General features: G+C 66.8%; 63 protein-coding genes, 4 tRNA genes, 1 rRNA gene and 1 pseudogene. 52 read left to right on the top strand and 17 right to left on the bottom strand.

Annotation, left to right across the window (positions count from 1 at the left end):
• Positions 1-296: 296 nt before the first annotated feature.
• Positions 297-1,517, bottom strand: coding sequence for a trans-sulfuration enzyme family protein (locus AC1AYP_RS09905; protein WP_476547747.1), 1,221 nt, complete (start codon positions 1,515-1,517; stop codon positions 297-299).
• 425 nt (positions 1,518-1,942) lie between these two features.
• Between AC1AYP_RS09905 and AC1AYP_RS09900 the strand changes: the two genes are divergently transcribed.
• The 4 genes from AC1AYP_RS09900 (at position 1,943) to AC1AYP_RS09885 (ending at position 8,218) form a co-directional block, all read left to right on the top strand.
• A complete protein-coding gene (locus tag AC1AYP_RS09900) occupies positions 1,943-2,527 on the top strand; it encodes a LemA family protein (protein ID WP_476502855.1) in 585 nt (194 codons plus the stop codon).
• A gap of 52 nt (positions 2,528-2,579) precedes the next feature.
• Positions 2,580-4,850 (top strand): DUF2207 domain-containing protein, encoded by a 2,271-nt coding sequence (locus AC1AYP_RS09895; protein WP_476547746.1) that lies wholly within the window; start codon positions 2,580-2,582, stop codon positions 4,848-4,850.
• 184 nt (positions 4,851-5,034) lie between these two features.
• The gene (locus AC1AYP_RS09890; RefSeq protein ID WP_476547745.1) at positions 5,035-7,200 is read left to right on the top strand and encodes a DUF2207 domain-containing protein; all 2,166 of its coding nucleotides are present in this window, start codon (positions 5,035-5,037) and stop codon (positions 7,198-7,200) included.
• A 154-nt stretch (positions 7,201-7,354) separates the two neighbouring features.
• Positions 7,355-8,218, top strand: coding sequence for an aldo/keto reductase (locus tag AC1AYP_RS09885; protein ID WP_476547744.1), 864 nt, complete (start codon positions 7,355-7,357; stop codon positions 8,216-8,218).
• 9 nt (positions 8,219-8,227) lie between these two features.
• Here the strand turns inward: AC1AYP_RS09885 and AC1AYP_RS09880 are convergent, their stop codons facing one another.
• Positions 8,228-9,733 (bottom strand): aminotransferase-like domain-containing protein, encoded by a 1,506-nt coding sequence (locus tag AC1AYP_RS09880; protein ID WP_476547743.1) that lies wholly within the window; start codon positions 9,731-9,733, stop codon positions 8,228-8,230.
• A gap of 548 nt (positions 9,734-10,281) precedes the next feature.
• On the opposite strand from AC1AYP_RS09880, the gene AC1AYP_RS09875 reads away from it, so the two are divergent.
• The 17 genes from AC1AYP_RS09875 to pstB all read left to right on the top strand — a co-directional run bounded on the left by AC1AYP_RS09875 (position 10,282) and on the right by pstB (position 30,592).
• Positions 10,282-11,007, top strand: a complete 726-nt coding sequence (locus AC1AYP_RS09875) for a LysE/ArgO family amino acid transporter (protein ID WP_476547742.1) — start codon at positions 10,282-10,284, stop codon at positions 11,005-11,007.
• Between the two features lie 57 nt (positions 11,008-11,064).
• Complete coding sequence (locus AC1AYP_RS09870; RefSeq protein ID WP_476502849.1) at positions 11,065-12,690, top strand: peptidase U32 family protein; 1,626 nt, start codon at positions 11,065-11,067, stop codon at positions 12,688-12,690.
• Between the two features lie 95 nt (positions 12,691-12,785).
• Entirely contained in the window at positions 12,786-13,838 is a 1,053-nt protein-coding gene (locus tag AC1AYP_RS09865) for a purine nucleoside phosphorylase YfiH/LACC1 family protein (RefSeq protein ID WP_476502848.1), read from the top strand.
• A 108-nt stretch (positions 13,839-13,946) separates the two neighbouring features.
• The gene (locus AC1AYP_RS09860; RefSeq protein WP_476502847.1) at positions 13,947-14,771 is read left to right on the top strand and encodes an IspD/TarI family cytidylyltransferase; all 825 of its coding nucleotides are present in this window, start codon (positions 13,947-13,949) and stop codon (positions 14,769-14,771) included.
• Positions 14,772-14,850: 79 nt separating this feature from the next.
• Positions 14,851-15,507 carry a pyroglutamyl-peptidase I gene (locus AC1AYP_RS09855; RefSeq protein ID WP_476502846.1) on the top strand — a complete coding sequence of 219 codons (657 nt, stop codon included), beginning with the start codon at positions 14,851-14,853 and terminating at the stop codon, positions 15,505-15,507.
• Positions 15,508-15,694: 187 nt separating this feature from the next.
• Positions 15,695-17,161 carry a cell division protein gene (locus AC1AYP_RS09850; protein ID WP_476547741.1) on the top strand — a complete coding sequence of 489 codons (1,467 nt, stop codon included), beginning with the start codon at positions 15,695-15,697 and terminating at the stop codon, positions 17,159-17,161.
• Between the two features lie 152 nt (positions 17,162-17,313).
• On the top strand, positions 17,314-18,663 hold the full coding sequence (locus tag AC1AYP_RS09845) for a C1 family peptidase (protein ID WP_476547740.1): 1,350 nt from the start codon (positions 17,314-17,316) through the stop codon (positions 18,661-18,663).
• A gap of 175 nt (positions 18,664-18,838) precedes the next feature.
• Positions 18,839-19,972: a 3-deoxy-7-phosphoheptulonate synthase gene (locus tag AC1AYP_RS09840; protein WP_476547739.1), complete on the top strand. Its 1,134-nt coding sequence runs from the start codon at positions 18,839-18,841 to the stop codon at positions 19,970-19,972.
• An 84-nt stretch (positions 19,973-20,056) separates the two neighbouring features.
• The gene (locus AC1AYP_RS09835; RefSeq protein ID WP_476545084.1) at positions 20,057-21,247 is read left to right on the top strand and encodes a 3-deoxy-7-phosphoheptulonate synthase; all 1,191 of its coding nucleotides are present in this window, start codon (positions 20,057-20,059) and stop codon (positions 21,245-21,247) included.
• A 359-nt stretch (positions 21,248-21,606) separates the two neighbouring features.
• Positions 21,607-22,926, top strand: coding sequence for an MFS transporter (locus tag AC1AYP_RS09830; protein WP_476545085.1), 1,320 nt, complete (start codon positions 21,607-21,609; stop codon positions 22,924-22,926).
• Positions 22,927-23,059: 133 nt separating this feature from the next.
• Positions 23,060-23,806: a 5'-methylthioadenosine/S-adenosylhomocysteine nucleosidase gene (mtnN, locus tag AC1AYP_RS09825; protein ID WP_476547738.1), complete on the top strand. Its 747-nt coding sequence runs from the start codon at positions 23,060-23,062 to the stop codon at positions 23,804-23,806.
• 184 nt (positions 23,807-23,990) lie between these two features.
• The gene (locus tag AC1AYP_RS09820; RefSeq protein ID WP_476547737.1) at positions 23,991-25,397 is read left to right on the top strand and encodes a sensor histidine kinase; all 1,407 of its coding nucleotides are present in this window, start codon (positions 23,991-23,993) and stop codon (positions 25,395-25,397) included.
• Between the two features lie 85 nt (positions 25,398-25,482).
• Positions 25,483-26,190 (top strand): response regulator transcription factor, encoded by a 708-nt coding sequence (locus tag AC1AYP_RS09815; RefSeq protein ID WP_476547736.1) that lies wholly within the window; start codon positions 25,483-25,485, stop codon positions 26,188-26,190.
• Positions 26,191-26,498: 308 nt separating this feature from the next.
• Positions 26,499-27,626, top strand: a complete 1,128-nt coding sequence (pstS, locus tag AC1AYP_RS09810; RefSeq protein ID WP_476547735.1) for a phosphate ABC transporter substrate-binding protein PstS — start codon at positions 26,499-26,501, stop codon at positions 27,624-27,626.
• A 179-nt stretch (positions 27,627-27,805) separates the two neighbouring features.
• Positions 27,806-28,759, top strand: a complete 954-nt coding sequence (gene pstC / locus AC1AYP_RS09805) for a phosphate ABC transporter permease subunit PstC (RefSeq protein ID WP_476547734.1) — start codon at positions 27,806-27,808, stop codon at positions 28,757-28,759.
• The gene (pstA, locus tag AC1AYP_RS09800) at positions 28,759-29,757 is read left to right on the top strand and encodes a phosphate ABC transporter permease PstA (RefSeq protein WP_476547732.1); all 999 of its coding nucleotides are present in this window, start codon (positions 28,759-28,761) and stop codon (positions 29,755-29,757) included. The genes pstC and pstA overlap by 1 nt, the downstream gene beginning before the upstream one ends.
• Positions 29,758-29,812: 55 nt before the next feature.
• Positions 29,813-30,592, top strand: a complete 780-nt coding sequence (gene pstB, locus AC1AYP_RS09795) for a phosphate ABC transporter ATP-binding protein PstB (RefSeq protein ID WP_055427879.1) — start codon at positions 29,813-29,815, stop codon at positions 30,590-30,592.
• Between the two features lie 767 nt (positions 30,593-31,359).
• Here the strand turns inward: pstB and AC1AYP_RS09790 are convergent.
• A complete protein-coding gene (locus AC1AYP_RS09790; protein ID WP_476547731.1) occupies positions 31,360-32,754 on the bottom strand; it encodes an NCS2 family permease in 1,395 nt (464 codons plus the stop codon).
• A 127-nt stretch (positions 32,755-32,881) separates the two neighbouring features.
• On the opposite strand from AC1AYP_RS09790, the gene AC1AYP_RS09785 reads away from it, so the two are divergent.
• The 6 genes from AC1AYP_RS09785 to AC1AYP_RS09760 all read left to right on the top strand — a co-directional run bounded on the left by AC1AYP_RS09785 (position 32,882) and on the right by AC1AYP_RS09760 (position 40,466).
• Entirely contained in the window at positions 32,882-33,643 is a 762-nt protein-coding gene (locus AC1AYP_RS09785; protein WP_476547729.1) for a hypothetical protein, read from the top strand.
• 342 nt (positions 33,644-33,985) lie between these two features.
• A complete protein-coding gene (gene rplJ, locus AC1AYP_RS09780) occupies positions 33,986-34,507 on the top strand; it encodes a 50S ribosomal protein L10 (RefSeq protein ID WP_034527148.1) in 522 nt (173 codons plus the stop codon).
• Positions 34,508-34,635: 128 nt separating this feature from the next.
• A complete protein-coding gene (gene rplL, locus AC1AYP_RS09775) occupies positions 34,636-35,016 on the top strand; it encodes a 50S ribosomal protein L7/L12 (protein WP_101621482.1) in 381 nt (126 codons plus the stop codon).
• A 200-nt stretch (positions 35,017-35,216) separates the two neighbouring features.
• Entirely contained in the window at positions 35,217-36,647 is a 1,431-nt protein-coding gene (locus AC1AYP_RS09770; protein ID WP_476547728.1) for an FHA domain-containing protein, read from the top strand.
• 13 nt (positions 36,648-36,660) lie between these two features.
• Complete coding sequence (locus AC1AYP_RS09765) at positions 36,661-40,269, top strand: helicase (protein ID WP_476547726.1); 3,609 nt, start codon at positions 36,661-36,663, stop codon at positions 40,267-40,269.
• Positions 40,266-40,466 (top strand): hypothetical protein, encoded by a 201-nt coding sequence (locus AC1AYP_RS09760; RefSeq protein WP_476547725.1) that lies wholly within the window; start codon positions 40,266-40,268, stop codon positions 40,464-40,466. Before AC1AYP_RS09765 ends, AC1AYP_RS09760 begins: the two co-directional genes overlap by 4 nt.
• Before the next feature lie 39 nt (positions 40,467-40,505).
• Here the strand turns inward: AC1AYP_RS09760 and AC1AYP_RS09755 are convergent, their stop codons facing one another.
• The 3 genes from AC1AYP_RS09755 to AC1AYP_RS09745 all read right to left on the bottom strand — a co-directional run bounded on the left by AC1AYP_RS09755 (position 40,506) and on the right by AC1AYP_RS09745 (position 42,532).
• Positions 40,506-41,192 (bottom strand): SAF domain-containing protein, encoded by a 687-nt coding sequence (locus AC1AYP_RS09755; RefSeq protein WP_476547723.1) that lies wholly within the window; start codon positions 41,190-41,192, stop codon positions 40,506-40,508.
• A gap of 272 nt (positions 41,193-41,464) precedes the next feature.
• Positions 41,465-41,650 (bottom strand): FmdB family zinc ribbon protein, encoded by a 186-nt coding sequence (locus AC1AYP_RS09750; protein WP_034527156.1) that lies wholly within the window; start codon positions 41,648-41,650, stop codon positions 41,465-41,467.
• A 249-nt stretch (positions 41,651-41,899) separates the two neighbouring features.
• Positions 41,900-42,532 (bottom strand): 5-formyltetrahydrofolate cyclo-ligase, encoded by a 633-nt coding sequence (locus AC1AYP_RS09745; protein WP_476547722.1) that lies wholly within the window; start codon positions 42,530-42,532, stop codon positions 41,900-41,902.
• Between the two features lie 106 nt (positions 42,533-42,638).
• Here AC1AYP_RS09745 and AC1AYP_RS09740 point away from each other — a divergent pair.
• From AC1AYP_RS09740 to dapC, 13 genes and pseudogenes are all read left to right on the top strand, one after another.
• Positions 42,639-43,292: pseudogene (locus AC1AYP_RS09740) on the top strand (GNAT family N-acetyltransferase); the annotation flags it as partial.
• Between the two features lie 155 nt (positions 43,293-43,447).
• On the top strand, positions 43,448-44,815 hold the full coding sequence (locus AC1AYP_RS09735) for a hypothetical protein (RefSeq protein WP_476547721.1): 1,368 nt from the start codon (positions 43,448-43,450) through the stop codon (positions 44,813-44,815).
• Positions 44,816-44,974: 159 nt separating this feature from the next.
• Positions 44,975-45,268: a co-chaperone GroES gene (groES, locus tag AC1AYP_RS09730; RefSeq protein WP_034527158.1), complete on the top strand. Its 294-nt coding sequence runs from the start codon at positions 44,975-44,977 to the stop codon at positions 45,266-45,268.
• Between the two features lie 148 nt (positions 45,269-45,416).
• A complete protein-coding gene (locus AC1AYP_RS09725) occupies positions 45,417-46,367 on the top strand; it encodes an AAA family ATPase (protein WP_476547720.1) in 951 nt (316 codons plus the stop codon).
• A 134-nt stretch (positions 46,368-46,501) separates the two neighbouring features.
• Positions 46,502-51,058 carry a transglutaminaseTgpA domain-containing protein gene (locus tag AC1AYP_RS09720; RefSeq protein WP_476547748.1) on the top strand — a complete coding sequence of 1,519 codons (4,557 nt, stop codon included), beginning with the start codon at positions 46,502-46,504 and terminating at the stop codon, positions 51,056-51,058.
• 255 nt (positions 51,059-51,313) lie between these two features.
• Positions 51,314-51,395 (top strand) — tRNA-Tyr (locus tag AC1AYP_RS09715).
• A 1-nt stretch (position 51,396) separates the two neighbouring features.
• Positions 51,397-51,468, top strand: a tRNA-Thr gene (locus tag AC1AYP_RS09710).
• A gap of 4 nt (positions 51,469-51,472) precedes the next feature.
• Positions 51,473-51,546: transfer RNA gene (locus AC1AYP_RS09705), tRNA-Met, on the top strand.
• A 63-nt stretch (positions 51,547-51,609) separates the two neighbouring features.
• Complete coding sequence (rpmG, locus tag AC1AYP_RS09700; RefSeq protein WP_007053013.1) at positions 51,610-51,777, top strand: 50S ribosomal protein L33; 168 nt, start codon at positions 51,610-51,612, stop codon at positions 51,775-51,777.
• Positions 51,778-51,902: 125 nt separating this feature from the next.
• Positions 51,903-53,153, top strand: coding sequence for a UDP-N-acetylmuramate dehydrogenase (locus tag AC1AYP_RS09695; protein WP_476547719.1), 1,251 nt, complete (start codon positions 51,903-51,905; stop codon positions 53,151-53,153).
• Positions 53,154-53,258: 105 nt separating this feature from the next.
• Positions 53,259-54,788, top strand: a complete 1,530-nt coding sequence (locus AC1AYP_RS09690) for an amino acid permease (protein ID WP_476502822.1) — start codon at positions 53,259-53,261, stop codon at positions 54,786-54,788.
• Positions 54,789-54,865: 77 nt separating this feature from the next.
• Positions 54,866-55,189, top strand: a complete 324-nt coding sequence (fdxA, locus tag AC1AYP_RS09685) for a ferredoxin (protein WP_034527169.1) — start codon at positions 54,866-54,868, stop codon at positions 55,187-55,189.
• A gap of 124 nt (positions 55,190-55,313) precedes the next feature.
• A complete protein-coding gene (gene dapC, locus AC1AYP_RS09680) occupies positions 55,314-56,486 on the top strand; it encodes a succinyldiaminopimelate transaminase (RefSeq protein ID WP_476502821.1) in 1,173 nt (390 codons plus the stop codon).
• 73 nt (positions 56,487-56,559) lie between these two features.
• Here dapC and dinB read toward each other — a convergent pair whose 3' ends face one another.
• Positions 56,560-57,834: a DNA polymerase IV gene (gene dinB / locus AC1AYP_RS09675; RefSeq protein WP_476502820.1), complete on the bottom strand. Its 1,275-nt coding sequence runs from the start codon at positions 57,832-57,834 to the stop codon at positions 56,560-56,562.
• Between the two features lie 51 nt (positions 57,835-57,885).
• Here dinB and AC1AYP_RS09670 point away from each other — a divergent pair, with 51 nt between their 5' ends.
• Positions 57,886-58,833, top strand: coding sequence for an EamA family transporter (locus tag AC1AYP_RS09670; RefSeq protein ID WP_476547718.1), 948 nt, complete (start codon positions 57,886-57,888; stop codon positions 58,831-58,833).
• Positions 58,834-59,123: 290 nt separating this feature from the next.
• On the opposite strand, the gene AC1AYP_RS09665 is transcribed toward AC1AYP_RS09670, so the two are convergent.
• The 9 genes from AC1AYP_RS09665 to AC1AYP_RS09625 form a co-directional block, all read right to left on the bottom strand.
• Positions 59,124-59,279 (bottom strand): hypothetical protein, encoded by a 156-nt coding sequence (locus AC1AYP_RS09665; protein ID WP_476502818.1) that lies wholly within the window; start codon positions 59,277-59,279, stop codon positions 59,124-59,126.
• Positions 59,280-59,818: 539 nt separating this feature from the next.
• On the bottom strand, positions 59,819-60,151 hold the full coding sequence (locus AC1AYP_RS09660; protein ID WP_476502817.1) for an HNH endonuclease signature motif containing protein: 333 nt from the start codon (positions 60,149-60,151) through the stop codon (positions 59,819-59,821).
• A gap of 312 nt (positions 60,152-60,463) precedes the next feature.
• Positions 60,464-60,736: a hypothetical protein gene (locus AC1AYP_RS09655; protein ID WP_476547716.1), complete on the bottom strand. Its 273-nt coding sequence runs from the start codon at positions 60,734-60,736 to the stop codon at positions 60,464-60,466.
• A 370-nt stretch (positions 60,737-61,106) separates the two neighbouring features.
• The gene (locus AC1AYP_RS09650) at positions 61,107-61,295 is read right to left on the bottom strand and encodes a hypothetical protein (protein ID WP_476502814.1); all 189 of its coding nucleotides are present in this window, start codon (positions 61,293-61,295) and stop codon (positions 61,107-61,109) included.
• Between the two features lie 138 nt (positions 61,296-61,433).
• Positions 61,434-61,625, bottom strand: a complete 192-nt coding sequence (locus AC1AYP_RS09645; protein ID WP_476502813.1) for a helix-turn-helix domain-containing protein — start codon at positions 61,623-61,625, stop codon at positions 61,434-61,436.
• A gap of 1,282 nt (positions 61,626-62,907) precedes the next feature.
• Positions 62,908-65,514: a toprim domain-containing protein gene (locus AC1AYP_RS09640; protein ID WP_476502812.1), complete on the bottom strand. Its 2,607-nt coding sequence runs from the start codon at positions 65,512-65,514 to the stop codon at positions 62,908-62,910.
• A gap of 212 nt (positions 65,515-65,726) precedes the next feature.
• Positions 65,727-65,936: a hypothetical protein gene (locus AC1AYP_RS09635; RefSeq protein WP_476502811.1), complete on the bottom strand. Its 210-nt coding sequence runs from the start codon at positions 65,934-65,936 to the stop codon at positions 65,727-65,729.
• Between the two features lie 447 nt (positions 65,937-66,383).
• Positions 66,384-67,874: a site-specific integrase gene (locus AC1AYP_RS09630; protein ID WP_476502810.1), complete on the bottom strand. Its 1,491-nt coding sequence runs from the start codon at positions 67,872-67,874 to the stop codon at positions 66,384-66,386.
• Between the two features lie 210 nt (positions 67,875-68,084).
• Positions 68,085-68,172, bottom strand: a tRNA-Ser gene (locus AC1AYP_RS09625).
• Between the two features lie 316 nt (positions 68,173-68,488).
• Between AC1AYP_RS09625 and AC1AYP_RS09620 the strand changes: the two genes are divergently transcribed.
• The 7 genes from AC1AYP_RS09620 (at position 68,489) to rpsI (ending at position 75,890) form a co-directional block, all read left to right on the top strand.
• Positions 68,489-69,859, top strand: coding sequence for a CapA family protein (locus AC1AYP_RS09620; RefSeq protein ID WP_476502809.1), 1,371 nt, complete (start codon positions 68,489-68,491; stop codon positions 69,857-69,859).
• A gap of 35 nt (positions 69,860-69,894) precedes the next feature.
• The gene (locus AC1AYP_RS09615) at positions 69,895-70,956 is read left to right on the top strand and encodes an NAD(P)-dependent oxidoreductase (RefSeq protein ID WP_476502808.1); all 1,062 of its coding nucleotides are present in this window, start codon (positions 69,895-69,897) and stop codon (positions 70,954-70,956) included.
• A complete protein-coding gene (locus AC1AYP_RS09610) occupies positions 70,956-71,597 on the top strand; it encodes an IMPACT family protein (protein WP_476502872.1) in 642 nt (213 codons plus the stop codon). Before AC1AYP_RS09615 ends, AC1AYP_RS09610 begins: the two co-directional genes overlap by 1 nt.
• Before the next feature lie 22 nt (positions 71,598-71,619).
• Positions 71,620-72,270: an AbrB family transcriptional regulator gene (locus AC1AYP_RS09605; protein WP_476547714.1), complete on the top strand. Its 651-nt coding sequence runs from the start codon at positions 71,620-71,622 to the stop codon at positions 72,268-72,270.
• A 91-nt stretch (positions 72,271-72,361) separates the two neighbouring features.
• Positions 72,362-74,527 carry a 4-alpha-glucanotransferase gene (gene malQ / locus AC1AYP_RS09600; protein WP_476502806.1) on the top strand — a complete coding sequence of 722 codons (2,166 nt, stop codon included), beginning with the start codon at positions 72,362-72,364 and terminating at the stop codon, positions 74,525-74,527.
• A gap of 401 nt (positions 74,528-74,928) precedes the next feature.
• Complete coding sequence (gene rplM / locus AC1AYP_RS09595; protein WP_476502805.1) at positions 74,929-75,378, top strand: 50S ribosomal protein L13; 450 nt, start codon at positions 74,929-74,931, stop codon at positions 75,376-75,378.
• Between the two features lie 20 nt (positions 75,379-75,398).
• Positions 75,399-75,890, top strand: coding sequence for a 30S ribosomal protein S9 (gene rpsI, locus AC1AYP_RS09590; protein WP_034527187.1), 492 nt, complete (start codon positions 75,399-75,401; stop codon positions 75,888-75,890).
• A 137-nt stretch (positions 75,891-76,027) separates the two neighbouring features.
• Here rpsI and glgX read toward each other — a convergent pair whose 3' ends face one another.
• A complete protein-coding gene (gene glgX, locus AC1AYP_RS09585) occupies positions 76,028-78,793 on the bottom strand; it encodes a glycogen debranching protein GlgX (RefSeq protein ID WP_476502804.1) in 2,766 nt (921 codons plus the stop codon).
• A 307-nt stretch (positions 78,794-79,100) separates the two neighbouring features.
• On the opposite strand from glgX, the gene AC1AYP_RS09580 reads away from it, so the two are divergent.
• The 4 genes from AC1AYP_RS09580 to AC1AYP_RS09565 form a co-directional block, all read left to right on the top strand.
• A complete protein-coding gene (locus tag AC1AYP_RS09580) occupies positions 79,101-80,105 on the top strand; it encodes a zinc-dependent alcohol dehydrogenase family protein (RefSeq protein WP_476502803.1) in 1,005 nt (334 codons plus the stop codon).
• 428 nt (positions 80,106-80,533) lie between these two features.
• Complete coding sequence (locus tag AC1AYP_RS09575; RefSeq protein ID WP_034527192.1) at positions 80,534-81,841, top strand: MFS transporter; 1,308 nt, start codon at positions 80,534-80,536, stop codon at positions 81,839-81,841.
• 127 nt (positions 81,842-81,968) lie between these two features.
• The gene (locus AC1AYP_RS09570; RefSeq protein ID WP_034527195.1) at positions 81,969-82,370 is read left to right on the top strand and encodes a VOC family protein; all 402 of its coding nucleotides are present in this window, start codon (positions 81,969-81,971) and stop codon (positions 82,368-82,370) included.
• A gap of 587 nt (positions 82,371-82,957) precedes the next feature.
• Positions 82,958-83,598 (top strand): 16S ribosomal RNA (locus AC1AYP_RS09565); the annotation flags it as partial.

Raw genomic sequence — 83,598 nt, 5'->3', positions numbered from 1 at the left:
CGCCAAGCCGGCGCGCCGCGGCCTTATAGCCATGGCCCTCATGGAAGACACCAACGACGAGCCGCATGAAACCATCGTCATAACGACGCCTGCGATTCCCGGACATGAGAAACCGCACCTCCAATCATCGAATCCGAATTACTTCAGTCCAACAATCAGGGTGCGGTTCAGACGAGGGGGCTGTCAGACGAAGTCTGACTGGGGGAGAGACCTGAACGCAAAACGAGGGGTGGATGCCGACCCATATGTGGACCGGCATCCACCCCTCGTTTGTTCTCCCGCGTATGTCGACCGCGCTACAGCCCGGCCTCGGCGAGGGCGTGGTCGATGTCGCGGATGAGGTCGTCGGTGTCTTCGAGGCCCACGGCCAGGCGGAAGAATCCGCGATGGAACTCCTCCGGGTACAGGTACTGACGTTCGTCGTCCTCGCCGAGGAACACGATGAGGCTTTCGTCATGGCCGAGCGAGACGGCGGACGTGATTACGTTGAGCTTGCTGACGAACCGGTTGTGCCCGTCATGGTCGGTGTCAAGTCCGAACGAGAGGACGCCGCCGAAGCCCGCGTCCGGGCGGGCGAGCTGTCGCGCCGCCACGTCGTGGTGCGGATGCGATTCGAGTCCCGGGTAGGCGACGAACCGCACCTGCGGCAGGCTTTCCAGATGCTTCGCGATGGCCAGCGCGGACGCGTTGTGCTGGCGCATGCGCAACGGCAGCGTGACGGATCCGCGGTTGATGAGCCACGCGTTGAACGGCGAGATGATGCCGCCGTAGTTCACCTGGTAGGTGAAGCGGATCTGGTCGGTGAGCTCCTTGCGGGTGGCGATGGCGCCGCCGAGCGCGTCGCCGTGCCCGTTGATGTATTTGGTGAGGCTTTCGATGATGATGTCCGCGCCGAGGTCGGCGGGGCGCACGTTGAACGGCGAGTTGAACGTGTTGTCGACGGACAGCAGCGCGCCGGCGTCGTGCGCGAGCTTGGCCGCCGCCTCGATGTCCGTGACCTTGAGGGTCGGGTTGGCGGGCGTCTCGATGTGCACGAGCTTCGTGTTCGGGCGGATCGCGCGTTCGATGTTCCGCGGATCGGACGTGTCGACGATCGACGTCTCGATGCCGTACTTCTCCGGCAGGATCTGGTTGAGCAAACGGTAGGCGGCGATGTACGTCGTGTCGGAGAAGATCGCGTGGTCGCCGCGGTTCAGCAGCGTGGTGAACGTGGCGGCGAGGGCGGCGACGCCGGAAGCGAGCACGACCGCGTCCTCGGTGCCTTCCAGGTTCGCGAGCTTCGCCTCCAGATAACGCTGGTTCGGATGGCCGTTGCGCGTGTACAGGTTCACGTCGGAGCTGGACCAGTTGATGTCGGAGGGGTCGTAGGGCAGCGCGTAGGCGTTCGCCAGCGTGATCGGGCGGCGGATCGCGCCGGTCTCGGCGTCGACCCCGTTGCCGAGGTGGATGGATTTGGTCGCGAACCCGAGGGGCGTGCCGTCGAAGGATTCGCCATGATGTACGAGATCTGAGGTCATGGTTTCGGTTTACCAGCCGCGCGTCTCCCGCGCGAGTGCGCGTGGTCGGCGGGAATCCGCGGAATCGCAGGGGTTGATAGCCGCCCATAGGAAGAACCGTGCCCGCATGCCCCTCACGCTTCTCCACGCGGGGAATCCCCCCGCGCTCCGGGCCCATGGTGCGGCGAAAACCCCATGGTGCGGTGAACCGCTCATGGTGCGGTGGCGGGAAACGTTGGTATTCCGCCGTTATGGAGATTATGTGTTGCCGCACCATGGGAGTGTGGTCGGCGGTGACACGCCGGGCGGGGCGATGACCGGTGGATATCTACCGGTTTGTTGCGGGGCGTGGAAGAATGGGTGCAAGCGGTTACGGATGATCGCGGACGATTTGCGGGACATGGGCGCGTGGGTGCGGCCGTGTCCCCCGAGCGAAGGAGCGGGCCATGGGCGGTGCAGCGGTGGCGATAGTGATTGTGGTGGTGATTCTGGCGGTCGTCATCGGACTGGTCGCGTGGACGATCGCCGCCTATAACGGCCTCGTGCAGTTGCGCAATCGGGTCGGCAACGGCTGGGCGCAGATCGACGTGCAGCTGAAGCAGCGCGCCGACCTCATCCCGAACCTCGTCGAAACGGTGAAGGGGTATGCGGCGCACGAGTCCGGCGTGCTCACGCAGGTGACGGCCGCACGCGCCGGCGCGATGGCCGCCGCGGCCCCGGGCGCCACGATCGCCCAACGCGCCGCCGCCGAGAACCAGCTGTCGCGCGCGTTGCTCAACCTTACGGCCACGGCCGAGGCATATCCGCAGCTGCAAGCCAACCAGAACTTCGTGAACCTCCAGAACCAGCTGCAGGCGCTCGAGCAGAAGATCGCGTACGCGCGCCAGTTCTACAACGACGTGGTGATGAAGTACAACACGCGCATCGAGACTGTGCCGAGCAACATCATCGCGGGACTCTTCCACTTCACGCAGGCGCAGTACTTCGCCGCCGACGAGGCGAGCCGCGCCGTGCCGCAGGTGAGGTTCTGACCGGCGGCCGTACGGAACGGGGCGACAAGCTCGTGAAAGGAGGTGGACGACGATGCGCAGACGACTGATCAACGCCGTGTTCGGCGCGCTGATCGCCACGGCCGTCCTCGTGGGCATCCTCGTCATCAGCCATGTCGGCGGCGTCGACGGCGCGACGATGAGCTACCGGACCATCGACTACACGGCCGTCGCCACCGCCGACGGCGACCTCAAGGTCGTCGAGCACCTCGACTACAAGCTCAAGGCGCGCGAGGACGAGGACGGCCACACCAAACGCTGGAAGCAGCTCTACTGGCAGTACACGCTCGACCCGGAAAAGCTCACCGACATCACGGACATCAGCGTGCGCAACGCCACTACCGGCGAGACCTACACGCGCATCGAACCGCGGAACCCCGACCTTGTCGGCGACGGCACGTGGGACATCGAATACGCGAACCACTGGTACATCGCCGACGTGACCGACGGCGCCGACGACCCGCAGCCCTACGAACCCGGGGAGGACGGGCTCGCCACCGGCTACGGCGCGCCCAAGACCATCGAGATCGGCTGGAACATCCCCGCCGTCAAGGAGACCGACAGTCTGAGATTCGACGTCTCGTTCACCATGCACGACGTCGCCACGAAGCACCCGGACGTCACCACCTTCCAATGGGAGCCCATCGAAACCAGCAACCAGGTGCCCGCCGGCGTCATCACCGGCGTGGTGCGGTTCCCCGAAGGCGTCACGAAAGCCGACGCATGGAGCTGGCTGCACACCGAAAGCGTCAGCGGGACCAATACGGACGCCGAAGGCCTCACCGATGACGGCACCCTCCGCTTCACCGTCCACGACCTCAAGGCCGGCGGCTACATCAACGTCGTCGCCGCCTACGATTCCGAGCACGCCGGCACCGTGAAACGCTCCGATTCCCATATCGGGCTCGCCCGGCTCAAAGCGGACGAGAAAGCCAAGGAGCAGGCATGGCGAGACCGGCAACGCGGCGCCGCCCGACTCCGCCTCGCCACATGGGCGGGCCTCGCGCTCGCGGCCGTCGCGCTCATCGCATGGGCGCTCGCCGCCGTGTTCCGCACGCGCCGTCTCGCCGGCTACCACGGCTCCATCGAATACTGGCGTGATCCTCCCGGCGTCAGCCCCGCCTGCGCCGCCCGCCTCATCGACGCGGTCGACACGCCCCCGTCCGGCAAGACGGGGAAGACCGACAACCGTGCGCTCGCTGCGACCGTGATGGCGCTCGCCGTGAAGAAGGCCATCGCCATCTACCCCGGTTCCGCCGACCTGTACCGCGGCATCGATCTGAGCCGGGCGGACGCGGTCGGCATCTCCCGCATGATCGGCGCCGACCTGGGCAGGATCAACGCCGCGCGCTCCACCAGCACCATCGTCATCCTGCCCGCCGCACTCGGCGCGGGGCGTCCGGGGCTCGGCCTGTGCCGCTCCGAATCCGCCTGCCTGGACCTGCTCATCGCCATCTCCTACCGCGTGGGAGGCCCGGTGTTCGATCTCATGCAGATGCGCGCCGCCTGCAGGAAATGGAAGGACGGCTACAAGCCGCTCGGCGGGTTCGCCGCAGCCACGGAAAGCGAGTTCATCCTGCTCGACGCCACCCGGTCGACCGTTCCCAGCTACGCGACGCCCGGCATCCTCCTCGTGCTTCTCGGCTGCGCGCTGCTCGTCACCCCGGTCCTCACCTCGAACATCGCCGTGCAGCTGTGCGTGGGCACCCCGTCGTTCTTCACCGGCGTGTTCACGTTCCTGGCCAGCGCGCCCCTCACGCTCACCGCGCGCGGCCAGGACCTCGGCGGCAGATGCCTGGGGCTCAAACGCTATATGGAGGATTTCTCCGACTTCACCGACCGCGGCGCGGCCGACCTGGCCCTATGGGACTGGTACATGGTGTACGCGGCAGCGTTCGGCATCTCCCGGCGCATGGTGGCCGAACTCGCCAAGGCATACCCCGAGGTCGCCGACCCCGATTGGCTCGACGCGAACGGTTCCGGCTCCCTCTGGTATTGGAGCTACCGTCCGTACCGGTGGCGGAGCCGCCATGACGGTGCGGACACGTCCGGCACGTCCGGTTCCCCCATCGGTGCGGACGGATTCGGCGGGCCGGGCTCCGGCGGCTTCATGTTCGGCGGCGACTCGTTCGCGGCCGGTCTGGGCGACATCGGTTCGCAGCTGAGCTCCGGATTCGCGTCCGTCTCCTCCACGATCTCGGCCGCGGCGCCGTCCTCCGACGGCGGTTTCGGCGGGAGCGGCGGTGGAAGCGGTTTCGGCGGAGGCGGCGGCGGGTCGGGCGGCGGCTCCTCCGGTGGTCGCTGATTCGCGGAACGCCGCTATGTGATGCGCAGCGACGGGATGCTATGCGGAACGCCGCGACGTGATGCGCAGCGACGGGATGCCGCGGGATATGAACGGATGCGACGGGACACGCCGTACCGGTGGGATGATGGCGTACGGGCATGGAATCTCGAAGATCGGGGGCGACGGGACATGGCGACACGACATGGCAGGACGATGCGGCGGTCCGTCGGAAGACGGATCGGCGGCGCGCTGGTCGGCGGCCTCATCGTCGGGGGCCTTGGTCTTCGCCGTGATGTTCGCATCCGTCCACTTCGCCGTCCGGACCTCGCCGATCGGCTACCGCAGTCTCGACTACGAGATGGCGGTGCAACCCAACGGCGACCTCAAGGTCACGCAGCACATCGACGTGAGGCTCGACAAGCGCGACGGCGACGATCCGTGGAGACAGCTCTTCCAACGCTACGAGATCAACAGTTTCGATCTGACGGACATCACCGACATCTCCGTGCGCGACGCCGATACCGGCCAGACGTACACGCAGGAGGATCCGATCTCGCCGACCGACATTTCCGCCGACGCCCGATGGGACCGCTACCACGCCGGGCGCTGGTACATCGCCGACACGGACGCCCCATGGACGAACACCGGCCCGCAGGCGTACACGCCCGGCCGCGACGGACTCCCCATCTACGACGACCCCACGGCGTATCAGGACTACGCCAAGGTGCACGGCCTCGACGACTCGCCGACCAAGACCGTGGAGATCGGATGGAACATCCCCACCACCGTGAAGGCGCGCAGCATGCGCTTCGACGTGACGATGACCCTCGTGGGCACCGCCACCCTCTACCAGGACGTCGCGTCCTTCCAATGGGAGCCGATATCCATTGACAACACGATCCCCATCGGCACGGTGACCGGAACCATACGCTTCCCCGAAGGCGCCCGCGCGTCGGATTCATGGGGGTGGTTCCACTCCGCGGGAGTCTCGGAGATGTCGCGCGACACGGACGGCACCCTGCGGTTCGCCGTGCGCAACGTGAAGGCCGGGCGGCCTCTCGACATGGTCGTCGCCTACGACGCCGACGTGGCCCGGGACACCTCCCACGGCACGCGCGGCAGCCAATACAGGCCGGTCGGCACCTGGATACGGCACGATGACTGGGCGCAGCTGCCCTCGCTCAAACGGGAGGAGAGCGAGCGGGAACGGCAATGGCACGACCGTCAGCGGCGTAAGGCGACGACATGGGGCGTGGTCGCGGCGATCGGCGCGGCGCTCGCCATCGTCATGACGGCGTTCGCGCTGCGCGCGCTGCTCCGTTCGCTTCATCCCATGCCCGGCGGATCCGGCGGACCCGATGACACCACCGCGCCGGACCTCACGTATGTGCATGAGCCGCCGGATATCAGTCCGATCGGCGCCGCACGCATCGCCGAGATCCTCGGGCTGCCGGGGAAGGGCATGCCCGAAGGGCGTCGCCTGGCGGCCACCATCCTCGACCTCGCGCGCAGGGAAGCGATCGAACTCCGCACCGGTCCGGCGCAGGCCGTGACCATCACGATCCCGTCGCCGCGCCGGGAGCGTCACGACGGACCGCACCTGCGCCCGTACGAAGACAAGGCGCTGCTCCTGCTGGAAGGCGTCGCCGGACGTCTGGACCGTGACACGTTCGACCTGGACGAGATGTGCGCCGTCTGCCGTACCTGGAAGGACGGATCCGGACTGCTCGACGACTACGAGCGGGCCTGCAGGCGCGAATGCCGACGTCTCGGCGCTTCGGAACGTTCCGGGCGAATCGTCGGCGCGCTCGCCGCCGTCACCGGACTGTACGGCGTGGTCGCGGCGATCGTCGCCTGGAACGTCACCGGCGATCCCGTATCGGCGGCCATGTTCGTCGTCCCGTCGATCGCGATTGCCGTCGCCGCGGTGACGATCTGCCCCGACGAGACCCTCACCCGCAAGGGACGTCGGTACGCCCGCCGGGTGTACGGGCTCTACCGCTATCTGGAGGATTCCGGCGGTTCCGCCGATCGTGACTCCGCCGATCGTGACGCCGCCGATGCGGCGTTCCGGGACCGTCTGCTCGTGTACGCGACGGCCATGGGAGTCTCCGGCAAGGTGATGCACGGGTTCGCCGGGGCGTCCGGGGCCATCGGCGGCATCGGCGCGCAGCTGCGCGATCAGCTCGCCAGGGTCGCCGTCGCGATTTGGGCGGCGTCATCGGCAGTGTCGTCGACGTCGTCATCATCGGGCAGTGGTTCCGGCGGTGGTTCCGATGGCATCGGGAGCGACGTCGGCGATGCCGGAAGCGGCGGGTTCGACGGGACGGACGGCGGTTCCGGCGGCGGATCGTTCGGAGGCCGGTGAGATCCACGGTGAGATCCACGGTGAAATCCACGCGGATGCCTACGCTGGAACCGGCATGACGCGCGTCCGCCGCCTCACGGCCAACGAGAGAACGTGAGGCGTGACGGGCGCGACGACGACCAGCCAAGACGGGAACGCAAGGAAGGAGCGCACCATGGCGCTGTACCGCAATCTGGGACCATTCTCCACCACCGCGATCGGCCACGGCGAGATGCCGCTGACCATCGAGAACAACCGCGGGCACGAGGTCGGCATCGAAACGCTGCACGCCTCGCTTGACGCCGGCTGCCGCCACATCGACACCGCGTGGGCCTACTACACGCCCGGCGAGGAGGAACAGACCGGCGAAAAGCTCGTGCGCGAGGCGCTCGCCACGTGGAAGGGGCCGAAGAGCGAGGTGACCGTCGCCACGAAGATCGGTCTGCGCCGCGCATGGGAGGGCGACAAGCCGGTCTGGCCGCGCGACGGCAAGCCGGAGCATCTCATCGAATACGGCAAGCAGTCGGCGATGGCGCTCGGCGTCGACACCATCGACCTGCTCTACCTGCACCGCCACGATCCGGAGGTGCTGTACAACGAGTCCGTCGAGGCGCTCAAGCAGCTCGTCGACGAGGGCGTGGCCCGCGTGGCCGGCGTGTCCAACGCGTCGATCGAACAGATCGACATCGCGCGTTCGATCCTCGGCGACAAGCTCGTCGCCGTGCAGAACCAGTACTCGCCGATCCATCTGGAGACGCAGGACACGCTCGACTACTGCGCGAAGCTGGGCCTCGCGTTCGTGTGCTGGAGCCCGCTCGGCGGCTACCGCCACCCGTACGACGAATCCAAGTTCGACCCGTTCCGCGAGGTCGCGGCCGCGCACGGCGTGAGCTACCAGCAGGTCACGCTCGCGTGGGAGCTCGCCAAGGGCGACCACATGTTCGTCATCCCCGGCGCCCATCGCCCCGAGACGATTCTCGACTCCCTCAAGGCCGACCAGCTCGAACTCACCCCGGACGAGATGGCCAAGCTCGGCTGATTGCCGGTCTCATACCAATCCGGCCAGTACCTGCGCCGCCCCGGCGAACTCCTCCGGGGTGGTGTAGGCGTAGCTCAGGCGCAGGGCGTTGTCGCCCTCGAAATCGTAGATGTCGCCCGGATTGAGCAGCACGCCGCGCTCGGCGGCCTGCTGGAACAGCCGTCCCATACGCACCGGCTCGTCGAACGTGAGCCAGATGTAGAACCCGCCGTGCGGCACGTTCCAATGCGCGCGCCCGGCGAACAGCCGTTCCAGCGTCTCCAGCGCCGCGTCGCGCCGGCGGCGCAGTTCGGCGCGCAGACGCCCCAGATACTCCGTGTACAGCCCGCTTGTCAGGAACCGTGCGAACACCCATTGGCTGAGCGTGCTCGCGCCGTAGTCCATCTGCATCTTCACATCCGCGAGCCGGTGCACGATCCGCTCGTCGGCCACGATCCATCCGATGCGCAATCCCGGTGCGAGCGCCTTCGACGCGCTGCCCAGCGTGATCACCATGCCCGTCCCGTCATAGGATTTGAGCGCGCGCGGCGTGGACCCCTCGAAGACGAGATCCTGATACGCGCAATCCTCGATGATCGGCAGCCGGTGCGCCACGCACGCGTCGATAAGCGCGCGTCGGCGATTCTCGGGCATCGTCACGCCGGTCGGATTGTGGTTCGTGGGAATCGTATAGAGGACGGCGTCGCCGGCGCGCTCGTCGCGTTTCGCCATCCGCTGAGGTCCGGCCGGCGCATCCGTCTCCGTCGCGGCGGACAACAGTCCGTCCAGCGCGTCCACGTCGAGACCGTCGCCGTCCATCGGCACGCCGGCGAGCCGCATGCCCGCCGACTGGAACACCTGCAGCGACTTGATGTAGCTCGGCGCCTCCGCGTAGACGGTCGATCCGGCGGACAGCAGGCTCACCGAGATCATCTGCAATCCCTGCAATGCTCCCGAGGAGACGAGCACCTGTCCGGGGCTGCAGTCGACGCCCCAGTCGCGCATGTGCGCGGCGATCGCCTCCCGCAGCACGTCCAGACCCTCCGGCGGCGGGTAGCCGAGCGCGTCGATCTCGGCGGCCGCCTCGCCGGCCACGCGCCGCCACATGTCGCGCGGGAAGAGCCGTGGGTCGATCTCGCCGGTGCCCAGGCGCGTCTTCGTGCGGTCGAATTCGAGCCGGTTGATGGTCTGGATGGTCGCGTTGTTCGCCTTGAAGAATCCGGATGAGACGTAGTCCGCCCAGTCGGGCGCGCCGGGCAGCATCAGCGACCACGTGTTGCTCGCGATGCGCGTGCCGGCCCCGTGCCTGCCTTCGACGATGCCGTAGTCGGCGAGCTCCTGGACGGCCGCGATGATGGTGGACCGGTTCACGCCGAACGATTCGGCCAACGCGCGCTGACTGGGCAGCCTCGCGCCGATCGGCCACGCGCCGGAGGCGATGCGCCCGCACATGTAGTCGACGATCTGCTCGGTGACGGGCGTGGGACTCGTGCGGTCCGGGGCCCAGTCGATGTCGAGCGGCGTGGTACGCGGCATATGCGGCTCCTTGGTGGCTTGTCGGGTGTGGATGTTCCTCCTTGCCTCCCTCTGACGAGGGAGGTGGCATCGCGCAGCGATGACGGAGGGAGAGACCCCGGCCGTGGGCCGGTGGGGGAGGCGGATTCCGCGCCCCCTTCAGGGGGAGCTGGCGGCCGCAGGCCGGCTGAGGGGGTGTTTGGTTGGGTGGTAAATGCTTGCCTTGGCTGGTTGCCAAGTGTAATCGGTTGCGTAGGATATGGCAACGGTATTGGAATGATGCGGATTGCATGGCATGTGATTCGCATATGGCTGGTTGGCTGAATTGTGTTTGGCTGGTTTTGGCTGGGTGTGGATTGCCCAGCCAAAACCAAAAAGCCGGTTGAGGGGCTGCCGTGACTACCCCTCAGACGGCCTGCGGCCGCCAGCTCCCCTGACAAGGGGAGCCGAGAAACGGGTGGAACCGCGCGTAATGCGGGTACCGGCCACTGGCTCCCTGACCAGGGGAGCCGAGAAACGGGTGGAACCGCGCGTGACGCGGGTACCGGCCGAGGGAACGAGGAGCGAGGATGGGACTGTATATTCAAGGGCTCACGATGGGATTGGCGTACATCGCGCCGATCGGCATGCAGAACCTGTTCGTCATCAATTCGGCGTTGACGCGCACGCGCCGCAACGCGCTCATCACCGCGCTCATCGTCATCTGCTTCGACATGGCGCTGAGCCTGTCCTGCTTCTTCGGCGTGGGCGCGCTCATGCAGGCGCACCCGTGGCTGGAGAACATCGTGCTCGGTCTCGGCGGGCTCGTCGTCATCCGCATCGGCCTCGGCCTCGTCCTCCCCAAGCGTCGCACTACCGAACGCACCGCCGTCTCCGCTCCCGCCGGCGGAAGCTCCCGCGAAGCGGGTGAGGGTGGTCCGGCCGCAGGCCGCTCATCCGCGCCGGCCGGCTGTCCGGAGACCGCCCATCCCGCCGCCCGTCTCGGCGCACGCGGACTCATCGACACGATCGGCACCGCCTGCGCGGTCACCTGGTTCAACCCGCAGGCCATCATCGACGGCACGCTGATGCTCGGCGCGTTCGCCGCCACGCTGCACGCCGGGCAGACGACCCCGTTCATCACCGGCGTGGAGACCGCCTCCGTGCTGTGGTTCCTCGGCGTCACACTCGTCGTCAACGCGTTCGCCCACAAGTTCAGCCCGAAGATCATCGATATCCTCAACCGCGTGTGCGGCGGCGTCATCGCCCTCTATGGCGTCAAACTTCTCGTCGACTTCGCCCTCGCCGTCCTCTGACGCCGCCCCGTGTCCGCCCCGATCCGTCTCCCAGCGGGCCGCTACACTGTTGGGGTGATGAATACGAATGGCAACAACCCCCTGCGCATGCGCCGCAAGCCCGAAGTGCTCGCCCCGGCCGGCAACCTGCGCGGACTCAAGACCGCCGTCGACTACGGCGCGGACGCCGTCTACTGCGGCGGCAAGGCGTTCGGCATGCGCAGCGCCCCCAGGAACCTCAGCCTCGAGGACTTCGAGGAGGGCGCTCGCTACGCGCACGAGCGCGGCAGCCGCGTCTACGTGACGCTCAACGTGCTGCCCCGCAACGCCGAGGTCGAGGCGATGCGCGACTACATCGGCCAGTTGAAGGGCACCGGCATCGACGCGATGATCGTCACCGACATCGGCGTGATGATGATGGCCCACCAGATCGCCCCCGACGTCGAGCTGCACGTCTCCACCCAGGCCGGCGTCACCAACTACGGCGCCGCGCAGGCGCTCTACGAGTTCGGCGCGCGCCGCGTCGTGCTCGCCCGCGAGATGGACCTGCAGGCCGTGCGCGACATCCGCGCGCGCATCCCCGACGACATGGACATCGAATGCTTCGTGCACGGCGCGATGTGCATGGCGTTCTCCGGCCGCTGTCTGTTCTCCAACTACCTGACCGGCCGCGACGGCAACCACGGCGAGTGCGCGCAGCCCTGCCGCTGGAAGTACTCGATCGTCGAGGAGAAGCGTCCCGGCCAGTACTTCCCGATCGAACAGACCGAGGAGGGCGCGTACCTGTTCAACTCGCAGGACATGTGCATGCTCGACCACATCGACGACCTGATCGACTCCGGCGCCACCAGCCTCAAGATCGAAGGCCGTTCGAAATCCGCGTACTACATCGCCGCGATGACCAACGCGTACAAGACCGCCGTCAACGAATACATGGTTCAGCGCGGCTTCGAGACCGCGGACGGCGACGTCGTCAAGCCGTTCCGCGACCGCGTGATCCGCCCCGGCGACCCTGATTTCGCGAGCACCGCCGACGACGCGATCGAGAAGAACGCCGACCGCGCGTTCGCCGGCGTTCCCGGCGAGCCGCCGGTCGAAGGCGACTCCGAAGACGCCCCCGCCTCCGCCGTCGCGCCGTCCAGGACCGAGGACGCGGCCGCCCGCTCCGCCGGCGGCGCGCAGCTCGACCAGCTGAGCTACAAGGCCCGTTCCGCCCGCCGCAAGTCGAACACGCGCGAGGAGGTGCTGCCCGAAGGCTGGCACCACGCGAAATGCCGCCCCGCGCCGCACGTCGAACTGCCCGGCTGGCTGCTCGACGAACCCGACAAGGTGGCCCACCGCGACTACTCCACCGGCTTCTACTATCCGGAGCGCAAGGTGACGCAGAACACCAACCGCTCCGCCTACTTCCGCGCGTGGATGGTCGTCGGCGAAGTGCTCTCGTGGAGCCCGGAACGCGGCGGCCGCGCGACCATCATGAGCCGCAACAAGATCGAACCCGGCCAGGAGGTCGAATTCCTGCTGCCCGGCGAGGCCCCGCTCGCCTACACGGTGCCCGGCACCGGGCTCGAGGACGCGGACGGCGTGCCCGTCGCCGCGATCAACAACCCGGCGCACGTGTTCTCGCTGCCATGCCCGCACGAGGTGCCCGAGAACGCGGCCATCCGCTCGCGCACGAAGAAACCCACGCTGAAGGCCGAATGACCATGCACCCCTCGCAACGAAGTCCGATCCCGAAAACCGGGGAAATCGACAGCGGACCCGCCTGCGAGGGGTACCCACCCCAAGGAGACACCATCATGAGTGAAATCGACGAGACGATCCTCGACTCGAACCAGATCAGCTCCACCGACAAGGCGGGCCGCCCCATCCCCGTCACCATCCCGATCGCGCTCGCGCCCGGCGTGACCGTCGTCTACACGACGCGCCTCGGGGGACTCTCGACCGGCGACTTCGGCAACCTCAACCTCGGCGGCAAGTCCGGCGACGACCCGGAGGCCGTCCTTTCGAACCGCATCGCGCTCGCCGAGGCGGTCGGCGCACGCCTCTCGCTCGTCTCGCAGGTCCACTCCGGCAAGGCCGTCGACGTGGATGAGGCGTTCGAGATCAACACGCCGTTCGGCTTCGACGTCTCCGGCACACGCACCGGCGAGGCCGCCGCCGAAGCGACCGGCGAGCCGACCGAACCGACCACGCCGACCGAGCCGTCCGCCGCAGCGGCCGATGCCGCGCCGCACGTCGTCGAGGCCGACGGCCAGGTCACCGCACAGACCGGCGTCGCGCTCGGCATGTTCGCCGCCGACTGCCTGCCCGTGCTGTTCGCCGACCCCGTGAGCGGTGTGATCGGTGCCGCCCACTGCGGCCGTCGCGGCCTCGAACGCGGCGTCATCCAGTCGACCGTCGACCTGATGGCCGCCAAGGGCGCGAAACCGGAGAACATCGTCGCCACGCTCGGCCCGTGCATCTGCGGTGACTGCTACGAGGTGGGCGACGAGATCGCCGACACGTTCGTCAAGCGTTTCCCGCTCACCAAGACCGCGACGCGCTTCGGCGGCGCCGGCATCGACATCGCCGAGGCCGCGCGCATCGACCTCGCGTTCGCCGGCGTGCACCGCATCGTCGATTCGATGCCGCGCATCCACGCCGCCACCGAATACCTGGAGGAGGACGCCGAACTCGCCGAACTGTGCCGCGCCGACGGCGAAGGTCCGACCGAGTTGTCCGCGCGCATCGCGGCCATCCGCCACAGCATGTGCACGCTCGAGAATCCGCTGTGGTACTCGCATCGCCGCGCCGCGAAGGCTGGCAAGCGTCACGAGGGCCGTCTCCTCGCGCTCATCGTGCGCCACTGAGCCGTCGTCCCGCATAACGCCCCGCGCCCCGCGTCCGGCGGATATTCCGTGCAGATGCGCGTGTGATTTCCGTCACCGTGCCGGGGCGCGTTCTACGGTGGAGGCATTATGACTGAGAGAGAGAATATGAACCAGCCCGCGCCCGTCGTGGCGGTGGTGCTCGCCGCCGGATTCGGCACGCGATTCGACCCCGACAACCCCAAGCAGCTCGTCTCCGTCGGCGGCAAGCCGATCGTGTGCTGGAGCATCGAGGCGTTCGAGCGGTGCGCGCGCGTCACCGACATCGTCGTCGTCGTCAACCCGAAGGTGCGCGGCGAGGTGGAGCGGCTCATCGGCGAGGCCGCCTACGGCAAGGTGCGCGTCGTCATCGACGGCGGCGAGGAGCGCGTCGACAGCACGGCCGCCGCGCTCGACATGCTCGCCGCGGCCGGCATCCCCGACGAGGCGAAGATCCTCATCCACGACGCGGTGCGCCCGTTCGTCTCGCAGGAGTCGATCGACGGCTCGATCGACGCGCTCGACGAGTTCCGCGCCGCGACCGTCGCGTTCGCGTCCACCGACACCGTGCTGCTCACGCGCGACCTCGGCGACCGCAAGGTCGTCGCGAGCGTGCCGGACCGTCCGGACACGTACCGCGCGCAGACGCCGCAGTCGTTCCGTTTCGCGACGATCCGCCACGCCTACGAGCTGGCCGCCGCCGACCCGGACTTCCATCCGACCGACGACACGCGCGTCGTCGTCGACTACATGCCCGACGAGCCGGTCGCGATCGTCGCCGGCAGCGAGACGAACCTCAAGATCACGACGCTCGCCGACATCCCCGTCGCCGAGCGCATCGCCGCCGACCTCACGCACCACATGACGCGCGAGGAGGCGAAGGCGCGCATGCACGCCATGTTCGCCGGCGCCGCCGCCCAGATGCACCGCCGCTGAGCGCGCGTCGCGCGTCGCGGCGTCGCGGCGGCGGTGCGCGTGCGCGACCGGCCGGCCGCGGACGGGTACACTGGGTGCCATGCAACAGCTCAGTGTCGTGATCTCCGGCTTCGACCACTATGACGACGTCCGCGTCAACCCGTCCTACGAGGTTCCGAAACTGCTCGCCGAACGCGGCGTCGACGGGCTCGACGACGTGGAACTCAGCATCCGCGCGGTGAGCCTGCCCGTCAGCTTCGCCAAGGCGTGGCCCACGCTGCTCGCCGCCATCGAGGAGGCGAAGCCGAACATCGTCATCGCCACCGGGCTCAAGCACGCGGCACGCGGCGTGATGATGGAACGTTGCGCGACCAATCTCATGGACGCCGCCAAGCCGGACGCCGACAACGTGGCGCCGCGGCGCAGGCCGATCGATCCAGACGGTCCCGCCGCCTACTGGACGCGACTGCCGCTGCGCGCGATCATCGCCGATTTCGCGCACGACGGCATCCCCGCGACGTTGAGCTCCGACGCTGGCACGTTCGTGTGCAATTCGCTGTTCTACAACCTGCTCAACTGGGCGCACGGGCAGGAGCGCGTGCTCGCCGGATTCGTGAGCTTCCCGCTCGTCAACGAGTCGCCCCACCCGCAGCATGGCCTGCCGCTGCGCCAGCTCGTCGCCGCCGGCGGCGACGTGGTGCGCGAGACGGTGCGCTACTACCGCCGGCCCAGTTCCAAGGAGATCCTCATCGCGTGACGTGCGCATGGTGCGTGCGTGCGTGACGTGCGCGGTTGCGTGACGCGCCGGCATCGAACGAAAATGGATGATGCTGTGTGCATTACGGACGTGTTCAGCCTGTTCCCAGCCGCGATGGGATACGATTTTGCTCGATATGCCCGTAGGGCAAGGGTAGAGCGACGTGATGGAGCCGAAAGGATCAGACATGGATCAGTTCCCGATCGTGTTGAGGGGTTACGACAAGGACAAGGTGGACGAGGCCTTCGCCGCCGCGCAGGAGCGCGTGCGTCAGGCGCAGCGCACCCTCGCCGGCATGCGCGAGCAGATCGCGGCCGACGACGACCGCATCCTGCAGCTGCAGGCGCAGCTGGAGGAGGAGAAGAAGCGCAAGCCCACCAAGAACAGCTTCGCCTCGCTCGGCGCCAACGCGCAGCAGATGCTCGCCTCCGCCGAACAGACCTGCTCCGAACTGCTCGAACGTGCCAAGGCCGACGCCTCCACCACGCGCAAGGCCGCCCAGGCCCAGGCCCAGACGCTCATCAACAACGCCAAGCTCGATGCCCAGCACATCGTCGGCGACGCCAACCAGAAGGCCTCCTCGATCCTCGACCAGGCCAACAACGAGGCCGAGACCATCACCACCACCGCCCGCAACGACGTCGCCCAGCTGCGTGCCGAGACCGCGAAGAACGTCACTGAACAGCGCCAGACCGTCGAACTCGAACTGCGCAACTCCCGCGAGGAGCACAACAAGAAGCTCGCCTCCGAGCGCGCCTCGCAGGAGCGCGAGCTGTCGGACCTCAAGGCCACCGCCACCGCGCAGATCGCCGCCCAGCGCAAGAGCACCAACGAGGAGCTCTCCCGCCTCAAGTCCGAGGCGAACGACCAGATCGAGGCGGCGCTCGCCGAGGCGAACAAGAAGCTCGCCGACGTGCGCGAGCAGGTCTCCAAGATGATGACCGACGCCCAGCGCAAGGCCGGCGAGATCACCGACGAGGCCAAGTCGAAGGCGCAGGAGATCACCGACGACGCCGAAGTGCACCGCACGAAGACCATGAGCCAGGTGAACGCCGAGGTCGAGCAGATCCGCACCGACATCGCCGCCCAGCAGGAGGAGGCCACCAAGAAGGTCAGCGAGCTGCTCGACAGCCTCGAGGAGCGCCGCACCGCCGCCAAGGACGAGGCCGACAAGCTCATCAGCCAGGCCAAGACCGTGCGCGAGGAGGCCGACTCCTACGCCGCCGCCAAGCGTTCCGACGCGGACGCCCAGGCCGCCGCCATCCTCAAGAAAGCCGGCGAGGAGGCCGAGACCCAAATCGAGGAGCGCCGCACCGCCGCGCAGGTCGAGCTCGACGGCCTCAAGAAGAACATCAAGGAGCTGCAGCAGCGCGAGGCGCAGATCACGCAGCGCGTCACCGAGCTGCGCTCCATGTTCACCAACGTGTTCTCCGGATTCCTCAACGACCAGGCCGCCGCTCCGGACGTGCCGGTGAACAACGCCGTGGCCGACGGCCAGCAGGCCGACGGCGACGCCGCGCCCGCCGACGCCCCGGCCGGGAACGCCGCCGGTGCCGATGAGGTCGACGACATCCCGGAGATCACCGACGGCGACGCCGGCGACCAGCAGCAGCCGGCCGCGCAGGACGCGCAGGGCGCCGAGCAGCAGCAGTAGCTGCAGTAATAGCAGACGGCGATAGGAGCCCCTGCATGCCGACCGGGACGGGTCGGCATGCAGGGGCTCCCGTGTTTCCGTCATCGCCATACGTCGAGTAAGCTGGTCCCGGTTGTTATCCGCCCACAAGGAAATCAAGGAGATAATCGGACATGACTGAACTGCAGCCGTTGAGCACCGACGCGTTGGACACCCTGCGTGAGGAGTTCGACGCCGACGGCACCAACCGTATGGCGATGAACGCGGTGACCGCCGCCGGCATCGACACCGTTGCCAAGAACTACGATCGCGCGCGCCTGCTGCAGCGCCGCTTCTCCACCGTCGTGGACAACGGCGAGGCCACCCACCAGGACCACTCCGGCCGCTGCTGGCTGTTCAGCTCCCTGAACGTGGCCCGCTTCGTCGCGAAGAAGAACCTGAACGTCAAGGAGTTCGAGTTCTCCCAGAACTACGCGATGTACTACGACAAGCTCGAGCGCGTCAACTACTTCCTGCAGGACGTGGCCGCCCTCGTTCGCGCCGGCGAGCCCGCCGACTCCCGTCTCGTCCAGCACCTGCTCGCCGACGTGATGGGCGACGGCGGCCAGTGGACGATGGCGATGAACGTCTACAAGAAGTATGGTGCCGTACCGAAGGACCTCTACCCGGAGACCGCCTCCTCGAAGAACACGGGCGCGATGAACACGCAGCTGCGCCACATGCTGCACACCGCCGTCGCCCGCATGTTCGCCGCCGAGGCCGCCGGCGAGGACGCCCGCATCGACGAGGTCATCACCGAGGCCCGCGCCGCCGGCCACCGCATCCTCACCATCCACCTGGGCGAGCCGCCGGTCTCCTTCGATTGGGAGTGGACCGACGCCGATGGCGAGTTCCACCGCGACGGCGAGATCACGCCGCAGGAGTTCTGGAAGAAGTACGTGGGCTCCGCCGATTTGGAGAGCTACGTCTGCCTCGTCGACGATCCGCGCAAGGAGCACCCGAAGGGCCGCAAGATCGCCATCGAGCACCTCGGTAACGTGGCCGGCGGCGACGCCACCGAATACCTCAACGTGCCGAACCAGTTCATGAAGGACTGCGTGAAGAAGATCCTCGTCGAGCAGGGCATCCCGGTGTGGTTCGGCGCCGACTGCCACCCGTTCATGGACCGCGAGTCCGGCGCGTGGGCCACCGACCTGTTCGAATACGGTTCGATCTACGACTTCGACTTCGACCTCGACAAGGAGGAGCGCGTGCGCTTCGCCGACTCCGCGATGAACCACGCGATGGCGTTCGCCGGCGTGGACGTCGCCGAGGACGGCGCCACCCGCCGCTGGCGCGTCGAGAACTCCTGGGGTACGAAGATCGCCGACAAGGGCTACTTCACGATGAGCGACGATTGGTTCACCGAGTACGTCTACGAGGTCGCCGTTCCCAAGGCGCTCCTGCCCGAGGAGTACCTTAAGGCCCTCGAAGAAGATGCCATCTCCCTGCCCGCATGGGATCCGATGGGCGCTTTGGCATAGCGAAGAGTCCCCGACTTCTTTCCGGCCGGCCGTTCCACGAAACGGCCGGCCGGTTTCGCATTTCGGGCACGGCACACTACAGTGAAGTGGTCGCCGCACGGTGCGGCGCGTATCGCGCATCGCATGTCGCATGCGCATATATCGAATGACTCATGGTCAAGAAAGGAGAGTCGGCATGGCAGCACTTCGTGGTCCGGACAGTTCCGAGGACGCGCGTCGTTTGGGGGAGCAGGCCGTCTTTCCCGAGACCGTCGACGTCAACATCCGTCAGCTCGACCCGATTCCCGCGCCGCGCGCGTTCCTGAGGGAGCTGCCGCTCACCGATGAGATGAGCGAACTGGTGCTCACCTCCCGCCAGCAGATCCGCGACGTCCTGCACGGCCGCGACGACCGTCTGCTCGTCATCGTCGGCCCTTGTTCGATCCACGATCCGAAGGCCGCGCACGAGTACGCGGAGAAGCTCGCCGCCGTGAACCGCGAGCTCAACGACCGCCTGCTCATCGTCATGCGCGTGTACTTCGAGAAGCCGCGCACCACAATCGGCTGGAAGGGCCTCATCAACGACCCGGACCTCGACGGCCGGTTCAACATCCGCAAGGGCATGTGGCTGGCGCGCAAGGTGCTCACCGACGTGCTCAACCTAGGCCTTCCCACCGCGACCGAATGGCTGGACCCGATTACCCCGCAGTACATCTGCGATCTGATCAGCTGGGGCGCGATCGGCGCGCGCAACACCGAATCGCAGGTGCATCGCGAGCTCGCCTCCGGCCTGTCGATGCCGGTGGGCTTCAAGAACGCGACCGACGGCTCGATCAAGCCGGCCGCCGACTCCTGCTATGCGGCCGCGTTCGAACATCATTTCCTGTCGATCAACCTGGACGGCCGCGTCATCTCGGCGGAGACGAAGGGCAATCCGGACTGCCATCTCGTGCTACGCGGCTCGAACCACGGCCCCAACTACGACAAGGCGTCCGTCGCCCAGGCGTTGGAGGACCTGAGGAAGTCGAAGGCGTCGGGCCCGAGCGAGCATGGTCTCGTCATCGACGCGGCGCACGGCAACTGCGGCAAGGACGAGGTGCGCGAGGCCGAGGTCGTCGAGGAGATCGCGCAGCGCGTCGCCGAAGGCGAGCCGGGCATCCTCGGCGTGATGATGGAGAGCTTCCTCGTCGCCGGCCATCAGAAGCCGGCGCCGCTCGACCAGCTCGTCTACGGCCAGTCGGTGACCGACTCCTGCGTGCCGTGGAACCGCACCGAGGAGCTGCTGCACACGCTCGCCGACGCGGTCGCCGCCCGTCGCGCCTCCCGCTGAACCCATCCGCCGCACTCTCCCGCCGCGGGCGATATCCGCTATCCTTGGGCACTGGATATGTGAGCCAAGGGAGAAGCGATCGTCATGCAGCAACAGCAGCCACTCAACAAGCCGGAGGATCTGAAGGCCATCCGCGAGGCGATGGACGCGGGCAAGAACCCGCTCGTCGCCACGGACGTGCCGCGCTGGGAGGACCAGGTCGGCGTCAGCCGCATCGTGAACCGGCGCGTGCTGGAGTTCGAGGTGCTGCCTACCCCGGCCCAGGTGCTCGCCGACCTGCCGCTCGGCCCCGAGGCACAGGAGATCGTCGCCTATTCGCGCGACGAGATCCGCGCCTGCCTGTACGGGCAGGATGACCGTCTGCTCGTCGTCGTCGGCCCGTGTTCGGTGCACGATCCGGCGGCGGCGCTCGACTACGCGCGTCGTCTCGCCAAGCTCAAGGACGAGCTCGACGGCCAGCTGCTCATCGTCATGCGCGTGTACTTCGAGAAGCCGCGCACCACCGTCGGCTGGAAGGGCCTCATCAACGATCCGGACATCGACGGCTCGTGCAACATCCGCAAGGGACTGCTGCTCGCGCGCAGGACGCTGCTCGGCGTGCTCGGCGAGGGTCTCGCCGCCGCCACCGAATTCCTCGAGCCGACCAGCCCGCAGTTCATCGCCGACGCGGTCAGCTGGGGCGCGATTGGCGCGCGCAACACCGAAAGCCAGGTGCACCGCCAGCTCGCGAGCGGGCTTTCGATGCCGATCGGCTTCAAGAACGCGACCGACGGCTCGGTCAAGGCCGCGTCCGACTCCTGTTTCGCGGCCGCGCAGCAGCACACGTTCTTCGGCATCGACCATCTGGGCCGCGCCGCCGTCGTCAAGACGCTCGGCAATCCCGACTGCCACGTCGTGCTGCGTGGCGCGAGTTCCGGTCCGAACTACTCGCGCGAGGACATCGCCGCCGCGTTGGAGACGATCCGCACACGCATGCCCGCCGACTCCGCCGCCGCGCACGGCGTGATCGTCGACTGCTCGCACGGCAACTCCGGCAAGGACGAGCATCGCCAGGCGCAGGTGGTGCGCGAGATCGCCGCGCGCATCGCCGCGGGGGAGCAGGGCATCACCGGCGTGATGATGGAGAGCTTCATCGAAGGCGGCAACCAGCCGGCCGCGCCGCTCGACCAGCTCGTCTACGGCAAGTCGATCACCGACAAGTGCCTGAGCTGGGAGGATACGGAGACGCTGCTGCGTGAACTCGCCGAAGCGGTCGCCACGCGCCGCTGGCGGTGAGGGGGGCCGGGGTCTACCCCTCAGTCGGCCTGCGGCCGCCAGCTCCCCTGTCAAGGGGAGCCGAACCGGTTCTCGTACACGATCGAGCCGGCTCCCCTGTCAGGGGGAGCCGAAGCTTGGTGATGCCGAGGGGTAGCCAAAATACATGGAACGTGGTCCACAATGTGAGCAGTCTCACCGCGGGGTCCGGACGGCGAGTAGACCAATAGGCAGCACAGCGGTGTGCGGACGCCGCTGCAGCCACAAGCCGCCAGCCCGCGCTCCGCGCACCCTGCCGATTCCCCGCGGCGCGACGCATACCGCGCATGGCCCGCGGGGATGAATCCGAGAGATTCATTCAAGAGGGGTTACATCACATCATGTCCGCAACCGCAGTCGCATCCACGGCAACCTCGGCGAAGAAGGACTCCGTTCCCGAGATCATCGCCGCATCGATGGTGGGCACCGCCATCGAGTTCTACGACAACTACTGCTATTCCATCGCGTCCGCCAGCTACTTCGGCGCGATCTTCTTCCCGGCCGCCACCAAGGCCAACCCGGCCATCGGCACCATGCTCGCGTTCCTCACGTTCGCCGTGTCCTTCCTCGCCCGCCCGTTCGGCTCCATGCTGTTCGGCCACTTCGGCGACAAGATCGGCCGCAAGACCACGCTCGTCGTCGCGCTGATGACGATGGGCATCTCCACGTTCCTCGTCGGCTGCCTGCCCAGCTACGACCAGTTGGGCGTGCTCGCCATCATCATCCTGTGCATCTGCCGCGCCTGCCAGGGCGTCGGCCTCGCCGGCGAATGGTCCGGCGCCGCCCTCGTCGCCACCGAGAACGCCCCGGCCCACAAGCGCGCCCTGTACGGCTCGTTCCCGAACCTCGGCGCCCCGATCGGCTTCTTCTGCGCCTACGGCCTGAACCTGCTGCTCGACTCCACGCTCGGCCCGGAGACGATGCAGGCCTGGGGCTGGCGTGTCCCGTTCCTGTGCTCCGCCGTGCTCGTCGCCATCGGCCTGTATGTGCGTCTGCGCATGACCGAGACCCCGATCTTCCGCAAGGCCGTCGCCAACGACCGCGTCGTCAAGCACCCGCTGCGCTCGCTCGTGCCGTACTGGAAGGAAGTCCTTCTCGGCACCTTCGCCATGGGCATCACCTACACGCTGTTCTACGTGCTCGGCACCTGGTCGCTGAGCTACGGCGTCAAGGTCATGCAGCCGGCGTTCACGCAGAACGAGTACCTCGCCATGCAGATGACCTCCGTGGTCTTCTTCGCGATCTTCATCCTCATCTCCTGCGTCTACTCCGACCGCATCGGCCGCAAGAAGGTGCTCATCACCACCACCGCCCTGACGTTCGTCTTCTCGCTGTTCGCGATGCATCTGCTGCAGCACAACGTCGTCACCGTCATGGTGTTCCTGTGCGTCGGCTTCGCGCTCATGGGCTGCCTGTTCGGACCGTGCGGCGCCTACCTGCCGGAGCTCTTCCCGACCAACGTGCGCTACTCCGGCGCGGGCCTGAGCTACAACCTCGCGGCCATCCTCGGCGGCGCGTTCGCCCCGTCCATCGCCACCGCCCTGGTGCAGTCGACCGGCTCCGTCGTGTCCGTCGGCTGGTACATGGCCATCATGGCCGCCCTCGCGCTCGTCGCCCTGTTCCTCATCAAGGAGAGCAAGGACAAGGACTACGAGGCCTGAGCCCATCCGATCCACACCCCCTCAGTCGGCTTCGCCGCCGGCTCCCCCTGAAGGGGGCGCGGAGAGAGATCTGACCATAATCTCCCCTATGCTCGGTTGCGGAAACGCACATCGAGCATAGGGGAGATTTCGTATGACCGGCAAGCATATCGCGTCCGCCGCGGCGGTATCCACCAGGACCATCGCGATCATCGGCGCGCTGGACGAGGAGGTGGCGCTCATCGCCGCCGCCCTCGGGCACGTCGAACACGACCATGCCGCCAGCCTCGACGTCACTCGCGGCACGATCGCCACGAACAAGGGCGAGGAGCTCACCGTCGTCGCCACCGTGGGCGGCATGGGACTCGTCGCCGCCGCCGCGACCACGCAGCATCTCATCAGCACGTACGCGCCGGACGCCGTCATCTTCTCCGGCATCGCCGGCAACCTCAACCGCGAACTGCACGTCAACGATGTCGTGCTCGGCGGCACGCTGCGCTTCCTCGACACCGACATGCGCCTCGTCGGCCAGTGGAAGCCCGGCACGCCCGACGCGCCCGTCACCGAATTCCATTCCGACGACCATCTGCTCCACATTGCCGACGAGGCGCTTGACGCGGCCGGCACCAAGCACATCGCCGGCATCATCGCCTCCGGCAACTACTTCGTCGACTCGCCCGAGCAGGTGAGCCGCGTCATCCACGACACAGGTGCCGACGCGGTCGAGATGGAAGGCGCGGCGGTCGCGCAGGTCGCCGCGCGCAACGACGTGCCCGCGCTCGTCATCCGCGCTCTGTCCGACAACGCGGACACCGACTACGAGGTGTTCAAGGAGTTCGACATCAGCGAGTACGCGGACACCGCCGCGACTCTCGCCGTCGACATCCTGCGCCGCATGTGAGGTCGTCGCGGCCCGCTTTTCATGACGTCGTCTTTCCGGGAAGATGAACATCCGCTGAACTTACGTAGCCTGGCGTGTAACCTACGTGTTCTCCAGTTAGTCTGGAAGGGCAAACGTTTTCAGCCGGCGGCCGCGCCGACGTCCCGTCGCGCGCGCCGCCGGCCTTCCGGCAGTGAGGTGGACCATGGTCTGGTGGCAGGTGCTCGTTCTGGTCGCGCTTGTCGCGGCGGTCGCGGCGATCGCCGCCTGGCGCGACGGCATGGAGCGCGGCGAGCGCGTGGGGCGCGAGACGCGCCCGCACGTCGCCGCCCCGCTCGGCCCCGGCGACGTGCTGTTCGGCGGCGAACCGTCGGTGCGCGCACGTGAGGAGGCGTTCGTCGCGGCGATCCCCGAGGCGGTGATCCTCGTCGACGGCGAAGGCGACATCCGGTACATGACGAAGGACGCCGCGGAATTCGGCATGAACGAGTCGCGCCATCTCGCGGACGACGACGCGCTCGGCATCCTCGCGCGCGTCGCCGCGGACGGCAAGACGCGCGAACGCGAGATCGAGCTGCCGATCGAGGGCGTGCACACGATGGCCGGCGCGAACGGCAACTCCGGCCGCGGCGTCGAGGCAGGCAAGACGATGCCGTCGAACATCCGCTACCTGAGGCTCAGGGTGAGCGCGATCGGCGACGACCTGTACGCGGTCCTGCTGAGCGACATGAGCGAGCAGCGCCGGTTCGAGGCGATGCGACGCGACTTCATGACGAACGTCTCGCACGAACTCAAGACGCCGGCCGGCGCGATCTCCCTGCTCGCCGAGACGATCGGCGACGCCGCCGACGATCCGGACGCCGTGCGCTACTTCGCCGGACGCGTCTCCAAGGAGTCGACGCGGCTCACCGAACTCGTCCACCGCCTCATCGACCTGCAGAAGGCACAGGACGCGACCGGCATGCTCGATCCGAAGCGTCTCGGCGTGCTCGCCGTCGCGCGCAAGGCCATCGCCGAGAACCAGGTGCAGGCGGACGGGCGGCACATCGCGCTCGAACTGCATTACGACGGCGTGCAGGTGCCGGTCGACGCCGCCGCGCCGGGGGAGCGGGACGCGATCGTCTCGTGCGACGAGGATTCGATCACCACCGCCGTGAAGAACCTCGTCGAGAACGCGATCCACTATTCGCCCGAGCACACCACCGTGCGCATCGCCGTGGGCGCGCGCGACGGCAAGGTGCGCATCCGCGTCATCGACCAGGGCATCGGCATCCCCGCCGAATCCCTCGACCGCATTTTCGAACGCTTCTACCGGGTCGACCCGGCGCGTTCGCGGGCCACCGGCGGCACAGGGCTCGGCCTCGCCATCGTCAAGCACTGCGTCGCCGACTGCGGCGGCACCGTGTCCGTGTGGTCGCATGAGGGGGAGGGTTCGACGTTCACGATCGAGCTGCCGCTTGACGCGGACCAGACGCCGCTCGACGCGGGCGGCTCGGATGCCGCGGATGCTGCGGAAGATCGGGAAGCGAGCGCCTCAAAAAACGTAGTCAGTGATGATGTCAGCGTCTCTGATACGCATAAAGACGGGAATGAAGCCGAAACTGACGCGTGATTATTACGTAGTCGAGATTGGAGGCGGATGAACCGTGGGCGAACGACTAGGATTGTCCACGTAACAAAACAGGGGAAAGGTGATCATGACGCGCATTCTCATCGTGGAAGACGAGGAATCCTACAGGGAACCGCTGGTATACCAGCTTACGCGGGAAGGATACGACGTCTCCGCCGCCGCGACCGGCGAGGAGGGGCTCGAACTGTTCACCAAGGGCGGCATCGACTTCGTGCTGCTCGACCTCATGCTCCCCGGCATCGACGGCACCGCGCTGTGCCGCCGCATCCGCGAACAGAGCCGCGTGCCGATCATCATGCTCACCGCCAAATCCACCGAGATCGACAAGGTCGTCGGTCTCGAGCTCGGCGCCGACGACTATGTGACCAAGCCGTACTCGTTCCGCGAGCTGCTCGCGCGCATCCGCGCCGTCATGCGCCGCAACCAGCAGCCCTCCGGCTCGGGCGACGGCGCGGGGGCCGACGACCTGCCGCTCGTGTGCGGCGACATCTCCATGCAGGTCGGCCAGCATCAGGTCACTGTGCGCGGCGAGAACGTGTTCTTCCCGCTCAAGGAATTCGAGCTGCTCGAATACCTGCTGCAGAACAAGGGGCGCGTCATGACCCGCCACCAGCTCATCGACCGCATCTGGGGCTCCGACTATGTGGGCGACACCAAGACGCTCGACGTGCACGTCAAGCGCGTGCGCGCCAAGATCGAGGAGGACCCGAGCCACCCCAAGTACCTCACCACCGTGCGCGGCCTCGGCTACAAGATCGACAAGCCGGCCGCGTGACCTCACGGCCACGCGCGATTTGTCTTGCCTGCCTTTCGGCAGGCCTTCGCCTTTCAGGCCCCCTCTGACGAGGGGGCTCCCGCGAAGCGGGTGGGGGAGAGACCGGGAGTCGCCAAACTACGCGCGGGAACCCGAAAACGACGTAGGCATTGATTGCGGATTGTTCATCGTCCGTTCACTGATTTCGGCCGGCGGGAGCCGCCGGCCCCTCTAGTCTTGAAGATGTCAAGAAATGACGGACGGTTCGGAATGTGCCCTCCACACCACATCCGGATCGCCTCTTGCAAGTGATAGAGGGAAAAGAAACAATGCGTAAGAACATCCTCGTTCGCTCCATTGCCGCCCTGTCCGGCATCGTGATGCTGGCCGGCCTCGCGGCCTGCGGCGACAACACCGCCTCCACTTCCAACGGCGGCTCCGATTCCGCCACCAAGTCTGAGCCGATCTCCGGCAACTTCGCCGGCGCCGGCGCCTCCTCCCAGCAGGCCGCCGTCGAGGCCTGGACCGCCGCCTTCCAGGGCACCAACCCGGACGCCAAGATCGCCTACAACCCGTCCGGTTCCGGCGCTGGCGTCTCCACCTTCCTCACCGGCGCCACCGCGTGGGCCGGCTCCGACAAGGCCCTGTCCGACGACGAGGTCTCCCAGTCCAAGGCCGTGTGCGCCTCCGGCACCGCCTTCGACGTGCCGGTGTACATCTCCCCGATTGCCGTGGTCTTCAACCTCAAGGGCGTGTCCGACGCCGGCAAGCACATCGACCTCGACGCCTCCACCATCGCCAAGATCTTCGACGGCAAGATCACCAAGTGGAACGACCCGGCCATCGCCGACCAGAACAAGGACCTGAAGCTGCCCGACACCGACATCACCGTCGTGCACCGCTCCGACAAGTCCGGCACCACCCAGAACTTCGTTTCCTACTTCAAGGACGCCGCCCCGAACGACTGGAGCTACGACCTGTCCGAGAACTGGCCGAACTCCGTCGGCCAGGGCGCCAAGGGCACCTCGGGCGTGATCTCCACCGTGCAGCAGGCCGACGGCACCATCGGCTACGCCGATTTCTCCCAGGTCGGCAAGCTCGGCACCGTCGCCGTGAAGGTCGGCGACACCTACAACGAGATCTCCGCCGAGGCCGGCTCCAAGGTCATCGAGGATTCCGAGCTCGACTCCTCCGCCAAGGGCGAGAACCGCGTGGTCGTTAAGATCAACCACGAGACCACCGCCAAGGGCGCCTACCCGATCGTCCTCGTGTCCTACATGATCGCCTGCCCGGCCTACAAGGACGCCAAGCAGGGCGAGTTCGCCAAGGCGTGGCTGACCTACGTGACCTCCTCCGACGGCCAGAAGGCCGCCCAAGACGCCGCTGGCTCCGCTCCGCTGCCGTCCAGCCTGACCGACAAGATCACCAAGTCGATCGAAGTCATCAAGACCAAGTGACGACCCTCACCGGCCGCCCGTACGGACGGCCCGGCACGGTCCGATTAGCTTAACTGAAGACACCGAATCTGTGAGCCGCAGTCGTGCGAACGGCTGCGGCTCACAGCCGGTTTCGGAAACCGTGCCATGAAGGTCCTCACGCACTCGCAACACGCACCAATTTCCACTAAGGAGAATCCGTGAGTTCGCAAGACACACCGGTCATGCAGCCGGCCGGCGGCAAAACGGCGGACAAGGTGTTCAAGGGCATCGCGTATGCCTGCGGCATCCTGATCCTCGTCGTGCTCGCCGCCGTGTTCCTGTTCCTCTTCTTCCGCGCGTGGCCGCTCATCGGCGGTGACCAGGCCGCCAACAGCGCCACCATCTCGAGCTTCACCGGTGGCAAGACATCGAGCTTCTGGGGCTACGTGCTCCCGCTGCTCTTCGGCACCGTGCTCGTCTCCATCCTCGCCCTGCTGATCGCGTTCTTCGTCTCGATCGGCATCGCCCTGTTCATCTCGCACTACGCGCCGAAGAAGATCGCCACCGCACTGAGCTACGTGGTCGACCTGCTCGCCGCCATCCCCTCCGTCATCTACGGTCTGTGGGGCGGCCTGATCCTCGTGCCGGCCATCTACCCGTTCTGGAACTGGGTGGCCCACTACCTCGGCATCATCCCGTTCTTCGCCGGCCCCGCCGCCAACCCGCAGCGCACGGTCGCGACCGTCGCCGTCGTGCTCGCCGTCATGGTCCTGCCGATCATCACCTCCATGTCGCGCGACATCTTCCTCCAGACCCCGACCCTCCAGCAGGAGGCCGCCTACGGTCTGGGCGCCACCAAGTGGGAGATGATCAAGCTGGCCGTGATCCCGTTCGGCAAGTCCGGCATCGTGTCCGCCTCCATGCTGGCCCTCGGCCGCGCCCTCGGCGAGACGATGGCCGTGTTGATGATCCTGTCGCCGGGCCTCACCTACTCCATCAAGCTGCTGCAGGCCTCGCAGAACCAGACCATCGCCGCGAACATCGCCGCGCAGTACCCCGAAGCGAACGATCTGGGCGTCTCCACGCTGATCGGAACCGGTCTGATCCTGTTCCTCATCACGTTCGTGGTCAACTACGTCGCCCGTAAGATCACCGAGAAAGCGAGCGTCTGATGGCTGAAGCAACCGCGACCAAGAAGAAGAACCTCGACGGCGCGCCCGTCATCGACTTCGACAAGTTCCGTCCGACCCGCTCCTCGGAGAACGCCCGCAAGCGCAAGGATCTCTTCATGACCGGCCTGATCGGCCTGGCCTTCGTCATCGCCTGCCTGCCGCTGATCTCCGTGCTGTGGACCACCATCGTCAACGGCCTGAAGCGACTGAACCTCAACTTCCTGTCCTACAACATGACCGGCGTGGTCGGCGGCAACCCGACCCCGTCCGGCGGCTACGGCGGCGTGCTCCACGCGATCATCGGCACGCTCGAGATCACCGGCGGCGCCATGGTCATCTCCATCCCGATCGGCATCATGTGCGCCGTGTACCTCGTCGAGTACGCGCACGGCGGCAAGCTCGCCATGACGATCTCCCTGCTCGTCGACGTGATGAGCGGCATCCCGTCCATCGTCGCCGGTCTGTTCGCCTTCTCGATGTTCACCATCGTGTTCGGCCCCGGTACGATCAACGGCTTCGAAGGCTCCGTCGCACTGTCGCTGCTCATGCTGCCGACCGTCGTCAAGTCCTGCGAGGAGATGCTCAAGATCGTCCCGAACGATCTGCGCGAGGCCTCGCTGGCCCTCGGCGTCACCAAGCAGCGCACGATCACCAAGATCGTGCTGCGCACCGCCCTGCCGGGCATCGTCTCCGGCTGCATCCTCGCCATCGCGCGAGTGATCGGCGAGACCGCCCCGCTGCTCATGACCGCCGGCTACATCTCCAGCACCAACGTGAACCTGTTCTCCGGCCAGATGACCACCCTGCCGGTGTTCGTCTACCAGGAGTACTCGAAGCTCAACGCGAACTGCCCGGCCCATGCGACCGCCGCCTGCGTGCCGACCATCCCGATGGAACGCGCCTGGGCCGCCGCCCTCGTGCTGATCATCATCGTGCTGCTCCTCAACCTCATCGGCCGTCTCGTCGCCAAGGTCTTCGCCGTCAAGACCGGCCGCTGAGCCTCAGGCCCCCGCGAAACGTAACGCATCGTAAGCAAACCAAAAGGAATTCATCATGGGACAACGCATTGACGTCAACCACGAGAACATCTACTACGGCGACTTCCTCGCCGTGGAGGATGTGAACATCAACATCGAGCCGAACAAGGTGACCGCGTTCATCGGACCGTCCGGCTGCGGCAAGTCCACCGTGCTGCGCACCCTGGACCGTATGCACGAGCTCATCCCCGGCGCCCACGTTGAGGGCGAGGTCCTGCTCGAAGGCAAGAACCTGTACGACAAGGACGTGGACCCGGTCTCCGTCCGCCGTGACGTCGGCATGGTCTTCCAGCGCCCGAACCCGTTCCCGACGATGTCCATCCGCGAGAACGTGCTCGCCGGCGTGCGCCTGAACAACAAGCACCTCAACAAGTCCGACGCCGACGACCTCGTCGAGTGGGCCCTGCGCGGCGCCAACCTGTGGAACGAGGTCAAGGACCGTCTCGACAACCCGGGCATCGGCCTGTCCGGCGGCCAGCAGCAGCGTCTGTGCATCGCCCGCGCCGTGGCCGTCCACCCGCAGGTCGTGCTGATGGACGAGCCGTGCTCCGCCCTCGACCCGATCTCGACCCTGGCCGTCGAGGATCTGATCAACGAGCTCAAGGACGACTACACCATCGTCATCGTCACCCACAACATGCAGCAGGCCGCCCGTATCGCCGACTTCACCGCGTTCTTCAACCTGAAGGCCGTCGGCGAGCCCGGCCACCTGGAGTACTTCGCGGACACCACCACGATGTTCAACAACCCCCAGAACGAAGAGGCCGAGCGCTACATCTCCGGCCGCTTCGGCTGATCGGTAACAGAACGGCCCCGCCTTGTGCGGGGCTTTTCTGTTACCGATCAGCGGCGCAGCTGCCGAGGCGCGAAGCGGACAGCCCGGTGGGCTGTCCGTAGCCGAGGCCGAACGGCGACAGCCGTGAGGCAGGAACCGGTCTCGCCGTAGGCGAGTCCGTATTCGCGCGCGACGGATATCGCCGTCGCAGCATGAGGAAAGCCCCGCTCCGTACATGTGCATCGCATATGTACGCGGCGGGGCTTCCCCGTTTTCGGTGGACACCGCGTACGCGGGTCGCCGGCGCATGACTGATCGTCCCCGGCGCGTGCCGGGGCTTTTTCATACGCCGAAGGAACGGGGATTGTTGTCCCTCGACGAATGAAAAGCCTATTGCGTCATCGAGGGACGATTTTCGTTGTCCTTCGACGCGATATGCACCCTTTTCTCCATCGAGGGGCGGGTCTCCCACGCGTCGTAAGGGCGAACGCTCACCACAATCCGCTATTTTCCAACGATTTGACGAAGCGCCTTCCGTGCTTGCAGGTCGTCCGCGTGTCCCTCGACGCCGATTTCCGCACAATCCGTGCCGAGGGGCAAGAATTCCTGCCCCTCAATCAATAACAACCCAAATGCTGTGCCGAGGGGCAAATTCATCGTCCCTCGGCACAAGATGATATGTAAATCCTCACTGGGATTTCTTACATAAATAAACAGGGCCCGTGCCGGACCGCCGGAACCGGTGGACGGCACGGGCCCTGAACGTGGGAACCCACGTGACTACGCAATCACAGGATCGCCATGCACACGAAGTCGATGACGAACAGCGCGGCCACGATCCAGATGATCGGGTGGACGTCCTTGGCCTTGCCCTTGCAGGTCTTCACGATGCAGTACATGATGAAGCCGCCGGCGATGCCGTAGGAGATCGAGTAGGAGAACGCCATGAACGCGGTGGCGAAGAACGCCGGGATCGCGTCCTCGATGTTCGTCCAGTCCACTTCCTTGAGGGAGGCGGCCATCATGCAGCCGACGATGACGAGCACGCCGGCGGTCGCGGCGGACGGCACGGCGGAGATGACCGGCGCGAGGAAGATCGACAGCGCGAAGCAGATGGAGACGACCACGGAGGTCAGGCCGGTGCGGCCGCCCGCCGCGATGCCCGCGGAGGACTCCACGTAGGTGGTGGTGTTCGAGGTGCCGCAGATCGCGCCGATGGAGGTGGCGATCGAATCGGCGAACAGGGCCTTGTCCATCTTGGAGGAGAAGCCGGAGCCGTTCTCCAGGGCCTTCTCGTCCTCGAGGGAGAAAATACCGGTGCGGCGGCCGGTGCCGAGGAACGTGCCGAGCGTGTCGAACGTGTCGGACATGGAGAACGCGAAGATCGTGACGATCACGAGCGGCAGCTTCGCCGGGTCGGAGAACAGCGCCGGGAAGCCCTGCGGCGTGAAGATCGCGCCGAACGTGGTCGGCAGCTCGGAGAACGTCTGCGACAGGGACTGGGCGGAGCCGAAGTTGGTCACGCCGAACGGGATGCCGACGATCGTGGTGATGATGATGGCCAGCAGCATGCCGCCCTTGACCTTCATCACGGTGAACACGACGGCGAGGATCAGGCCGATGAGGAACACCCACAGCACCGGGGTGTTGAACGTGGCCAGGCCCGGCGTCGCGGCGGTGGCGAGGCCCTTGCCGGCGGCCTTTGTGTCCTTCGGGGTGAAGGTGATCAGGCCGACGTTGAGCATGCCCACGTAGGCGACGAACAGGCCGATGCCGCCGCCGATCGCCTGCTGCAGCTGCTCGGGGATCGCCATGATGATCATCTTGCGGATCTTGGTGACGGTGATGATGATGTTGATCAGACCGCACAGGAACACCATGCACAGCGTCTCCTGCCAGGTGAATCCGAGGCCGAAGCAGACGGTGTACGTGAAGAACGCGTTGAGGCCCATGCCGGCCGCCTGCGCGTACGGCACGTTGGCGAACAGGCCCATGACGAGCGTGCCGATGATCGCCGCGATGATCGTGGCGAGGAAGACGCCGCCCCACGGCATGCCCGTGGACGACAGGATCTGCGGGTTGACGACGATGATGTACGCCATCGCGAAGAACGTGGTCAGACCGGCCAGGATCTCGGTGGAGGCCGTCGTGCCGTTCTCCTTCAGGTGGAAGAACTTCTCCATATTCTCTTCTTTCCTTGGAATGGTTGGCAAAGCCGTGGCCGATTATATCGCGGGCGCGTTGCGCGGGAACGGGGGCGGCGGGGTTAGACTGGGCGGCGGAAGATAGGTCTCGCATGATGGGGGAGAGATGGGCAAGCCTGCGGTAGAGGTGTCGATTCGCGCGTGGAGGAAGAACACGGTGCATCCCGGTCAGGAGCGTGGCCGCGTGCTGCTCATGCCGGGCACCGGCTACAACTGCGACCGTCCGCTGCTGTACTGGTCGGCGCAGGCGCTCGTGGAGGACGGCTGGCGCATCGACCGCATGAACGTCGCCCACGCCTCCGACGACCTGTCGACGGTGATCCCGCTCCTGAACGAGGCGATCGACGGGTGGGTGGCGTCCGTGCGCGCCGAGGCGGCTCCGTCGGAACGTCCGCCGCGGCTGCTGCTCATCGGCAAGTCGCTCACGACGATGACCTATCCGCACGTCGCCACGACGTTCGGCCTGCCGTTCGTGCTGCTGACGCCGGTGCTGCATCACGCGGACTTCGACCCGTCCGCGCGCGTCATCCCGGTGCCGCGCGTCGGCGACGACATCATGGCGGAGGCGGACGCGCCGGCGGTCGGCGTCGCGCGCGCGGTCGTCGACGGCGACGCCGCCGCACTCGCGGGTGGCGAGGCCGAGCTGGAACGGTGGCGCACGTCGCGTTATCCCGGTCCGGCGCCACTCGTGTGCGCCGGCACCGCCGATCCGTTCTATGACCGTGCGCGTGCGGACGCGCTGACCCCGCACGTGCACGAGTACCCGGATGCGAACCATTCGATCGAGGTGCCCGGCCATTGGCGTCGTTCCCTCGACTACCTCAGGGAGGTCGCCGCCTCCGTCGCCCAGTACGCGGCCACGTTGTGATCGGTGACTGGGGCCCGGGGGCGGCTTCCTCTGACGAGGGAGCTGTCGGCGGAGCCGACTGAGGGAGAGACCCGGACAAAGTGAGGCGCGACACGCCCATGTGATGCGTTGTCCGTGACCCCACGTAATTTATCCACTCGTAAACCACAGACCGTTGGTTGAGGTGCGCGTGAGTGCATCTCCGAAGTTCGGCATGCCGAGCCAACGCAGGTTGAGAGATATAAGCCCATTTACGGGTGAGCCGGAAACGGCCTTATGTTGCTCTGCCTGCGTGCAGGGCTTTTTTATTGCCCGGTGGGGCGTCCGAACCTCAGGTCAACGGCCGACTTAGGAAGGAACGCCATGAAGAGGCCCGAAAAGGAAGCGGTGGTCGCTCAGCTTACGGCTCAGTTCCGTGATGCTGACGCGGTCTACCTGACCGAGTACCGCGGGCTTACCGTTCCGCAGATCTCCGATCTGCGTGAAAAGCTAGGCCGCGATACTTCCTACACTGTGGCAAAGAACACGCTGGCACGCATCGCCGCCAAGGAAGCGGGCATCGAGGGTCTCGACGAGATTCTCGCCGGCCCGACCGCCATCACCTTCGTGAAGGGCGACTTCATCGAGGCTGCGAAGACCATCCGTGACTTCGCCAAGGAGAACAAAGCCCTCATCATCAAGGGCGGCTATGCCGATGGCACCGTCTACGACGCTGAAGGCGCCACCAAGCTGGCGGATCTCAAGTCCCGCCCGCAGCTGCTCGCCGAGTTCGCCGGCGACATCAAGGCCACGATGTCCAAGGCCGCGTACCTGTTCAACGCTCTGCCGACCAAGGCCGTGCGTACGATCGATGCGCTGCGCGAGAAGCAGGAGAAGGCCGCCTGATCCATGCCTGGCGCGGGTTCGTCCCCGCCGCATGAGCCGAACGGTCATAACTGAAAAGAAACCAAGTTTTTAGGTGACGGACGCACCTCTTCAACCTGTCCGCCGCCAAAGATCGAAAGGAAGCCATAATGGCTAAGTACACCAACGATGAGCTGCTGGAAGCCTTCGGCGAGATGACCCTGGTCGAGCTCTCCGAGTTCGTCAAGGCCTTCGAGGAGAAGTTCGACGTCGAGGCCGCCGCCCCGGTCGCCGCCGTTGCCGCCGTTGCCGGTGCCGCCGCCCCGGCCGAGGAGGAGAAGGACGAGTTCGACGTCATCCTCTCCGCCGTCGGCGACAAGAAGATCCAGGTCATCAAGGCCGTCCGCGCCATCACCAACCTGGGCCTCGCCGAGGCCAAGGGCCTCGTCGACGGCGCTCCGAAGGCCGTCCTCGAGAAGGCCAAGAAGGAAGACGCCGAGAAGGCCAAGGAGCAGCTCGAGGCCGCTGGCGCCACCGTCGAGCTCAAGTAATGCACGCGGTCGGGAAGGCCGCTCATTACCAGCTTCGCACGTTTCTTCGTGCAGGAACCCCGCATCCGTCGTTTCGGATGCGGGGTTTCCCGTATCCGGGCGGATTCTGTCGATTCGTCGGACGATAATGCGAACAAATGCGCCGGGGCATGACACAATAGGAAACAGTGCGTGAAATCATCAGAAAGGGAGGCCGCGCGGTGAGTGAGCAGACGGCGAGCCAGTGGCGATTGAAGGTCGCGGGCGGGGACCAGGTGAACGTGCGTCCGGGCGAAAGCCTGGAAATCGGCCGCAAGCCGCTGCGCCCCCTGCCGGATGAGGGCATCGCCCGTCTGGAGGTCGACGACGCGACCAAATCCATGTCGAAGCGTCACGCGCGGTTCTCCGTGGCGGCCGACGGCGGCGCGGTGCTGCGCGACCTGAACTCGACGAACGGCTCCTACGTGGTGAACGAGAAGGGCGAGCTCATGCGTCTGCCCGCCGGCCGCGACGTGCCGCTGCCGTCCTCGCCGATGCGCATCCAGTTCGGCGACGTGCCGGTCGATTTCGTCCGCGTCGAGCCGGATACGCGCCCCGAAGCCGAGGTGCCGAACCTGTTCGACTATTCCACGGCCGCGACGACCCGTCAGGAGCCGGATGCGGCGGACATGTCCGTCGACGAGATCCTCGACCTGCGTGCGGGCGAGCCCACGGCCGTGTTCAACGCGCAGAACGCCCGTCACGCCGCGACCTCCTCGCCGTTGGCGCGCATCGCCGACATCGAGCCGCTCACGTTCGCGCAGGTCACCTCGCCGGCCGACCGTCAGGACGATCGGGACGACCGGGACGAGGACGAGCCGCCGATCGTGTTCTCCGAAGCGGATTCCCGCACCGACCTCCCCGTCACGCCGGCACCGGATGTCGCCGATGTCGCGGCGTCCGGCGCCTCCGCGGCCACGGGAGCCGGTCCGGACGATTCCGGTGTCTCCGGCGTCCCCGGTGGCGCCGTCGTCCAGGAGCCTTCGACGGATTCGGTGCCGCTGCACGTCGTCGAGGCGGCCGATCCGGTTTCGCCCCGCGACCTGTTCGCCGACGCGATGAGCGAGCCCTCCGCCGTACCGGATGCCGCGCCGGAAGCGACGGCCGTGATGGCCCCCATCGCATCCTCCATGCCCGTCATGTCGCGTCCCGTCGTGTCCGCCGACCCCGTGTCCCCGGAACCCGCCGTGTCCGCCGATGCCGAGACCGTGGCCGAATCCGCGCCGTCGGAGGACACGACCACGCCGATCGTCGTCGGCGCGACCCGGGAGACGGCGTCCGTCGGCTACGACGATGATGCCACCGGCGTCTACAAGCCGGCATTCGAACCCGGTTCCGTGTTCGACAAGGTCTCCAAAGGCGAGTTCGGCAAGCCGCAGACCCCGATGATCGAAGTGGACGGTCTCACCTCCGAGGACGCCCGCCACACCACCGACATGACCCTCCAGTTCGAGATGGCCCGCCACGCGGAGCTGCTGCCCTTCCTCGCGATGAACCCCGCGCTGTACGACGACCTGTACGCCTGGCTCGCCGCTCAGGGCGACGCCGACATCGACGAGGCGCTCGCGCACAACGTGGGCTACCAGGACTACCGTGAAGCGGTCGGAAAGTGAAAGGGACCGGACGATGAGCGCACAATCCACGAAACCCACGCTCGACTGGCTGCAGCAGTGGCATGACCAGTACAAGGCGGCACTTGCGCCCTCCCCGCTGGAGGACGTCAACCAGCTCGCCGCGCAGCTCGACCTGACGCACGCGCACCCCTCGGGCATCGCCCAGCTGTTCGCCTCCGGGCATGTCACGCTCGAATCGTTGTTCCGCGACAACGGCATGCTGCGCGCCGCGGAACGCCGTCTCGGCCGCGTGCTCGACGACCGCGCCGCCAAAAGGCGCGTGAGCGGCGTCGCCGAACTGTCGCTCGTCGTCGGCATCGCCACCTGGCACGGCAACGCGCGTCCGGTGCTGCTCTACCCGGTGCAGGCCGTCGCCGCCGCGACGCCCGGACAGTCGACGATCGCGTTCACCGGCACGGTGACGCTCAACGCGTCGTTCGTCGACGCGATGCGCGAGGCCGGTGTCACGCTCGACGCCGACTACCTGTTCGACGGGTCGCACTACGCGTCCGGGTCCCCCGAGACGTCCGCCGTGTTCGCCGAGATCGCGAAGCGCGTGAAACCCGCGGTCGGCGACTTCAACATCGAACGCCATATCATCCTCGGCTGCTTCATGGAGCCGTCCACGCAGATCCTCACCGAGACGCAGCGCATCATCGACCAGCTGGGCGAAGGCCCGAGCGGCAACACGCTGCTCGACGCGCTCGCCGGCGACCATGACGCCGCCGACACGCTGCGCGGCGCGCCCATCCCCGACTACAGTCCGTTCGACGCCGACCCGCACAGCGAATACGAGGTGGGCGACGTCGACAACACGGTGCGCTACGCCGCCCAGCTCGCCGCATCCGGCCACAGCGTGGCCGTCGACGGGGCCGTCGGCAAGGACACGGTCGAACAGGCCGCCGCCATCGCCACCCGGTGCGTGATGAACGGCCGCACCGTGCTGTACGCGCCCGGCGTGGCCGAGCAGAAGCGCCGTTTCATGCAGGTCATGCGCGCCAACGAGACGTCCGGCATGGTGCTCGACATCGCCGACGAACAGGCGAACGCGGACATCGACCGGCAGCTCATCGCCGCCGTCGGATTCCGCTCCGGCGTGGCCACGCAGCATTTCGACCAGCTGGCCGACGAACTCGTCGGCGTGCGCTCGCGGCTCACCCGATACCTGGGCGACCTGCACGGGGTGAGCGAGAAGTGGGGCGTGTCCGCCTACCAGACCATCCAGAACCTGGCGGCGATCTCCGTCGCCCCCACCCACCCCTCCACGCACGTGCGCCTGTCCGAGAACACGGCCCGCAGCGTCGCCGGGCACATCGACGAATGGACGGCGAAGCTCGAACGGGCCGCCGCCGTTGGCGAATACACGATCGGCCCCGACGACACCGCCTGGTACAAGGCGTCCGTCACCAGCGAGCAGGAGGCGGTGGACACCTACCAGCGCGTCGTCGACCTGCTGCAGAAGGTGCTGCCCGCCGTGCGCGAGCACGTCGCCTCCACCGTGCAGGCCTGCGGATTCCCCGTGCCCGCCACCGCGCGCGAATGGGAACGCCAGATCATCGTGCTCAAGAACCTCAGGCGCGTGCTCGACGTGTTCCAGCCGGAGATCTTCGAACGCGACATCGATTCGATGATCGAGGCGACCAAATCGAAGGCCGACCGCAAGGCCGAAGGCACCACGATGGGCTTCTGGGAGCGTCGGCGCCACACCCGCGAGGCGAAATCCCTGCTGCGCGTCGGCGCCCAGGTCGAGGACCTGCACGGCGCGCTCATCATCGTCAAGAAGCAGTCCGAGCAGTGGCGTTCGCTCGTGCCGCACGGCGGATGGCCGGTGCTGCCGCCCAAGCTCGACCAGATGATCGCCGCGCAGGAGACCATGTCCCGCCACATGACCGCGCTCGACACGGTGCTCAGCACCACGCCGAAGGGCGGCGAACTCGAATCCCAGGACTTCAACGACGTGGAGAGCCGGCTCAAGGCCCTGTACGACGACCACAAGTCGCTCGACGACCTGCCCGAGCGCTGCCGTCTCGAGAACGAGTTCCAGGCCGTGGGGCTCAACGACCTCGTCGCCGACTTCTCCAACCGCCATGTGGACGCGTCCGCCGTGGGCGCCGAGCTCCAGCTCGCCTGGTGGACCACCGTGTTCGAGGACATCGTCCGCTCCTCGCCGATCATCTCCAATCAGGACGGTTCGGTGCTCGCCAACGCGACCGAACGCTTCGAACAGGTCGACGTCGAACACGTGCGCTCCATCGGCCCCATGGTGGCCCAGGAATCGATGCGCCGCCTGTGCGACCTGCTGTTCGCCCGTACGCAGGAGGCGAACCTGCTGCACACGAAGCTCGCCGGCCGCGGCCACATGCCGCTCGACCGCATCCGCCGCGACCACGCGGAGATCCTCGCCGCCGCCAAGCCGATCCTCATGGCCACGCCGGACACGCTCGCCTCGCTCACCGAGCCGCAGCCGCTCGCCGACGTCGCCATCATCGACGCGTGCGCGCACATCCCCGCCATCCAACTGCTCAGCATCGTCGTGCGCGTCAAGCAGATCGTCGTCATCGCCCACCGGGACACCGTCACCTGCCCCGGGCTGAAGCGTCTCATCGACGCGCTGCCCGTCGTCGAGGTGAAATCGCACCCGGTGCGCCGTGCCCCGAGGCTCAGCGCCTTCCTCGAATCCGAAGGCTACGGCGCCGTCCGCTACGACGTGTGCACCGACGCGGCGCGCGGGCGCATCGCCTACCACAAGGTCGAGGCGACCGGCACACCCGTGTTCGCCACCGGACTGGTCGAATCCAGCCAGCAGGAGATCGACGAGGTGGTGCGGCTCATCACCGAGCGCGCCCACTCGTTCACCATCGTGCCCGCCAGCTACCTGCTCACCGTGGTCTCGCTCACCGACGTGTTCCGCGTGCGTCTCGGCGCGGAGCTCAAGGCGCTCGCCGCCAAGGACAAGTCGATGAACAGCTTCCTGCGCCACGTCCGCCTCGTCGGCATCCGCGAGGTGGCCGGCGCCCGCGCCACCGACGTGATTCTCGCGATGTGCTACGCGAAGACCTCGCACGGCCGCCTGCTCCAGCAGTTCGGCGCCCTGGAGGATACGGGCGGGCGCGGCATGCTGCTCGACGCGCTCGCGCTCGCCGACCATCACGTCGACATCGTCGCCGCGTTCACCTCCGACGAGATGGAGGACGAGCGCATCCACACGCCCGGTGTGAAGCTGCTCAAGACGCTGCTGACCTGGGCGGAGCATCTGCCCGACGAGCCGGCGCTGCCGGCGTGCCGCGAGTCCGGCAACAACACGCTGTTCAACGATCTCGCGGACCGCATCCGCGCCCGTGGCCTCGACGTCGCCATCGACTACGGCTACGACAACGGCCTGACCATCCCGATGGTCGTCGGTCTCAAGGGCAAGCCGTTCGCGTTGGCCGTGCTCACCGACGACGCCGGATACATGTCCATCCAGTCGACGCGCGAACGCCACCGCATGCTCACCGCCGACCTGATGACCCTCGGCTGGTCCGCCGTGACCGTGTGGAGCGTCGGCTCGTTCGTCAATCCCGAAAAGGAAGTCGACCGCATCGTCGCCAAGGTCGGCGAGATCTACCGGGAGGTGCAATGAGCGAGTACTCGTCCACCCGTCGCACGCCGCGCAAGCACAAGCGCGTCGTGCGCGAGGGCACCGAGCGCTTCGACGCGGACGGCGTCAAGCTGGAGCCTTCGGACATGATGACCGAACGCCAGCGCGAGGCCGACGACGACAAGCGCATCCTCGGAGAACTGCCGCCGCATTGGGCCGTGTTCAACGAGAAGGGCTGAGCTCCGGCATCGCTCGGATTGCGGGCCGGCGCGGACTGGTCACCGGGTCACGGCGACGATCGCCCCGAGCTCGGCCGACGCCATCACTCTGACCGCCGCCTCGGGCGTCATGGCCATCGTGACGACCGCCGTGCCGGCGCCGTTCTCGTCGTGCCGCGCGCGCTTCATCACCAATGCGTCCTGCGCGATCGTGCAGGTCCCGGCGTCTCCGTCCGTCTCGCGGTCGGTCGATTCCCCGTCCGGCTCGCCGGCCGATGAACCATCGGCTTGACCGCAACCCATGGCGGACACCAGCCGCACCGTGTCGCCGGCGACCAACGCCGAGGCGTCGTTCGACACCGCCACCTGAAGCACCGTCCTGCCACCCGGCACGACAGGCGCGTCACGGGCGTTCGTCGGGAAGATTGGCTGGCTTTCGTCCACATCGTTCTGCGCGATCATCCCCACCACATCGTCGGCGTGGGAGAACGCCCCCGCGACGACGGGGGAGCGGGGCGTCTCCACTACGGCGACGTCACCGGCTCCGATCACGTCGCCGCGACGGATCGCGCGCGTCGCGACGACCACATCCGTCGTCGCGACCAGGACGTCCACCAGGATCACCGCGATCACCGCGACGACGATGACACAGCACGCGGCGACGATCCGGGTGAGCCGCGCGCGGGCACGCCGCGCGGCGAGCGTGGGGCGTGTGAGCCTCGCCCAAGGCGGATCGGGTATTCTCATACGCCCAGCGTCGGGCATCGGCATGGTCGGGCGCAAGCCGTACCGGCAATGTGGATAGAGCCCCCGGGAATCTTCACATCCTGTTCGAACGGACGCGGCGGCGTCCCATCCTGAAGGCGGCGAAAACCCGGATACGACGAAGGCGGCGCACCGGATGGCATCATCCGACACGCCGCCTTTTCCGCGATGCACCCCGCGACCGTGGTCATGCATCATCCCACTCCCACGCGGGAATCCCGGTGAGGGAGCGAACACTCACTTCCTACCGGAACTCACTTCTTGCCGGAATCGGTGCGGTAGAAGCCGCTGCCCTTGAACTCGATCGGCACGGCGGAGAAGATCTTGCGCACCTGCTCCTCATGGCACTGGGGGCAGACGGTGATCGGCGCGTCATCGAACGACTGGCGCTCGGTGAAATCGTAGCCACAGCTCTTGCAACGGTAATGATAGGTAGGCAACGTAATCCTCCAACGAAACGAATCCGGCCCGGAACCCCGCGGCATGGCCATCCGGCGAAAAGCCCGCGGCTCCCCGCGTGTCCCGGCATATGCAACCGTACATATCCTAATCGCCCGCGCGACACGTCCCGCCGGAAGCGAACGCCGGTTTCCACCATGCGGAACGGAAGGCGGGATGGACGCAGGAACGGGCACCGGGACGGACGTCGGGACCAATGCCGGGCGACGGAACGGAATCCGGCGCGGATGTCACGCGAACATCGTCACGCCGTCCGGCGTGAGCGCGCCGTCCACCGGCAGATCGTGCGGCTCCCGGGGCAGCGGATCGGCATCCGCGTCCAGCAGCTCCCACGGCCAGCAGACGGCGACGACCGGCGCATCCGGCGCGCGATGCCCGAGCGCGCGGTCATACCATCCGCCGCCGCGTCCCAGCCGCGTGCCCGAACGGTCCACTGCCAGCGTGGGGACGATCACCAGACCGGCCTCGCCCAGCGCCTCGGGCGGCAGCGTCGGAACCGGCGGCTCATCGGGCCTGTGATGCCCGTCGCCTCCCGCGTCCATCGCACGCAGGTCGTCGAGGTCGCGCAGCACGCCCCATCCGACGTCCAATCCCGAGCCCAGCAGCGGCACGAGCACGCGTGCGCCGGCCTCCAGCAGCGCCCCCAGCAGCGGGCGCAGCTCGACCTCCGACCCCATCGAGACGTAGGCCGCCACCGTCATGCCGGCGGGGTCGTCCGTGGGCCAGGGCAGGTCGCCCATCAGCGCGGCCAGACGCGCCCCCGCCTCGGCGCGTTCCCCAGCGGGCACCGCCTTGCGCCGCGCTATCGCCTCATGGCGCAGCCGGCGCTTCGTCTCGATGCGCTCATCCCGTTCGTCGTCCATCGTCCGTCCTTTCGTCCGTCTGCGCCCGTCCGCGTCGCCGTTCCGGCCGCCCATGACGCGCAACCATACGCCGTCGGTTTTTCGCGCGCGTGGCACAATGGTGGGCGTGTCAGTATTCCAGACCATCCGCCACGCGTTCGCGCCAGCCGATCCGAACGCCATCCGCACGCCCGTCGTCCTCAACGCTCCAGCCGGTGCGCCGCCGATCACGCTGCGCACGATGACCGCCGACGACGAGGCCGAGTGGAGCGAGGTGCGATGGGACAACGACGCATGGCTCAAGCCGTGGGAGTCCGGCGACCCGATGCACGGGCCGGGCATCACGTTCAACCAGTGGATGACCATCCAACGCCGCAACGAGGGACGCGGCACGGGCGTCGTGCTCCTCATCGAATACAGGATGCGCATCGTCGGGCAGATATCGATCGGCGCGATCACCTACGGCGCGATGCGCACCGGCGTGGTCGGCTACTGGGTGGCGCAGGACGCCGCCGGGCACGGCATCGCCCCCACGGCGCTCGCCATGCTCGCCGACTGGGCGATCGGGGACCCGACCGGGCCCCGCCTGCACCGCCTGGAGATCGCGATCCTGCCGGACAACGCGCGTTCCCTCGCCGTGGTGCGCAAGGTGGGCGCACGACGCGAGGGGTTGCGCGCGAACTATATGTATGTGGCCGGCCGGTGGCGGTCACACGAGACGTTCAGTCTGATCGCGGAGGACATGGGCTCCGGGTTCGCCGCGCGTCTCGTCGCCTGCGGCGGCGACGCGTCCGAGACGGCGGCGCAGGCGGACCCAGCGGCCGCCGACGGTCCGGCGCCCACGGACGCCGCCACGCCGTCCGCCCCTACGCGGGCAATCGACACGCCGCCGCACAATGCGGACAATGTGACGACCGTCTCCTATTCTTGAGCATTATGGGTTACGAGCAGTTGAGCACGATCATCGTGCTCGTCATCGTACTCATCGGAATCGTGGCATGGCTGCCGGTGCGCACGGCCAAAAGCATGCGGCATGTGGAGGAACATCGCGAGGATCGCTTCTCCTCGTCGCTACATCTGGTCGATGAGCACAGCGGCACGCGATTCAGCGATGACGGTACCTACGCGAAAGGGGTCTTGATGCAGCCGAACGAGAGGCGCGCGAACACGCTTACCCCCGAGCGCATCGCCGAAGTGCGGCGGTTGCGCCGTCAGGCGGTACGACGTCGCCAGATCCTCGTCGTGTCGTTGCTGCTGATCGCCGTCGTCGTCGCCGTGGCCGCGTTCCCTCTGCATTTCAATCCGTGGTTCGCCCTGATCCCCGTCGCCCTCGACGCCGTCGTGCTCGTGCTGGGTGCCCATGCCGCCGGCCAGGCCCGCGCATGGGAGCGCAAGGTCGCCAGGGCGCGCGCCCGCGAACGCCGTTCGCGCATGGCCAGGACCCGCGCGCAGGCGCGGAACGTCGACGCCGAGACCGCCAAGGTGAAGATGGAGGCCGACGGGCTCAGGAGGTCCGCCGAGGCGATGGCTTCGGCGATCGCCGATGATTCGGCCGTCGCCGGTGCTGTCCGGGGCGAGGAGGTCCCGACCGCCGAAATGGAACGTCGCGAGATCCGCAGCGTGCTGCGTCAGGCGGAGATCGAACAGCGTCAGGCGCTGGCCGCGCACGGCAAGCTCGATGCGCCCGAGGTGCAGGTGGTCGACGTCCCGGCCGCGGATGCCGAGGCGGCCGCCGCCGCGCAGCAGGACGCCCGGACCGTGCCCTCCGACGCCACCACGGAACTCGCCGAAGTGCGTCCGGCGAAGGCCCTTGACGCGTTCGACATGGCCATCGCCTCGCCGGACCTCATCTCCTTCTCGCTGGGCGAGCCGCGCAACGTGACCGAAGACAAGCCCGCCGCGCCGGAAAGCCGCGAGATCAAGTCGATGCGTCAGGTCGCCAAGGCCGATCCGGTGGACGCCGACGAGGAGAAGAGGCTCGCCGAGGAGGCGCGCATGGAGACCGAGCCCGCCAAGGGCGCGGGCGATGGCGTCGCATCCGGTGCCCAGACCGGGGAGACGACCGGGAAGACGTCGGACGACGCTTCCAGGCCCGCCGACGCATCATCCGCCGTTGCCGACGCTTCCGCCGCGTCCGACGCTTCGGACGGCAGCGTGATCGCCGCGGTGCCGCAGGATTCCGGCGTCTCCGACGTGAACGCGTTCCACGAGTCCGAGGAACAGGCGAGGGTCGCCGTGCCCGCCGCCACCTCCGATTCGCTGGGCCATGACCTGCAGGCCATCCTCGCCCGCCGCAGCTCCTGACGTTCGTTTCTCTCACAGCGTTAGCACTCGAGTTGGCAGAGTGCTAAAAACCGCGCTACCATGTGAGGCAGTGCTTGGGATCGTGCAAGTGATCGTCAGCCTCTTGGGCGTTTCCGGCGCGAAGACATCGAACCTACAAGAAATACGAGGTGACCCACAGTGTCGATCAAGCTCACACCGCTGGAAGACAAGATCATCGTCAAGCAGGCCGAGGCCGAGACCCAGACCGCGTCCGGTCTGTACATCCCGGACAACGCCAAGGAGAAGCCGCAGCAGGGCGAAGTCCTCGCCGTCGGCCCGGGCCGTCGCGATGACAAGGGCGAGCGCATCCCGGTCGACGTCAAGGTCGGCGACAAGGTCCTGTACTCCAAGTACGGCGGTACCGAAGTGCACTACGAGGGTGAGGACTACCTCATCATCGGCGCCCGCGACGTGCTCGCCATCCTCGGCTGAGACACCCGCGCATACGCGTATATCGATTGCGAAAGCCCCGGCGGATTGCCGGGGCTTTTCTCGTATCCGCTCGCAGCGTATTTGAGACGCCATGCCCGCCGGCCGTACACTGGACGCGGATTCGAGCCCCCGTCGAAGGAGCGCAGCCATGATAGACACGCCCGGCATCCCCTCGCGCATCGCCGCGATGCTCCGCGACGCCTTGTCCTGCCCGCCGGACGTCATCGAACTCGCCGTCCTCACGTTCGTCGCCGGCGGCCATCTGCTGCTCGAAGACGTGCCGGGCGTCGGCAAGACCACGCTCGCCCGCGCGTTCGCCCGCGCCATCGACGGCGAGGTCAGCCGCATCCAATTCACCCCCGACATGCTGCCCGGCGATCTGACCGGCGTGAGCATCTGGTCGCAGGGCGAAAGCCGGTTCGTCTTCCACCCAGGCCCCCTGTTCGCGAACATCGTCATCGCCGACGAGATCAACCGCGCCAACCCGAAGACCCAATCGGCCATGCTCGAGGCGATGAACGAACGCCAAGTGAGCGTCGACGGCGAAACCCACCCGCTGCCCGACCCGTACTTCGTCATCGCCACGCAGAACCCGATCGAGCTGGAAGGCACCTACCCGCTGCCGGAAGCGCAACTCGACCGGTTCATGACCTGCACGGCATTCGGCTACCCGACCGCCGAAGCCGAGGCGCTGATGCTCACCGCCGACGACTGGTCGCACCCGCTCGACCGTGTGGACCGCGTCTGCTCCGCCGCCGAGGCGGCCGCCGTCCGCCGCAAGGCTCGCGAAGTGACGCTCGAACGTCCGGTCGCCGACTATATCGTCGCCATCACGCAGGCCACACGCGGGCGCGACGGCGTGCGCTACGGCGCATCGCCGCGCGCCAGCCTCGCGCTCGCCGCGATGGCCCGCGCCCGTGCGTTCGTCGACGGACGCTCCTACGTGCTGCCCGACGACGTGCGCACACTCGCCGTGCCCGTGCTCGCCCACCGGCTCGTGCTCGACGAGACCGGCATGAGGTATGCCGACGGCGCACTGGAACGGGCGCGCGCCGTCGTCGCCGACGTGGTGCGCGGCACCGCGGTCCCGAGGGCATGACCATGCGACGGCCGGGGCGTTCGGGACGGGGACAGGGTCGGAGGAGCACCCCACGGCGCGTTCCGCGGCTTGACCTGTGGGACCTTCGCCATCATGGTCTGATCCGTCCCACGGCCGCCTGCCTGGCATTGGCCGTGTTCGGCGCGCTCGCCTGCTATGCGGGATTGCTGTTGGACGAGCGCACGCTGATGGCCACGGTCATCGTGGCCGGCTCTCTGATCGTGCTGTCGCTGTCCGCCGCGGTGGTCCAGTGGGCGATGGCCGGGCACGGGGACACGGCACGATCGCCGCGGCTATCAAGGTTGCCGCGGCCGTTGCGTCTGTCGCGGTTGCCGTGGCTGTTGCTGCCGTCCGAGGTGACGATCACGGCGTTGTATGAGCGCCTCGACCAATACGGGAACGTCATCGACCGGTGGGCGGGCGCGTTGCCCCGTGAACGCGGCCTGTACCGGCGGGTCGGCACGCTGCTGCGCTGGCGCTCGCCGTTCGGCCTGTTCGTGGTGCGTCGTCGCGTCGCCGCCGCGGGGGAGACGATGGTGCTGCCCGAGGCGGCGGATGCGGCCGCGCGGGAGACGGGCGCCGTCGTCTCCGGGCGGACCGTCGCCTTGAGGGACGCGGAGGATTCGGGGGCCGTGCGCGGCTACGAGCCCGGCGACCCGATCAGACGGATCGCATGGCGGCACAGCGCCCGTCGCGGCAAGCTGATGACCCGTGAGAGCGAGGGGAACGAACGCGCCACGCTGCTGCTGGTCGTGAACGTGGACGGTTCGGACGGCGTGGACGCGCGGCGGCTCGACGGCGCGGTCGCCGCGTTGCTGCCGTATGCGCAGGCGCGCCATGGCACGGGTCGCGGCATGGACGTGGTGGCCACCGACGGCGTCCATGTGGTTGAAGGGAAGCGGGCGGTCCTGCGGTTCCTGGCCGCCGCGCGTCCGGTCGGCGGGCGGGGTGATGCGCGTGGCCGCGATCGGCTCCGCGGGTGTCTCCGCGAACGAGTGTGTATGGTTCTTGCCCGAGCGTGTATGGTCCTCAGACGTATGTGCATGGTCCGGGGCGCAACCTGCACGATTCCGCGGGCAACGTGCAGCATTTCCGCGGCGACCTGCACGGCGTCGGTGGGAAACATCGTCCGGCGCCGTTCCGGGCCGGTCGGGGTGCTGGTCTGCGATGCCGGTGATTCCAACGGTTTGGCGGATGCCCTGCGCCGCTCGTCGCTCGCCGCCTCGGTGCGTGTACTCGACCCCACCCCGCAGGAACGGGTCGTGATTACGCAGGAAGGGTCCGAAATCCCGCACGTTCGACCCGAAACCATGCAGGTCCCCTCCCGAACTCCACAGGTTCACCTCGAAACCAAGCGGATCCGCCCCATCGGACCGCGTACGGCCCTGCGGACGCCCCGAATCGTCGCCTCGCTCGCCCTGCTGACGTACTTCGGCGTCATGCTCAAGGCGCTCGTCGGGCTTGTGGAACCCACGGGCTGGTGGATATGGTTCGCCGCCGGGGCGCTCGCCGCCGCCGTTCTCGCCTCGACCGTGCCGATGCCGTCCGGACACCCGGTCCGATTCTCTCTGATCCGCGTGTCGGCCTTCGCCTTCGCGGCGGGAATCACGGCCGTCGTACTGGTCGTTGCGCGATTACGCGACGTATCCGGCTCGGTGGGAGGCGGCTCCGGTGCGGGTGGCACAGGCGGTGCGGCCGCTACGGGCTCGGGCGTGCAGGACGGTCTTGCCGGATTCCCGACCCGCCTCGTCGACGCGCTGTCCGTCGGATTCGACCGGCTCGACCGCCAGCTGCCGCCATTGAAGGTCGTTCCGGCGTCCGACATCCTGCTGATCCTCGTCGTCTTCGCGGCCGCCGTCCTCATCCGCTGCCTGCTCCTGTGGCGTCCGGCCGTCCCGTCGTTCGCTGTCCTCCCCGTCGTCGCGCTCGCCGCCGACTCCGCGATGCTCGGCCATGTCGCCCCCTGGTGGGCGGTCGCCCTGCTCGCCGCCGCCTTCCCGATGAGCGTGTGGGCGTCGGCGTCCCGTCCTCGCTCCGGTTCAGGTCCCGGTTCGGGTCCCGCATCCGCGACGCCGGCCGCCGCCTGCAACGCGCCGGCCGCCGCCGCACCCGTCCCCTCGGAACCGCCGCGGGCCCTGCGCGCCGCATTCGCCGCGCTTCTGGTCATGGCCGTCACCTTGGCCTGCACCCCTGCCGCCGAGACCCTCGCCTACCGGGTGCCGCTGTCGATCGGCGAGGGCGGCGGCATGTTCTCGTCGAACACGGTCAGCCCGCTCATCGACCTGAAACGCAACATCGACGCCGGTTCCGATTCGGTCGTGCTCGGCTATTCCGCCGACCGCCGCCTGTACCTGAAGCTCACCACACTCGACGCGTTCGATGGCGACACGTGGGGCTACGACCGGGAGCTCGCCATCGACGCCGGTCTGTACGGCTCGGGCATCCGTCTCGGCCGCGACGAGTCCGACGAGCTCACGATGGAGCAGCGCCGCGCCGGCGACCCGATCGGCATCTACGCGTGGCTGCTCGGCTACGCCGGCTACACCGCATCCACCTCCGGCACTGGCACAGCCACCGACGGCACTGACGGCACTGACGGCACCCGCATCGACGAGCACACGCTCGAACGCTACGAGACCACCGCGAACGTGCGCATCGACACGCTGCGTTCGCGCTTCCTGCCGGTCCCCGGCATCGTCAGCGGGGCGAACGGCGTCGGCTCCTCATGGCTGCGCTACCGTGACGGCAGCATGATCAACCGCACCGACGCGACATCGTCGGGCATGCGGTACGCCGTATCCGGCACGTATCTGGATCCCATCTCGTCGGCGTCCGGATTCTCCGAGCTCAATCCGGTGCGCGAGGTCGTCGCCGCGCTGGAGCGGCAGCGCGACGATTCCGGCGGCCAGCTCGCCGGCTGGCTGGAGGCGCGTCGCGCGATCGCCGATTCGGGACTGGGAGAGACACGCGACGGGTTCGCCGTGATCCGCGCCTCCATCGACGCCGACGGCGTCGTGAGCGCCCCCGACGGCACGCGCATCGGCAAGGTGAGCGCCTACAGCATGGCGTTCTCCGGCGAGCAGGACAACGACCGTGTGTGGGGCGGCGGGACGACGACGCCTTCCGCGGGCCGATACTCCCAGCATCCCTCCCACATCGCCTTCGACGACGCATTCGAGGCGCGATACGGTGCCGACGGCGCCGGCATCGTCTACGGCTTCTCCGAGAACGGCGACGCCGTGACCCTCGTGATGCCCCTCACGAACATGACCGGCTCCGACGGCTCTTCCGACGGCGCGCGCGGTTCGTCGCCGTCGATCGACGGCAGGTCCGGGTCCGGCGCGTCGACCGTCTGGGCGCAGAACGCCATCACCATCCTCTTCCAATCCGACACCACCATGTCCATCGCCGTGGAGGCCGGATCCGCCGCCGACGACCGCCGCATGGCGCGCCGCATCCTCGCCATGGTCGCCGCCTCCGACGAGGAGGCCCGAGCGGGCCGCTACACGTCCCTGCCGAAGTCGCTGCCGGCCAATGTGCGCGCCGTCGTGCGCCGGGCGCGCGCGGCCGGCGTCGCCGCGAAGGCCGGGACCTACGACGAGCAGGTGCGCGCCATGCGCTGGCTCGTCGGGTATTTCGCCGACAAGGCCAACCATTTCACGTATTCGCTGGATGCGCCGGACGGCGACGGCCGCTCCAACATGCAGGTCGTCGACGACTTCCTCGACCCCGACACCGGCCATGCCGGCTACTGCCAGCACTACGCCGCCGCGCTCGCCGTGCTCGGGCGCGCGCTGGGCGTGTCGACGCGCATCGTGCTCGGCTACAACGCGGGCACGAACGCGCGCGATGCCGACGGCTATTTCCCGGTGGCGTCGCGTCAGCTGCACGCGTGGGTCGAGGCGTATCTGGACGGCGTCGGCTGGGTACCGTTCGACGTGACGCCGCCGAGCGAGGAGAACGGCATGCTGACGTCCGACGGTTCGCCCGCCGCGTCTGACGCGTCGTCCGCCGGATCCTCGGGCGCGTTGACCGGCGATGACGGGTCCGCCATCACCGAATTCGATACGACGGGGAACGGCGGCTCGTCCACGCGACGGAACGGCGCGGACGGCGGCGCGTCCGCGAAATCCGACGACACCGTCTCCCGCGACGGGGATACGGGCGGTTCGTCCGAGGCGTCCGGTCCGCCCGTCTGGCTTGCACGGCCCGCGGCATGGTTCGCGGCGTTGCCGGTCCGGTGGCGTGTCGCGCTCGCCGTCGGCGTGGCCGCGGCGGCGCTCGTCGCGTGCGTGGCCGCGCCTCGCGCCGTACGCGCCTGGCGTCGCCGGCGTTGCGTCGCCGCCGCGCGCCGCGCCGAGTCCGCTTCCAGCGGCGGTTCCGGCGGCGATGATTCCGATGATGACGGTGCCGTCGCGTCGCGTGCGGCCGCGTGGCGCATGGCATGGGCCGAGATCCGTCGCGAGGGGCGTGCGGCCGGTGCACGATGGGATGACGCCGCCACCGACCTGATGATCGCCGATCGCGTCGCCGCCGTATGGCCGGGAGGGTCGGATGACGATCGCGGGCATCGCGCCGTGATTCTCCGGATCGCCCGCGCCGCCGATTCGGTCGCGTTCGGCGGCGGCGCGCCTCCGGTCGATGGTCTGGCCGACGGACTCGATGCGTTGTTCGCGGCGACACGCCGATGAACGGGATTTCGGGAGTGATGCGGAGGGCTTTCCGGTGTCCGGATCCGGTGCCGGAACCCTGGATACGGCGTCGCGACACGCCGATGCAGCCGAAAAGTTGCACGTCCTTGTTTCGTTGGAATTCCAACGATTATGACGTATATGGCGGGTGATTTCGCGGGGTGTTCGCCATGTCCGGGTTGCGCGACCGGGAATCCCGTGGCATGATGTTCGAGTTGCCTGACGAGGTCAAGACCTCGGAGGGAAACAGAGACTGGCGGATTTCCCAAGCGGTCAAAGGGAGCTGACTGTAAATCAGCCGCTTCGTGCTTCAGTGGTTCGAATCCACTATCCGCCACGCCCCGATAGCTCAGTGGTAGAGCACTTCCTTGGTAAGGAAGAGGTCGTGAGTCCAATTCTCACTCGGGGCTCTCTGGCGGGGTAGCTCAGCTGGCTAGAGCGTACGACTCATAATCGTAAGGTCAAGAGTTCGAGCCTCTTCCTCGCTACAAATCGCGCCCACCAACCGGTGGGCGCATATTATACCTAGTAAAACACAGAGGTGAATGACAATGGCTAAGAGCGCCGACATCCGTCCGGGCATCACGCTGGCCTGCACCGAGTGCAAGGAGCGCAACTACATCACGACGAAGAACCGTCGTAACACGCCCGACCGTCTCGAGCTGAAGAAGTTCTGCCCGCGCTGCGGCAAGCAGACCGTGCACCGCGAGACCCGCTGAGCGCATTCGAGATTTGCGAAGACCCGACCGTATGGCCGGGTCTTTTCGTATTCCCGGAGGTTTTTCCCGCTTTGTTCATGCCGCTTGCGGGCGAGCCCGCCAAGCCGCGGATAGGATAGGCAACTATGACCAGCTTTGCAGAGATCACCACGATCGGTGTGGGCGGCGAGATCGCCCGTTTCGTCGAACCGACCACGCGCGTCGGCGTCATCGAGGCCGTCGAAGGGGCGGACGGGCATGGACTGCCCCTGTGCGTCATCGGCGGCGGCTCCAACATGCTCGTCTCCGACGAGCCGTTCCCCGGCGTCGTCGTGCGCGACGCGCGCCGCCGCATCACCGTGCCCGACGAGGCGGCCCCCGTCGAGGGAGGCGACCGCACCGTGCACGTGAACGCGGAGGCGGGCGCCAACTGGGACGATTTCGTCGCCTTCACCGTAGAGCTCGGCCTGGAGGGCGTCGAGGGCCTGTCCGGTATCCCCGGCACGGTGGGCGCGTCCGTCGTGCAGAACATCGGCGCCTACGGCCAGGAGGTCGCCACGTCCGTCGAATCGGTGGAAGTGTGGGACCGCGAGACGAAGACCACGCGCGACCTCAAGCCCGCGGACCTCAAGTTCGGCTACCGTTCCTCCGCCTTGAAGTCGAGCATGTACGCGGCCCCCGCCACGCCGGCCGACCGCTTCTTCCCGACGCCGCGCTACGTGGTGCTGTCCGTCACGTTCGCGCTGCGCCACAGCGCCGAAGGCACGGTCGGATTCGGCCAGCTGGCGAAGGCGCTCGGCGTCGAGGTGGGCGCGCGCATGGCCACCACCGCCATCCGCGACGCGGTGCTCGAGGTGCGCGCCTCCAAGGGCATGCTTGAGGATCCGACCCGCTACGCCCTGCCGGTCATGTCCGACACGAAGCGCGAAGGCAACATCATCGCCGACCTGAAGCGCCTCGCCGCGGCCGCCACGCCGGCCGACGACGGCTCCGGCCTGCCCGCGCCCGACTGGGACCGACACAGCTGCGGATCGTTCTTCATGAACCCGATCCTGCCCGAAGCCGAGGCCGCGCGCCTGCCCGAGGACGCGCCGCGCTTCGCCGCCGTGCTGCCCGACGGCACGCCCGGCGTGAAGACCTCCGCCGCATGGCTCATCGATCACGCCGGATTCCACAAGGGATTCGCCGTGGGGGAGCCGGACGGCTCGGAGACCGCGGGGCCGGCCGCGCCGGCGAGCCTGTCCACGCACCATACGCTCGCCCTGACGAACCGCGGGGACGCCACGGCGTCGGATGTCGTCGCCCTCGCCAAGACCATCCAGCAGGGCGTGAAGGAACGGTTCGGCGTGGCGCTCGTGCCCGAACCCGTGTGCATCGGCATCGACCTGCGCCCCTGACCGGCGTCGCGTCCCGAATGTGGGGAAAGGGCCTTCGCGTCGCAATCCGGTGGGCATATACTATGCCGTTGAACCTAACCGGAGAGACAAGAAGGTCCCAGCACCATGCAGATATTCCGAACGAAATCCGTCGAGCAGACCATCGCCGAGACCGGCGAAGAGGGTCGCACGCTCAAGCGCAACCTCACGTGGTGGGATCTGTCCATCATGGGCGTCGCCGTCGCCGTCGGCGCCGGCATCTTCTCCGTGGGCGCGCAGGCCGCCGCCTTCCACGCGGGTCCGGCCGTCATCATCAGCTTCCTCATCGCCGGCGTCGTGTGCGGCGCGGCCGTCATGTGCTACGCCGAATTCGCCTCGATGATCCCGGTGGCCGGCTCCGCGTACACGTTCACGTACACCACCGTCGGCGAGGTCGTCGCGTGGATCATCGGCTGGGACCTCATCCTCGAGATGATGATGGCCGGTTCGGTGATCTCCAAATACTGGGGCGTCTACCTGGACGACTTCTTCCACCTCATGGGCTGGGGCGTCGACACGAATCTGACGTTCGGCTCGTTCCACATCGACATCGCGCCGATCATCATCGTCGCGTTCTTCACCACGCTGCTCGTGTTCGGCACGAAGATCGGCGCCCGCGTCGACGGCGCGATGACCGTCCTCAAGATCGCGATCGTCCTGTTCGTCGTGGTCGTCGGATTCTTCTACGTGAAGATGTCGAACTTCACGCCGTTCATCCCGCCGAGCCAGCCCGCCGACTCCCTGCCCGGCAGCTCCGTCGCCGCCGACGTGCTCAACCAGCCGCTGTGGCAGTGGGCGACCGGCATGGTTCCGAGCGTGTACGGCGTGCCCGGCATCCTGTCCGGCGCGGCGCTCGTGTTCTTCGCGTTCCTCGGCTTCGACGTGGTCGCCACCGCCTCCGAGGAGACCGTGAACCCGCACAGGAACGTGCCGCTCGGCATCGGCGTGGGCATGGGCCTCATCATCGTGATGTACATGCTCGTCGCGTTCGTCACCACCGGCATGGTCTCCTACAAGGACCTCGCCAAGCAGGACAGCCCGTCGCTCGCCACCGCGTTCGAGCTGGTCGGCGCGAACTGGGCGGCGAAGATCATCAGCTTCGGCATCGTGCTGGGCCTCGCCACCGTGGTCATGGTGCTGCTGCTGGGACTCACGCGCATCGTGTTCGCGATGAGCCGCGACGGCCTGCTGCCGCGCGGCCTGTCCAAGACCGGCAGGCACGGCACCCCGGTCGCGCTGCAGATCGGCGTCGGCGTGGTCGTCGCGCTCGTCGCCGCCTGCTTCGACATCGGCGTGCTCGCCGACATGGTGAACATCGGCACGCTGTCCGCGTTCACGCTGGTCGCGATCTCCGTGCCGATCATGCGCGCCCGCCGCCCCGAACTGCCGCGCGCGTTCAAGATGCCCGGCAACCCGTGGGTGCCGATCCTCATCGCCGTCGCCAACCTGTGGCTGATGCTCAACCTGTCCGTGCTCACCTGGCTGCGTTTCGTCGTGTGGCTGGTCATCGGCTTCGCGATCTACTTCGGCTACGGCTACTGGCATGCCCGCCTCGGCAGGGGAGCGCTCACCGAGACGCTCTCCGAGGAGACCGACAAGGCCATCAACACCGACTGACGGAGTGTCAAACCGTCCCCGCACGCGCCTAAACTGGACGGTCAGAATAGTCAGGAACGTGTTCTAAGGAGAATCCCATGCCGTACGTTGTCGCCCAGCCTTGCGTGGACGTGAAGGACAAGGCCTGCGTGGACGAGTGCCCGGTCGACTGCATCTACGAGGGCGATCGTTCCCTGTACATCAACCCGAACGAGTGCGTCGACTGCGGCGCGTGCGAGCCGGTGTGCCCCACCGAGGCCATCTTCTACGAGGATGACCTGCCGGAGGAGTGGGCCTGGTACAAGGACGCCGCCGCCAACTTCTTCGCCGAGGTCGGCGATTTCGGCGGCGCCTCCGCCCACGGTCCGATCGGCAAGGATCCGGCGCAGGTCGCCGCCCTGCCCCCGCAGAACCAGGACTGACCGATTGATTGGATGACTCCCCGCTCCCGGGGAGTCATCGTTGTTTTTATCATGCTCCCCCTTTCCCCAGGGGGAGTCGTCGGCTTCGCCGACTGAGCGGGGTTCTCCCCGGAGAGGCATCACCATGGGCTTCCACACCTACTCCTCGCCATACGACTGGTCGCGCATCGCCGGCTACAAGACCACCGCGAAGGCGGTCGACGGCGGCATGATCGACCTGTCCGTCGGCTCGCCGGTCGACCCGGTGCCCGCCAGCGTGCGCGACGCGCTCGCCGCGGCGGCGGACGCGGCGAACGCGCACGGCTATCCGGCGACCATCGGCACGCGCGACCTGCGCGACGCGATCGACGGCTGGTTCCGCCACCTGCGCGGCGTGGACCTGAAAGCCGTCAACGCGGCCGTCGTGCCCACCGTCGGATCGAAGGAGGGCGTCGCGCTGATGGCGTCGCTGCTGCACCTCGGCCCGGGCGACGTGGTCGTCCAGCCGAAGGTCTCCTATCCGACGTACGAGATCGGCACGCAGCTGGCCGGCGCCACCGTGCTCAAGGTCGACGACGTCGCCGACGTGGACTCGTGGAGGAACGTGCCGGGCGTGAAGGCCGTGTGGGTGAACTCGCCGTGCAATCCTTCCGGCGACGTGCTCGGCGCCGACTGGCTCGCCGGCATCGTCGCGGCGGCGCGCGCGATCGGCGCGGTCGTCCTGTCCGACGAATGTTATGCGCTGATGGACTGGCGCGCGAGTCGTGGAGCCACCGACTCCAACGAGCCCGCCTCGGCGGACGCGTTCAGCCTGTCCGCCACGCCGTGCGCGCTGAGCCCGCAGGTGTGCGAGGGCAGCGCCGACGGCATCCTCGTGCTGTATTCGCTGTCCAAGCAGAGCAACATGGCCGGCTACCGCACCGCGCTCATCGCCGGCGACTACCGTCTCGTCACCGAGATGGCCGAGTACCGCAAGCAAATCGGCGAGATCATCCCCGGACCCGTCCAGGCCGCGATGGCCGCGGGCCTGCGCGACGTCGAATCGGTGCGCGTGCAATGGCAGCGCTACCGCACGCGCCTGTCGAAGCTCGTCGCCGCGCTGCGCGCGTACGGGTACGACGCGGCGATGCCCGACGGCGCGCTCTACGTGTGGGTGAAGGCCAAGTCCGGCGACTGCTGGACGGACATGGCCGATCTCGCGAAGCTCGGCATCATCGCTAGCCCCGGCGAATTCTACGGAGCCCCCGCCTATCTGCGCTTCTCCGCCACCGCCACCGACGAGGCGATTGAAGCCGCCTGCGCCCGCCTCGCCGCCTGATAGGCCCCCTCTGACGAGGGGGCTGTCGGCGAAGCCGACTGGGGGAGAGACCCACTTATCCGGGTACATGGCCTCACGCGCCGAACCGGGCCGCGCCTTTTCCGAACCTCCGGCGCACTTCGTCCAGCGCGCTCTCCGCGCGGCGCTGCCGGTCCGAGACGGTGCTCGCGTCGGCGCTCGTCGCCTCCTCGAGCATGTCGTCCAGTGACGGCTGCACGGCGGTCGCGGCGGCGGCTCCCAGTCCGCTCGCGCTCATCCCCGCCAACCGGATGAGCTTCGGCAACGGCGCGTCGGGGGAGGAGCCTTCGGGCATCCCCAGCATCCCATGCAGCAACCGCACGCACACCGGATACAACGCGCCCGCCGTGTCCACCGGGCGTTCCAGCGTCCGTGACCGCGTCCGGTAGCTCAGATCAGCGAACCGCAGTTTCACCGTCACCGTGCGTGCCACGAACCCTTTGCGGCGCAACGTTCCGGCCACCTCGTCGCACGCCTCGCGCAGCAATCCGAGTACGACTCGCTGATCGGTGGTGTCCTTCAGCAGCGTCTCCTCCGAGCCGACCGACTTCTCCTCGCGCACCGGCGTGACCGTGCGTTCGTCGAGACCATGCGACGCCATCCACAATCCGCGAGCCGCCGCGACCGAACCGGTCGCCTGCTCCAAGGCCCGGGGACTCATCGCCGCCAGATCGGCCACCGAATCCACGCCCCACGCGTTGAGGCGCTTCTCCAACGACGGCCCGATGCCGGGGATGCCACGCAACGGCATCATCTGCACGAATTCGGCGGACCTGGCGGCGGGGATGAGCAGCATACCGTTCGGTTTCGCGTTCGTCGACGCCATCTTCGCGACGAGCTTGTTCGCCGCCACGCCCACCGAGCAGGTCACGTGGAAACGGCGCTCCACTTCGGCTCGGATCCATGCGCCGATCGCCGTCGGGCGCTTCCATGCGAGCAGCGCGCCTGAGACGTCCATGTAGCCCTCGTCCACCGACACCTGTTCCACCCGGTCGGTCACGGCGTGGAACACCTCGGTCATGATCCTGTGCGAGACCGCGCGGTAGTAGCGCATGTCCACAGGGAGGAACACGCCGTCCGGGCACAGCTGCCGCGCGCGGGCGGAAGGCATCGCCGAGTTGATGCCGTAGTGTCGCGCCTCGTAGCTCGCGGCGGACACCACCGAACGCGGCCCCGTACCGATGATCACCGGCCTGCCCGTGAGTTCGGGGTGACGCGCCACCTCGAGCGAGGCGTAGAACGCGTCCATGTCGATGTGCAGCACCGTGCATCCGGTCTCGTCATGCCCCCAATCGCGTTTCGCGGCGGCCAGTCTTGGTGCGGTGCTCATACCGCCATTCTACGGTCGTGCGTGGCGGGTCAGGATATTACCGTAGGGGATATGAAGCGAGTGGTTGTGAATGCGCTGAACCATGTGCCGGTGGTCGCCATCGTCGTGTGCGAGGCGATCGTCATCTACAGTGCGACCGCCGTCGCGAAGCTCGCGTTCACCCAGCTCGACCCGCTGTACGCCGTGTGGTACCGTGTCGGATTCATGGCCGTGCTGATGCTGTTGTGGCGGCGTCCATGGCGGGCCGACAAACGTGCGGCGCTGCTCCGTCATGATGCGCGTGGCTGGGGGTTGGTGGTGCTGTTCGGCGTCTCGCTCGCGCTGATGAACACGATGTTCTATGTGGCGATCTCCAACATGGATCTGGGCATCGCCGTCTCCCTCGAGTTCCTCGGACCGTTGTCGGTCGCCGTGATCACCGGTCGCAGCTGGCGTGAACGGCTCGGCATCGGCATCGCCGCGATCGGCGTGGTCCTGCTCGCCGGCATCTCGCTTGCGGATCCGGAGAGCGGCGGCAGGTTCCTCGTCGGTCTGATAGCGATCCTCATCGGCGGGTCGATGTGGGGCGTGTACATCGTGGCCGGCAGACGCATCGCCGCGGGCGGCAATTCACTCGACAATCTGTGCGTCGCCGTCACGATCGGATGGGCGATGCAATCGCTGTTCCTCGGCGTCCCGGCCGTCACGCACCTCGTCCATCCCAAGGCGACGGCCACGTGGGCGGCGGCTCCCGGCGGCCCGTTGAAACTGTTCGCGCTGCTGTTCCTCGTGTCGTTCCTCGCCTCGTTCGTCCCGTATGTCATCGAGCAGGTGACGCTGCGTCGCGTCACGCCCGCCACGTTCTCCGTCATGCAGTCCATCAACCCGGCCGTCGCCATCGCCGTCGGCCTGGTATTGGGGGAGGTACCCGGATTCGGCGAGATGGCCGGCGTCGCGTTGGTGATTCTGGCCGTCGTCATCACCTTCTCCGGAGACAAGGCCCCCGCCCCGGGGCGATGATTACGCTATGAAAAAAGGGATTCACGTGAACCCGTGAATCCCTTGGTGGCGGAGTGAGGGGGATTCCGCCCCGATACGGTCTAAACCGTTGGAAACATTGATATTCAAGGATTCTCTTAAAATCCGTACCCCACTAGGTACCCCACAATCGACAGTTATCGGCGTGTCGCCACGCGCCAATACGCGCCTTCGCCTATCCCCATCGTAACGCCGTCGCGCTCGCCGGCGAGCGCCGGGGGTTCAGGGTTCGGGCGCGACGCCCACGCGGGACGCCGCGCCGCTGATGACCGCTACACGAGCAGTCGCAGCAGCTGGTACAGCTGCCATATGCTGCACACGTTGAACCGTGTGCCGTCAACCGTGGCGAACATCTCACCGTCGCCCATGTGAACGACGACTATCCGCCCGTTCACGGTCAGACTGCCGTGCATCGTGATATGCTTCATCTTGAACCCTTTGGTTAGGGGCGTAAGCCGATAACCAGTCAAGGCCCGATGTCGCAAGCGTCGGGCCTTTTCTTATCGGCTCGCGCCGATTTCGGCCCGTCATATCAACGGGAACGCCGCATGTCACGGCGTCGCGCTCCAGCTTAGCAGCACATTGGGCGGTGGGCACGGGGAGTGCCCCCACCCCCTACGTGCCGGCTCCTCCCGGCGCATAGCGCCCATCTCTCCCCGCTGAACTTTCCGTAACGCTGAAATGCTGTGAACCGTTGCCGTTATTGATTTTCAGCCTTATAAGCGTTACGTTTCCGTCACCCGTTCCGTCACCTTGTTGCGTCACCGTTAACCGTTAACGTCACGCTTAATGTCACGGTTAACGGTCGATGTCACGGCGTCGCGCCTACTGCCGTAACGGTTTCCGACGATTCGATAACGTAACGCGATAACGTAACGCCGAAAATGCCGGGGGGATATCGGCCCTGCGCCCGAGGGGGCCGCGACGGGGCGGGCGGGGGATGGTCCCCCTACCCGTCGCCCGTGGTCTACCAGTCGCCGCTAGTGGTGAACGGCAACGACGTGGCGCGCGGCAGCGGCTCGCGTGCCAACAAGGCGCGTGCGCGCGTGTCCGTCCCGTCGCTCTTGAGCCTGTTGCAACGGCGGTGGACTAGGCGGCAGTTGGCGAAGCTCAATGGGTCGCCGCCGCGTGACACGGGTACGAGTTCATCGACTTCGGCGCTCATTGGGTGGGGCGTCCTCAACGTCTTGTCCACCGGCCGGCCGCATATGGCGCACACGTCGTAGGCGGCGAGCACGCGCGCCCTCAGTTGCCGGCGTCGCCACCCGTTGCGGTTCCTCGGATTGCCTCTAGTGGTCATGTCCTCCAGTATGCGCGCCCATGACGGGCGACGGGTAGGGGACGACAGCCCGTGTATGCGGCGTGGCGTGGTGGCTGTGTGGTGGTTTGGGGGGCCGCGAAGCCAACGATTGCAGTGGTTGCGTGCTCGCGGGCGTGTGGAAAATCGGCCGTGGGGAAAACGGCCCTTCACCCGAGGTGGCCGCGACGGGCCGGGGCAGGGGGTGCCCCCACCCCGGATATGAGAGAAGCGCCCGTGACGATGACGGTCGGGGCGCTCCCTCGGGGCGGGGCGTCATGCGGACGCTTGCCGCGCGTGGTGCTTGAAACGGCGCTATCCGTTGACTCGCTCGACGGTCAGGCCGGGGTAGAGGCCGGTCAGGTGGGCTACCACGGTGCCGATGTCGTCAAGCCATTGTTGCAGCATGTCCGTCTTGTCGGCGAGCGCCAATGGTTCCTTTTCGGTCTCGAACGCCCAATAGGCGACGCTGCCGGGCAGCATGGCGAACGACAGCATGGGGCGCGGCTCGCCTTCGGTTCTCCAGCTTACGCACGCCGTGAAGTCGAGGTTGAACGGCTCACACGCGCTGTCGAACAACGACAACATGCCGTCCTGTTCGTCCGTCTTGCACTCCCAGCCGGGCGTGTGCTCCAGTTGCAGGCGGGGGGGGGGGTGTTGTTCCGGGCGGTGTCGATGATGTCCGGGACGTTCCACGGGGCGTGCTTCGGCGGCGCGTAGGCGCGTCCGTCGATTACCGTCATGCGTGTGTAGTCCGTCGTGGCCGCGTTCACCTCGGCCGCTAGGGACTGTTCCGGCGTCTGGCACGCGGGGCACATGAACCCGGTGACGACGCCGTGGGTGAAGGTCACGTTCCACAGGCCGGCGTCGTCCGCGTCCGACCTGTAACGCGCCCCGCACACGCCGCATACGGCACTGGCGGCGAGCGCTTCGGCGCTTACGGGGATGCTCGTGAAGCTCATCGCGTCACCTCCGTGAGCCATGCGGCGAGACGCCGCGCCTGAACGTGGTCGAGGTCGGCCACGACGTCGGTAATGCCCATGTCGCCCATTCGGATTTCAACGCCGGTGGCGCTCGCGGTCAGCTTGAGGGGGCGTGCGGGGTCTCGCGTGTTGTCGAACGCGAGGGATTGCGTGGTGGTTGTCATGGTGTGTTCCTCTCCAGCCGGAACATGCCCCGCGATACGATTGGGGGTGCTTCCGGCTAATGATTTGTTCTAGGTAGGGATTTCGTTATCTGTGAAGCGCTCGGCCCGTTGGTGTTGCAGCACCTTCGGGCCATTTCGCTAATCTCCGATGTGGCGTAGGTCTTCGCAGCCGAGCGCGTCGGCGAGCGCTATAGCCCGCCCCAGCGGCATGTTTTTCCAGTCCTTCGCGCCGTTTTCGTAGGCGCTTATCACCTGTTGCGGCACGCCGCTGACCTCGGCTAGATGTGTCTGTGTCCAGCCCTTCGCCTCTCGGAGTTCCTTAAGGGTCATTCTCACCTCCCACTCTTCGCATATACCTACATTCTACATAGTTATCTATAAACAATCAACTAGATAACTATGTGTAGTGGATGTCGTGCCGTGTCCAAGTGGTCGCGGGAATGGTCGGTCTGGTCGCGGAAACGGTCGATTGGACACCCGAAAACGACCAGCCAGACGCCATAACGAACACCCTTGGGCGGCGGTACGACACCGGCGATGCCGGCGCGTCCGCAAATCTTTGAACCCCGCGTACATCTCGGAGACCTCACCGGCGGTCACATCCGCGTCGGAACCTACCCCACCCCCCGGTGTGCCGGCGGCGCTCGCCGGCGCTGCCGCGGTATTTGCCCCGCAATCGTCACGAACGCGCGTCATCGCCCGTCGCGCCTGTCGCCGCAATGGTTCCGGCATTTTCGTAACGGGGTGAAAACCAAGGTTCGCCGCGTATGTATGGCCGGACATGCCACCCGGCGGTCATGGGCCGGCGCGTTCGGAGTCCTCCCCCACGGGGCCGTGCGTCGCGCTCGCCGGCGGACATGGCCGGGTATGTCGGTTGTGAATCGTCAAGGATGCTTGTGGCCGTTCCGCGTGACTACGGCGACGGCCGACGGCGGCGCGCCCTCGCGCGCATGATGGGGTACCCCGTCACGGGGAGGGAGGGACACGGGCCACGCGGATAGTGTTCCGGCCGTGAGCGCAATGGGGATTCGACCGCCCCCTCGGTGTCGGCGGCTCCAATGGTCGGCAGCGTCGGCGAGCGCTGCACGTCGGTGTGTACGTCGCGGGCTGCTCCATGCCGCCGCGTGATGGCTGTCGGCGCTCTTGCCGCAAGTGCCCCTATATGCGTCCCGTGGCATCGCCTAGGCGCGTTCCGTGTTCCGTGCGATGGGATTCCCCGTGTCGTGGCTGTCGGGCGTTCTATGGGCCGGTTCCGTGACGTTGTGACGTTGTGACGTGGGCCGGGGTGCGGCCACGGTGTTAACGAATGGTTCACGGTTTGATGGTGTGTGCCGGCGCGCGTCGGCCTGTCGTCAATCGGTGGTTCATGCTGTTCGAGGGGCGGGGCTTGCTTCATGTGGTGTGTTCCGTGTGGCGTCTACTCTCTTCCATATCCGGGTAGACGCGTCTACCCGTCTACCCGTTGTGGCAGTAGGGCTGACGGGCGTCTACCGGTAGCGTCTACCCGTCTACCGGGTTGGTCGCTGGTCGCGTTTGGTAGACGGGTAGACGCTGGGGTAGACGGGCGGAAACCGTTGCAATCATTGAGGTAGACGGGTAGACGCGTCTACCTTCACTCGGTACTCTCCCGCAAGCGCCATAGGGAACCCGAAATAGTGGCCCCCGCCTTCACGCAAGACACCTTCGCGTCGTCCTGTTTCGCCATGTCGGCGAGCGCGGTGTTAACGAATGGTCTCCACTTCGGACGTAACCCGTTGCGTATCTGCTTGCCGGTGAATGATTGGCCGCGTCGTTTTTCGAGGAACTGGAGAATCTTCACGGTCGCACCCTCGCGTAGTTCGTCCTGTTCGTCGCGTGCCTCACGGGCGGCGGATTGTTTGAGCTTCGCGAGGTCGGCGGCGCGCTCGCGGCTACGGTCGCGCTCCAGCGCCATGCACTGCCGGCGCACCATCTGCGAGTAGGCGAGCACTTCGCCCGATAGTCTCCAGTCCTCGACGGTCACGGTCAGCGGGTCAATACGGTCGGGGTCGAGCCACGGCAACAGGGCGGCTACCTTGAGGCGTACTAGGTTGCCGTGCATGTCGAGACGGTCGCCCGCCTCTCCCGCCACGATGGCGCGCCGCTGCTCGAACGTGGCGCGCCGCGCCTCTTCCGGGTACGTGACCTCGGTCAGCGGGTAGGCGCTGCCGTGGCCCATCATCGCGTAGCGGTCGCCTTGACGGTACAGGGTCTGTATCGCGTCGGTGTCGTCGGGGAACCGTGTGGCGTCGAGTAGCGGGGCCATGCCCGTATGTCCCCACTCGTCGTACTGGATGACGTGGGTGGGATTGTCGCGCATGTCGGCCCATAGGAACCGTTGCGGTAGTCCTGTATCCGATTGGGAGAATAACAGGCCCGCGTTACCCGGCTGCACGCCCGTTATGAGGTTCAGCCGGTACCCGTATCGGGGCACGCGATACGTGTCGGCCGCGTGCTTGGTGCGGCTTCCCAATGGCTCCCCGCTCCATGCCTTCGTCAACTCGCCCGCCAACGTCGAACCCTGACGGGCCATGACCGCGCCCAACGTACTCACCTCGGGCACGGACAACAGGGCGCGACGGTTCACGCATTGCAGCACGGTACGTGGCCCGTCCCCGTCCTTGTCGCCGCTCTCGTCCGCCACGCGCTCGCAGAACATCGTGGCTAGGCTCTCCCCGCTGCCGGGCTGGGAGGTCACGGCGTCGCGGATGTCCGGCAGCAGGGCGGCGGCGACGCTCTCGGCCGCACCCTTGCCCATGCCACTCGCGCCCACGAGCGCCACGAACGTGTTCAACGACGCGCCGCCCGCGCCAACGAACGGCGGGATTATCACGTGAGGCGGCAGCACCGTAGCCACACGCGCCAATAGGGACATGAATACGCCCCACGGGCTGGTGAGCGACTGCCGGGCCGCGTCACGAATCACGGTCAGATACGGGGCCTCAAGCCAAAACCGCTCGAACCGCTCCACATCCACCGCGCCCGTATCATCGTCCGCGTCGCCCGTACCCGCGTCATCCACAGACACGACGGCGGCGCTCGCCGATGCGTCCGGCTCCGATGCGGGGGCGGGCATGGGTTGTGGCAGTTGCTCGAACCGTTCGCGCAACATCACCGCGTCCGAAGCGTCGTGCGCGGCACCAGTGGCCCGCACCACCGTAAGCGAGCCGGCCACCGGCGTCAGCAGCTCCACCACCTGAGAACGCCACTTGCAGCCCGTCACGTCCCTATCGGCCACGGCGATTACGCGCCCGTCACCTAGCGTGGCCGCGACGTTCTCCACGTCGAGTACGCTTGAGAGATTGCCGCCGCCGCCCGGCGCGGTGGTCGCCGCATACCCGCAAGCCCACAACACGGCCGCGTCCTTCTCGCCCTCCACAAGGAACACCGGATTACCGGCCTTCGCATAAGGTGCCACACGGTCGGCCAACCACAACGAGTGCCGGCCACCGGTATTGCCGTGCTGCCGTATCCGCTTCGCCGGCGAGCGTGACACCTTCAACCCGTCCCCGTACTCGTACACGGCTCCACCGGGATTGTCGTAAACCATGACCTCGCGCCCGTTCGAGCCCACGCACGCCGTATCCGCCTGTAGGGCGCTCGCGAGCGTGCCGGCGTAATCCTCACTACCGCCGCACGCCTTGCAACGCAACAAGGTGGCCGTCGTGAACGGCGCATACAGGACACGCAACGCGTCCGCCTCGCCACACACGGGACACGCGGCAGCAGTCGGCCCATAGGCGGGCGTGACCTCCAGTCGGGTGCACAAGTCCCGGAACGGCGTGGAAAGCGTTCCACGCGCCGATTCCGGCACATACGGGGCGGGTATGTCGAACGGCTCCCACTTCGCCGCGTCCGCTTCGCGCTGCCGTGTCCTGTCGGCGAGCGCCCGCAACTCTTCGGGCGTGAGGGTGGAATACGTGCGTCGGTAGGCGGTGCGGGCCGCGTCGCGTGTGGGGCGGGGCTTGTCGAACAGGTCGCCCCAGTCCAGTCCCAACGCCTTCAGGACGTCGAGAGGTGTACAGTCCGCGAAGCATTTGAGCAGCACGCACCCGCGTTCGCGCCTGTAGACGACGTGCAGTGAAGGCGCGTCGTCGTCGTGCGCGGGGCATTGCATCATGTAGTCATCGTCTCGGCGGGTCTCTATGCGCAAGCCGTGGGCGCGCGCCGCGTCAAGAATCCTGTCTATCGACGTGCTCATATCATCCCCTCACATATGGCGCGGTGCATGGCCGCGAAACCTTGCGGCGAGCGCCTGTAGGGCTTTCGGAATAGGCGGGTATCGGGCGCGCGTCGAGACCGGCGCATAGCGGCATGAACCGTATCGACGGGCGGCACAGGGAGTGAAAAAAGGTGCGCTGGGTTAGCCCCTCGCGGTTGGCGGGGGCTGTGTTCTCAATGGTCATGGCGGCGTCAGCACCCCACGAACTTGTCAAGAGATGCGGTGGTAATCATCACGCGCGTACCGACCTTGATGGCCTTGAGCTTGCCTTCACGCACGAGACGCATGGTCACGCGTTCATCCTTGAATCCCAACGATTCCGTAGCGGCCTTCAACGGCTCCAGACGGCGGCGCGACGCGGCGTGAGTCGGATTCGTATAGACGGGGGTATTAGTATCCATTATTGACCTCCTTGACGAAGCATTTGCTTCGTGTTTGCTTCAAGCAATTGCTTAAGCAATTGCTTTGTGAGATGTACAGGGTGCGCGTCGGATTTGCGTCCGACGCGCGGGGGGTTGTTGAGCGCTCCGAAGGTACCAGCTTCGGGGCGCTCGTTTTTTCGACACGCTTACTGCCGCGTGGGAACACGTGCGGTAGGCGAGCGCACTACGTAGGATAGCGCACCGCCGCGCGTGACGCATTTGGTGTTATAGCGCCGCAGCGCCATATCCAGCCAAAACGAACATTTTCTATGTTCGGTTTATTAAAAACGGTATAAAATGTAATCTTTCTACATCTTTCTGACGGTTTCTGACGGCGTTTGCCACATGTGGTAGGTAGTCCCGAAAAATGTGAGAAATACCCCACCGACTGACGGACATGACTCCACCCTATCCGGCGTGTCGCAATCATGCCATCACCTCCCCCAATAGTCCCGTCATGGTCTCCACTCGCACCGGGGACGGCAGCAGCTCCAGCACACGCGCCCGACGCTCCACCGGCAACGGCCGCAGCACGGCCACGCGCTCCACGGTCTCCATGCCGGCGAGCACGTCGGCGAGCGCTCGCAGTTCTCCCGTATCGTCGCCCGTGTCGGCATCCGAAGCAGTGGCCGGCACGGGCGGCGTCGGTACGGTCGTGGTGTCCGTCGCGCTCGCCGGCGCGTCGTTTCCGTTGTCGTATGCGTTCATGCGGGCCATGACCTCGCCTAGGTGTTGTTCGCCGGTGACTTGGTAGCGGCTCGCGACGGCCATTGTGGTATGCCCGCCCTGTCGCATGACCTCGCTCACCGTGGCTCCCAGTTCCATCATGCGAGAGAGACAGTCCTTGCGGAGGTCGTGCGGGCGCATGGTCTCAAGGCCGGGCACCTGTTCGCGTGCTTTGGCGAACGCGTTGCGGTAGTGCTGCCCATAATGCACGTCGCCGGTGCGGTCGGACGTGAACAGGTGCGCGTCAGAGTCGGTGATTCCACGCTGTTCCATCCATGCGGCCAACCGGTCGGCGAGCGCGCGGGTCATGGGGACGGTACGGATGGAGGAACGGGTTTTCGGTGTGAGTATCGCCGTATCGCCCTTGCCGGTCTTGGGATTCTTCACGCGCTGCACCTGTTCGACCACGTGAATCGTCAACCCGTCAAGGTCGATGTGACGGCGGCGCAATCCCAGCGCCTCACTTTCACGTAGGCCCGCGCCGTTGCATAGCAGCACCACAAGCCGCACCCATTCGGGCATGACGGCAATCAACGCGTCGAGCTGTTCGCGCGTGGGGCGCACCGGCACGTGCTTTACGGCCGGCTTGCCGACCTTCAGCCGGCACGGGCTGGACGGTATGAGCGTGTGTCCTTCGTCGTCTATTGGTGTTTCGGCGGCGCTCTTCATCATCGTGGCGAGGTGACGGTACACGTGGGCGCGCCTGTCCTCAAGGTCGGCGTCGAGCTGCACCGGCCGGAACGCGTCGAACCACCGTTGCACGACTGCCGGGGTTATCGAGGTCATGGGCATATCGCCGAAGAACGGCAGCAAATACAGTTCCAGCGATTCACGGTACTTCTGTTTCGCGGTCTCTTTCAGGTCGGTGCCGTCCGGCTTCTTGCGGTGTTCCACCCACGGGCCGGCATACTCGCGGAACGTGACGGATTCACGCCGGGCCTGTTCCCTCTCCGATTGCGGCGGTGTCCAAGTGCCGGCCTTGATTGCGGTCTGTGCCGCCGTCAACCACGCTTCGCCCTCCCACTCGAACTCTTTCGGCACCATCTTGTAGCAGCGCTGGGGGAGTCCCGGCCATTGGGCGAACGCGTCAATAGGGGTCGCGTATGAGAACTCTAGGTAGTCCCGGCCATGCTTGCGCGTGGGCTTCACGTGGCCGAACGCGCGCCGCTTGCGCTTCGCCTGTCTCGCCATGCAGCACCTCCATGTGGCTTAGTGGGGTACGAGCGTCCCCGGCCGATTTCGTTACCCCACTATGTACCCCACACCGTCCCCATATCCACGCGCCAATACGCGCCATCGCGCGAACGGCCGGCGAGTGCCGGAATGGCCCGGAACCGTTGGAACGCCGCCGTTTTCGGCATGAAAAAAGGGATTCACGAGAAACCGTGAATCCCTAGCGGGCGGAGTGAGGGGGATTCGAACCCCCGAGCCGCTCAAAGCAGCTAACACCTTAGCAGGGTGCCCCTTTCGGCCACTCAGGCATCACTCCACATTGTGTCATGAACACAACAGCATGAAACTATACACCACCCCTCGGATGCGACCCGCCGTATTCACAAAATCCATGATTTTCGCATACCCACATACTGACAGGGAACCTCCGGCACCGCCATCGTGCGTCATGTGTCGCATACCGCGTCGCATGCATATAGGCGGAGCCGGAGGTACGCCATTGTCCGTCCGTCTCCTGCGGGCCATTCTATCCCCAAACGTCGCGCGACACCCGGTTCCCACGGCAATCCCCGTGGCGGCATGGGCGGCGGTATCCTCGACGGAAAGAGCGGGAGAAGAAAGGCAGAGCAGCCATGAGACACATCAACGGCGTCGGTCGTCATACGCCGCCGTCCAGCGGACCGTCACACGTCAGGACCATCGTGGTCGTCGCGCTGGTCGCGGCGATCGTGCTCACGTTCAGTGGAGGCGCGTGGGCGGTATCCACCGGCCGGATCGGCCAGAGCATGGTCGGAGCATCACCGGAAACGCAGGAAACAGCGGCGGCATCCACGGAATCCCGGATCAGGCAGGCCGTGCCCAAGCCCGCCGCCGAGCATCACGGCAACTCCCCGGACTGCCCGGACACGGACTGCATCGCGATGCTCGTCAACGGCGACCTGCTGTTCCATGAGGGTCTGTGGGAGCATTTCGCGGGGCCGGACACCACGGCCACCGACGGCACCGCGTTCGACTTCGACCCGCTGTTCGAGCCGATGAGGAAGTACATCCAGGCCTCCGACATCGCCGTATGCGAGTTCGAGACGCCGATCGCCCCGCGCGGCGGCCCCTACTCCGCGTACCCGGTCTTCAACATCCCGCCCGAGGTGGCGGACGCCGCCAAGCACGTCGGCTACGATGCGTGCACGCACGCCACGAACCATTCGTGGGACCAGGGCTCCGACGGCATCGCGCGCCTGTGGGACACGCTCGACTCGCTGGGCATCGCCCAGACCGGCTCGTACAAGACCGAGGCGGATTCCGTCAAGCCGCTCGTCATCGACTCGCCGACCGGCGGTGGCAAGCTGGGCCTCGTCACCGGCACCGTCTCGCTCAACGGCCAGACTGCCGACCAGGATTGGCGGGTGGACCGTCTGCGCGAAAGCGGCGACCCGCACCATGATTCCGACATCCAACGCGCGGTCGACAAGGCGGACAAGGCGCGCGAACAGGGCGCCGACGTGGTCGCCATCGCCATGCACTCGGTGCAGGAGTACCTCGACTACGCGGATTCCTGGCAGGTGTCCGAGGCGCACGAGCTCGCCGACACGGGCGCGTTCGACGTGATCTATGGCGCCGGATGCCATTGCGCGCAGCCGATCGAGCATTACAACGGCACGTGGATCGTCTACGGTCTCGGCAACGCGGTCACCGTCACCTCGTACATCCCCGGCAACGAGGTGAACAACCAGGGCGTCACCGCGCGCATCCAGTTCGCCGGCAAAAAGGGCGTCAAGGGGTCGTGGCGCGTGAGCCGCATCGACTGGCTGCCCACCGCGAACATGCGGCAGGGCCAATACGTGTGGTGCCCGATCTCCTCCGACCATCCGGACGGCACCTGTTGGAACGAGACGGAGGACGCGAGGCAGCGCCAGCGCATCTCGAACGTCATCTACGCGATGGGCGCCGATCCGGACGTCGTGCACGAGTGGAACATCACGGGCGAACGACAGGCGACCCGGTGACGCGCACCCGCGCCGACCGCGCTAAGGTAGGCTCCATGACCATGCCGCACACGCCATCCGCCACATCCCCGATCATCCTCGACACCCAGCCGGAGCGCACCGACCTGCCGCTCGTCGTCATGCCCGCCGTGCTTGGCTCGATGATTGCGCCGCTCACCGCGCAGCTGGAACGTCTGCATGACGTCGCCCGCGTGCACATGTACGGCGACTTCACCGAGGACGAGGACCTCATCGCCAGTCGCGTGGCCGGCGCGACCGTCATGCTCAACGGCGGCCCGCACATCTCCGACGCGCTGCTGCGCCGCCTGCACGCGGACGGCCTCAAGTGCATCGTGTTCTCCGGCACCGGCGTCGCCAGCTACATCGATCTGGCGCTCGCGCGCGAGCTCGGCATGCGCATCTGCAACGCCGTCCACTACGGCGACGCCGCCGTCGCCGAACACACGTTCGCCCTTCTGTTCGAGCTCACGCGGCATGTCGGCGCGCTCGACGCGGGCGTCAAGGCGGGCGGCTGGTCCGGTCCGTTCGCGGACGGCATGCAGCTCGCCGGCCGCCGTCTCGGCATCATCGGCCTCGGCGGCATCGGCGGCGCCGTCGCGCGGATCGCGCGGGCGCTCGGTATGGACGTGTCCGCATGGTGGACCGGGCATACGCCGGTCGACCGGTTCACGCGGTACGGCGTCACGCCGGTCGACGACCTCGGCGCGCTCATCGCTGCCTCGGACGTCGTCACCGTCCACCTGCCGCTCATCGACGGAGCGACGCGCGGCATCGTCACCGCCGACCATCTCGCACGCCTCAAGCCCGGCGCGTTGTTCGTCAACACGGCGCGCGCCGAGGTCATCGCGCCGGGCGCGCTCGCGGAACGTCTCGCGCGCGGCGACGTCCACGCGGCACTCGACGTGTTCGACAAGGAGCCGCTTCCCACCGACGACCCGTTGCACGCGATGGACAACGTGATCCTCACGCCGCACGTCGCGTGGCGCACCGACGGCGCGTTCGCCGATCTCACCAGGCAGATGGCGGACGCCACGCTCGCCTACCTCACGGGCGGCGACGTGAACGTCGTCGTCTCCGAACACGATCGCGAGGCGTGATGCGGACGATCCTCGACCCGACGGACCAGCCCGCGCACGACGCGTTCGTCGAGAAGAAATCCGAGTTCATCGGCGACGCCGCGCACGTCGCGACGCTCGACGAGGCGCTCGCCTTCGTCGAGCGGATCCGCGAGCGGCATCCGAAATCACGTCATGTCGCCTACGCGGCCGTCTGCGGCGGCGCCGACGGCCGCGTGGCGGAGCGCATGAGCGACGACGGCGAGCCGTCCGGCACCGCCGGCAAGCCGATCCTCGACGTGATCCGCGCGAACGACCTCACCGACTGCGTGGTCGCCGTGACGCGGTATTTCGGCGGCATCCTGCTCGGCTCCGGCGGGCTCATCCGCGCGTATTCGACCGGTGCGTCGATCGCCGTGAAGGCGGCGCGGCAGGCGGCGATCGTGCCGTGCCGGCGCTACCTCGTCGCGTTGCAGTACCCGCAGCTCAAACGGTTCCAGCAGATCCTCGCCACGGTGCACGGCACGCAGTCCGACGAGACGTACGCGGCCGACGTGACGCTCGTCGCGTCGCTGCCGGTCGACGAAGCTCCGCGATTCGAGGATCTCGTGCGCGAGACGTTCAATGCGACCGTCGTGCCGGAGCCGCTCGACGTGGTGAACCGCGCGGTCGCGCAGGACTGACACGCGCGGTAGGCTGGGGCGCATGAGCGACACCGATTTCGAGCCGTTGACCGTCACCTACGAGCATCTGCGCCATAGCGAGGATTCCGCCGAACTGTCCGAATTCGCGCGACGCGAGCTGCCCGACCGCGCCGACCAGGCCGCGTTCTCGCGCGCCACCGCACTGCTCGAGGCCGTCGGCGGCAACCCGCATACGCCGGTCGCCGACCGCGTCTTCCTCGCCGAGACGATGCCGTTCCCGAACGTGCTCGTCAAACTCGCCGCGGATCCGGAACCCGAAGTACGCAAGGCGGTCGCCGGCAACGAAAGCGACAAGAACTGGCTGGTCGGGCGCCTCACCAAGGACCCGGTGCCCGAAGTGCGCGACGCGGCGCTGCGCAACACGAAGACCTCGTGGAAGATGCGGCTCGAAGGCGCGCAGAACCCTGAGGTGGACGCGGCCACGCTCGCCTTCCTCGCCACGCTCGGCACCGAGCTCGAACCCGGCGCGCCCGCCGTGCTCTCCTCGATGGTGCGCCGCGCGGTGGCGCTCAACCCGAACGCCACGCCCGAGACCGTGGCGAAACTGGCCGACGACCCCTCCGCCGAGGTGCTGCACGCCGTGGCGAAGCGCAAGGCCGCACAGGCCGGCTGGCGGGCCGGCGGGTCTTCCGGGGCGACGGGCCCGGCCTGAAGGCGGCTCACGCGCGCGAGTAGTGTACGGCATCGCCCATGTAAACCCCACGTGTCGGCGTTTTCTCCACCTCGGCGTTACACTGGGAGCCATGACTGAGAGAACGGAAAGCGCTGAGCGGCTCGCCCGTCCGCTGATTCAGCTGGCCAAATTGGTGGGCATCGGCACCAGCTATGTGGGGATGAGCGACGACTACCACGAGATCGAGGACGATGTCCTGGTGGATCTGCTCGCCGCCTTGGGCATCGACGCCTCCGGAGAGGATGCGATCCGCGGTTCCATCAAGCACATCCGCGACGCGCGTCGCAGCCGCCTCGTACCGCCCACCGTGCTGCACACGGTCGGCGAGGACACGCGCGTGCTCGTCAACGGCGGCGTGTTCGACCTGCCGAAGGCGACCATCACGCTCGAAAGCGGCGAGGATTACGGCAGGACGCTCGACTACGGTCCCGGCGACGGCTCGAGGGCCTACGTGCTCAACGACCGGTTCATCACCACGTCGTCGATCACCATCCCCGCCGACCTGCCGGCCGGCTACCACACGCTGCACGTCACGGTGGGCGAAACCACGCAGGACGCCACGCTGATCAGCGCGCCGTCGCGCGTCGAACTGCTCGACGAGATGAAGAACGGCCGCCTGTGGGGCTGGATGGCGCAGCTGTACTCCATCCGCTCCGCGAACTCGTGGGGCGTGGGCGACTTCCAGGACCTCGCCGACCTGCTCAAGGAGGCGAAGCGCCGCACGGGTAGCGACTTCGCGCTCATCAACCCGGTGCACGCCGCCGAACCCGTCTCCCCGCTGACGCCGTCGCCGTACCTGCCGATCGCGCGCGGTCTCGTCAACTTCACGTACATCCGCCCCGAGGCCATCGAGGAGTACCAGCTGCTCGGCAAAGAGAGCCTCGCGCAGGTCGAGGAGCTGCACTCCTCCGTCGAGCCGCTCAACGGCGACGCCCAGCTCATCGACCGCGATTCGATGTGGCGCGCGAAGATGCACGCCCTGTGGATCATCTTCAAGCTCGGCCGTTCCCCGGAGCGCCAGCAGGCGTTCGCCGACTACTGCAAGGCCGCCGGCGACGACCTCGAAGGCTACGCCACCTGGTGCCTGTGCTACGACAAGTGGGGCGCGCCGACCCGCGAGCTCGACAACTGGGAGCAGAAGTTCACCAAGGATTCGCCCGAGGTCCAGGGGCTCAAGCAGCAGTTCCCCGACACGCTCAACTTCTACCGCTGGCTCGAATGGATCGCCACCGAACAGCTCGACCGCGCGCAGCGCGAGGCCCGTGAGGCGGGCATGCGCATCGGCCTCATGGCCGATATGGCCGTCGGCGTGCACGCGCTCGGCTCCGAGGTCTGGTGGCATCCGGAGAACTTCGCGAAGGGCGCGACCGTCGGCGCCCCGCCGGACATGTTCAACCAGCAGGGCCAGGATTGGAGCCAGCCGCCGCTGAGCCCGATCGCCCTGGAGAACACCGGCTACGCCCCCTACCGCAACCTCGTGCACAACATGTTCGCGCACGCGGGCGCGGTGCGCATCGACCACATCCTCGGCCTGTTCCGCCTGTGGTGGGTGCCCGCCGGGCGCAAGCCGGTGGACGGTGCCTACGTGCACTACGATTCCGAGACGATGCTCGGCATCCTCGCGCTCGAGGCCTCCCGCGCCGACGGCGTGGTCGTCGGCGAGGATCTGGGCGTCGTGCCCGCCTACGTGGCCGATTCGCTGTCCAAGCACGGACTGCTCGGCTGTGCCGTCGAATGGTTCGAGCAGCGCGACGGCAAGTTCCGCGCGCCCTCCGACTGGCGTCCGTACGCGCTCGCCTCGGTCAACACGCACGACCTGCCGCCGGCGGCCGGATACCTCGAGCTGGAGCATGTCGAGCTGCGCGAGCGCCTCGGCCTGCTCACCGAGCCGAAGGAGAAGGTCGAGCAGGACGCCATGAACGAGCAGAACGCCATGCTGGAGATGCTCGTGCGCGAGAACTACCTCGACGCCGACTTCGCCGACCATCGCGAGGATCACGAGCAGGACATCATCGAAGCGCAGTATCGCGCGCTCAAGGGCTCGCCGTGCAAGCTGCTCGCCGCCTCCATCACCGACGCGGTGGGGGAGAAGCGCGCGCAGAACCAGCCGGGCACCAACAACGAGTACCCGAACTGGCGCATCCCGCTCGCCGACGACAAGGGCGACGTGGTTCCGGTCGAAGGCCTGTTCGAGCGCGAGTCCGTGCAGCGCCTCGCCGCCATCATGAACGGCTGACGCGTTCGGACGAACGGTTGATGTGCCGTCCGTGTCCCTGACGGCCGAAAGTCCGCTCCCTTCACGGGGAACGGACTTTCTTTATTCTGCGCCCCCTTCAGGGGGAGCTGGCGGCCGCAGGCCGACTGAGGGGGGGTGCCGGGAGCGTCGGGGCGGAACGGCCCCGCCCGACTCCCGATTCTCACCGCCACGACACGCCCGGGGTGATGTCAAGGCCGGCGATATACTAGTGGATTGTTGTGTTTCCCTAAGGGGTCCTTCAAAGCGCTTTCCCACTCGCCATCGAGGACTTTCAGGGAGCCCACGGATAAAGAGGTCTGAAGCTTATCGGATCGCGCGCCCTAACCAAGCGCACACCGAGCAGCCGAAGCCCGGAACACAATAGTGAAAAGGTAGATACAGTGAAGACTTTCACTCCGAAGCCAGCTGATCTGACTCATGACTGGTACATCGTCGACGCTTCCGATGTGGTGCTCGGTCGTCTCGCCTCCCAGGTCGCGAACCTGCTGCGTGGCAAGAACAAGCCGACCTTCGCGCCGCACGCCGACTCCGGCAACTACGTTATCGTCATCAACGCCGACAAGATCGCGCTGACCGGTAACAAGCTGGGCAAGGAACTGTACTCGCACTCCGGCCGTCCCGGCGGTCTGCGTCGCGACAAGTACTCCGAGCTGCTCAAGAACAAGCCGGAGCGCATCATCACCTCCGCCGTCAAGGGCATGTTGCCGAAGAACCGTCTGTCCAAGGTGCAGCTCGGCCGTCTGCGTGTCTTCGCCGGCTCCGAGCATCCGCACGCTGGCCAGAACCCGCAGGTCTTCGAGATCCAGCAGGTTTCTCAGCAGGCTAAGTGAACCGAAGGGAGATAGAGAACATGGCTGAAAACACCAACAACTCCGCGGTTCAGGAAACCGAAGAGGAGCTCACCAGCTACACCACCGAGACCAACGCCGGCGCCGGCACCGGCACCTCCGCGATCGAGCCGGGCTACGGCACCGGTCGTCGCAAGGAGGCCGTCGCCCGTGTCCGCCTGATCCCGGGCTCCGGCAAGTGGACCATCAACGGCCGCACCCTGGAGGAGTACTTCCCCTCCAAGCTGCTGCAGCGTGAGGTCAACTCCCCGATCGTGCTCCTCAAGCTCGAGGGCAAGTTCGACGTCGTCGTCCTCGTCGACGGTGGCGGCACCACCGGCCAGGCCGGCGCCATCCGCCTCGGCGTGGCCCGTGCGCTGAACGCGATCGACCGCGACGCCAACCGCGCCGAGCTGAAGAAGGCCGGCTTCCTGACTCGCGACGCCCGCGTCGTCGAGCGCAAGAAGGCTGGTCTCCACAAGGCCCGTCGCGCCCCGCAGTTCTCCAAGCGTTGATTCGCCTGGGCGCTGCCCATCACGACAAGGAACCCCGTCACCGTTCATCCGGTGGCGGGGTTCCGTCGTTTTCGTAGGGGGCTTACGGAGCGTCCCGGGATCTCGCGGAAGACCCCGGGAGCTTGGGACCCCGGTCCTCAGCTCAGCTGCTTCATCAGGCTGATGCTGAGTGCGGGGAACGTCCACACGTTCGTGTCCGGCTCGGACTCCGTCTCGGCACCGGTCGCGGCCTCCGGTTGTGCCGGCGCGGCGGTGGGTCCGGTGGGTCCGGTGGATTCCGGTCCGGAATCGGCGACGGCCGCGTCGGCGTCCTTCACGTTCGCGGCGTTCGTACCGTTCGTGCCGTTGCCGTTCGCGACGTTCGCGCCACCCGTAGCAAGCGGCGTCGGGATGGCGCCGGTCATGGCGTGCGCCGCCTGCTGCGGCTCCGGCGCGTGCCGGTGCAGCAGCAGTGCCGCGGCCTTCTCGGCTCGCGCCTGCTCCTCCTTCTCCGCGGCGGCCTTCGCCTCCGCGTGGGCGATCGCCTTCATGTCCGCGTCGAGCGCGTCGGACAGCTGGCGCGCGGTGGCGCCGTCGCCCTCGCCCTGCATCCGTTCGACCAGATCGTGGATCTCGCTGCTTTCGGGCACGCTGATCGTCCACAACGTCTGCTGGCCGTCCAGTTTGAGATCCGCGACGGCGCGGCCGCGGCCGGGCATATGGCCGGTGCTCTCCGCCGAGCACCATGCGGGCGTCCATTCGCTGTCCGAGGGGAGTCGGAACTGCTTGTCCTCCGGCACGCCGTTGATGACGATGAGGATGTCGGTCTCACTCGCGTCGAGCAGCTGCATCGCGAAACTGCGCTGGCCGAGGTCGAACCAATCGCGTTCCATCGGCGTGGTGCCGTTCGGCAGGAACCATTGGATGCGGCTCGACGGCTTGAGCAGGCCCAGCTGCGTGAGCCTGGTGAAGAAGCCCTCCTGATGGTACAGGTCGAGCGACTTGCGCAGGGCCACCAGCTTCGACACGGTCTCGAGGCGGTGCATGTGCCAGCTCTTCTCCGGCTGGTACAGCCAGTCCCATTTCAGGTAGCTGATCGGGCTGTCCTGGCAGTAGGCGTTGTTGTTGCCGTCCTGCGAATTGCCGAATTCGTCGCCGGCGAGCATCATCGGCGTGCCGAGGCTGAGCAGCAGCGTGCCGAGCATGTTCATCGCCGCGCGTTCGCGCCGCGCCACGATCGTCACGTCGTCGGTCTCGCCTTCCGTGCCGAAGTTCGCGGAGTGGTTGACGTTCGAGCCGTCGTTGTTGTTCTCGCCGTTCGCCTCGTTGTGCTTGTTCGCGTAGCGGGTCAGATCGGTGAGCGTGAATCCGTCATGGCAGGTGACGAAGTTGATCGACGACGCGGCACCGCGGCCCGGATCGGTGGCGAACAGGTCGGCGGATCCGCACAGGCGCGTTGCCATCTCCTGCATGCCGATGCGGCCGACGCGTCCGCCACCCTCCACGTCGGTGAGCCAGAACTGGCGTGACGTGTCGCGGAACCGGTCGTTCCACTCGGCGAACGGCACGGAGAACTGCCCGGTGCGCCAGCCGAGATTGCCCAGATCCCATGGTTCCATGATGAGCTTGAGGTTGCCGAGCAGCAGGTCGGCGCGCAGCGCGTACAGGAACGGGTGGTGCTGCGTGAACTCGCCGTTGAGGCGGGCGAGCGAGACGCCCAGGTCGAAGCGGAATCCGTCGATGCCGATGCGTTTCGCCCAGTAGCGCAGCGAGTCGATCGCGAACGTGACGACGTGCGTGTTCGTGAAGTCGAACGTGTTGCCGCAGCCGGTCGTATCCTCCAGACGGCCGATGTTGTTCTTCTGTCGTCGGTACGTGGAGATCGCGTCGAGGCCGCGCCAGCAGACGGTCGGTCCCTCCACGCCGCCCTCGCACGAATGGTTGTAGACCACGTCCATGATGACTTCGAAGCCTGCCTCGTGCAGGGCGCGCACCATGTCGATGACCTCCTGGCGCACCGCCTCCGCTCCGGCCTCCTGCGCGGCCTTCGTCGCGTAGGAGGGTTCGGGGGCGAAGAATCCGAGCGTGTTGTATCCCCAGTAGTTCACGCGATTGCGTTCCTGGAGGAACACCTCCGGCTGTTTCGCCTGGATCGGCAGCAGCTCGATCGAGGTGACGCCGAGCCCTTGCAAGTAGGCGAGCGTGGTGGGGTGGGCGAGACCGGCGTAGGTGCCGCGAAGCTCCTCGGGCAGCCACGGCGCCTGCGCGGTGAAGCCCTTGACGTGCAGCTCGTAGATGACGGTCTTGCTCCACGGGATGTGCGGATGGTCCGGGTCGTCGTCATGCTTGGTCTTGTCGCGGTCGTCGATGGCGACGGACAGCGGCATGTGGCCGAGCGAGTCGACGGTGCTCATATTGCCGAACGCGGAGCCGGTGACGCGGTTGTCCTTCACCTCGCACTCGTAGGAGAAGGCGGCGGGGGAGAGCTCCATCGTGCCGTCGATGCCCTTCGCGTACGGGTCGAGCAGCAGCTTGTACGGGTTGAAGCGCACGCCGTGGCGCGGGTCCCATGCGCCGTCGACGCGGAATCCGTAGCGCATGCCGCTCCACGCCTTCGGGATGTGCACGTACCACAGGCCGTAGTTGGGGCCCTGCATGCGGAACAGGGTCTCGCGCACGTAGAGGTCTTCGAGGATGCGCATGCAGACGGGGAATTCGCGGATCTGGTCGACGAACGGCACGTTCGGCACGTCGAACAGTCGGATGGCGTCCTGATAGAACGCCGTGGGGTCGTCAAGCGATTCGATCACGCTCAGCCACACCTGATCGGCGGTTTCGGACCGGACGACGACGTCCGCGCCGCCGTCCTCGGTGAAGTAGAAGCCCGGGCGGGTGGCGTAGCGATGCAGCGGTGGATTTCTCATACACCCATTGTAGACGTGTCGGGTTTTTGCGGGGATTGCCGGTGGTTTCCTGCGGTTTTCTCCGTGGGCGGTGCACCTGGTTCGTGCCGTACGGCTGCCGGGAATGGCGGAATTCCGGGCGACACGCCGATGTGATTCGGTTTTAGAAAATGAATTTGCAAAACTCAAGAAAAGAAGTTATAGTGTGTATCAACACCTCGCAGGGAACGCGAGATGAACGAACTTCAACACCGTCGGTGACGACGGAAGAACAAGGAACAACACAGCAACAGTCTTCGCAGTCGAAGGCGCATCGAAAGGAACCATCATGAAGGCACTCGTGCTCACCGGCGTCAAGCAGTTCGAGATCCAGGATCTGCCCACCCCCGAGATCGCGCCGAACGAGGTGCTCATCAACACCGCCTACGCCGGCGTCTGCGGCACCGACCACGATCTGTACGCGGGCCGTCCGGGCTCCGCCGCCGCCGTCCCGCCGATCGTCCTCGGCCACGAGAACTCCGGCATCGTCGAGGCCATCGGCTCCGAGGTCACCAACGTCAAGCCCGGCGACCGCGTCGCCGTCGATCCGAACATCTACTGCGGCCAGTGCGAGTTCTGCCTCACCCAGCGTCCGGAGCTGTGCGACCACCTGTCCGCCGTCGGCGTGACCCGTGATGGCGGCCTCGCCGAGCAGTTCACCGCCCCGGCCACCGTCGTCTACAAGCTGCCGGACAACGTCTCCCTCAAGGACGCCGCCGCCATCGAGCCGATCTCCTGCGCCGTGCACGGCGTCGACCTGCTCAAGCTCAAGCCCTACCAGAAGGCCCTCGTCATCGGCGACGGCTTCATGGGCCAGCTTTTCGCCCAGATCGTGCAGGCCTACGGTGTGCACCAGGTCGACCTCGCCGGCATCTTCGACGAGAAGCTCCAGCGCAACCAGGAGCTGTTCGGCGTGAAGAACATCTACAACACCACCCGCGAGGCCATCCCGGAAGGCGCCTACGACGTGATCATCGAGGCCGTCGGCCTGCCCCAGACCCAGGCCCAGGCCGTCGCCGCCGCCAACAAGGGCGCCCAGGTGCTCATGTTCGGCGTCGGCCCGCAGGAGGCTCACTTCGAGATGAACACCTACGACATCTACAAGAAGCAGCTGACCATCCAGGGCTCCTTCATCAACCCGCTCACCTTCAAGGACGCGATCAGCCTGCTGGAATCCGGCAAGATGAACGTCGACCCGCTCATCAGCCACGAGCTCGAGCTCGAAGAGGTCCAGGACTTCCTCGACGGCAAGATCAAGGGCGTCTCCAAGGCCGTCGTCAAGCTCGCCCACTGAGTCCCGCAGCCGTGGCTCCGCTCCGGTCGGCGGGGCCGAGACCCGTCTTCGCCCCCGCTGGCGGGGGCTCCCGGCGGAGCCGGGTGGGGGGGCGCGTCGGCGGGGCTCGGCAAGGACGTGGATTCCTGTCCTCGCCCCCGCTGGCGGGGGCTCCCGGCGGAGCCGGGTGGGGGTGGTCCGCGCGACTGTCCGCACTCGTCCGCAACCACCCTCCGGCGCTGCGCGCCACCTCTCGCCAGCGGGAGGGAGCCATAACGGCCCATTCACCCGCCGGCGTTGCGTGACTCCTCCGTCAGTGGGAGGGAGTCGTGGCTCCGCTCCGTTTCATAGACTTGGCCGCCGGTTTTCCCCTTTTTCCCGGCGGCCATTACACTCTTTGGTCATATACCGCCCCTTATCCGACAACGATGTTTATGTAGGGATTATTCATGATTCGCTTCTTCGAAAAGTTCGGCATCCCCCGCGTGCTGCTCCTCGGCTTCCTCGCCGTGGCCATCTTCATGACCGGCGACGGCTTCGAGCTCACCTTCCTGTCCAAGTACATGGTCGATCAGGGCTTCACCGCGGCGCAGGCGTCCGGTCTGGTCACCGTCTACGGCCTGTTCGCCGCACTCGGCGGTTGGACGGCCGGTGTGCTCGCCGAGATGTTCGGCGCTCGCCGCGTTATGATGTTCGGCGCCTGCTGGTGGATCGCCGTTCACCTGGTCTTCCTGGGACTCGCTTTGCCCAGCGGCATCTATCCGTTCATCCTCGCCGTCTACGCGGTGCGCGGCATCGGCTACCCGCTGTTCATCTACTCGTTCGTCGTGCTGATGGCGCAGTACATCACCCCCGCCCGTCTCGCCTCCGCCACCGGCTTCTTCTGGACCTGCTTCTCGCTGGGCATCGGCGTGTTCGGCGCGTATCTGCCGAGCTTCATCATGCCGCACTTCGGTGAGTACCGGACCTTCTGGTTCGCGCTGCCGTTCTCGATCGTCGGCACCATCATGTGCTTCCTGTTCGTGCCGAAGAACAAGGTCGTCAAGGGTGAGGGGCTGAGCACCAAGGAGAAGCTCAAGGAGCTCACCGACGGCGCCACCATCCTGTTCACCAACCGCAAGATCGCCATCTGCGCCATCATCCGCATCATCAACAACCTGCTGCTCTACGGCTTCCCGGTCATCATGCCGCTCTACCTGTGCACCACGAAGTACGGCGGCATCAACATCTTCAAGACCGAGGAGTGGATGCGCATCTGGGGCTTCGTGTTCGTCGTCACCCTGATCTTCAACACCTTCTGGGGTTGGTTCATGGACCGCTTCGGCTGGGTGTGGCCGATGCGCTGGTTCGGTTGCGGCGTGCTCGCCGTCGGCTCCGTCGCCTTCTACTACATCCCGCAGTGGTTCGGCGCGAACGCGCTGATGATGATCATCGCCTCCATCATCGTCGGCATCGGTACCTGCGCGTTCTCCTGCCTGCCGACCATCATGACGCTCGAAGCCCCCGGCAAGCAGGGTGCCGCCCTCTCCGCCTACAACCTGGCCGCGGGACTCACCACGTTCGTCGGTCCCGGCATCGCCACGGTCCTGCTGCCGTCGATCGGCATCGAAGGCATCTGCTGGACGTACGCGGCGCTGTACGTGGTGGCGCTGCTGCTCACCTGCACCCTGCACCCGAAGCAGCCCGGCTTCGACGAGAAGGGCCACCGCATCAAGGAAACGAAGACCGAGACGGCGGAGTCTGCGATCGCGGCCTGATCGGCAACGAAATACCAATGATTGATCATTCGGGCGGCATGGCGTCGGCCGCGCCGCCCGAATGACGGATTATCCTGAACCTGTCGAGACAATCGAATCAACCATCACCATTCAAAGGAGAATCATCATGGCCAAGAAGATGACCGAATTCACCACCGACTTCCAGCACTCCGGCATGATCGCCAAGGACCTGGATGAGACCATCAAGTTCTACACCGAGACGCTCGGCTTCGAACTCGCCGGCCTGTTCCACAACGGTGAGAACCGTTGCGCCTTCCTGCGCTACGGCCACCTGACCATCGAGACCTGGGAGGGTGATCCGGCCCCGCTGACCACCGGTGCGATCAACCACTGGGCGTTCGACGTTCCGGATATCGAGGCCGCGTGGGAGAACGCGAAGGAACTCGGTCTGGAGATCAAGGAGGATGAGATCCAGTCCATTCCGAGCTTCTGGGACAAGGGTATCCGCTACTTCAACGTCTTCGGCCCGAACCGCGAGACCCTCGAATTCTGCGAGATCGTCAAGTAACCCGCTCCGCCTCTCCATCCAACCAACAGTCTGCGCATGGCCGCCGCGTTCATCCGCGTCGGCCATGCGCATTCGTGCCTATGGAACGGATTGTGTCGCGTGGTGTTGTGGTGGTGTTGGTGGGCTGGTGTCTCCTCCCGTTGTCGCGTGGTGTCGCGTGGTGGTGTGTGGGTGTCGGTGGGTGGTTGTTGGTTGCGTGTTGGTGGTGTGTTGGGTCTTGTTTTCGACACGCCGGTGTTTTGGCTTGTTTCTGGGGTTTTTGGGGTGTTGTGTTGGGGTTGGTTTGCGTTGTGGTGGTTGGTGGTGTATGTTTGTCACTCGCTGCCGCTGAGCGGCTTGGTTCTTTCCTTGTTGGTTGGTTCCGGGGTTGTTCGGTGTGTGTGGTGGTTTGAGAACTCAAGAGTGTGTTGTACTACTTACTTCTTTATAGTCAATGATTGCCAGTCCGATGCCGGCTCCGGTTTTGCTGGAGTGCCCGAGGGGGTTTGAATGGTGTCGGGGTTTTTGTGCGAACCTCTTTCCTTATAAGGGGTTCCGTCTTTTTTCTTTTTCGGGAGTCATCTTTTCGGATGCTTTCTGCAAGTTTTTTTGTGGAGGGTTCGATTCTGGCTCAGGATGAACGCTGGCGGCGTGCTTAACACATGCAAGTCGAACGGGATCCTGCCAGCTTGCTGGTGGGTGAGAGTGGCGAACGGGTGAGTAATGCGTGACCGACCTGCCCCGTACTCCGGAATAGCTCCTGGAAACGGGTGGTAATGCCGGATGTTCCAGTTGATCGCATGGTTTTCTGGGAAAGGGTCTTACCGGTACGGGATGGGGTCGCGTCCTATCAGCTTGACGGTGTGGTGATGGCGCACCGTGGCTTCGACGGGTAGCCGGCCTGAGAGGGCGACCGGCCACATTGGGACTGAGATACGGCCCAGACTCCTACGGGAGGCAGCAGTGGGGAATATTGCACAATGGGCGCAAGCCTGATGCAGCGACGCCGCGTGCGGGATGACGGCCTTCGGGTTGTAAACCGCTTTTGGCAGGGAGCAAGGCGTTTTTTGGCGTTGAGTGTACCTGTCGAATAAGCACCGGCTAACTACGTGCCAGCAGCCGCGGTAATACGTAGGGTGCAAGCGTTATCCGGAATTATTGGGCGTAAAGGGCTCGTAGGCGGTTCGTCGCGTCCGGTGTGAAAGCCCATCGCTTAACGGTGGGTCTGCGCCGGGTACGGGCGGGCTGG

It is taken from the genome of Bifidobacterium sp. LH_424 (assembly GCF_056356895.1).
Note: the sequence above shows the minus strand (reverse complement) of the source record. Positions and strands in the feature narration are given on the sequence as shown.

Excerpts from the sequence above, each read along its gene's own strand:
- AC1AYP_RS09905 (WP_476547747.1), bottom strand. The coding sequence starts at position 1,517 with ATGACCTCAGATCTCGTACATCATGGCGAATCCTTCGACGGCACGCCC.
- AC1AYP_RS09900 (WP_476502855.1), top strand. The coding sequence starts at position 1,943 with ATGGGCGGTGCAGCGGTGGCGATAGTGATTGTGGTGGTGATTCTGGCG.
- AC1AYP_RS09895 (WP_476547746.1), top strand. The coding sequence starts at position 2,580 with ATGCGCAGACGACTGATCAACGCCGTGTTCGGCGCGCTGATCGCCACG.
- AC1AYP_RS09890 (WP_476547745.1), top strand. The coding sequence starts at position 5,035 with ATGGCAGGACGATGCGGCGGTCCGTCGGAAGACGGATCGGCGGCGCGC.
- AC1AYP_RS09885 (WP_476547744.1), top strand. The coding sequence starts at position 7,355 with ATGGCGCTGTACCGCAATCTGGGACCATTCTCCACCACCGCGATCGGC.
- AC1AYP_RS09880 (WP_476547743.1), bottom strand. The coding sequence starts at position 9,733 with ATGCCGCGTACCACGCCGCTCGACATCGACTGGGCCCCGGACCGCACG.
- AC1AYP_RS09875 (WP_476547742.1), top strand. The coding sequence starts at position 10,282 with ATGGGACTGTATATTCAAGGGCTCACGATGGGATTGGCGTACATCGCG.
- AC1AYP_RS09870 (WP_476502849.1), top strand. The coding sequence starts at position 11,065 with ATGAATACGAATGGCAACAACCCCCTGCGCATGCGCCGCAAGCCCGAA.
- AC1AYP_RS09865 (WP_476502848.1), top strand. The coding sequence starts at position 12,786 with ATGAGTGAAATCGACGAGACGATCCTCGACTCGAACCAGATCAGCTCC.
- AC1AYP_RS09860 (WP_476502847.1), top strand. The coding sequence starts at position 13,947 with ATGACTGAGAGAGAGAATATGAACCAGCCCGCGCCCGTCGTGGCGGTG.
- AC1AYP_RS09855 (WP_476502846.1), top strand. The coding sequence starts at position 14,851 with ATGCAACAGCTCAGTGTCGTGATCTCCGGCTTCGACCACTATGACGAC.
- AC1AYP_RS09850 (WP_476547741.1), top strand. The coding sequence starts at position 15,695 with ATGGATCAGTTCCCGATCGTGTTGAGGGGTTACGACAAGGACAAGGTG.
- AC1AYP_RS09845 (WP_476547740.1), top strand. The coding sequence starts at position 17,314 with ATGACTGAACTGCAGCCGTTGAGCACCGACGCGTTGGACACCCTGCGT.
- AC1AYP_RS09840 (WP_476547739.1), top strand. The coding sequence starts at position 18,839 with ATGGCAGCACTTCGTGGTCCGGACAGTTCCGAGGACGCGCGTCGTTTG.
- AC1AYP_RS09835 (WP_476545084.1), top strand. The coding sequence starts at position 20,057 with ATGCAGCAACAGCAGCCACTCAACAAGCCGGAGGATCTGAAGGCCATC.
- AC1AYP_RS09830 (WP_476545085.1), top strand. The coding sequence starts at position 21,607 with ATGTCCGCAACCGCAGTCGCATCCACGGCAACCTCGGCGAAGAAGGAC.
- mtnN (WP_476547738.1), top strand. The coding sequence starts at position 23,060 with ATGACCGGCAAGCATATCGCGTCCGCCGCGGCGGTATCCACCAGGACC.
- AC1AYP_RS09820 (WP_476547737.1), top strand. The coding sequence starts at position 23,991 with ATGGTCTGGTGGCAGGTGCTCGTTCTGGTCGCGCTTGTCGCGGCGGTC.
- AC1AYP_RS09815 (WP_476547736.1), top strand. The coding sequence starts at position 25,483 with ATGACGCGCATTCTCATCGTGGAAGACGAGGAATCCTACAGGGAACCG.
- pstS (WP_476547735.1), top strand. The coding sequence starts at position 26,499 with ATGCGTAAGAACATCCTCGTTCGCTCCATTGCCGCCCTGTCCGGCATC.
- pstA (WP_476547732.1), top strand. The coding sequence starts at position 28,759 with ATGGCTGAAGCAACCGCGACCAAGAAGAAGAACCTCGACGGCGCGCCC.
- pstB (WP_055427879.1), top strand. The coding sequence starts at position 29,813 with ATGGGACAACGCATTGACGTCAACCACGAGAACATCTACTACGGCGAC.
- AC1AYP_RS09790 (WP_476547731.1), bottom strand. The coding sequence starts at position 32,754 with ATGGAGAAGTTCTTCCACCTGAAGGAGAACGGCACGACGGCCTCCACC.
- AC1AYP_RS09785 (WP_476547729.1), top strand. The coding sequence starts at position 32,882 with ATGGGCAAGCCTGCGGTAGAGGTGTCGATTCGCGCGTGGAGGAAGAAC.
- rplJ (WP_034527148.1), top strand. The coding sequence starts at position 33,986 with ATGAAGAGGCCCGAAAAGGAAGCGGTGGTCGCTCAGCTTACGGCTCAG.
- rplL (WP_101621482.1), top strand. The coding sequence starts at position 34,636 with ATGGCTAAGTACACCAACGATGAGCTGCTGGAAGCCTTCGGCGAGATG.
- AC1AYP_RS09765 (WP_476547726.1), top strand. The coding sequence starts at position 36,661 with ATGAGCGCACAATCCACGAAACCCACGCTCGACTGGCTGCAGCAGTGG.
- AC1AYP_RS09760 (WP_476547725.1), top strand. The coding sequence starts at position 40,266 with ATGAGCGAGTACTCGTCCACCCGTCGCACGCCGCGCAAGCACAAGCGC.
- AC1AYP_RS09755 (WP_476547723.1), bottom strand. The coding sequence starts at position 41,192 with ATGAGAATACCCGATCCGCCTTGGGCGAGGCTCACACGCCCCACGCTC.
- AC1AYP_RS09745 (WP_476547722.1), bottom strand. The coding sequence starts at position 42,532 with ATGGACGACGAACGGGATGAGCGCATCGAGACGAAGCGCCGGCTGCGC.
- AC1AYP_RS09735 (WP_476547721.1), top strand. The coding sequence starts at position 43,448 with ATGGGTTACGAGCAGTTGAGCACGATCATCGTGCTCGTCATCGTACTC.
- AC1AYP_RS09725 (WP_476547720.1), top strand. The coding sequence starts at position 45,417 with ATGATAGACACGCCCGGCATCCCCTCGCGCATCGCCGCGATGCTCCGC.
- rpmG (WP_007053013.1), top strand. The coding sequence starts at position 51,610 with ATGGCTAAGAGCGCCGACATCCGTCCGGGCATCACGCTGGCCTGCACC.
- AC1AYP_RS09695 (WP_476547719.1), top strand. The coding sequence starts at position 51,903 with ATGACCAGCTTTGCAGAGATCACCACGATCGGTGTGGGCGGCGAGATC.
- AC1AYP_RS09690 (WP_476502822.1), top strand. The coding sequence starts at position 53,259 with ATGCAGATATTCCGAACGAAATCCGTCGAGCAGACCATCGCCGAGACC.
- fdxA (WP_034527169.1), top strand. The coding sequence starts at position 54,866 with ATGCCGTACGTTGTCGCCCAGCCTTGCGTGGACGTGAAGGACAAGGCC.
- dapC (WP_476502821.1), top strand. The coding sequence starts at position 55,314 with ATGGGCTTCCACACCTACTCCTCGCCATACGACTGGTCGCGCATCGCC.
- dinB (WP_476502820.1), bottom strand. The coding sequence starts at position 57,834 with ATGAGCACCGCACCAAGACTGGCCGCCGCGAAACGCGATTGGGGGCAT.
- AC1AYP_RS09670 (WP_476547718.1), top strand. The coding sequence starts at position 57,886 with ATGAAGCGAGTGGTTGTGAATGCGCTGAACCATGTGCCGGTGGTCGCC.
- AC1AYP_RS09665 (WP_476502818.1), bottom strand. The coding sequence starts at position 59,279 with ATGAAGCATATCACGATGCACGGCAGTCTGACCGTGAACGGGCGGATA.
- AC1AYP_RS09660 (WP_476502817.1), bottom strand. The coding sequence starts at position 60,151 with ATGACCACTAGAGGCAATCCGAGGAACCGCAACGGGTGGCGACGCCGG.
- AC1AYP_RS09655 (WP_476547716.1), bottom strand. The coding sequence starts at position 60,736 with ATGTTGTCGTTGTTCGACAGCGCGTGTGAGCCGTTCAACCTCGACTTC.
- AC1AYP_RS09650 (WP_476502814.1), bottom strand. The coding sequence starts at position 61,295 with ATGACAACCACCACGCAATCCCTCGCGTTCGACAACACGCGAGACCCC.
- AC1AYP_RS09645 (WP_476502813.1), bottom strand. The coding sequence starts at position 61,625 with ATGACCCTTAAGGAACTCCGAGAGGCGAAGGGCTGGACACAGACACAT.
- AC1AYP_RS09640 (WP_476502812.1), bottom strand. The coding sequence starts at position 65,514 with ATGAGCACGTCGATAGACAGGATTCTTGACGCGGCGCGCGCCCACGGC.
- AC1AYP_RS09635 (WP_476502811.1), bottom strand. The coding sequence starts at position 65,936 with ATGGATACTAATACCCCCGTCTATACGAATCCGACTCACGCCGCGTCG.
- AC1AYP_RS09630 (WP_476502810.1), bottom strand. The coding sequence starts at position 67,874 with ATGGCGAGACAGGCGAAGCGCAAGCGGCGCGCGTTCGGCCACGTGAAG.
- AC1AYP_RS09620 (WP_476502809.1), top strand. The coding sequence starts at position 68,489 with ATGAGACACATCAACGGCGTCGGTCGTCATACGCCGCCGTCCAGCGGA.
- AC1AYP_RS09615 (WP_476502808.1), top strand. The coding sequence starts at position 69,895 with ATGACCATGCCGCACACGCCATCCGCCACATCCCCGATCATCCTCGAC.
- AC1AYP_RS09610 (WP_476502872.1), top strand. The coding sequence starts at position 70,956 with ATGCGGACGATCCTCGACCCGACGGACCAGCCCGCGCACGACGCGTTC.
- AC1AYP_RS09605 (WP_476547714.1), top strand. The coding sequence starts at position 71,620 with ATGAGCGACACCGATTTCGAGCCGTTGACCGTCACCTACGAGCATCTG.
- malQ (WP_476502806.1), top strand. The coding sequence starts at position 72,362 with ATGACTGAGAGAACGGAAAGCGCTGAGCGGCTCGCCCGTCCGCTGATT.
- rpsI (WP_034527187.1), top strand. The coding sequence starts at position 75,399 with ATGGCTGAAAACACCAACAACTCCGCGGTTCAGGAAACCGAAGAGGAG.
- glgX (WP_476502804.1), bottom strand. The coding sequence starts at position 78,793 with ATGAGAAATCCACCGCTGCATCGCTACGCCACCCGCCCGGGCTTCTAC.
- AC1AYP_RS09580 (WP_476502803.1), top strand. The coding sequence starts at position 79,101 with ATGAAGGCACTCGTGCTCACCGGCGTCAAGCAGTTCGAGATCCAGGAT.
- AC1AYP_RS09575 (WP_034527192.1), top strand. The coding sequence starts at position 80,534 with ATGATTCGCTTCTTCGAAAAGTTCGGCATCCCCCGCGTGCTGCTCCTC.
- AC1AYP_RS09570 (WP_034527195.1), top strand. The coding sequence starts at position 81,969 with ATGGCCAAGAAGATGACCGAATTCACCACCGACTTCCAGCACTCCGGC.